Source organism: Malaciobacter mytili LMG 24559, from assembly GCF_003346775.1.
GTDB classification, from domain to species: Bacteria; Campylobacterota; Campylobacteria; order Campylobacterales; family Arcobacteraceae; genus Malaciobacter; species Malaciobacter mytili.
Genome location: NZ_CP031220.1, coordinates 56,800 through 170,445 on the forward strand (window position 1 = coordinate 56,800; position 113,646 = coordinate 170,445).

The following is a 113,646-nucleotide window of genomic DNA, read 5'->3' on the forward strand; positions in this document are numbered from 1 at the left end:
TTTTTCTTAGTCTATCAATTAAGAAATTGTAATCAACAATAAATTCAACTGGAGCAGCTTGACAACATTTAATGTTGTCTGTAATTAAAACATATTTGTCAACAATAGTAAAACTGAAACTGTATGCAGGTTTACCATAATTGATAAAATTTACAATTTTTCTAACATCATATGCTTTACCTCTTTTACTTTCAGTTCTAAGAGGTTTTAAAGTTCCATCAATTGCGATAATTTTTTCTGCAGTATCTTCATCAATAATGTAATATTTAGCATTAAAAAAAATTCGTTCAACAGAAACAGTATTTAATATATTAAATATTTCTTGTTTAGCATCAATAAGAGTTTCTTTTTTTGATTTACTAGACATAATATCCTTACACCCTTTCATTTCATAAAGTTATAACCTAATGAAAGAGTTACTTTATTTAAGTAACTCTTTGTTCATGTAATTTTCAATGTTAATAGGGTTAATTCCATTTTCACATTGAGAATTTAGTTCAACAATGTAACTATTGTAGATAGTATCTGCCATTGAATTAATTTTGTTAATAGATTGAATTTTTAAATTCAATAAAAACTTGAAATCCTGACTTTGTAAATTAGAAGAATAAAATTCTTCAAAATCATTACCCATATTTGCAAGGTTACATTTTTTAGCATTGTAAATATCTAACATTATATCTTTTTTAACTTCATTAATACTAGCAGCAAAAGAGTTAGTACTAAATAAAAAAACAAAGAATAAAGTTAAACTAAATTTTTTCAAGAGTTTTCTACCGTTGAAATATTTTCTTTTTCTTTTTCAAGTTTTTTAATTTCATTTACAATAGAAACTATAATAATATAAAGGTTGCTTCTATAATAACTTTTCATTAATTTAGACATAACAAAAAAAGCAAGAAACCCAATTAAAATAATTGCGATATAACCTAAAGTACTATTATTAGTAATAGTTAATATAGATTGAGCACCAAGAATGTATCCAATTGCAATAGCAATTGTACCAATAAAATTAATTTTTTCAGGTTTATAACCAATATTTAAATCTGAAGATTCTTTTCTCAAAGATTCAAAATCTTTATTAGTAATAACTTTTTTGTTTTCAAGAATATCAGATACTTTGTTTTTTAAAGTTCTAATAGTTTGAATTCTATTGTCAATACTTTTAAGACTTTCCATTATTTGCTCCCAGTAAGATAAATTATAATATTAAAAATATAAATAATCTAATTAATATTATTAATACTATTATAGCATATTTTTATTAGCAAATAAACTCAAATAAACAATAAATGTATCATTTTCTAAATATATAATCTAGCCCCTTGACACGACCATTTTACTATAAGCACTATTTTACCGTACTTCCAATTGATGTTTCAAGTGTTTCAACTTTATTTTCTTTTGAGCATATTTTCCTATTTTTTTTGAAGTTTCGCCCCGCACCACATTAACAATATTATCAAAACTAACAACATTAACAACAAAATTAACATTTTGAAAAATTATAACATCAATAACATTATTGCTGTTTAGTGAAGAGTATGGGGACTAATTTTTGAGTTTTTGAAAATGTGTTGGAATTGTTGGAAGTGTGAAAAAGGTTTGAAGAAAAGTTTTGTTTTTGAGAGTGTGGATATTATAATAAAAGTAATTGTTGAGGTTTATGTGCTAGATTATATATATTAGAAATGTAACATTCTATAAAGAAAAAGAGTTTTAAAATAAACCTTTTCTTTTTCTTTGTAATGCATCATACTCTTTTTTAATTCTAAAGTTAAGTACATCCAGGTCACAAGAAACTTGTAAATAAGTTGTTGAGTCTGATAAATCACATATTTGTTTTGCTCTTGTAACTGCAACATAAAATAAATTTATTTCATCAGTATAAAATGAAGGTACTTTGTTTATATTTACAATATAGTCTTGATAACTTTCATATCCTGCCTTTGCAATTATATAAGCAAAATCTGCGAAATCGTCTGCGATTATTACTTTATCAAATTCAAATCCTTTACAAATATGTGCATTTGTTAATATAAGTCCATTTTGTCCCTTATCATAATTCTCTTTTGTTATCTCGTAAAATGAGATTATTTTTGCACCATATTCTTTTACTATTTTTATTATAGTTGAAAGCTCATTATCTTCAATTTCATTTATATAAGTTTCAAGCTCACTTGTTGAATTAAAAGAGGAAAAAAACTTTTTGTTTTTTTTGATTAAATGATTCTCTTTGGCTAAAAAATAGAACAATTCAATTGCAAAAGTAAATATTATATCTGGATCTTTTAAAGTATTAAAATTGTAATTTTCTTCTGAAATTAGTTCAGCAATTTTTTTAATAAGCTCTGCATTAGTTCTACTAATATAAGCTTCTGTCTTAATTTCTGGATTTTCAATTACTTCAATGTTTGATACAATCTTATTTTCTTCAGCTTTAAATCTTTGTAGTATTTTATTAGCAATTGCAGCTATTTCTTTGTTGTATCTAAATGTTTCTGTAAGATGGAATAATGTTCCTTTAACTCTTTTCATTGCGTTTATAGAGTTATTAAAAGAGTATATTTGTTGATGGTCGTCACCTACAAGTATCCTTCTTTTAGCAGGAATATTATTAAAAATTGATATTTGTACAGGGTTAATATCTTGCCCTTCATCCAACATTAAAATATCAAAGTCTAAATAACCAATAGTATCATCTTTTAGCATAGTTTCAAAATGTTTTTTAATCATAGCAAATGATGGCTCTATTACTCCAGTCTCCATTTCATCATATAATCTTTGTGCAAGTTCTGAATATTCATAATCTTCTTTTGATTGATCAATATCAATATAGTGTTTATCTGAATTACAATAATTATTAAATATTGTAAATACTTCTTTTGCTTCCAAAAAAGAGATATTATATAATTTTGCAATATCTATCTCTTTATAGTTTACAATATTTCTTATTTTTATTTTTTTTGCATATTTTGCTATATTTGCATATGCTAAAGCATCTATTGTTTTTACAGTTACATTACTATTGTCTTTAAACCTTTTTTTCGCTTCTTGCTCATTTGCTTTGTTAAATGTAAGATATAAAATTTTTCTGCTTTTATAACTATTAGCAATTAGTTCAAGTGTTGTTGTTTTTGCTGCACCTGCAAAAGCTCTTATTTTTATTCTTTCTTCATTTTTTATTGCATGTACTATATTAATTTGCTCTTGTGTAGGAATAATCATTTGAAACTCTTTTATTTTTATTTGCATTATAGCATATTAGATTAACTTTTTAAACTATATTTTAACCAAAAAGTTAAATTATAATTAAATTTAATGAAAAATTTTAATTACTTGATTATTTTCATTATTTGTTAGTTCTGATTTATATGTTAGGTTCAATAGTTACTACTATTGCTATTTCTTACTAGGCTTTTTATTAGTTGAAAGTTTTGAAAATTATTCAAAAAAACCTATTATTACAAAAGCACTAATAGGAATAAATGCTCGTGTAGTTTCACTAATTTTTGTAGCACTTTGTAATCCTATATTTCCAAGTGGAATAAAAAATATTTTTGATTTATTAGCTTTAATTGTAAGGTTTATTATTGTGTTGAGAAAATTTAAAATTTCTATTCTTCTTTTAATAATTTTATTCTCTCTTTATGGTGTTATTTTAAGTTTGTAATATACTAAAAATAAATATTAAAGATTTAATTTTTACTTAAGCAATATGGAACTTTTAGTACCTTTATGCAAAAGTACCCTATATCAGACTGACACAGAATTTCTAACACTTCCTTTTCATCCTCAAATATTATAAATTGGAAGGATTTGTTGTTTTAAGAATTGAGATAAAGGGTATCCCCTTACGGGGCATACCTTTTAATTAATAGCCTTTTTTAGGAGTTTTTTAAGTTCATCGTATTCATTTAACTGATTCTTTAACTCTAAATTTTCAAGATACATTTCAATAGCTTTTTTTAAGGGTTCACTTACATTTCCAGTTGAAGCAACTTTATTTATATTGCCTTCACTATACCCAATCTGTTCTGCAAGTTGTGCATAAGTCAAACCTAACTCTTTACAAGTTTTTTTGATGATGTTCTGTTCTTCGCTCATTCTTCTCCTTTATATTGCTTGATATTTACCATTTTTATTGATGTATTTAAATTCAATGATTTCTTCTTCTATATCATTAAATTCTGCAACATCTAATCTTGTCCACTCATCGATCAGTAAAATAGTTTATCTGTTTCTTATTGTATTGTATTATATTAAATAATTGATATCATAAATAGTTGACTTTTATGATATAATTTTTTTAATAGTTAAAGTAAATTATTGATAAAGTATTTTAGATTAACATTTATTAATAGTTTATTTAATAACAACTTCGAGAAATCCCATTGGTCTTTAGCGATATTACTCATTACTATTTACCTTTATTTGAATTTTTTTTAGCTTTGCTTTTTATTTTTTTAAAATCATTAACTGTTATAAAACACATACTTGTCCTTTTTTTAATCTTAAATAGTCTAACATAAAATGTTAGACCTATTAAAATTAATTTTTGATATATAAGTTTGATGCTCTCTTTTTCTTATTAAGCTCAAACTCTATTTTGTTAAGTTCCATTGTTCTTTTAGCTACCATTTCAAAGAAAATTAAAATACTTTTATTAATATAGGCAATTAGTAATACTACTGAGATTAACCCTAACATTAAAAAATAATCCAAACATTTGCACTGATAATAAAGATATTATTTGCACTGTTAAAAAAGATATTGTAATTACATATATAATTAAAATAATCAAAAATACTCTAATATTCTTTTTTAAAATTTTAGAGTTTGCGAATAAAAAATTAATTTTTGCATCAAAAAAATTTGATTCCTTTAATCCTATTACCTCCTCACCTTTTTTTTCTAACTCTTCAAGACTATAAGTGTTTATCTTTTCTTGTATCTCATTCCTAAAATTTTTAAACATTTTTATTCCTTAAATTTTTAATAAATCTTTTTATATCTTCAATACTTTCTCCTGGTAAAAAATCCATATTAAATATTGAAACCTTTTCATCAGTCAAACTTCTATATTTTAAAAGAGTTGAATTATTAATTTTTGCGTGAAATACATACAATTTCACACCATTATCATACTCAACAAGTTCTAGTAAATTCCATTTTAAAATTAATAATCCTGTTTCTTCTTTTGCTTCTCTTTTCATTGCATTTATAGGACTTTCATTTTCTTTTACTCGCCCTCCAACCCCATTGAATTTTCCATTTTGCCATTCAGGTCTATTTTTCTTAATTAACAGGACATTTCTACCATCATTAATAAATCCAACAACATAAATATTTTCCATTTTTACCTCATTATGCAATTTTTTTCAATTCAGATTTAAATACTCTAACTGCTAGAGTCTTAACCTCATCAATTATCTGTTGATTTACCCAAGAATATTCCATTAGTTTTTCAAGTTCATTCTTTATATCAATTGTATTTTTGTTAATTTCATAATAAATCTTTTCACTTTCTTTATTGAATACAATGATTATATTATTATCAGATAAGAAACAAAATTTATGTTCTTTCCCTTCCTTTAGTAATTGTTCTTGCTCTTTAATCCATTCAGTATATTTCAATTAAGCTCCTTATAGTATTTATATAAAAAAAGAAATATTTTTTCTCATATAAAGACTATGCAAAAGCTACAAAAGTAGCTTTGCTTAGATTTTAGATTTTGCCATCATTGAATAATAGTTATCAGATGGGCAAAATTCATTTGCTTTTAAATAATACTCTTTACTTTTATCTTTATTTTTCTCATAAGATAAATATCCTTTTTCAAAAAATTCACCTCTTAAATAAGTAGTTGTACAACCTTTATATTGACTTCCCACTTCTAATGCTTTAAAAAGTATTTTCTTATAACTATTTATATCTAACCCTGTATCCTCATTTAATAAAGACATAATATATCCATCTTGATATTTAGATTTGTAGTCAATTCTTTTTATTAAAAAATCAGCTAATTTATCTGCTGCTAAGAAGTTCCCTCCCTTAACTGCTTTATATAAATGTTCTATTGCTAATTTAAAATTTGGTTTTTTAACTTCAATAGTCGTAGTTCCTATAATTTCATTTGCATTTACATCACTTTTTCTACATTTTTCATACGGACAATTTGAAATTTGTTTTAATATAGTATTTAATCCTTTTTTTCCCTTCATATATAACATACCTTGAATATATTCAGGATCTTTAAGCCATTTGTCTCTATTTAATTGTTCTGCATTTGCATTTGTTGTATTTAATAATAATGTAAATGCTGTAATAATTGAAGAAGCTCTAAACATATTAGATATTAACTCTTTTTTAGTTTTATTTTCAATTTTTATAATAAAATATAAATGCATTACAACTAAAGACATAAATATCCATTTAGAATAATTATGAACAATTTTAAGATTTTTAAATGTTTCTTCTGAAATAGGGTAATCAATTCTTATATACATCCAAATACCACTAATACTTAAAATAAGACCAAATATCACCATACCTAAAACAGTAAGATATACTTTCTTATTATTAATAGTACTTTTTTTAAATAATACAAGAAGTATAGCAATAGTAAAAATAATACCTGAATAAAAATGCCAATCCCATGTAATTCTTCTTTCAATACGTGCAATAAAAAGTCTATCTGCAGGTGGAATTGAAATATTAAGTTGTGGCAGCGATATTTCAAAACTTTTCATAATTGCTTCTTTTGAGAAGAAAAAATCAGCTGCTAAAGCAGTAGCAACTAAACCAAGAAAGCTTAAAAATAATATCCAATGATTGATTTTATAAATTGTTTTCATAATACTCCTTTTAACTTATTGATGAGATATATAATCTATTTGGGTATGGAAGAGGATAGGGTAAATCAATTGTGATAATCTCTCCATTTAATTCGATTAAAACTTTAGTTATTGCATTTGCTTTAATAAATGCATTATTAGTACTTTCATTTGTACCATCATAAACTGCTCCATCAACTTCAGCAAAAATATGAGAACTGAATTCATCATTTTTAACTTCATCATAAACCAGTTGTTTTGGAGTTGTATCTGCAATACCTGTATAATTGAACATTAAATCATTTCTAGAATTAAATAATTTAATATTAACTTTTTGAGATTTACTAATTACAAATGCACCGCCACATATTGCATTTTCCCATAATTTATAATAATTGTAGTTTTCAGCTTTTGTTTCATCTATTATGCAATAACCTTCATCATTACCAAACCAAACTGGATAACCTGGAACATCATTATTTTCAGGTATTAAAGCAGGAATAAGCACTTTATTATTTAAAGTTAAATCAACTGCTTTAAAATGAGTTCTAATTCTTAATTGAGGTAATTCAAATACTTCTTCTCTTTCATTTGCAACAAATAAGGATAGAACATGATTTTCTCCTATTGCAATAGTATCTTTAAAATCAATCATTCCATAAATAGCTTCTGATTTTATTTTTTTCCCTTGATAGTTAAAGAATTCTTTAGGATTATGCATTTGATAGCAATGTAAGAAGTTTGTATTATCTTTACTATTTAATAGCACAAATAAATCATCATCTAAATCACCTTTCATCTTTAAATTTGCAAGAGATACCGTACCGAATTTGTCTAAATTTCCATTATTACTAAATGCATTAGAAATAATGAAAGGTGCAATTGCAAGATATTTAAGAAAATTTCTTCTTTTCACATTAATTCCTTTTGTTAATTTTTAATATTTGTTTTTCTAAGTTTCTTATTCATTTTTCCCAAGCAATTGGAGTAAAAATAAAATTTATAATCATTTTATTTTTTAAAAAAATGTAAGAACCAACACCTGTAAGTAACCCATAAGATTTCCAATTACAAACTTTTCCATTAGAATTTTTAATCCCACTATTACAGTCATATGGATCAGTAGAAATTCCTTTGCAAGTAGAACATCTAAATCCACTACTACCAAAACTAGCTTTTGCCTCACGTTCATTGTTAAAAATTCTAATGTCAGATTTATCATTATCAAGCTTTGGTTGATTAGAATCTTGATAATAATTCATGTACCAATAATTACGATTTTTTCCCAATTGTCGATAATATCTTTATAGTCTAACCCTGTAACTTCTGCATAATGTTTAGCTCTATCAATAACCCATTTAAATTTATCACAATATTTGTGAGTACAATTAGAAATACGTTTGCAAGATGTGTCTATACCCATTTTAATTAATACAAGATTATCTTCCAGCACTGTCCTATAAAATTCGTGATTGCAGCCATTGGGATTAAAACATCCCTCTCCTTTATTACAATCAAAAATAACTGCTTCTTTTAATTTTTCTATACCTTTACACATTGTTAATTCCTATATTTTTTTACAAAGTGATAAAATCTCAGATTGTGTATATACATTATCTAAATCATCAAAGTATCTGTGTTCAATCTGAAAATCTTCATTTTTAATACTTCTTCTTTTAATAATAGTTACTTTTTTTCTACTAATTTTTTTGTTATTTGTATCAACTTTTATAAAGAATGATAATCCAATTAAAGCATCTTTTCTTTTATCAGTAAGAGTTTCAAAGTAGCTATTTGGTTTATTATTTTTTAGCCATTCTTTCTGAAGTAATAATTCATTATCACTTAGTTTGTTCACTTTTTCCCCTTTCATTAAGTTCATTTACTATCATTTTGATTTGGAATAAGCAATATTTAAATTTGCAATTGTTTATATTTATATAGTGTTTAATATCTGGAAATTCTTCAATTTTTTTATTTATATAATTTTCTTCATCTTCATTAAGTCTTAAATGCCAATGATTAAAGTTAGAGCTTTTAACAATGTTAATAGCAAATTTAAAGAATACATATGTAATTGTAAATAGTAATAAAAATAATAGAAAATTAAAATCACTAAAATTAAATTTACTCCAAAAATAAGAAAGTGTAAAAATTGGTATAAAGCAAATTAAAAAATATAAAATTTGTTTTTTATAAATGTGTAATAAATACTTTTTTTCTAAATTCATAATATAACCAAAATTATTTATCTGAAGGAATTATTTTTAAATTATTTATATTGTAGGTTTTTTTGCACCAATCAATTTTTGTGAAATCTATAGATTTTAAAAAATTATTGTATTTTTCAGGTTCATTATAAGTTAAATAAGTAAGGCTACCCCAAACTGCAGTTGAAGATAAATTTTTTAAGCTTTCACTGCTAACATAGTTAACAACTTCGGCTTCACTGTCAAGTTTATTATATTCTTTGATTAAATCAAAATATATTTTTTTAATAGTAGGTAATGATAAACTAAGACTTTGAATAAAATCTTTTTTAGTATTTATATCACCTTTTTGCAAATTTAATTTTTGGCAATCAGCAAAAAGTAATGTTGATGCAAAAATTGAAAGTCCAATAATTATTTTTTTCATTCGTACTCCTTGAATAATTTATGAATTATAACACATAATAATATAAAATTAAACATTTAACTATTCTATATTATTTTAGATATTTAAATGGAATATAGTATTATTTAAATGTAACATAAAACTTTTAATAAATAAAAGACTATTTGATTTAATTGGTATAGTTGTAAATCAATTTTTATATTTTAAAATGTAACATAATATAGAATTATGTTACATTAATATTTTATATGTTATATTTTCCTAATTTTTATCAAATTAGGGGTAATTTTTATGAATGATGATTTTATAAAAAAATTAGAAAAACATAAAAAACATTTTATGGCTAAAATTGAAAATGAAAATAAATCTATTAATACTATTGAGGCTTACAATAGAAATCTTGATAAATTCTTTGAGTTCTTGAATAATTATGATGAAGAAATTAGTTTTGAAGATTTAAGAGAACAAGATATTTTTGAATATATAGAATATAGAAATACAATATCTGAACAACACCAGGAGATTAGTGAAGCTACAAAAAACCAAATAATCAGTAATCTAAAAAAATTCTTCTCATATATAGAAAGAAATGACAGGAAAATGTATGATTTTAAAAAAGTTTTTGAAGATATTAAAATTAAAAAACCAAAAAGAGAACCAAAAGGATTAGATACTAATAATTTTGATAAATTAATCAACTATCTTGAATTTTACAAATTAAATCATAATGATAGATTTATTGCTTATCGAAACTCTTTACTAATAAAGCTTATGGTTTTTGCAGGAACTAGGGTAAGTGAAACAATTAAAATCAAGTTTTCTGATTTTCAAAATTGTTCAAAAGACCATTTATATGTAATTAGTGTAATTGGAAAAGGGAGTAAACAAAGAAAAGTATATATAGAAAAAGACTTTGTGAATGAAGAGATTAATTATTTATTATCACTTTCTATGTATAATCAATTTAGTACAATTGCCATTACTGGAAAACTTAAACCTCTGTGTAGAGTCCAACTTTACAAAGCAGTTAATGTTGTTTACAAATTAGCAGGGGTTGAGGAAACTGAATTACATGCACTAAGACATACCTATGCAAAAAATAAAATTAAAGTTATACCAATAAATGTACTTCAAAAGTTACTTGGTCATAGTGATATTTCTACAACCTCTGTATATACTAATCCTACCGATGAAATGATTGAAGATATATTATCTAAAAAATAATTGTTTAATTTCTTAGCAATTTAGTATATAATTATATTTTTAATAGAAGGAAAAATTAATATGATATTAGTAATAGATACTAACAGAGATTTAATAATTGAAAAAGGTGCGATATTTGATCCAAATAATAAATCATTTATTTATTATAATAAAAATAATTGTTTGACAATTACTGATAATTACAAATATCCAAAAGCATGTTTAAATACACCTAGGACATTTCCAAAAGATTCAAATATTTTTGATAAATTCAATGAAGCAACTTCTGACTTAGATTTAATAGTTTTAAATGAGGATGAGGCTACAAAATTAAATCTTAATGGGATAAAATTCTCAAAAATTATTTTTAAAAAATCTTATAAAAACCTACTAATCAAAGATGATTCGATTTTTTAATCTTATCATCTTTATATAAACGCCATGTTTTTTGATTGTTTTTTCTTTTTTTGAGAGTAAATACTTTTAAATAAGGTTTGTTCAAACGGTCCTTTATTTTTTAGTTACTTAGTTTTAAGGAAACAAACGATTGTTCATATAACCGCTTGAACATTGAAATTATACTAAATAAAACTTAATATAATATTATAAATTGACTATTTTATTGTATAAATAATATTATTAAATCAAAAATACTTTTTTAATATTATTTATACTTTCTTTTTTTTGTTGAATTTGAAAGTTTATTTATTCTCATTTCATCCATTTTATTTTTAAAACTTAAATAATCTATTGTTAAATCTCTGTATTTTTTCTTCATCTTTGTTGTAATTATTGAAAGATTTTTTGATTGTTCATCAGTTGCTTGTAATTTTCCTTTATTTACAAATAAATTTACTATATTTACTAATGGAAGAGATATGTCAGGATTTACACAATCGGAATATTCTATAAAACTATCTAAAAACTTCTTTGTATATTCCTCACCTAGTAAATTCATATTTTCTAATATATATAAAGTTGAAAAATAAAATAAGTTTGCATTTTCTGCAATTTTATTTTTATCTATACTCTCAATTATAGATTTTACCTCATCAACTAAAAATCTGCTCGAATATGCTTCGTCTACAAAATGTATCATTTGTATATCCCCAAGTATTTTTGGTAATTGCATACCTAAATCTTCTTCAATAAGCTTTGACAAACCTTTTCTCATTTCTAAAATATTTGAAATACTTACTTTAATTGCGTGTTCTTTATCTAAGGAATCTGTGTGCCAAGCAAATTGTAATAATTTTGCAATCATAAACTGACTTACATCTTTAAGTAATGGTTCAAAATCTTCTGGAGTATTAGATAATAATAAATCTATCTCTTTTTTAGTTATCCTTGCTTTCTGTCCAAAGTAGAAGTATGTAACATCTTCCCATAATGATGAATGATATAGTTTATAAATATCTTTAAATTCATCTGAATCATATAATTCAGTTTGCCTATTCTTAAAATATGATGCAATAAAATAATCTAAAAATGATTTATGTAAAAATTCAACATGTTCTTCTCCTATTTTAATAAGTGAAGTTCTCTCTAATTCTATAATAAATATTTCTTTATTCGTAATTAATGGAAAATTCTTAATATAATTGTCAATAAAGTTTTCAAATGAATTTCTTTTGATTATTGCTACATTATTTTTATAGAATAAATTAAAAGAAATATCTTCTAAGAAAGTCATTTTTATTGTTGGCTCAAAAATTATATTAATTTGTTCTCCATTACTATATTGATTTAAAGTCATATCAATATATCTTTTATAAAGCTCACTTATTGAAGCAGGTATTTCTTTTTGAGTTTCTGCAATTTCAATTAATAGAGATAATGACATTGGATATAGTGGGATTTGATGTTGTAGAACTTCTATACCTTTTATTAGAGTATTTAAAAGAATTTGATTTTGACTTAGCATTTTTTTTATATAATTTATAGCTTGTGATGTTTCAAAAGGAAGAAGCTCGTAGTTCTGATATTTGTGCAATTTCTTTTTCACTTCGGTACTTTTTCTTGATGTAAAAAGTAAGCTTATATTTTTTCTTTTACAATAAGCCTCTGCTTCACTAATTATTTTTTCTTTTGTTTTATTATTTACCTCATCCATACCATCAATTAATAATAAAGAAGGTAATAAAATTTCTTCTTCACTGTAACAATACTCTAATATTTTTTTCTCAATATTCTTTCCATTCGTTAAATCAGTAGCTTTTAAAACTATTGGTATACTAATTGACTTCATTTCATTACAGTTTTGTACATTAATACTATGTATTGTCTCTTCTATAATATGCATAGTTAATTTAATTACAAAAATTGTTTTTCCTGAACCTGCATCACCTTCAACTAAAATTTTATATTGGCTATTTAGTAATTTAGTAGCCATTGTATTTATAGTTTCTTTTTCTCCAAATAAATTTTCTCCAATTGTTTTTCCAATTTTAGCACTATCTGAGTTTTTAGAAATGGCTAGCAAATGTTCTTTTGATTTATTAAAGATTCTTAAATTAGGCTCTATAAATGAAGTTTCAATAAATTTGTTCTTATTTAATAAAGTTTCTGATAATTCTTTATATTTATTATGTAATGCCTCAATACTTGCTGCACCTAAAAATATATTTGAATAATATTCAGTAAAAAACTTCAACATCATATGAATATCAAAATATTTAATTTTCCCTTCATGTTCTTTTAGATTAGCATTTAAATTTGATTCAGCTTTGTTTGATATTTCACCAAAAATGCAAACATAAACTCTATTTGTTTTTAGTGGAGACAATCTGTCTTTTACATTTAAAGGTACTTCAAAACATTGTCTAATTTGAGTTGTAATTTCAAATAAAGTTTTATCAGATGCAGAACCTGATAATTTATCCATTTTAACAACAACTGCAATATTCTCAATTCCAGTTGGATCATTTAAAGATATTATTAAGTCTCTTCCCATTTCATCTCGCCCATGAGTAAGATAAACATCCCCATTTTTATTATACATTTTAGAAAACAGTATTTTAAGTTCTTTATGCATATCAACTTCTTTAAAGCTTCTAAGAATTTCTCTTTTTTGAGTATCATTAAGTCTTAATTCTGTGCTCATTATTATTCCTTATTTTTTCCATAATTATATTTGTAAATAATAATATAAGCTAACTAAAAAAATTTAGATTTACTATAAATTTATGTATAAATTTTTAATTTTGTTACAAAATAAGTTTATAGTTGAAATAAAAAAAATTAAAAGATTGCTTTATTTGGAGTTTTAGAAAGTACCACCAAAAATGGTGGTACTTCATTTAGAATTTGTAGATAAATGAGAAAGAAAGATTTTTTACATCACCTTCATCATCTAAATAGTATTTATCATACCCTACTCTTGTATAAATATTTTCTGTGAATTTTGATTCAATACCTAAACCAACTAATTTGTCTGTTCCAGTTGCTTTTGAGTATACTGAACCAAGTGTTGTATTCAGTTTTAATTCCTTAGAATATCTATGCATACCCAATTTAATAAATGGTGTAAAATAGTTATGAATTGGAGCTTTTCCTATAAGTTCTAAAGATATTGATTTAGTTTCTACTTTAATATCCCCATCAACAAATGATGTAAGAGGTTCATTTTTTAACTTAAATGTACTTCCAGGTTTAAAATCAAGTGTTGCATCACCAAATTTTGTATATGTTGTTTGTACTGCAAAGTATTTATTAATATTATATCCTAAAGTTACCCCATAACTTGTATCTTTTTCATCTAAACTTGCATTTTGTACATTCTCAATTTGTGTATCAACTTTACTTTGCCCTAGGTTTAAACCCATATAAAAATCACTCGCAAATGCTCCTGATGTAAGTATAGTTGCTGTTGCAATTGAACCAACTAATTTTTTCATTTTTTATATCTCCTTAAATATTAATGAAATTGTATTATAGCATATAAATAACATTTATTAAACAAAATGGATTAATTATATTATTAATCCATCCCTTTTTCTATTGCCATACTATTTATAACTTGTTCAGTCAAACCTGAAATATCTATTCCCTTTGAAGCTTGTCTAAACAGAGTTTGCTGAAATTCTGAATATTTACTTGTAGGAAAACATTTATTTATATATGGATCTTGATTTGGACCACACTCTTGAAAACTAATGTTTTGTAAATCATTAATCGTTATTCCTGCACAATCTTGCCATTTAACTTCAGGTGATGTTCCTGCAGGATATAATTGTTCTTTTAATCCTTCTGCAAATATTTTTGTTGTGATTTGGTCGAAGCAACAATAATCATACCCTTTTCTAACACAACCAAACCAGGAACTTTTTTCATCACAATAACTACGGGTTTGAATACATTGATCGAAATTTAAGAATTTATATGTTTTGTAATGTAACATATCCCATTGCATTGCATCCATTTCATTTTTACAAGTATTAACACTTGCAAAAACATTTGTAAATAAATCAGTAATAATAGTCAATACAAATCCACAAGGAGGACAATAGTAGCTTATAATCATTTTTACAAGCATTAATGCAACATCACCTGCTCCCATACCACCACCATCTTCATCTTTCTTATTGTTTTCATATGAAATGTGTTCACTTGCTTGAAATGTTTTAGTTCCCATACATACTGCATTTGCTGCTTTTAAATAAGCATCTGGAGAAATTGCAACTACATCAACTAAAATTGTACTCATTTGTGTAGGAGAAGTTAAACTATTTACTGAATTATCAATCATGTAATGGCTCATTACATAATTTTCACTTGTTACAGTGGAAATAGCTGCTAATTGCATAGGAGTTAATCTTAATACATGTTCCCAAGGCATCATTAATTCTTTACTTGGATCTGATGAAGAACTCCATCCTACTAAATTTGGTAAACTTGCTCCTATTGAAGCCATACAAGCATTATAGTTTTGTGTTTCTGTTGTAACATTTGTTCCTGCATAACCACCCATTAATCTTTCAGCTAATTTATATTCCGCTTCACTAGGAGCTGCTAAAGTAATTGCTGCTTGTGCACCAAATTTTATTAAATCACCTTGCGTAATATTAATAAATGATGATTTATCACCTATTACAGATTTGTCCCATTCAAGTTCTATACCTTTTAATAACTCTTTTGCTTGTTCTGTTAAAGATTTTTTTTCAGCAACTTGTTTTATAATATTTTTATTTAATTCTCTTTGAGCTTCTAAATTTTCACTTGCAGGGGTATTTATATCAGGCATTTTAGATACATTATTTATATCCATTCCTAATTTCTCTTTAATTGTATCTAGTAAACTTGTAGATCCACCCGAATTTGTTGTATCTTTTATTTTATCTAGCCCTTTTCCTATATCATTTACGGTATTATCAACATTACTCGGTATTCCTTGTAGTGATTCTGATGTACCACTAATATTACCTGCTCCATCCGTAAATAAACCACCTACTGAATCTTTTATTCCTGCATATGCACTATCTATTTTTGAAGAAATTGCATATTTGAAAGCCTCCCACTGTTTAGCAATAGAACTCATATTATTATAAACATTTGAGAGTGCTTGTGCTGCTGCATCTGCTGCTGCTTGTGCTGCATTTGCCGCTGTTTGCAATGCTGCTAATTCTGCTCCAGTAACACCTGCATCTGTCGCTGCTTTTAAGGCTTCTTGTGCTTTTGCAGCTTTTTCTCCAGTTTCATTTGCTGTTTGTCCTGCTTTATCAAGATCAGCTCCTCCAGACATATAATTCCAAGAAGAGTAAGCTTGCATTGCATAACTTACAATAGTCATTGGATCAGATAAATATGAAAAATCCCATTTTTTACCTTTAACACAAGTACCTTTCCATCCAGACCATATATGTTGAGTTCCTACTTCTAACATATTAGCACTTGTCATTGCATCTTCAAAAGCTTTTGTAAAGTCTTTTGTTTCATATCCTACACCCATTATATTAAAGTCAACTTCACCTTCAGTTGTTACTGATGCGTACTTTGCACATCCAGTTTCTATATCAACTCTTTTGTCACATCTATATACTAAATCTTTTCTTGTACTTACTGTTTTACCTGTATGGTCTGTTATTTTATGTGTCTCATTTTCACTTATCTTTACACATTGATTATCTGTATAACTTGTACAACTATTTTGTGAATAACAAGCAGAGTTACAATTTAATTCATTACTAAAAAAGTTCCCTTCTAAATCACCTCCTATATTTTGACCACCCTTACTACTACAAGTCCATCCTTGCTTTTCTTCATCATTTATTGTTCTTGTTTCAGTCGTACATACTTTATAGTCTCTACAATTATTTTGACATAACTCTTCATTCTGCCATTGTTGTACACCATCTAAGTTATCTACAAGTCCATCTTGATATTCTTGCCATTTTTGATTCGTATTACATATATATGTTAACTCTCCATTACCACCTATTGGTACTTGATTATAATCACCATAGCATCTATATTTTCTATGCTCATAAACTTTTAGTTTTGAAATAAATACTCTATTAGGATATGGGAGAGGATAGACTAATTTAATTGGTACTATTGAACCCGTTATTAAATCTTTAATTACAACCTTTTCTACTGCATTATCTATTACATAGTCATCATTAGGGCTTTGTGAAGTTTGACCTGTTTTAGAGTGCCTTCCACCAAAAACTCCTCCACCCCATTCTACCCAATCATCTGTTCTATTCGCTTTTAACTCTAAAGTTCCATCTTCTTTTTCTATATCTTCTTCAATACCAGGTGCTAATTTCATTTTTTTACCAAGTAGCAGTTGTTTTGCCTTTGTATATGATAAACTAGAAAAATCTGATAACTCTAAAGTCTCTTTTGCCATTAGTTGATAATGTTTATTATAAAAATATAACTCAAACGAACCTGCATAAGGAAACATCAAAGAAAAAGTAGATGTAGTATTATCCCATGTTCGCAAATAAATTCCTCCATTATCAATGTCCACAGGATAATATGGAAAATGACTTTGTGCAGTATCAGGTGCAACATGAACATTATCAATTTTTACAACTGTACTTCGATAATGGTTTCTTCCAACTGAAAATGGTGTGCCATTAACATACTCTTGTTCTGAGTTTTGTTGTACACTTACAATATCTGTTGAGTTAATTTCTACATGTTGATTAAATGAATATGAACCATCATTTCTTAAACAACTTAATGGAGTACCATTATATAATTTTGTTGCTGTACCACCTTTTACAATTTCACCACAATAATAAATATCATTTGCTTTTTCAATAGTAATTTCTTTTGCTAATTCTTTTGTATAACCTTTTTCTTCTAAACATTTTTTTAATTCTTCTGCTTTAAAAACATTTGCACTTATTGAACAATTAAAATAATCAGTCAATTCATTATCTGTAATGTTATAAGATTTTTTACTTAAACAAGTATTCATATTTGCTTTTTGAGAAGGACTTGGTCCCGCATGTTGCATATTACAATATATTTTATAGTGTGTCCCATCAACTGCGTGCTTTAATACATAAATATCATCATCTAAATATCCATTACCCACAATATGTACTGTTAATTTTGTATCCCTTGAATCTTCAACTTTGTTTATTCTGATGCAATCAGGATTTGCAGAATATTCATCGGGTTCACCAGATAATACATCTACTTCATAATCTGTATAACTTCTATCTTGACTTAATTCTTTAACTTCTGATGTAATTTGTGTAGAATAAATTGGCTCTTCACAAATTAGTTTAGTTTTTTTAAAGTTATTTACTTTACAAGTCACTTTTGTTTCATCTGCACAAGTTCCAATATACCCTGTTATATTACCTTCTACATCAAAGACTGGTTTATCTTCATCACAATAAATATATTCTCCATCTATCTTATTACTATTTTCATCTATTGAATCAGGTTTACACTCATATGGATATACGATATGTTGTTCTTCTAATATACATTCATCTTTCCCCATTATTGGAGAACTAGGACAATTAAATTGATGTGTTACTAATTCTGCTTTTGTATCTTCCTCTTTTATTAAACCTTTATCAAATATTGCACCCTTTAATTCAGTTTCTTCTCCTGTTACACTATCTACTCTCTCACAATTTTTTATTAAATTTTCCCCACAATTGTTTACAAAACATTGTGATTGTTTTGGATTGTCCCAACAAGTACCACCTGCTAATCTATCATAATAAGAAGTACAAGTTACTTTTCCTCCTTCATAGATTTTACCCCATTTATATTCCTTGCAAGTTTTATATATAATAGGAGGTCTTGAAATTTTTCTCAAATCTTTTACAAAAGTATTTAAGTTCTCTGAAGCTAACTTATTATTTTTTGCATATTCCCTTTCTATCCTCCAATATGCCAAACAAATAGTAATATCATTTGGAGTTCCCATATCTTCTTTTCTAAAAACTTTACAATCTTCTCCTTTTGGATCAACAATGCCATAACCAACAAATAGTTTTTTATCTTTTAAGTTTGATACATCAATATCATCAAATATTTTCAATGAAATTTCATCAGGCAAAACATCAAAATATTTAAAATATTTTAAATTTGATGGCTCTCCTGAATTTGTTGTATTTGTTGTATCAAAAAACCAGGCTTTCCTTTCTTCTGTTGTTGGATTTGTTTGTGTTGTTGTATCTTCTGAATACATTATTGATAATAACAATAATATTAATAGCAAATATCTATTAATCATCTTTATTCCCTTATATTTTGATGATGAGGTATATTACACCACATATAAAAATAGTCCATATTATTAAACTTCCTCCTTTTAATGATAATTTAAAATCTGTTATTGATGGTATTGAATTTACTACTAAGGTTACTAATAAAAAAATATATATTAAATGAGTAAAAAAATACATTTTGAAATAAATTAAATAATATGTATAAAAATATAAATATACATAATAACTTAATATAAGTAGTACTAACGGAGCCATTGCAATTAAAGCACTATTAAACCAATTTAAATCTTCATTATTTATATCTACACTTCCTAAACAATAATATTTCTTTTTATCTATTACTACTCTTTTAGGAATTATGGTAAAACCTTTTGGTTTCTTTAATATTAATATTATTGCTGCAATATAATGTGCAAGTTCATGAAAAAAAGTACCAATTAAATATACAAATGAAGTAACATACATACTCTGATTACTTTTTGCTTTTATTGACATTACAAGTATTGTTAATAAAATATATACATAAAACTCTGAGCCATTCATTATTTTTAGTAAATATGTATCTAACTCTAAATAATAAGTTAATATGGAATTTAAATACTCATATATCACTTATTACTCTTTCACACAATTATTATTAGCATCTAAAAAAGTACCATTAGGACATTCATCAATATAGCACTTTCCATCTTTTTCATATACTCTTGGATCTTGTGGGCAACTTGATTCCCCTATACAATAACTTATTTTGTCATTTAATGCTAAATCACAAAATTGTGAAGTACAAGGCATCCTTCCTTCTTCGCAATTATCTAATGAACATTGATATTGTCCGCTACCATTTAAACTACAAACTCCAGTCCCATTTGGGCATCTATGTACTAATCTCCTACAAACATTGTTTTGTTTTGTAAATGATGTACATTTTCCAGTTTCATCTACTACACATCCTGGATTTTCATTAGCCGTCTGAAGTTCCCAATTATTACCAAATTGATTTACCTCATCTTTACAATCGTATGTATAATAATAGTATTCTTGATCTAATTCTGAAGTATTCAGCTTTTTACAATTTGTCCCATTATCTTCATACCCTTCTGGGCAAGTAATTTCTTGCTTCTCACATATTGTTCCTTTTAATGTCCCTCCATTTGGACAAGTATATGCCCCTCCATTTATTCTACAAGTAAATGTGTACGTCTGTGAAATAGGACCATCTCCATTCCAGTTACATCTCTTTAAAGATGAATATGTTTTAGAACCAAAAGAACCAGCTCCTACTGTATTATTTGTACATTCGTTTGTAAAAGCAAATGAACTACAATATCCAAGAGTAGGTGTTCCATACCAATATTGCCATAATCCTGGATATCCCCCATACCATTGCCCATAATATTGGTATACTGCATTATACGAAGTTGTGGTTGTTACTTTATCAACATAGTCCCAATTTTCACATTTGTAAGTATTTTCATTTAATACTTTCCCATTTGCACAAGTAATTACATCTATTTTTGTAGCTATTCCATCATCATATTCATAATCTGAATTACAAGGTATTGGAGTACAAGCATCCCCACTTCTACTTATAGCTTCTATTGGATGAAATTCATATGGCATAATATATGTATTTGAAGTTGTTCTTCCATTGCAAGTTCCATATCCACATTTACTATCATTATTACAAACAAATGGTGAACATTGCCATTTGTTATCTACATATGCACAAGGTCTATCTTTATCAGAAACACAAGTAAATTTTTCTCGTTTACAATTATTTGCAGGTGGAGTTGAAGAATTACAAGGTGAAGCTAGCTCTGTATTTACTATAGTATTATCTGTATCAACTTTATTACAATCTCCCCCTTTATTTTGTGGAATATAATTGTAGTTTTGATTACTTGATAAATCAGAACATATATAATCATAAAAAGTGTAAGAAATTTCCTTTTTACACTCTCCTTTACTTACTTCCGTTCCAGTTGTTTCTAAATATCCTGCTGGACATTCTTTAATTGTTTCTGATTTTTTTATATTTTTATAAAATTCTAATCCTTGATCATTACATTGTGATTTACTTACACAGTCTCCATATAATTTATTATTTAAAATTCTAATAGAATTACCATTTTCTGTAATATTCATACTTCCTTTGATAATTACATCAGAATCAAAAATTATATAATCTCTTCCTCCACTCCATTTTAATATATTTCCCTCTCCATAAACTAAACCTTTTGTTAATCTCATACCAGTTGCTTTTAAAGCATAATAATAATAACCACCCTTTGAATATCCTCCCTTAAATATTGCTTCATCAAAACCTACATTTACAAAAGAAGAAGAACACCTGTAAAGATCTCCTCCTTTTGCAGAATAACAACTATAAAATGCTGCTACATTTCCATTAATATAGGGGTATATAAATACTTGATTATCTCTATTAGTAGTGTAACTTAACTTACTAGACGCAGATAATACTAATCTCTTTGTAATTGATGTAGTAATTGTTTTCTCAATTTTATTAGTATAATCAACAGTTGTAGAAGTATGTAACTGACTAAATCCATCTTCAACATCCCACTCTTGAGAACATTCAGATAATGCTTCCTCACAATATTCATTATTAAAGCTATCTTTATAACAATTACCTACTAAGAACTCTCTTGGTATCAATTGTTGTGAAGCTTCAACTTCTAATGAAACCTTATCTACAATAGTTCCAGTATTAAATGTTGGACTATTATTAATACTTTCAAATGTAAAATCTACTATTGTGCTATTAGGTTTTAATAATTCTTTATTTGCAGCAAATAAAGGTATTAGTACCAAAAAGCTTAGAAGAAGAAATATTTTTTTATACATGTAAATACCCCTATGAAAATATTAAAATTCATTTTTATATTAATTATATTATTTTAATTATAAAATATCACATAAGTATTATTATTTTATTTTAGATAGTATTAAAAGATTTATTTAAATGAAATGAAAAGGCTACTACAATTAATGTAGTAAAACCTTTAATATGCGAATATATACAAGAATCCTTTTTTATTTAATTCAGTTTTTTTAGGGAAAATTCTTATATATCCATCTTTTTTATTATTTAAGCCATATAAATAAGTATTAATATTAGAATCAATGTCTCCATTATCATTCTTTAGTGTTTTAGGGTACATTGATGAGGTAATATTATCATATATAGGTTGTATCTCATTATTATTTACTAAAGTAAATAAATTCTCATATGTTAATTTATTCGGACTATATAAAACATATTCAGTATATTTTCCAACAACTTCACCCGTTCCATCATATGCCCCCGTATAAAATTTTGTTTCATATGGACCAACTACAATTTTCTTTCTTATAATTCCAGGTAATTTGTCGTAGAATGTTTTTATGTCATTTATTATTTTAATTCTCATAAATGGTTTGTCTAAAATAATTTCTGAAAAATTAAAATACTCTGCAGCTTGATTTTTATCAAGTAAAACCCAACTTGTTCCTGAAAAAGTTTTATATTCCCATTTAGCTTCTGGACTTATACTTTCAGTATAAACACCATCAGAAAAAATATTTGTTGCATAGTTTTCTATTATTGCGAAAGGCTTAAAAAAATCATTATCTTTTGATGTTCTTAAATACATTATTTTATTTTTCATTTTTTTCTTATTACCATTAATATCAATAATAGTTCTTTCTACAACAGTATCTATAATGTTATAAAAATAGAAACTTCCATTTTCAACATCATTTGATTTTGGCTTTAATAACCAATTTAAAGTTCTTATAGGAAATCCAAAACTTGAATATTCAATACCATAAGAGTATGCATTACTACTTTCTGTGTTTTCTCCTATATTTAGAATAGTTGATTTGTAATTATTATTCATTAACATGTATAAATAACCTTCGTCTTTCCATTCTTCTTTCTTTATCGTTTCATAATCTAAATCAGTTCTCAATAAAGGTCTTGGTCTGTTTACACCTTGTACTTGTGCAGAATTAATTACTGTATTTGTAACCTCTAATCTTGCATTAAATACATTTTCATTAACTATTTTTGCACCTGAAACTCTTAAATCTCTGCATAAATCTTGATTCTTTTTACATTCTTCTTGACCTTCAATGCACCCTTCTCTAAAATCTTGTAATAGATTAGTATCTGTAATTGTAGAATCTAACACACAAGAAAATTGTTGTCTACAAATTGCTTGACAAGAGCTTAATTCTGAATATGTACCGTCTCTATTATCACCAACTATTCCATAGTCAGCACATATTTCAACAGTTTTTGTACCTGTGTTAAATTTCATAATATTACCACTAGGGCATTTACTTGCATAACCACTTGGTAATAATCCTGATATATCTTGTAAATCTAAACATACAAATTTTGTATCAATTTTATAAACTGCTTTTATATTTTTAATAATTACATTTGTATCAGTATTACTTCTTTTTATAATAAATTCTATTTTATCAACTGGTCTATTAATACTAATTTTTTCAACCATTTTTCCCATTCCAAATCTCTGTTCAGCAAAAACTGGAATTTCATCTTCAAAATCATAAGTATTTAGTGTTAATTGAGTACTTATCTCATTATCATCTAATTTAGAATCATCTTTTTTTGTTATTTCTAATTCGTATGATATATAGTCTAATATAACATCTGAACTAATTTCTTTGCTTGATGTAAAGTCTAGTACTTCTTGTGTTGAAAGGTTAACCTCATCCATTGTTATTGTAGTAATTTTTGGTGTATTATTTAAACTTAAACATGGAACACTTTCATAGCAATTTTCTTCGCAATTGGCTTTTGCTTCTAATCCTGATGATGATATAGTCTTTGAAACAGTTAAACCGTTTCTAGGACACTTGTATCTAACTGGAATATCTCTTGCAATATAACACTTAATTGTATTTGATAAATTTAAATTAGCGTTGCTATTTGCACCAGTTGAATTTGCAATTAATCCATCTTGTTCTTCTTGCGTGAAAAATTTTGCTTGTTCATTATTCTCTAAACTACTTCCCATCATTAAATTAGGATTGTTAGAATAAGAACTTGTAGTGTCTGATCCACCAAATAAACTTCTTGCATTAAATATTGCATTTTTACCTGTATTTGTAGTTTCAAGATTTGTTTTCCAATCTGAAGCGTTCCAATTTTCTACTTTTTCGTCATTAGTACCTTCTTCGTATGTTTTAGTTTCAATAACTTTTGTTTTGTCTAGTTGTAAATTTCTTCTTTGTTCAGCAGCTTTTTCTTCTTCTGTTTTTTCTTGACTTACCTCACTGTAAGCAAATAGATTAATCATTAGTAAAAAAATTAAAAAAAATCTATACATTACCTATTCCTTTTTACCACTAAGTAAAGCAGTATAATATTTATCATAGTTTTTATCTTTATTAGAAACTGTTTTAAGAAATTCAGTTAGAGTAATATTTCCCCTTAATAAAAATTCATTTTTACACTCTTTATATCTAAAATCTTCATTATCACAATAAGTCAATAAATATGCAGGAACTACTTTTAAATTTAAACTTTCAAAAACTAAAGGGTGTACATGAAACTTAGTAGATGGAGATTGAAAACCATACTCTTTTAATTCTGTTAAATATCTGTACATACCTTTTGGAGTAAATTCACTTATTACTTTTAGTTCACCATTACTATTTACTTTTAAATCAATATTAATAGTTTTATTTTTGCCATAAATATCAATAATAGTAAATGTATCAATTAATTTTGTATTAGTTACTAAATTTTTGATATTATTTACTTTATAAGTATAATTTCCATCTGTAAATATTTTAAGAACCCCATACACACTTTTATAAGTCATATCTTTAAATATTTTAGTATTAATATTGCCATCTTTAAAATCAGTATAATCATCAGGGTAATTAATTAAGAATATCTTTGATTGTGTATTTGGGAAATGACTTTTAAGTACTTCAAACTCTACACTATATTTTTTAAGACTTGCATAACTAGTATTTTGTGAAACCAAATAAATAATAGTAAATGAATCTTTATCATCTAATTTTTGATTATAATCATTATACATAGTATTTATTTGATTTTTGATATTGGGAATATTGTCAAAATAATTTAAAGCTTCATTAAATTTTTGAAACTCTTGAGAGATTATTTCTCTTTTTGTTAAATCTTTATTTTGAAAATCTAATAATTCACTAATGTCAACTTTTTTCTTATTTTCTGAATTTGTTTTTAAGTCATTAATGATAGTTTCATTTAATTTTAATTGCTTATTTAAATATTTATCATAATCACTTTTTGAATCTGCATATAAGAAAATTCCGATAGTTAAAAGTAAAAAAAATTTAATCATATAAACACCTTAGTTAACTTTTTTTGTGAACATAGATTTGCATTTTGCAGCACCAATACAAGTATCTTTAATAACCCATAGCCAAGAAGCAGTATCATCTTCAGAAGTTGGCTTGTTTTTAAAATTAGTCCACATAAAAGCAACTTTACCTGTTACAGTCGCATCCCATACAGTTGGATATGCTAAGTTATATGCATTTGCACTTTTAACTGCAATTGGGAAATATTTTGCACCACAAGTTGCATTTGGTATTTTTTCAACTGGTGAGAATTGAAAAGGAGCTTTTGAAGTTAATGCAAGTAATCCCCCATAATGTAAATCATCAACCATTCCTAAAGCTTGTGCATGTGAAGCTAAAATTGGTTCTTCAACTTTTCCTCCACCATATGCAGTATTATTACCTGTTGAACCTGCACATCCTGCACACCAATGTAAGCTATTTATATTTTTATTAAAATATGTAGCAATACAATCTGCTGAACAAGCAAGTGCTGCAATTGGATTGTTATACCATATTTTAGAGAATGGACCTTTAGAGCCTTGTGTAAATAAAGCCATAACATCATTAGTTTGTGAAGGAATTACCTCAGACCAATATAAAAAAGAAAAACTAGACATTCTTTCAAAACATACTGCATCTTGAACAAAATTTAATAACCCTAAAGGTGCAAAAGCGATAAAGTGTCCATATCTTCTATAACCATTGTCTGCTCTTGATGTACCTTGCTTTCTTGTTATACTTTTATCAAACTTTTTACCAATTGCCACAATATTCCAAGGTGTATTTGTAAACTCAAGCATTGCAACTGGCTCTGCAATCGTTGCTTTAAGTCCTGCTGATTTAATATCTGCATCATTTGTACAACTACATAAGTCAATTGAAAATGAAGTTTTATCACCCATAAAGTGCCAATCAATATTACTCATAAATTTTAAAATAGGAGCTTCTGCATAAACTGAATTAATCAAAACTCCCAAAAATATAATATATTTAATCACTTTTGTTCCTTTTCAATTAATTCTTCAGGATTGTATTCATTTATTATAAACTTATTATCTCTTTGTGTTACAATTGTTGGTAAACATTGTATATTAAATGATTTGATTTCAAAATCTTCTCTTGCAATTTGAACATTATCTGTCTCTTCAACAAGCTTATTAATATCACCCTTCGCAATTAATGTAAGAATACTTGTATTACCAAATGCATTTGGTAATAACCTTTGAATTTCATCATCATAATCTATAAAAAGAATGTGGTAAGGAAAAATAATACTGAAAGTATCTAATATATTATATGTACCTTTTGTATATAATACTCTATTTTCTATTGGTACAACAATATCTTCTTTTAATGTAATTAGTGGTGTAAATTCTCTTACTTTTGTCTCTTTACATGTAGGTAAGTTACTTTTTAATTTTAGAGATTCTTTTCTTGCATTTAATAAATCTTTTTCTAATTTCAGTTTGTCTAATTTATTGTACTTTTCTGTTAATACATCCATTAAAGTTTTACCCTCAATTGGTTCTACTTCACCTATTATTCCCAAGTCTTCAAATGAATAAAGATTTAATACTAATATGAATAAAAATATTAATTTTTTCATTCTATATTTCTTTTTAAATACCAAATTTTAGATTCAACAATTTGTCTTTGCCATCCTTTTTGACAAGCATTTTTAAGACCTTCTTCATAAATTGATAATGCTTTTTTAAAATCTTTTGAACTTCCTAAACCTTTTTCAAATATTGCTGCATAATTTAAATATGAATTACACATGTTCTTTTCTTTTTGATACAAAATATCTGCAAATAAAATATAATCTTGCAATTTTAAATTTAGACCAATGAAAGAATTTATTATATATAGTCCATAGTAGGCTGATATAGGATTTTTGTACTCTAATGCACTATTTCTAAAGTTGATATAACTTCCTGCCCAATTTGGAGCATTAAATGTAGTATTTTTTAACTCTCCTGAATGAACATCTTTATATTTTGACGGATATTTTTTTATTGTTAAAATATCTTCTAATGCTTTTTTATAATGTTCATCTTTTTTAAGTATCTCTTTTGTCTCTATAGATACCTTTCCTCCAAGTTTTAAATAATTTGATAATAAAGGATCAGATACATCTGCATTTAAACTTAGTATAAAAAATGTTAATCCTAGTATTATTTTTAACATCATGTTCTCCTTTTTATTTTATTTAGTGGTTGTGCTTCACCAAAATAGTGACCTTGTGAATAATCAACACCTATTTTTTTAACTAATTGATATATTTCTTCTGTTTCAACAAATTCTGCAATTGTTTCTATATTTAGTTTTTTACAAAAATCTACAATTGATTTAACTATTTCATAATTTTTATTATTTATATGACAATCTTTGATAAAATGTCCATCAATTTTTAAATATTGTGTATCTATATTTGATATATGAGATAAATTTGAATATTCAGTCCCAAAATCATCTAATGAAATTGAAGAACCTTTATTAAAAACTTGTTTAATAAATGTGTTTAACAAATCGTAATCTTTAATACTTCCACTTTCTGTAATCTCCAAAATTATATTGTGCGAATTTTCATAACTCTCTAATTCTTTTATTATCTTATTTGCTATGTCTTTGTTGAAGATATCTTCTGTTGAAATATTAATTGATACTTTTTCTTCTCTATCTGAAAAATCTTCAAATACAGCTTTTATCATGTCTAGTGTGATTTTATTATATAGCTTTGTTCTTTTTGCAAGTTCTATAAAATGTATGGGACTAATTATCTCTTCATTATAAGATAATCTTGCAAGTGCTTCGTATTTAACTATTTTTTTATCACTATTTCTTATTATTGGTTGATAATATGCAATAATTTTTCCTAATCTTATTGCCTCTTTATATTTATTTATTTGAAGATTTAAATTTATTGCTTTATTTCTTAACTCTTCAAATCTAATTTTGTATATCTCAAAATATGAATTATTTTTTCTTGCAACTTTAAAAGCAATTTGTGCTTTTGTTAATAAATCTCTTTCTCCGTAAGATACTGATGAAGTTAGAGATATAAAAATTTGTTCTTCTAATTTATCAGTTTTAATTCCTTTTACTATCAATTCTTCTGTAAAATTTTTAATTCTTAAAATTAGTCTTTCAAAATTATCTTTTGTATAATCAAATAAAACAACAAATTCATCGTTTCCAATCCTATATATATTATTTATACTAAATGTATCTTTTAAATTAAAAGCAATACTTAGAAGTACAATGTTGCCAATTTCTTCTCCATATATACAATTTATTTCACTAAAATTATCAATATTTAGAAAAAATAAGATTCTATCTTTTCCATTTGCTAAATCTTTAAGTAAACAACTTCTATTTTTTAAAAGTGTTACATCATCTATATATTTTATTTCTATTGGCTTCATTGTATTTCCTATTTTACTTTATGTAATATCCATATTTAGTGATAAACCAATGTTCTTTTAATTCAACATCATATACAACTATTTCTGTCCCTTTAGGCAACATTTGATATATGTATTTTTTATCATATTTGGGTTCTTTTCTTAAATACTTGTCTTCAGTAAGTGTCAATACTTTAAATTTGTTATCATCTAACTCTTCAACAATTTTTTTTGAAATAAATAAATTCCATTCAGTTTTTATCCAATCACTATCGTATTCAATACCTTTAAAGATACTCCCCATTTTTATAAAACCTGCAGTTGCAGATTTTAAATTCGGTTCAGTTCTTAATCGCCCATGCCAACTTTTAAGAATATACTCTTTTTTTGAAGATACAATTTCGTTCTTTTTTTGCTTGTTAATAACTTTATTGTTCTCTAGCTCTTTTACTTTATTTTCTAAGCTATTTACTTGATTAATTAAGTTTAAAATTGCATTGTCATATACTTCAATTATTTTTGTCTCAGGTAATGCTTCTTTTTCAGATGCATTACAATTAACAAATATACCTATAAAAATAAATATTGCAAGTATCTTTTTACTCATAACTACTCTCTTATAGTTTATTTGGGCTATCTATAATCTTCCCATCTTTTGAAATAATTACAGGCGTACTATTTACATATGTCTCATCTATTAACTTCATATATGCATTAATTGCATTTTTATCAAGTGTTTCAATTTTTGGTAAATTATCAATTCTTTTACCATTCATAATTGCTTCAAATTCAACTGCTCTTTTTTTCATATCATTAATTGAGTGAAGATAAATTAATTCTGCAAGTGCTAAATTTGGATTACCTGTATTCATTAAAACAAAGTTTAACTCATATTTTGACTTTAAATAGTCAATAAACTTCTTGTTTTTAAACTGCTCTACGCAATGAGGACATTTTGTGCTAGAAAATATATATAATTTTTCTGCACCCTCTTTCCCTAATTTAATCGTTTTCCCCAATTTTTCAATTTTTTTAATCGCATCCATATTTACCATTGGATGTTTACTAAAAATCTCATTTGGATTATTTATCTTATTACCTTCCATATCATAAAGTGTTGGAGTACCTGATATTTCAAAATCATCTGTAATATTTCTTATTGAAGAATTTAACATATTGTCAATCTTTACATTATCTTTTGTTTGTGTTATCTTTGATGCACAATATTTTTTGATTTCATCATTTGTTGCTAATTTCAAATTATAAGCTTTATTAATTGCATCTACATATTTTAAAGCTAATTGGCTCATTCTTTGATTATCAAGTGCTATAAGTATATTTTTATATAAATCATTACTATACTTATCTACTTCTTTTATAATCTCATCTAATTGCATATTCATTAATTTTGATGAATACTCTGCTCTTCTCTCTTTTGGTTGATTTAAAATAGCTTTACTCATTGGCACAGCTGCTAAATGAAATGATAGTGGAAAGAAATATGTATATATTGTAAAATTCTCTTTAGCAGCTTTTGAAGATAATTTTTCATCTAACATTCTACAATAAGGACACTCAGGATCCGTAAATAAAATATATTCATTTGGCCCATTGCCAATTTTAAATAAAGCATTTTCTTTGTATTTTTTTGTATCAATATCAAACTTGATTTCTTTAAAATCCTTTAAATTAAAACCTCTACCAACAATTAACATATTTTTATCAGTATATAAATTCAATTTTCTACCATTTTGTTTACCTTCTAATAAAAACCATTTATCATCTAGCTTTTTTGCTTGTTTTAAATAGATACCACTTTTTTTTATCATTTCAATACTTTTAAATTGTTCTAAATCCACTCTTTGCTCATTTGCAAAAAGTGAAGATGCTAATAATGTAGTAATTAATAATGTCTTTTTCATTTTTATCCTTTTTAAAAATTTCTAACTTTTTTATTTTGAAGTTCTTGTTCTATTGATAAGAAAATTTCATTTAAGTCTTTTGAGTCTTTACTTTTATCAATTATTTTATCTATTTCTATTTCAATAGCTTTTTTTCTTTCTAATAAATCATTTTCAAATGCTAATACATCACCTACTTTTCCACTTATTTGTGATAAATCAGATATCTTACCTTTCAACATATTTAATAAGCTTCTTGCAATTTGAATAGAATTTTGTTCAGCTAAAATATTTTTTAAATATGCTGATAAATATGTCTCTTTATTTGAAACTTTTTCAATCTTTGTAATTATCTCAACATATCTTGTAGCATTTGGAACAACTAGTGGAATTGTTGTTGAAAATGAATTCGATTCTATTGTTGTACTTTTTAAATCATCATATATTGTTTTATATGTTGGCTCTATATTTGTTTTTTTTCTAACTAGAGTTCTAATTGATTTAAGTGATTCATTATATGCCCCACTCCATGTTAGTTTTAAAGATTCTTTTGTACTTGTTGTTGTATCTGATACAATACCTGAACCAACGTGTCTATCATCACTCTCTGCAAAATCATAGTAATACACTGTGTTATCATCTATATAACAATATCCATCTCCACAATTTGATGTATTTGTTTGTTTTTTAATACCATATATTAAAGCATTTGCAGCATTTTCTGCACTTGAAATTACCGCAGGTATTTTTTTGAATTTTTGAGGTGTTTGTTCTTTCATATCCCCACTAGCAGTTTTTTTAAGTGAGTCTTTAATTAACTTAGTACTTATTTTGTATGAACCTTTTTCATAGCCTTTTTTACCTTCAAATGCTTCTGTTCCTGCAAGTACATTTGATTTATAACTATCAATGTCAACTGCTAAATCTCCAAAAAAAACTCTAGTAATTTTAATTAAATTTTTAAATTCAGCTAAATCAGTTCCCGTTGCAACTGTTGTTGAATCTATTTTTCCATTGTCAAGCAGATTACTTAATTTATCTATAAATAGTTTATTCTCTGATTTATCAGGAATTGGAATATTTGTATTAATAAATCTTGCTGCTGTAATATTTGTACTGTTTTTTGGTGGATTAGGTTTTGTAGAACCTAGCTTTTCCATACACTTTGCAGCAGGTGAAATTTCTCCATTTGGTCCTGGTGCTGTGCTTAAATTAGAACAATTTGTAAATTTGTCTATTTCTTTGAAAACCCCATCTAATCCAGTCATTCCACTTTGAAGTGTATCACTAATTGGATTATCATTAATTGCATTATTTACAGTTTGCATAGCTTTATTACCTGAGATTGTTGATGTGGCAAGCATAGTTCCTATATTACAAGCATTTTGTAACATTCTTTGTATAGTTGCTGCCCAACTTCTTATTTTATTAAAAACATCAAATAATGCAGGTACCGCATATTGTAGTGCAATCATAGCACCCCAAGCTAATGATGCTCCTGCATCTTTTATTTGATCTTTTATTTCATTTAATCCAAGTAAACCAACAAAGCCCCCTTTTAATGAAACTCCATTACATCCTACTTTAAATGAAGGTGTTTCATAAGTAATTAATGGTTGAAATTTATTAGAGCCATTAAATGTAAACTCGTAACTTCCTCCATAATGATATTTAGTCCCCGTTGAAGGAGATTCCCATGTTCCTGAACTTGAACGATAATCAGTTATCATATCTTTTAAATCAGTTGCAAATACATTTGCAACTAAACATAAGACAATGAAAAATGAAATTATTTTATTTTTCATTTTAATGCTCCTAACCCACAAGTAGTACATTCCGTACTCTTTTTAATGTTGTTTTTTATTCCCATACTATTATCACAAGCATTTTTTATTGTAGGTTCTACATTTGGATTATTGCAAGCTGTATTTAAATATTTTTTTGCCTCTTCATAATTACCTGCAATATTTAATAAATTTGCAATACTAAAATCCAATGAAGATACATTTGTAATTTGTGATATTGGATAAGTTAAATCTAATGCTTTATGAACATATGGCATATTTGTAAATTTATAATCCAATACTATTCCATTATAAGTTACCGCTAATACTATTTTACTATTTGGATCAGTATTCTTACCTTTTAGTCCTTTCTCTAATAGCAATAGAGCATTATCTAAATCACCAATCATTATATAATCTTCAATTAATGCTAATGATGCTAATCCATAACCCAAATTTAATGCTTTGTTTAAATAGATTTTTGCTTTTTCTTTATCAGCTTTTTTAAATGGAAAATCCTCTAAATACAATGCACCTAATGAAAAATATTTAGATTGATCACCTTGCGTTATTGCTTTTTTTAATAATGATTCAAGCTCCATGTAATCTTCATATGTTCTTATCTCTTTTTGTTCTTTTGTATCTACACTTATACCATTGTTTAAGTATGAGTTTGTAAAAGTTTGTGCAAATGTATAATTTACCAAAATCATAAAAATTAAACTACATTTAATTAGCCTCATTCATTACCCCCATTTGAATATTTATTTATTAATTCATCTACACTTACACCAAACTTTCTTTTTATCTCTTCTTTTGCTTCATCTTCCCCTTTTTTAGTATCCCAGAAATCAGTGTCACTTAGCTTTTTATAATCAATTTCATTTATATATTCTAAGTAATTAAATACTTTGTCATAAAATAAAGAAGTATTTATTCGCCCCGTATGGATAGTTTGTGCTTTTATTGTTTTTGTATCATCATCTTTTTTATACAAAATCACAAATGATGGACTTGTCAAAACATTTAATTCATTAAACTTTTCACTAGATATTTGTTTTTGAACTATATTCCATCTTTTTAAGTTATCTGCATAAATTAAATTCATAGTATCTTCAAATAAAGCTTTTGAAGCTTTATCTTTATAATAGAATTTATAATTTAACTCTGGTAGAGTAATTAATAAATCTGCAATTCCACTTACAGATACTATGTCAAGATTTATATTTAATCCAATAAATATATTAATCTCAAATTTATCTTTTATTGAATATAAATATTTTTTCTTAATTTCAGGTAGGAGCTTTGCATTTGCAACACCTTTTGAATCATCGAAACTAGACCTATTTAAACTCATTACCCCACTTTCATTTCCAAATTGCTCTTGGGCAAATTGTATTGCATTTCCTGTATTAAATGCATGATTAAATAGTGCAGTTTGCCATTTTAAGTAATTTGCAGTTTTACTTAAATCATAAGGATCTTTTAGAAATTCTTTTAATGCAGGTATTTTATTTACTTCAGGATGGTTCTCAATTAAACTTGCATAATCAAAACAATCATCAGTACTATTAGCTACACATTTAGTACCATCTTTTTTAGTAATTACCTTTGGTTCTGGATCAAATTTTCTTTTTAATAAATCATAAATCTTATTTTGTATTTTTGTTTGTTTTTGATTTTCTTCTTTTATGATTTTTAAGTACTCTAATATCTTTTCTTCATTGCTCTTTTTGGCTTCTATTTGTTTATTTACTGTGCCTTCATAATAATCAAAACCTTTTGCTATATTATCTACACTTTTTTTATTCTCTATTTTATTATCAATTGGTCCTCCAATTAATAATCCAACAGGAAATAATAAAGAAACAATATATCTATTTATCATTTTCATTTAATTTCACTCCTGAGTACTCTATTACTTTTTTATCTACTAAAAAACTTTTTTCTTTTTTAGTATCAACAATTAATTTTGCAACTGCTTCTTTTGTCTTAATATCAATAAATTGTTGTTGATAATTACAACCTGTAATTGAAAAAATTAAAAACAGTCCTACTGTAAAAAATTTCATAAATTTTGCTCCTTTTTTTGCTTATTCTGTAAAATATCAATAAGTATATTTTGATAATTTTTATTAAATTTTTCTGTTGAGGAATGATATTTTGCAAGGGTTTCATAGGAATTGCCATACTTTTTTATTAATTTTTCCAAAAAGTTACAAGCTTTCATATAACTCTTTTCCAATATAAAATATTCTTCCAATTTATTAGATTTATGTGATTTATAATGAAATTGATAAGGACCTAAATCTAAATTAGTGATCCCCAATGATATTAAATTATCTAAAATCAAAGTACAATTATTTATACTATAACAGTCCAATGTTCTATTATCTAATTTTTTAAAATTATGATTCTTTAATAATTTACTATATTCCAATGAGTCATTAAATGATATTAAATATGGATATCCAACTTCTTTATTTTTATGCTTTTCAGCTATTGCTATTAGTTCCATGACTTCATAGTCTACTGTACATTTTGAAAAATCTGTTGAACTCAAATTTGATATTATTATAACAAGAGATATTAATAATTTTAGCATTATAGTCCTATTTTATATTTTTAAAAAACATTTATATTTATTAAATATTATTTATATAATAATTTTCAAATTCTATAATAATAAATTTAAAATAAATCTTAATAGAAATATAATTCAATTTTAAAGTCCTATAACTTTGACATTTTTTGTCATTTTTATTATATTTTTATTAAGAATATTTGATATAATATTATGCAATAATGATTTTAGGTATTTGATAATCTTGTATAAAAAGATAGATTATTACCTAAATATAATTTTTTTATTAAAGAGGATATTATGTATGGCAAATGAATTTAGACAAACTTCAATTACAATACCAAAGGATATTTATAATAATTTAGAAACTTTATTAAATTCAAGTACTACTTATAAAAATTTAAGTCCACTTATTGCACGAATTTTAAAAGATTTCTTTGATAATGCTAATTATTTAAAAGAATTCTTACAATTAGATGAAAACACAATGTTAATCTCTTCTAAAATTTATAGAGAAATTGAAAATATTTCCCCTGTCGGTTTAAATTCAAGAGTACAAAAAAAACAAGTTAAACTTAAAAAAATTGGTAATATTGATTATGTAATTATTGATGAAGATAATTTCAAAAATGTTTATTTAAAAGTTGCAGTACTTATTAAAAATGTTAAAGAAATGGGACTAGGTATGATTGAAATGAATAATAGAATTCACGAATTGGAAAATACTGTATCTGAATTAACTGAAACTGTTGCTCTATTAAAAGAGTTAATAGAAAATAAGAAAAATTGACTAATACCCAATCACTAAAGATGATTGGGAACTAATATGCTATTTCAAGATTCACTTTTTGTTGATTTGTTTTATACTCTAATAATGTTTTATTAATTTTTAACCACTCTTCTAACATAACAATCTTCTCTTTAATATCTTTTTCTAACTCTTTTATTAATTCTTCTATTTTTGGTGTAAATACTTGATTTGTTTTATTAACAAAAAATATATTATTCTCAAACAACTTATTTACTTGTTCAACAACATTTCTAAATGAGTAAAGTTCATTTTTTATAACTTCTAGTAAATAGCTACATGAACTTGAAATCAAATTGATATTTTCATAATTTGTTAAATATTCTTCTTTATTATTAATATCAAATATTTTTTTATAATAAATTAAATTAATGTAATTATTATTCAATTCCAATTTTATTTCCTTGAAATCAGAATTAATTGTATTTATTACATTTTCTAAATATTGTTCATTTCTAAATATATAGTTATAGAAAATTTTATCTACTCTCTCTTTTTCAGTTTTATTATGCCAAGAAGTAAACAATAGTAATATAAAATCTGATATATCAATATAACTTCTACCATTTAAATAAGCAACAATTTTCATAAACTTTACTGTTCTTTTATACTTTCTATCTGATGTTTTAACTTCTGATTTAATAAATTCTTGTGTAATATCTATAAATCTTTCAACTAAGATTTTGTCAAATATTACCTTATCTGATTCTTTATATATAAAATCTATATCCTCTTTTGAAAAATATTTTGTTAAAATTGGTTCTTGTATAAAATCATTTAAATATAATTTTTTTCTATTCTCTCTTTCTGCTATTGCTTTCACTACTACCCAAAAATCAAATCTATCCACATATGGAGCCATAAACTTATCTTCTGGATACTCATTTGAAGCAGCAAAGAAACAATTTATGTCTGTCTTCTTTTTCTCTCCATCCCCATATGTATATGTTCTATCTATTAGTACTTCTAATAATCCACTTAACTTTCGTCCCTTGATTTTAAACATTTCATCTATAAAAATACTAAAAGCTTCTAACAACGAACCCTTTGTATTAATTTTTAATTCACCTTCGTTTGTCGTATAAATTCTTCCAAATAACTCCTCTGTTGTTGTATCCTCTTTACCTACAATTTGCCATAATTTTTTCGCTCCTGAAATAATACTCCCGAACATATCAATTACATAGGATTTACCTACACCTCTTTCACCTATTAAAAAAGTATTTGCCTTTGCAAAATATGTAAGGGCAATTATTCTTATTAATTCCTCTCTTTCAATAGCTCTTAATTCCATTTCTTCAAATAGTTTTCGTAGTTTATCTTTATATTCTTTTGCTTTTGTCATATCTATTATTGTACTAATTTCATTATTACTCATATTATCCTCTATTCAATTTTTTCTTCTATGAAATTCTTTTCTACACTTTTTAATCTTCTCTCAATTATTGCTACTTGGTTGTATAATTCCTCATATTCAAGTTTTGGCATTTCAACATTGATACTACTTGGATCTTTTTGATAAGGGAATGTTACATAATATTTTTTACCATAGTGTTTTATAAACCCTTCACCAATTCCTAAGTCATCCATATCTGACGAGGATACTAAATCTCTATCCTCATAGACAACTGTACTTCTTCCACCTGCATTATCATTTTCTTTCATAGCTACATTTATTGCTACCTTCCTTTTCCCAAATGATTCTGCACACTCTTTTCTTGAGCCCTCACTCCCTTGTTTCATATAAATAGGAGTTGCAGTATTATCTTGTACAATGTCTGCTAAAGTATCTCCCAATTTAAATTTAATATCACTTCTTGACTGATAAAATGCACCAATTGTCATTCCTAATTGTCGTGCTTTATTATATATTTCCTCAATACCAGGGAACATCATTGGTTTTGCTTCGTCAACAATTAAACCAAATCTTCTATCTACGCCTCTTCCTGATGTACCAATTGTCCCATATAATGATAAATACATTCTTGTATATATCTTTATCATCATTTCTGATATTTTCTCAAAATTCATTGGAGCAGGTTGTAATATAATAATTACACCCTCTTCATCTCTTATTCTTTGAACTATTGGATTTATTCTTATATCACACATAATACTCCCAATTGGTCCATATGCTATTTGTGATAATATAATTGATAACGAGTCACCAACTTTTTCAAAAAATGCTTTTTCTTTTGTTACCATTGAGTGTAATAATCCAATTGCTTCTTCTTTTATTTGTCTAAGTTCAAACTCATTTTCTAATGAAGCTATTGGATAATCTTCTACTAATTGTTTTAGTTCCACTAATCTATCGTAGTTAGAAAAATATGCTAATTCTCTAAAAGTTATTAAAGTTCTATTAAAAGGAGATATCATATGTTTTACATTTGTTTTTTCTAAATCTTTTAATGAAATTTTACTTATATCAGGTAATATATTTACACCATCATCATGTAATATTTCAGTGTTTTTATGCTCTTTAAAATTGTTATATTTTATTACTTCTTTCTCTATTGACCGACTTATATCTTCTTTTGAATAAGCTGCTTTTTCTAAAAATTCTGTTGAAGTTAATATACCTTTTATTGTTCTATAGACTTGTCCTGAATAAAATTGATCGTTTGATGAAACTACTCCTGCGGATGGAACTGCAATCGCTGATATTAATGATGCAATTTCATCAGTACTCATAGCATAAATCGGATTACCTTTATCTGATAAATCTGGAAATGCAGACATTATTCTCATTACTGTATGATTTCTATTTGCTTCTGCTGCAAAGTCATATACCCATTGTGCTACCTCTTGTCTTTCCCCTCCTTTGGGATCTACTACCATCAAAGACCACCCAAACTTTGTCATTTGACGTATCATTGATGCCATTAATCTTGATTTTCCATAACCTGATGTTCCATAAACTTCGAAATGGTTGTGTAGGTTCTTCCAAGGCAAATATAATAATTCTTGTTCTAAAGAATCTGATTCTAAATTTATGGCAACTCCTATCCACAATCCCTTTTTTACATTGTAAAAATATTTTTCATAATCTATGAAAGTTTCTTCTAATATTTTTCTCTCATATTGTAGTGCCTTTAATTTTTGTTCTGTTTTAAAATCTTTAATATTATATTTTTCAAAATTGTCTTCAATTTCTTTAATATCTTTAACAATTTGCATAATATCTCTATTTAATTTTAAATACTCATTGAAAATATTCTCTCTACTAGTGAAATACTTTGATAAAAAACTCATAGATACATCCTATTTTTATTTAAAATCAACTATTTGTGGTTTATCATATAAATAACCTTGAGCATACTTAATATCAAATTCCCTTAACAACTCTTCATCTTCTTTATTCTCAACTCTTACTAATACAGTTTTTACATCTTTTGAACTATTCAATAAAGCATATATTAATGACTTTGCGTGTATGTATGAAACTTCATCCTCTAATATTTCTTTTAAATCTTCAAGATTAATTTTATATTGTGATGGTTTTAACGAAATAAGAGTTTTTATATCTAAATGTCCAAAATCAATATTATCAAGTGCAATTTGAACACCTTTTTCTTTTAACTTAAATGCAAAAGATATTAACTCATTTATGTTTTCTTTTGTCTCATAATTCAACATAACATCAAAAATTAATTTTTCTTTTACCCTGTCTTCTAATGCATCTATTGAATCATATAAAAATTTTTGGAAATTCTTATTTTTGATTTCATCTATATCTAAATTAATAGATAATTTTTCATTTAAACTTCCTATAAAAGTAGCATATCTCAAACATTTATCAACAAATATTTTTGAGATATCAATATAAAAGTTTTTATCTTTAGAAGCAGTTTTGAAAAAACCATTTGTATAATATTGACCTTTATACTTTATTCTTAATAGAAGTTCTTTACCTATTGATTCTTTATTCTCTATATTATAAATATTTTGTTCAGATATTAATATGTTCTCTTTATTTAATGTTTCTGCAAAAAAGTCGTTCCAATCAATATCATAATTGCCTTTTTTCTTTCTTATATTAAATCTATTTTGTATTTCTTCTTCTTTTAGACCTTCACTCTTTCTTGCTAAATACCAAACTGCATCAGATAAACTATATCCCTTTTCTTTTCTAATTATTTCAATTTGTGTTCTATCTGAAGGTTTTGATGTAAAAGTCCAATAATCATCAACATTTACTTTTGTTAATACTACAAAAGTAGCATTTTGATATTGTATAAATGCCTCGTTGTAGTGTGGTGGTCTAGTTTTTGTACTTTTAAATAAGTTAGTTTGGAAATTATTCAAAGAAATATATTTATGTTTAAGATCTGTTTCTATAGTTTGATTTGATGAAGGTAAAAATATTTTAAATGATGCAGTTGTGTATATTACTTCTGCTGCTTTATTACTAAAAAAGTCCGAAGTTCTTTGTGTAATAATAAGAGTCATTCCATTATACTTTCTAATTCTTCTTGCAAAATCTTCTAAGAACTCTACGAATATTTTACTATTAAGTACTTTCCAAGCTTCATCAATTCCAATAATTCTTGAAGTACCTTTATTTTTTAAATAACCAACAAAAGCTTCTTGTGCCATTCTTTGTAATAGTCCCATCGCAACAACTGGCAAGATTGGCTTATCTGCTATTTCATCTAATTCTGCAACGAAATGTTTTGAAGTAACATCAACATTATTAATCCCATTATAATATTTGAAGTAAGGAGAACCAGGTTTTGTATAATTTTCTAAAGCTGTAATAATCATGTGCAAAATATTAATTTCTTGCATATTTACATCTCTATCTTCAACATTAGAAACTAAATCTTTTCTAAAATCTTCTAATGCCTCTCCTACCTCTTTCATTCCTGCACTTTTATGATGAATTGCAAATGCATGTGCAACTGCTCTTCTAATTATATTTGTATAAGTTGTTAACTTTAATTTTTCTTCTTCACTTATATCTGATTTGTAAACATTTTTTAACGACATACCCATCATTAAACCAATACAAGGAATAATAGTATCGTATTCATCTTCATGTATAATTTCTACTTCTTTCCCATCAATAGTAACTTTTGAAGTATTAATGTATGTAAAGAAATTTAAACACTTACTATTATTTTCTTCAAAAATTAAATATTGCCCTCCAATGTTACTATTAAATATTTGATAACCTTTACCAAATTCAATTAATCTAATATCCCAACCTGCAGCCATTCCATTTGCTTGTAAATCATTTGAAAAAAATGATTTTCCAGAACCTTGTGGACCAATAACTACAACATTATAATTTTCATTTCCTGCAAAATAATCAACTGGTATTAATTTACCAGTTCTTCCAACATAAATATGCGATGGAGTTCTCGAACTCAAACCTGAAAAATCATTTATTAGAGGTGCAATTTGTGCATTATTTGATTTAAAAGTTAAATCCATCTTTTTAATATTATCTTGTATTAAATCCGAATAATTCAATGGTATTGATTGTATAAATATTTGATAACAGATTGGACTAAATGTTTCTTCTTTTAATAACCATCTTCCTTGTATTGCTTCAAAACTTTTTTTTATTGCCCCTACTGATTGATTTAATTTATTCAAATTTTTACTCCATACAACTAAATCCCATTTTGCATCTAATGGAAATTCTCCTTGCATTTGAACTAAATCAATTACTGCTTCACTCTCATCTTTTAACTGTTTAATATCAGGAAAGGTTTTTTCTAATTTTACACCTAATGTTGCTGTCTGTCTATAATTAGCTTTTGCTTTTTTTAATATTTGTTTTCTTCTTTTTTCAACATTTGTAAATTTAATTGTAAGTGATATCATAAATGGATCAGGCAAATGCATTTGTATATCATCACCCATAACATCAAAAAAAGCATTTTGATAACTGAATAAATCTACGAATGGAGGAAACTTATCAGTCGTTAGTACTTTTGCCTTCCAAGTTTCATTATTGCCAAAATGAAGAATACCTTTTTCATCATCTAATCTAATTCTTGCACCTTTTGTAATTTGTGTATTTATTTTTGTTATTGGATCATTACTATCTTCATATTCACCTAACTCTGGATTGATGAACTCTTTAATAAGTGGAATAAATTCACTTGCAGGCAGACATCTACCTCTCATTTGCTTTAGAATTCCTAATATTTGGTTATATTGTTCTTGTATAGTAAACTCATCTGTATCATATGGAAATAATACTGAGATTGTATTTCTAATATCTCTTATTTTCATATCAGAATCTCTACCTAGAATAGATTGATCTCTCCATCTATTTAAGTACTCTATTTTATTAGTTACATAATCTTTTAAAATCTGTGGATTTTTAAGATTAAGTTTTTCATCTAATTTATGTGCTTCTTTATAACCATCAAGATATTTTTTTATATTTCTACCTGCAAAAGTATTAATATAAACTACAGTATTATCTCTTACTATTGTTCCAAGCATTGAGATTATGTCATTTTCTATTTTTTCAGATAAATATGGAGGTGGATATACTTCAAAAACTGCCCCATACCTTCCATCTGCCATTAAATATAAACCAATTGGTTCAGAACCTTCATTTTCTATCTCATAGTAAGTTCTATGAAACATAAGCTTTGATATTGTATTTTTCTCTGACAATGCTTGTATTTGCTCTTTAGTAAATTCTTTCTCATCCCTTTTTACTATTTGTGTTGGTACAATAAAATTAGTTAGTTTTTTGCCTATGCTTTTAAATATATCATTATCTAATCTACCCATTTTTTACCTACTATTTGTTATTTAAATAATCTAATATTATTTTATCTGCAGTTGTTGTTTTATTAGAAGTTTCACTAATAACCTCTTTTTCAACAGATTTATCATTTTTTATACTAGTCACTAAATTTCTATATTCATTTATTCTAATATCAATATTTTCAAACTTTTTATGATTTTCATTTTTTAATTTTTCATTCTTTTTTATCTCTTCATCAAGTCTTTCTTTTAGTTCATTTAACTTTTTAGCATATTCACTGTTTTCTGATTTTATTTTTTTATAATCTAAAATCAAATAATAAATACTCTCTTTAATATCTGTCAATGTTGCAACATTATTTGGTGAAGCAACTAAGTTTGTTCCTAATAAAAATGCTAATGTTAACCCTAAAATATTTTTTTTCATTTTTTTCTCCTTAATTCATTTCTTCAATTTTTTTATTTGCTTTTTCAATTTCTTCAATTGCACTCTCTAGTCCATCACTTAAATCTTCATTTCTTTGCATCATTTCTTCCGTCATAGAAGAAAGCATATTTACATTTCTTACTTGCCCCATTGCATAAGCTTCCTGTATATTAAATCTAGTCTGTATTTGATCTAGTAACATATCTTTAGTAGTTAATGAGTTGTCGATTTCTTGCCCATTTCCAAAATTACTTCCTGCAATTGCATTTGCAAAATTATTTCTGAAATTGTTATTTTGCATTGCTTGTTGTAAATCATCGTATGGCAATTTTGTAGGCATGCCATTTATTCTTGCCATTCTGTCAATTGTTTGTCCAATATTTACTTCCCCACCTAATGAATTTAGATGCATCGCACTATTATTTGTATGTAATGCTTGTAAATTTTGGCGTTGTAAAGTTGAAATTTGTTGTTGAAGACTACTTGTAAAATTCCCATTTGACATGTCTTCTTGAATTGCCCTTTGAGTATTTGTATTATCTAACCCAAACATTCTACTAAATCCATCTACTGTTCTATCCCAAGCACCAGATAATTCTGTTCCTAATGAATGTCCTATATATTGTTCTTCTCTTCCTCTTCTTGCAATTTCTTTTAATTGTTGACTGTCCATTACTGCCAATGCCATATCACTTGCACCAGTTGGATCAACTGAAGAAGAAAGTGTAAAAGCTGCTCTTGTATAATTTCCATTATTAAAATGGTCGTTTGCTTCTGCCGCTGCCAAACCTATTGATCCAACCGCAAGTAATTTCCCTATAAAAGGCATTTTATTGAATTTCTCAGCAATATCTGAAAACATACCGAATCTATCTATATGTTCTTCTATTTTTCCAATTCTATTTAATGCATTAGTATCTAAACCAAGTTTTTTCTTATCAAAATCACTAAGTTCTTCTAAGTTTTTACCTTTGTAACCTTCCAATCTTTTAATCTCTGCTAATCCTGATTCTGTACCTGCATCAAATAATTTTTTCTTTTCATCTAACCAATTATCCATTGCTTTTTGTCTAGTTTCACTAATTTTATTTGAATCAGTGTTTATCTCCCCATCTTTTTGTGTTATAATGTCATTATCTTTATAAGAGGAGTTTTTTATGTTATCAGTTTTATTTTGGACACTAGTTGTATATGTTTGTCTAGCTGTATTAACTGTACTTTCTGTATTTTTGATGCCAGATGGTGCTAGACCATCTACTTCTAAAAGAGATCCTTTCACTGGTCGTTCACTAGAAGAAGAGTGATAATCCACTCTACTTTTAGCACCTATATTATTTTCTAAATATTCATCGACATCAATATTGCTCTTTGGATTAAATTTTTTTTCTTTTCCATCATCTCCTTTCCCTCTAACATTACCTGTATACCCATCTTTTATATCCGCTGCTTTTTCTTTTAGGTTACCAAATGATTTTCTTACTTTTCCCCCTGATAAAAAGTCTAAAGCTGCAAGTACAGTTGCACCTTGAAGTAAGCCAGTTGCAATTTCCCCAAGTGTATCTAAACCTAAATTATCTATCAATGGATTATAATTAAGCTGATTCCCTTGATTTTTAACATGCACATCCTCATTAGTTTCTTGCCTATTTCCAGTTGTTAAACTATTTTGTGAAGTTGCAACTACTGAAGAATTTTTCCCTAGTGCACCACTTAAAACCATACCACCTGCTACTAATGCATTTTGACTATTCATATTATTTGCATTTAAAAAAGCTTTGGCTTCTACCCACTTATCTGTATCAACAGTATAATTATCTACTGTTCCATTAACTAATCCAGATTTTTTTAAATCTTCAAAAACATCTTTAAATCGTGTTTCATTTTCTTTTTTTGCTGCTGTCAATCCTTTTTTTATGTAGTCTTCTAAATATTCTTTGTTATCAATTACGTTTTTCAGTCCTTTTGCAGATCCAATCATTTGTTGTGTTTTATACTGTGAAGAAGATTTTAATATTTCATATCCTTCTGTAGTTAGCATACCTGTTTTTTCATCATAATAAGGAGTCTTCAATTTACCTTCTAAGTCTGATTTAGATTCAGAAGTTTTACTAGCTGCTTGCTTAGCTGCAAAATCTACTTGTGCTTGATATCCATCTTTACCAAATACTTTTGCAGTTGAAATCATTGAAGTAATTTTTGAACCCTCTGCTCCTTTTAATCCTTCTTTATACTCTTTTGTAAGTTCTCCCTTATTATCCATTGCTTCTTTATTATAAACACTTGCAGAAATTGCTGCTTCTTCAAATTTACCCTTTGCCATGTTTTCAAAATTTTGCAAATCTTGTAAAGTTAAATTTGCCTTACCTACCCCTGCAAATTCTCTTGATTCTTTATCAAATCTATTTTCCATACTTTTTTTTGTTAAATCAGTTATCTTATTATCTTCACCAATTAATTTTGCATCTTTTCTCGAATTTAATTGTTGTACATCTTGTCCTATTTGCATTGATGTAGATGCTATTGAAGTTGCTATTGCATTAGCTTCCGTTAATTCTTCCGACATTGTTTTTGCACTATATTTTTCTTTTAATGCTTGCAACTTTGAAGCTTGCCTTAGACTATCTGCTCCATTATCTGAAACAAATGATGAAACTCCACTAATATTCCCAACTGCTGAGTTACCCTCAGCTATACCAACATTTTTATGTTGTTCAAAAGTACTTTGTGAACCAACAATACTTCTCGATGTCAAATCTTTTAACGAACTCATTGCATTTCCTCTTGCTGCATCATTTAACAAATGATTATTAGATGCTAATGTTAAACCCGTACTTGTTGAATTTAAATCATTCATTAATTGATTGTAATAATCTCCAACTGCCATATTTCCAGGAGTATAACCTGCTTTTTCTAATGCATGTTGTTTTAACATGTCCTCATATGCTTGATTTTTTGCACTTGCTTGACTTGTTGTTGTCAATGCAGTATCAATGTCATTTCCTGCATATCTTCCTGATAAGCCACTTAATGCTCCTGCAGCTGCAGCTACTTTTCCAGTGAAAACAATTGTTGGTATTAAAAAAACTGCTGATACTCCTAATATTCCTGCAATTCCTGCCATAGTAGCCATATAATTAAGATAATATGGTATATTTTCTACTGTTGCTAAATTACTCCCTAATGCACTTAACACATCTGATGCATGAAATTTTGAATATTGTATAACTTGATTATTTGCTAGAGCCATCGCAACTCGCACAAATTCAAATGTCAATAACCCTTGTGCATAATTTGATAATAACATTAAGCCTTTTTCATAACCTAAAGCAATAGAAATAATAAGTACAAAAATTCCACACACATAAATAATTCCCATTAAGAAATGATATCCCATAGGTAATACTTCTGCAAGCCATTTAAATTGACCTATTCCTTCTGCTTGTATTTTAGCTTTTGATGTTTCTAAAGTAATTGAATTGGCTAAATCTTGCCCACTAGTTGTTGTTCCAGATGAATTTCTTATTGCTCTTGAAATTGGACCAATAGTACTTGCGTTATATATAAAAGCTTTGTACTGCCCTACTTTACCAGATATAAATGAATCTGCAATTTTCATTTTTGTAACTTCTGCTAAATCATCAAACTCACTTGCTGATTGAACAGAATTTTCAAGACTTTTTATTGTAATATCTACAACTTCTGAATAGTTTGTAGTTAGAAAATTATATATTTCGCCACATGTAGAATAATTATTACTATCCGAATCTACAAAATTTGCACTCGCTAAAGTAATATTTAATTTTGTTGCATCAAGTTCTTTTATTATATCTTGTGAAGGATTTCTAACACTTCTCATTATGTCAGCATTTCCATTATAGTATGCATGTTCTAATACACATGTAGAAACATACTCGATTAATGCTCTTTCATAATCACTACTCTTTTTATCATTACCAAATTTTACATAATTTACTATTCTTTGTACATCATTAAATGCATTTGCAAATCCAATTGCTCTTTGGCTTACCCCATCTGAATCTATATCAACAGTTGCATCATTAACTTTATCTTCTAAAGTTAAAGTAATTGTAGAAGATAAACTAATAATAGCAGCAATTGGGAATGGGATATTGTCAACTTTTGCATAATTTACTCCACCATATTTAGTATAATCTATTGCTGTTCTTTGATCCTCAATATGCACACTTACTGATAATATTCCACTTAGTGACATTGCCCCAAACATTAAATATATTGTGTTGTAAGTTATTGAAGATATGTTTGATTGTTTTGCAGACTTTAATGTACTTATAAAATATAATAGAACAACTATACCTGATATTATTGCTTCAATTGTAGTTTTATCTGTCATTAATTTACTAATTACTTTAAAAGCACTCTCAATTGATTGTACATCACCTACAACAAAAACTGGAAAATCTGTAATGTATGAAGTTCCTGTTGGTGTATAACTACCCGCAAATAAGCTACTAACTGCTACTAAAAATAGCAATATTAATATTCTTAACATTATTTTTCCTCTTTTGTTGAGTAATCAGTTACTATTCCTGTATATTCTATATTCAGTAATATATTTGAATCTATTCTTTTGTAGTTATTTATCAAAATTCTTAAATAAATAAATATTGTTATTAAACTAACTATTGGAAATGTATATACATCTATTATTTTGTAATTTGTCAATACTAAGATAAACATAATTGATAATAGTATTAAATGAAAATCTTTATATAATAAAAATGTAACTAGTTCAATTTTTTCAAATATAGTAAGAGTACTCTTATTTGTTTGTTCTTTTGTTATAACATCTAGTAGTTTATCTTTCTGAAAATGCCAAAAATAAATTTTATTTGCAAAATAAGAAGATATTAATAAAAATACAATTAATAAATAAAAATTCTTTAAATAATTTAAAAATAATTCTATTTTATATACTTCATAAATAATTTTTGCATTAATATAGTACAGCATCCAAAATAACACAAAGACAAGAATCAATCCCCCAAAAATGGCATTAAATTTAACTCTTTTATCTTTTGTCTTTTTAAAACCATTTTTCAAATTTTGAAACATTACATTCTCCAATATTATTTATTTAATTTTAAATTAATATTATATTATTATATCTATAATATAATAATTAAATAATACTACATAGTTTGTAAACTATTCTGATTTTGTATCATATACTCAATAAATTTCTTAACTTTAATCAATTCATCCAATGAAGGTATCTGTAAATCAGCATCATTAACACCTAAAAACTGACTCCCCATTTTTTTAAAAAGTAAATCAATTTTTTTATATTGTTTATCTTTATCCCCTATATATTTTTCTGCTCTCTTTGAAAGTAAAACCTCAATGTTTCTTTTACTTAAATAATATTGTGTTTTCTTACCTTTTTCTATTGTTATAGGTGTTTCAGGTAAACCTTTCGATTGTAATATTCTTTTTATATGAAATCTAACTCTACTTTTATTTGCATATTTTAAAATATCAATCAATGATTCATCTTTTATTGCAATGTAACTTTTATCGACTATAATTATTTCGAAATTTTCAAAAACCGTTTTTTCAATTATTCTACTCATACTACTTTCTATCATTTAAAAATTTTTTGATTGTTTCATCAAATTTTTTTGATTGTTTAACTCTTTCTTCTTCATTTTTTTTGTCTTGTTTGTCATAGTAACTATTTGAGTATTTCAATATATTCTCATTTGTTTTCATATCAGTTCTATCTACTTCATCATTACTTACAATAAAAGGTAATTTTTTATTTTGTTCTTCCAACATTTTTTTCTTTCCAAATACTGGTGGAACTGCATATTGAGGAATAAAATCTGGCTCTTTAACTCTCAAATAAATATAATGAGCAGGAACTAAAGTGTTTCTTCCTATTTTATATGTGTTTATCCAAGCTCTTAAAACTACTCCCTGGTCTACTATTACTTTTGCATCTTCATGCTTACTATTAATAATCGGTCTATATTTAAAATTATAAGGTTTATAGTTTTTTACAATTTCTACTTCTTTGTCAATCTGTTTAGTTGAACAACCAGTAAAAAGGATTAAACTTATTGTACTAATTCCCAATACTATCTTTCTCATTATCTTTTACCTTTACATCTTGAACAATCAATGTTCTCATATGACTTTTCTATATCTTTATATCTTGTTTTATAAATATTAAACACATCACCACAAATCCCTGCATCTGCATAATTGCATCCTTGCTCTTCGCAAGAACCCATTGGCTCCCCTATATTAAAATAACTACATCCAGTAAATGAAAGTATTATGAATACTAAAACTAAATTAATAATTTTCTTCATTGTAAATTTCCTTATTAACAAAATATCCTACATCAAAGTTTTCATATTCAACAGGAGTTAATAATTCACCACCTTTAAATGCTAGTGTAACTTCCCTTTTTGCTTTGACTTCTACATATGGATTTAAATTTTCTAAAACTTTTAAATAATACTCTGAAAATTTTGAAAGAATTTTACTACTTGTATTGGCTCCTGCATTAGTAAATTCTAACATTGGATTTGCTGTATCTGTTCCTCCGTCTTTACTGTTTGTTGGGAATATGTAACTATTTCCTTTTGCTAAAACAGAAATAAGTCCTTCAAGAGTTGCTAAAGGGACACCTTTTTTTATAATCTCCCCCTCTTTACTTACTAATCTACCTTTTGCACTAAGTTTTCCATCTTCACCATATACATTACCTTTTATTTGTGTGTTTATTCTGTATTTCTTTCCATCAAGGTCTGTCATAATACAAGAAATCTTTTCCATGTTTACTCTTGCTCTTGAAGGTCCTAAATCACCTGATGCAGTTGCTTCTACCAAACAATCTTGAAAATTTGCATACTCATTGTTTGCCATTAATTGTTCACTACTAATTGATATCCAAATTGGTTTTGTTTCTGTTGCAGCTTGCATTAATGTTGGAACATCTGCCCCTGCTACAATTACACCTTTAGCAAATCCAGGCATTAAGAAAAATGAAGGTAATGTTTTTTTCTCTTCTTTTGGCTTATTCTCCTCTATTTTTGTCAATGTTTCAATACCATAATCTGCAACTGCTATTTCTTCTTCTACTTCAATCTCTACTTCTTTTAAAATTTCTTTTTTCTCAATTTCTTTTCCGTTATTAACAACTGTTGAAGATTTAGTTACATTTGTTGGCAAGTCAGGTAATTTAATTATTGGTTTAATTTGAGTTAATTTTGCTTTGTTTTTTAATTCTTCTAAACTTTTTGCAAATTTATTATCTACATTATTAATTTGAGAATTTAGACTATCTTTTATCTCTGAAACCAATTCTTGATTTTTAATATTTATACTTTGAACAAGTTCTTGTGTTTTTTTATCTTTTTCAGTCATTGCATCTAAAATTTCTTTTTTAACAGAACCAAAATTTTCTACTAATTCCTTTTTAGTATCATTTATTTTTTCATTTAACTCTATTTTATTTTGAGTTGTAAGAGTAGTTATTTCATCTAACTTTTTATTTAGTTTTACATCTTCTTTGTCTTTTTGGTCTTGCCATCTTGTAAAACTATTGATTTCCATTTTAATTTCTTTTTTAGGGATTTGCTTAGTAATTTTTGTTTCATCAAATTGTGCGTAATATAATCTCATTGCTTTCCATAAAACAACTAAAGAGAAAAATACAAGTGGTATAATTATCAAAATAAGTATCATTCTAAATTTAAATTTTTTATTTCTTTCTTTTCTTTTAGTTTCACTTGATTTAAGACCTTGAAGTGCGGTTACTGTTATATCATCATTACCACTTTTAATGTTATTTAAATAATCTCTTATTTTATTAATGATTTTATTTAGTTCCATTATTGTGCCCTTATAACAAACAATCTTGTAGATTGACCTTTTTCCTCTAATTTATCTGCTTCTAATGATATTAAATATATATTTTTATCTGCAAACATTTCTTCATATAAATTAGCTCTTCCTTCTGTACTTTCTATTACCCAAATTTCACCTATATATCCTAGTCCAACCACTCTATTCATTAGTTTAAAATAAAGACCATCATTCTTGTACTCTTCATTAACAACTTCTGTTTTAAATCCTGATGGATATTTATTATTATATAGTCCATATAATAGTTTTTCTAAAACCTTTTCATGAGGATTACTTTCAAATTTTTTAACTTCTGCTTTAGTTTCTTCATAATTAATAAATTTAAAATATCTATCTTCAATCTCTTTATCAACTACTTTAATATTAATAATAATTGGATATTCATAACCCCAAACTATTATTTCTGTCCTACCTTCTTTTTTTGAAGAAAGCTCTATAATATTTTTTGATGTAGATAATTTAAAGCTACTTTTTTTTAATTTTTTAGCTGCTTCAGGCTTTGACTCTGTATTTTTTTTGTATCAACTGAATTATTAATCACTATTTTTCCATTAATATCAGGTTTTACAATTTTATAATCAGATTTTTCTCCTACCTCAGTATCATCTTTTACTTCTATTTTTTGTTCTTTTCTATCTAATATCTTTTCTTTAGTTATAAAATTAGATGGCTTTACATTTATTTCAAATGGAAACTCAATAATAACTGACTTGTTAACTGGAACTTCAAAATCAATCATTTTCCTAATTGGAATATCTTTCCCAAATAATATTACACTACTTAAAACAATTAGTACCATAGTCTTTAACATAGAAAACTCCCTCATAAATATTTAATGCAATTTGATAAATACACTCTTTTGGTTCTTCTGGCACTGAACCTACCGTTACTTTACTAATCCCTTTAATTGTAATAATTGCATTTTCAGAAAATTCTTTATTTTCGCCTAAATCAGGAGTTACTTCTAAAAATTCAAACTTTTGACTTATTTTATTTGCAATTATAAATTTTTTAAAATCTTCTGCTTCTTTCATAACTTTAACTGCATCTGTTGGTCTCATTTCGTTAAAAATAAAGTCCATTTTTTCATTCACATTATCTGGCTGAAAATTAGATATTTTTCTAATTAGATATCTTCCCCACAATTCATAATATGTTACATTAGCTCCATTAAGACCATATATTATGTTCTTGTGGTTTACTATATTATTTTCAGGCGGTGCTTTCATTTCAATTTTTATTCCACTTTTTAAGTCTAAATATCCTGTTACTAATACAACGACTACAATAGTTAAGATAATTAAAGCTCTCCATAACGATAAATTTACTTTCTCGCTAGTTTCTAAATCATCTTCATACTCTTTCCCAAATATCTTTAAGCCCATACCCTTTCCTTAATCATAAAAAATTTTATCTGTGCAATCTGGAATATAATTTTTAACATCCATTCTGTTTAATTCTTCATACTTTTTACTGTCTTCTTTTACACTCCAGATTCCACTTACATATAGTAAATGCCAAAGAAAACCTTTTGAAGCTTTTTCTTTGGCTTTAATATAAAGTTTTGTTGCAAAAAAAGTTAAAGCAAATGATGATAACATTGTAATTGATATAGTAACTGATGCTAAAATAAGTACTGTATATATCAATACAAAACTCAAAATCACAACTAATATTACATCAACTCTAAATGGACCTATAACTCTAGGTCCATTAAACTGTTGTAAAAAACCAACTTTCCTTTTTCTTGCCATTATTTACCTTATTTTACTTGGATTGTTGTTCCATCTGATAATGTTTTAAAATCAAATGATTGGAATGAAGTTGCTAAATCAGGTACTAATGCTATAACTACGCAGCATATTACACCAATAATAAAAGGCATAATCTTTTGCATTAATGCACTAATAATCCCACTAAGTATAAGTATCCATACAACTGCACCAGGTATCAATGTAGTTTTAGCTTGATCTATACCAACTGTTACAAGTACTTCTCCTGGTGATGACACTGCACCAAATAGATTAGTTATTGAAAATAACAACATTAATAAAATTAAAAAATTTCTTTCTTTTTGCATATATAACTCCATTTTATTTTTTATATTTTTTAAATTCTAATTTTAATTTTTTTTCAAGGTGAACAAATTTTTATCTTCATTGTCTCTCCTTAAATCTCTTTTTTCCCTGCTTTTATTCTTGCTAATTCAGCAGGTCTTCTTGTTTCTTTTAAATGTTCAAATTCAATTTCTTTTCTTATTTTTTCAGAATATTTAGTTCTTCTAATAATCATTACCAAATAACCAAATAAGCCTATCAATAAAGAGAGTGTAAAAACTTCAATTAATGTGTTGATTTGTGTTAAATCTATTCTTGAAAGGAATATATTAAAAACTTTATGCAATATAGTTCTATGTTGAATTGAAACCATGTAATCAGTAATTATCTGATATACATTTATAGTACAAAGATAAATAAATGTTAAAAGTATACTTAGATATATAAATTCAAATGTATGCCATATATTTAATATTTTTTTATAGTATCTATAAGTGAATTTACCTTTTTCATTTGTAAACCTTTTCATTCCATAGGCAATATATCCTGGAAATAAAACATGTATAAGCATTAAAATAGAACAAATAATTGCTAATAATTGTGAAACTTCTAAAAATAAGAAACTAAATACTATAAAATTTAATATTATGCTTATTATAGAATTATTAATTATTCCATATGATTTGATACCTAAAAATCTCATTTTAGAATCTGACACCCCAACAGTTGTACCTCCAAAATCACTTTTGTTAGAATGTAAATATTGTAGTTCCATTTCGCAATCTTGTATTTGTTCATGAAAACAAAAATTTTTAAAACTTCCATTGCTACTTTTGCTATCTTTACTATAAAAATAATCCAATGGATCTTTTGCTGATGAATTATTATTATGTGCAGCTGAATGTTGATTATTATACTGCTGTGTTGTGTTATAACCATTACTTTCCATATATGCCTCTCTTATTTATTAGATATTATTTTTTCTATTAACTCTATATTTTTAATTAATGCAGTGTCTATAAAAGTCTTAATTTCTTTTAATTCTTCAGATGAAATTTTCCCTTTTATAAATTCTTTATTTTTTTTATTCATATATTTTTCAACTTTTACCGCAAGTAAAAAGTATTTATTTGCTTCAACAGATTCAAATTTCATTTTCTTCTACCTTTGAAATAAACTTCTTATCTTGTTTATATTTAAGTAGTTCATCGTCTCTTGTTTTTCTGTCCACGTGAATTAATATTTTTAGAAACCCATTTGCATCTTCTTTGCTAATAGAATGATTTTTATATAATGTGTTGTAAACCAATTGAGTTAAATCATTAGTTACATAAGGATTCTTATTTTTTTTCATATATTCTGATAAAAATTGTTTTGCAAAATGAGCACTTATTTTTTCATGGTCTTCGCCTATCGCCTCTGAAAATCTATTTGCTATAATTGGTGATTTACCAAAATCATGTAGTAAAGAAAGTAATAATGCAATCTCAAAAGGATCTTGTGCCATTTCTGCTTGAAGTAAGTAGTCAATTGTAAATAAAACTACATTTAAAGTGTGTGTTTTTAAATCTATATCAACTAATATTGAGTACCTTTTAGATTCATTTCCAAAACTATTAAAACCAGGCTGAATACTCTCAACTTTATCAAAATTCAGTGTATCCATCATTTTTAGTAGTTTTAGAAAAAGGTCTTTACGATATTTAATAAAAGAAAGAATATACTCTTCTTCATTTGATAAATTATCAGCTTTTATAGGTTCTAGTATCTCACCAATAATTTTTTGATTATTTTCAGTTATAGATTCAAAAGCTGCATATGTTGCACCTATATTAGTATAAAAATCAGTTAAATCAACTTCTTCATTCGTTGTACTCAATTATTAGCCTTTTTGTATTCCAAGTAGTTATTGTTTTATCTTTTCTCGTTATGTAGTAATTTTCTTCATCCTTATGGATTGAATTTACTATATTCAGATCTATTGGAAAATCTATCCCAAAACCTTTTATGAAAATCTTTTTAATATTATTTAATTCAATATTAATTAAATTTATTGACTTTGCTTCATTTGTTCCCATTGTGTTTCCTTTTCACGTAAAAAGTATTTTTTTGTGTTTTCAATATTATTAAGTAACTAAAAATTGATAGAATATTATAATATCAATAATAAATAAAAACTTAAATATTAAAACGAATTTAAAAATTACTACTAAAAAAAATCATTTTTTTCATAATAATTTATTAATAAACTAAATAAATATTATTAAAATAAAATATACTAAGTTTTCTTATATTTTTTTATAGTTTAAAAATGTCTTTTTATAATATAATAATGTCGTAATATGTTTATTTATATAAAACATATATTTTTCTATTTTCTTATCAATATTTGTCACATCTGATAATATTGTTACTATGATTAGTGTTATTTTATATGTAGATAATTAATATTATTTTATTATTTCAGTTATTCAAGAAAAATCTATTTATATTGAAATTTTTAATATATTTAAAGAAGTTTTATTAAAGAGTTCCGACTTGATTAAGTCGGAAAGGTTGTATTATTTTACATACCAAGGAGTTACTACATTTTCATATAAACCTGCAGTCGTACCAATAATCGCAAGCCCATCTTGTACTTTTCCTTGTTCTTCAAATAAAGAATATGGAGGATAATTATTTTGAGTTTTTATTCCTAAACTTTTAATTGCTTTTTCTGCATCACTTTTTTCACAAGTTAAAATTACTTTTGTGTATATAGAATTTATTAACTCTGCTGAAAAATGTTCTATTCTTTGAGATATGATTCCCATACCTCCACCATATTTTCTAGCTTCTGTTATAATCCTATTAATTATATTGTATGGATTTTCTTTATCTCGTCCCGTTGGTAAAATAAGTTTACTTTCATCAATAAAGCAAAAAAAGTCACAAAACTTGCCATGTATTGCTTTATACTCTTCTGGCATAAATCTATATTCTCCTCTTTCTTTTATCATTCGAAAGTACATATATAAAACATAATTAATAAAAAATATTGCTTCCTCTGGCTTACCAATTGTTGTGTATCCCGAAATATCAAATCTCACTACCCCATCAATCTGTGGGAATGGGTTTTCTCCAAATAAAGGACATTCTGCAAGTGCTTTTATATAAGTGTATAATGTAGCAAGTACTTTATAATTGTTCTGTAAGGAATAGTATGAAATATCAATATATTCCTTCTCAATTTTAAATTGATTAAAATACTCTTTATGTTCATCACTTATAATATATTCTTGAAATTGCGTTGTAAAGTTTTTTAATTTTTCAAGCTCCTCATAAATTTCTTTTTCATATGCTTCTTTTTCATCTTCACTACATCGTTCTTTTTCAATTTTGAGCGTACTTAGATTTGTAATCATTTCTGAAAGAACAGTTAATTTTGATGTAACTGTACTGCCTAGTATATTCTCTACAAAATACTCAAAATATTTAGGAGTAGGTAACTCATTATCCCAAGTACTTTCATCTTCATCTAATATACCTTTAGACCTATAACAATCCACAATCAATTGCTTAAAAACACTTTTTTGAACTGGTCCAATACCTTTATCCATTACTGAATTTTTGTAAAGCTCTATAATCAAATTAGCATTAGATATAGGTCCACCATTTTCTAAGTCTTTACTAAAGGAAAAATAATTGAAACCCAATGTGTTATTTCTTCTTGTTAATCTATATACAGTTTCATTAGGTGTTCCCATATCTCCTTGAACATCCATAACAATAATTTTTTTATTTTTCTGACTTAATGATTTAATTAGATTTTTAATTAGTCTTGTTTTTCCTGAACCTGAACCACCTGAGACTAATAATGAATAGTTTAATGTTTTTTTAGATTCCAAATCTAATGTAACTAATCTTTTTGGATTTGTATATGATTTTCCGAAACAAAATGATCCATGCATAAACATTTCTTCTTCATTAAATTTTCTTTCTTCTTCTTTAAGTCTAATAGAATTAATTTCCTGTTCTTGTAAATTCTCTTTAATATTTTTTTTAATTTCTTCTCTTTTTTTAATTTCTATCATTCATTATTCCTTATCTATTTTTATAAAATCTTCGCTAATTTTGATATTGTATTTTTCTTCAATGTATAGTTTTATATTTTGAAAGTTTTTAATAGCCACAAAATCTTCTCCTTCAAAATAAATTATAGTATCAGAACCAATTTTTATATTTTTGATATAAGTAAATCTATTTTTTAAATCATTTTCATCAATACCATTAAAATCAATAATTATTTTATTTAGTTCTTCATCATCATTTAATTCCTCATCATTTGTTTTAGTTTCAATATCTTTATTTTCTTCTATAACTTGAACATTACTTTTTGTTTTGTTATTAAAAAATGTAACTTGCCATTTATTATATTTTTCAGAGTATTCAATTGTTATTTCTTTATTAAAAAAGACCTCTTTTGAGTAGAAATTCTCAATTAATAACTTTCCTTTAGACAATATTATTTTTAAGTATTCTTTAAATATTTCAATTTCAATGTCTTTCCCAAATATTTCAAAAAATTTTAATACGCTATTCTTCCATAATATAAAATCACATTTATTACATATAAAGCTTTTACTTTTCTCACAAATTTCTCCTGATTTACAATTTGGACAAATGCCAAACTTTTCAACTCTATTTTCATTTTCTTTTATGTATGTTGACAATATTACATTGTTGTCTAACACATGCTTTGGCAAATGCTGATTGTTTTCTTTGGCGATTTTTTTAGCTTCTTCTTTCTTCCAATTATCTTCTTTAAATTCTTTAACTTCAGAATAGCCTAACTTTTCTCTTAAAATAGATAATTGTTTCATATACATATCTATAAGTACTTGTTTCTCTAATTTGCCTTCATTTATTTTTACTAATGCTAAAAATGTTTCAATAAAGAATGTCTCATTTACTAATTCTGGTGCATATTCTTCTAAAGTATAATAAATTCTATTGAATTTTTCTGTTGGCTCAATCATACTTTTAGCACGTAGAACTATCAATTTTTGTTCTAGTAAATCATCAATTAATAAAGAAATCTCTTCTTCTTCTGCTAAAATATCCTTGTTAGTTTTTTCAAAGAAACGTCCAGTTGAATATCTCATTGGCGTTCTTTCAGGTACAGGATAAATAACTGTATCAATTTTAAAATCATTTAATCTCATACTAGGATATAAATTTAAAGGAATTTCAACAATTGTATCACTTATATTTAGATTGGTTACTAACTCTTTACCTCTAACCAACCATCCTTCAAATATAATTTTATTTGATTCAGTTTTCATTTTTTCAGTACCTATATTAACTACTATTTCACTTGCATCCATTTGGGCATTTGACATTTCTGAACAAATTGTAATCCAAAAGATAAAATAATATATTCTATATTGTTCTTCCGATAAGAAAGATTTAATTTTATCAGGAAAAAATTCTTCCTCATATTTTGTTGGGACTATTGCTTCTTTTAGTTGATATTCACTATTTTCCTTTACTTCCCTGGTTCCATTAAAATAAAAATCTTTTCCAAAATATTTATTAATAAGATTATAAATTTGGAATTTTTTTCCCTTATCAATTCTAGTACTATTTGTATTGATTGATGTTATTAAAGATATTTTTTCTCCTGCAATTTCTATGCCTTCAAATAACTCTTTTGCTATTTTTAAGGTTTCTTTAGGTGAAAAACCGAATAAATATGAGCACTCTTTTTGAAGTCTTGTTTTTGTTAGAGGTAAAGGTGCAGGGATGTCTTTTATTTTTCTATCTAAATTAGTAATTGTATGTTCATTTTTACTATCACTAATTATGTTAAAATACATCATCAACTCTTCTTGCATATCTTTCTTAAATTTTTTGTTATTCTTCACTCTAAATTGTATATTTTCATATATGTAGTCAACCCCAATTTTGTCATAAGTATCTGGTATAAAAGAATTGATTTTATCTTGATTTTTTATTATGATTGTTGCAGCATAAAGTATTAATCTGCTTATATCTAATTTTTCTGCTTCTTCATCAGTCAATATCTGTTCTTTTTTAAAGAACCATTTTAGTATTTTACTAACATTTGATTTTATAATTTTATCTATTTTAAATCTTGCAATGATGTAATTAATTTCATTGTGTTCAATTTCAATTGCAGCATTAAATGCATATTGTATATTATTAATTTCCAAATTATCTAATGTAACTTTATTAAAAAATTCTATTTCAAAATCTTCAAAAGATTTAATATAAAATTCTTGAAAATTAATATAATTATCTGTGTAAACAATATACAAATTATCTGCTTCTTTAATTGCATTTGAAAGAGCATTATAATCATCTTCATTTATTAGTATTTCAATTTTATTTTTTTTAAGAGCGTATATCTCAGTGAGATTAATTATTTTAAATTCACTAGGAATTATTTTAGAGAACTTTTCAAATATTTCTTTAGATTCTACTAATATAAAATTATCCATCCATTATCCTTTTATATCTAATATGTCTTTTAATGTTATTTTTTTTAGCTGCTCTTTTTTTTCTATAAAATAATTCTTTTTGGGATCAAAAAATTCATCATTTAAAACATTTAAACGATTTAATTCTTTTCCTACTTTATTTTCATAATTAAATATAAGAAAATTAGATTCATACATTTTTGGTTCTTCATTCTCTGATAGAAAAAATTCAAATTTTTTACTTGCAAAGAATGTTCTCTTTTCTTCATTTAAATATAATGGTTTAACTCCAAAAGAAATACCACATTTAGTATTAATCATTTTAATAATTGTTCTGAAAAAATCATCATTGTATCTTAAAACTGATGGTCCAAAAGGTTTAATTTCTTTTAAAAAAGTATCTCTTGTTTCTATTGAAACATTCATATAAATTTTAAATAAGAATATCTCAGTTGATATGTACATTTTTGAATTTTTTTTATCGTTAATGAAATGAGATTTATATCTTCTATCTGAAATGGTAAATAGGTATTTAAAAAAGTCCATTAGACTATTGTATGAAAATAAATTTTCTATATCTTTTTGATTTGCATAAACTAAATTTTTTGAATTATGTATTTTATTTTCTTTTTCAAAAATTGTTTGATTTTTTATATCTGTTAGTATGCTTGAAAGAGAAGAACAATCATTTTTGTTTTCTTCTTTTTTCTCAACAAATTTATTTTTATAGTTACTTTTTTTAGTAGTTAAAAAATTATAACTTTCTAATAAATTATCTAAGTCACTTATAGTATCATTTAAACTATCTTTATTGATTTTTTTCTCTTGTTTTTTTACATTAATTTTATCATTAAATTTTTGTTCATCTTTTCTTATAAAACTATTCAAAAAATCTTTATTGTTTAGTTCCTCTAAAGCATTTTTTTTTCTATCAAAATTTATATTGATTTCTTCGTTAATTAGTTCTTGGTTAACTTCAATTTTGTTATCACTTTCATTAACTTCTTTTTCTTTAATTTCAAGATTAACTTTTTCAATATTTTCCACTTCTATATTTTCATTTTTTTTATTAGTATTATTTATTTCTATTGTTTCATTAATTGAAATATTGGTGAAATCTGATTTTTTATTTTTCTCCTCTTTTAGTTTTATAAATTCATCAATATTTACTTCTGTTGTATCCTCTTTTTTATTCTTAACTAAATCTGTCAAGATTTTATTTTCTTGCTCTAATTTTTTTACTCTATCACTTATTTCATCTTGTGGAGCTTTACCTTTTAATTTTTCATTTTTAGTGTTCTTATTTTCTTTTTCTTCATCTTTTATTGGCTCATTAATTATTAACTCATTTCTATCCATATTTTGGATATATTTTTTTCCATCAGGTTTGATAATTGTAATGTCATTATTTATTAAACTTTTTTTAACAATTGTTCCATCAGGATATTTTTTAATATCAAAAATTTTATTAGTTTTATTTGTTGATTTTTCTAATGCATATTTATCTTTTTCTTTTTGCTCATTTCTTAATAAATCTGATGCAGTTTTCTGAAATTCTAAGAACTTTTCATCATTTATTATTTTCACATTTCCTTCTTTATCAATGATTGAAATTTTGTTAATCATTCTGTAAATATAATCAAATGCAACAATTGGAATTATTACTTCTTCTTTGTTGTGAATTTTTCTTATTATTTCTTTTATTTTATTTTCATCACTTAATAGCTCTTTTGCATCATCATCAAACTTCTTAATTTTTTGTTCTTGTTCTTTTAAATGCTTATTGTAATTTTTAATACTTTTTCTAATTCTGTAAGCTCTTGTGTTTGTATATCTTTCATACAAAAAGTATGCAACAATAACAACAATTAGAAAAATTATTATAAAAAATAGATATCCCATCATAACCCTTTATAGTGTTTAAAATCATTTTAAGGCACTTAAAACGAACGAAAAACATTTTTTCGATACATCATTCGTTTTAAGTAAAAAAGTGCCAAATTTTCAAAATATAAGCTATTTTTTTAAATTCACTCATTTTTGAAAAGTTAGTTTTTCCCAAATTTCTGTATTTTTAAAAAAAAGCCCACGTAATACAATGTTATTGAATAAAATAGTCTAAAGTTATTTTTCTCATAAATTTATATTACAATAAATCTATATCTTAGATTGATAATATTTAATAATAATTATATTTTTAATAAAAAATTAATAAAAATAATATATATAAATAGTTTATATATAATATAAATAAAATAAGGCTAAAATTGTACTTTATATTCCCTAATATCAGTTTCACTAATTCTTAACTTTTTTCTTTCTCTAATTATGTATTTTGGACTTAACGCAATAACACTTGTTTTAATTCCAGATAAAGGTTCCAAATACTTTTCATAAATTTCAGTACCTACATATTGTATTAATGAAGAGACAAATAAACCTGTTGAATTGTGTAAAAAATAGTTTCCATCTTCTTCATTTCTATATAAAACTTTTACATAAAGAAAAGTATTTTTTGGTAATACAACTAGACCATATCTATGTAAAACAGAAAGCATAAAAGTTTTATTTTTTTGTATCTCTTCTTTGCTTTGTTGAAATAATAAATACTTTAAATTTGCTAATTGGTTTTTAGATAAATTCTTTTGCTCAAAATACTTATATAAAGAGATAAATATTAAATCAAAATCAGTATTTAACATAGTTGAATCTTTACTTTTTACCAATGGTATAAAACCACCTTTTTTCTGTTCTAATGATTGTTGAATAAACTCCATTAAAAAAGCAGTAATATCTTTTTCATTTCTTAATAAAATTGAAGCATCTATAATGCTATTAAATTCTAAGTTTTCAATAACTTTTTCCATTAAAATTCCTTACTAATTTTATGTTTTTTAAGCTCAAATCCCAACTCATTAAATACCTTGTTTTTTGTATAAAAATCGTTAGAAATTTCAGCATGATATAAAGCCTCTATAGATTGCATTAATAAGTAATTATCATCTAATAACTCCTTATTTCGTTCCTCTAAACTTTTGGCAACTGCATAAACTTTTGGCATATGTTCTTTAACTTTAGTAAATTTGTCAGCATTAAATTTTGTTTGCTCAACTGCGTGAGTGATTTCTTCTAGTTCTTCTTTAGAAAAACAAATTTTTTCGTGTAAAAACTTTTGGATATTTTTTAAAAAGATACATAATGAATATCTAATATTTTTACACTTACTAGCTGACTTTTTACTAACTATTTTTTTCATAATTAATCTGCTTGATGTTGATTATCTTTTATGTATTTATCTGCTATTGAAACTATGTCAATATTCTTTAAAGCTTCCTCAATAATAAAAGATAAATGTTCTTTATTTTTAATAACTTTTAACGCATTAACAACTTCACTAGAAAGAGTTAATTCTTCAATAGAAAAATTAATCTTTTCTTGCCCTTTCAACTTATTTAAAATCACATCAGAAATATTACTTTTAGATAATGTTTTACCTCTATTATTTCTTTTTGTTTCAGCCATAATTTCCCCTTTTAAAATTTAATATTTAATTTTGATTTTCCGAGTAATTTTTTTAGTCTTTTACTCAATTCAGAAATAAAAAAATTACTTCCTTTATTTCTAAACTCAATAAAGTAAATAACTTCTTTTGTATCACTTATAAATCTAGATTTTATTTTTTTAATAGAGTAGTTAGTTTCCAATATTTTATTTAAATCATTAAAAGCATAAAAAAACATTTTTTTACTATTTTTCTGTGATACTCTTTTGCAATAAACAGTTTTGTTTTTTGAGTTAAAAGAGAATACATCAACTGTGAAAATTCCTTTAGGGAAAATACCCTTAGATAAATTTTCTAAGTCATTAAAATATAAATCATTTTGCTTAATAAAAAAAGTACATTCTTTTGCAAGTAAATCAAAATAAGAACTCTTTTTTAGTGATAGTTTTTCATAGTCTATTTCTAATATAAAATCATTTCCATCAAATGTTAATTTATTAGCAACTAAATCTGAATTTTTAAGAATCTCAATAAATTTTTCATCATCATTTTTTAAAACAAATTGATTTATATGTTTGTTAAGTTCTGAAAGAATATCGTTAAATTTTTTTCTAGAAACAACAAAATCTTTTAAGTAAAAAGTATCGTCTTCATTTAAAAAAGTAATAGTAATAATCCCATCTTCATTAATTAAAGCTGCATAGCAACCATTATATGCTTTTGCAATTGCATTAGTTAAGATGTACTCAATTGTACTATTGTCTAAACCAGTCTTAATAACTAATTCCTTGATTAATAAATCAATTTTATTTTTTACCATTACGATACCTTTAAAAAAAAATTCTATAAAGCTCAATTGCTATTATTAATTCAATAAAAACAATTACATAAAATTTAAGTAGAAAACTAACTTTTCTATTTTTATGTTTTAAAGCATATATTGCAAAAAAAGATCCAATAAGACCACCAATAAAAGACAAAGTAAGTAAATTAAATTCAGGCACTCTATATCTATCTAAAATTGCTCTTTCTTTGTCTGCATAAAATACAAAAAATGTAATAAGATTAATACATACTAAATAAGCAATTACTATATATAAAATATTCATTATAAACCTTTCTTTTCATATTCATTTTTTAACCATTCATTTACCTCTAGAACTGCTTTTTGGTAAGGAATATTTTTGTTAACACTTTCTACTAATTTCCAATATGCTTTTGCTTTCATATGGCTGTAATCATTGTAGAGATAATCATTAACACAAATAAATTTTTCACCCTCTTCAATATTTTTAAAAATCTTTAATATACTCTCTTTTTTTTCTAATGATATTCCAGTATCAATAGGTATTTTTTTTAGTTTTTCATATGTAGTATTTGAGTATTCTTGCACTATACAAAAAGTGTTTTTGTCTTCATCTAAATCTAAAACATTTGAAGCAAAAATTTCTTTTGCAACAATTCCTAATCCAAATGCTTCTTTTTTTGTGAATACTTCCATTCTCATTAAAGTAACCTCCAAATTAAAATATCTCACATAAATCTAATTAAATATAACTAGATTTAATGAAATCATTTAATAATTAATGGTGATGAGGTAAAGATTTGATTTTTTATATTAAGGGCATTATTGATATCCCAATTAAATAAACTTTTGTCTTTTATTTGATTTAATGTATGTATAATTAACTTAGTTTGCTCATTGTTAAATTTGATATGAGGATGATTTAAAATTATATCTTCAAGTACATTTATATCCTGGTAAGAATATTTTTTTCTTTTAGAAAAATTAGATAATATAACCTCATCATCTATAATTGAAATATCTTTATGCCCTTTATTCATTTTACTAAATCCATATATGGTTTGTCAGTATAGTAAGAACCTACTCCACAATTAATAAACCTATAATTGTTTAGTATCTGTAAGTATTTATTTTCTTCCATAGTAGGTTTTTCTTTATTTAAATATTTTAATGCAGTAAAAAAGGTAATAGAATTACTATTTGCTATCTGTATTAATTCATCAAGTGTAATATTATTATAGAATTCATCATTACAAGTTTTTACAACAGTATAATCTCTTAATTGTTCTGCAAAAAAAGAGTTAGTACTTTCAAGTTTGTAAAGAAAAGATTTAATATCTTCATTCTTCATTTTAGAATAATCATAAAGAGTGCTTTTGTAATTACTCTCTATGTTAATATCTTTAGGTGCATTTGATTGAGCTGCAAAAAGAAAAGTAGCAGCAATAATAGAACTAATAAAGATTTTTTTCATATTTACTCCTATTTACTTTATTACTTAACTTCTTCAATTTCATTAATATTGAATAACGGTGGATTTTTTTTAAGATCAACATTTAACTTGTTGTGTAGTTCAACTGCTTCTGCTCTTGAAAGTTCATAACAATTATTGTTAATAGCTACTTCATAAACCTCTTTGTTTGGTTTGTATTGTACATTGATTTTAGCTTTTGCTTTTATTTGATTATTTGCCATATATTGTCCTTCTAGTTAATGTAAGTAAGTAATGTTTTTTTTAAGCCAATTGCTATAAAGTTTTGTTCAATACACTTTATAACTTCCGAAACACCAAAAATAGAAATTAAAATATTTAAAACTCTTTTTCTTTCTAATCTTTCAAGAGTCGAAATAAGTTTTTCAATATTAGAAAAATCTTTTTTTTCAAAATATCTAATTGCACATTCTGTCAACAACAGTACTCCTTTAATATTTAATGTGATTATTATATATATATTAATATTAAATATATATTAATATGTTTATATAATATATATAGTTTGTAAATATAAATATTTTTGTTTATTTTCTATTTTTAAATCCCTTATTTTAGGTATATATTATTAAATGTAATATTTATTATATAAATCCTATTTTATAATTTATTAAAACAACTAAGAAACAATTTAAAAAGCCTTAAAATAGTACATTTTGAAAAATTGTTCTACATTACTATTGACAATCGTAATATTATTACGATATAGTACCGTAATGTGATTACGATTGCTAATCGTAATAGAAAATATAAAGGATATTTAATGGTTGATAATGACTTATTAGAAATAAATTTAGATGAATTTATTGTAGGTAGTTTAACTAAACCAGTTAATGAGAAAATAGCAAAGGTTGTTGAAGTTCATGAGTCTACAATAAGACATAGACAAAAGAATAATCCTGAACAATTTGAAGAAAATTTGTTATCTTATAGGATGGAAAAATCTCCATTTGTAACATTAGAAGATTACAATAAATTTAAAAATACTTCTTTTGTAAAAGAGGATGTTTTAGAGAAAAGAATACCAGGTATTTTAAATAAAGATGGAGAAGTTTTAATTCCAACAGTCTTAGAGGAAATGATAGAAGCATATAAATTAATTCAAAAATTTGGTGAATGTATTGTAATATCACTATCAAATTTTAAAGGTGGTGTAGGAAAGAGTACTACTGCAATTAATTTGGCATCAGTATTAGCATTTATGTCAACGAATTCAAATAAAAAAGGAAAAGTTTTAATAGTTGACTTGGATATTCAAGGGAATACTACATCAATGTTTGATTTGTATAGATATAAAAAAGATAAAAAGATAGATTTGCAAATAAATAAAATAGATGAATTGTATGATTTGGAAAACTCTGATTTTAAATATACAATAGTTGATTTAATGGCTGAGGTTGAGAATGATAATATAGAAACAATGGTAAAAGATGGAATTATAAATTTAAATCATAAAGTAAAGACTGCAGGACAAATAGATATCATACCTAACTCTTGTAGTATTGAAAATGCACTTAAGTATGAAGATATAGATAAAGTGTTAAAAACATATGGAAATGTAAATAAAGTATTAGATGAAATACTATCTTATGTAAAAGATGATTATGATTTTGTGATAATAGATACACCTCCATCAATTTCACTACCATTAAGAATGAGTATTATGGCAACTGACTATTTTATTATTTCATTAACTGCTGATAAAATGGCAAGGGATGGGATAGCACCTTTCTTAGTTCCAATAGAGATGCATAAGAAGACTTATAGAAAAGAGAAAGGTAAAGATATTGTAGTTTTAGGTGGTATTATAAATAAATTCCAAAAAAATATTAATATCCAAAGAACAAATAAGGATATTATTAATGAGGACCTATATATAAATACTGATAGTTCTGATTTAGGAAGTGCACAACTTTTTAATCAAGTTATTAAATTAGATAATGTGTTAAATGAGTCTCAATATGATACGGGATCTGTATTAGTATATAATCCAACACATGAGTTAGTTAGAGATTATTTTAATTTAACTATTGAAATATTAGATGCTATAATCATTGATAAAATGTCTAAGAATTAGGGGTATGTAATGAGTTTTAAAGAGATATTAGAATTAAGTTCTTTAGAAATATTTGAATATATTTTAAAAAATCCAAAAGATGAAACAAATATATTAGCAGAATTAAAGAAGAAGTATAAAACAAAGTTTTTTCAAGTAAGTGCAGATTTAAAATCATCAAAACTTAATAATAATGGTGCAGGAGCATTAAAAAAAGAGTTTATTGAAACTATTACAAAAGATAAGAGCTTTAGAGAATTAGAAGTAGATAAAATTAAAGCAAATCCTTTTCAGCCTAGAAGAAGATTTGATGAAGATAAATTAAAAGAATTATGTGATTCAATTGTTGCTCATGGATTGATACAACCTATAGTTGTTGTAGAGAATGAAGAAGATAAGACTTTTACATTAATTGCGGGAGAGAGAAGACTACGTGCACATAAACTAGCTAATTTAAAAACCATAAAAGCAATTGTATTAACAGATATTGATGTATTAAAAATGAAGAACCTTGCAATTATTGAGAACATGGATAGGGTTGATTTAAATTGTGTAGAATTAGGATTGTCGTACAAAGAATTAAAAGATAGTGAAAACTTATCAATAAGGGATTTAGCAAAATTATTAGGGAGAGATAAGAATTTTATTGCTGCAAGATTAAGATTAACAGAATTTTCAGAAGATGATATGAAATTTATTATTGGACATAATATAAATAATATTAGTAAGTTACATAAAATTTTAGAGACTGAACATACTTGCCATAGAGTATTACTTGAAAAACTATCTAATAATGAATTAACTAATGAAGAGATTGATAAATTTAAAGTAGATGAAATCAAGAAACTTGAAGATGAGAAAATAGTAGAAAAAACCTCATCAAAAACAACTGTAAGAGAAGTAAATCATGATGTGATACCTGATGATGATTTTTCACACGTTAAAGCAGGAATAATTAATGATACTCAAAGGGAAGAAGATATTGATGTTATTGCTGGGGAAGAAGATGAAAAAGAGATATCAACTAAAGGTGAATCTTATGAGATTAAAAAAGAAGAAACAAAAATAGAAATTGTTATTGATACTAATCTACTAAGTAAAAATGAGTTAGATAGTATTATAGACTACTTAAAAAAACTATAAAACTTTTTGTCCCAATTTGGGACAAATTAAATAAATCATATAAAAAAGAATTAAATTAGAAGTAAAGCATGATATTAAAAACAGTGATTATGTAAAAGGTCTCAATGGAAATAAATATAAGGAATGAAAGTATGTATTTAAAAGAATTTAGAGAGAAATTAAATTTAACACAAAATGAGTTGTCTAATATTTTAGATATTGCACAAACAGCCATTGCTAGATATGAAAATGACAAAGTTAAGCCAACATCAACTGTTTTATTAAAATATATTAATGAACTCAATGCCAATCCAAATTTTTTATTTTTGGGGATTGAACCCCATTTATTGAACAATCTTCCAAAATTAGATTCATCAAATATGGATTTATTGAATGATATAACGCTTATGATGTTTCAAGAACACTTAAGAGAGAAACTCAATAAGATTTTGATTGATGAAATTATTCAAAGATTTGAAAAACAAAACGATTCACTCGTAGCAAAACTTCTTGAAATCCTACAAATGGATAATCCAGTAAAAAATAGACCATTTTTATTTTTATACTATATCTTTCAGCTCATTGAAAAAGATTTTACTGATGCACCAAAAGAGATTAGTGATTATAAGCAGTATTTAGGGGATATTATTACTAACTATATGGTAATTACTTGGAAAAATCAGCCTCTATTTACTGAAAAAATAAAAAATGAAATTAGAGACTTTTTAGATGTGAAGCTAACTACAAAAGAGTGTGAGCTTCTTGTAAAGAATTACAAGAATACTCTTGAGATCTTAGAACAAAAGATGTCGCCATCAATGATTAAGTTTCATCAAAATACTTTTAAAAGTCTCATATAATTTATCTGAAGACTTATTAAATAGTAATAATGATGTGTTTGTTAATTGTTCTCAATATATAGTAAAAAAACTTTTGGGATTTATTGGTGGAAAGTTTAAAGGATAGTATTTCAAAATAATTAATTGGAATGTAAAATTTTTAAAAGGATAAATCTTAATAGTTTTATCCTTTTTTTACTACTTTACTACTTGCTTCGAGAAATTTTAATCATCTTTATTATAAAAAGTGAAATCTTATAAGTATAAATATATAGTATTTCATAAATTAGAATAAAAAATGAAATCTTTTATATTATATTTGATATAATTTCATTTATACATAGATTAAATGAAAGGATTGTAATTGATTGGTAGAATAAATGAAATTTCAATTTTAAATAACTTGTGCAATTCCTCAAAAAGTGAATTATTAGCTTTGTATGGTAGAAGAAGAATAGGAAAAACATATCTAATTAACTATATGTTTAACGAACACAAAAAAGAATGTACATTTTTTAGGTTTACAGGCTCATATGAGTTAGATAATTCTACGCAGATAGAAAATTTTATTGAATCAATTTATGATTGGTTTAAAGTAGAACCAACAAAAGATATTAACTCTTGGAGTAAAGCTTTTATATTTTTAAAAAGAGTTATTACATCACATCAATCAAAAAATGGAAAATTTGTATTATTTATTGATGAAATACCTTGGATTGATAAAAAAAACAATAATGGTTTTTTAGGTGCGTTAGGTCATTTCTGGAATGATTTTTGTGAACCAAATAAAAATATTATTATGATTATATGTGGTTCAAATTCATCCTGGATTAAAAATAAAATATTTGAAGATTCAAATGGTCCGCTCTATCAAAGACTTACAGAAAAAATTCATCTTAAACCCTTTGATTTAAAAGAAACTAAAGAGTATTTACTAAATGAAAAAGGTTTTTTAATTGATGATAAAACTGTTGTAGAACTTTATATGATTTTTGGAGGAGTTGCAAAATATTTAAGTTTTTTAAATCCTAAAAAAAGAATTGATGAAAATATTGATGAATTGTTTTTTAGAATTGATGGGCATTTAAACAAAGAATTTACAACTATATTTAAATCACTATATCAAGATAGAGCATCATTTTTAATCTCAATTATTAATTTCTTATCTAGTAAACAATCAGGTTTTACTCTAAATGAAATCGCAGATGGATTAGAAATAAAAGTTGGTGCAAAGTTAAAAAATGGAGTTGAAGATTTATTAGAATGTGGCTTCATTCATGGGCTATCTAAATTTAATTCAAAAATAAATACAAAATATATAATTTCAGATCCATATATACTTTTTTATCAAAAATGGTTAAACGATAAAAGTAAAAATGATATTATGAATCTTAGTTTACCATATTGGAATTCTATTGCAACAAGTCAAAAATATAACATTTGGAGTGGATTTGCTTTTGAAACAGTATGTTTGACAAATATTGATTTATATTTAGATGTCAGAAAAACAAAAGGCTTAATGAGAAGTTATTCTTATTGGAATTATAAGAGTGATAATAAGAATGAACAAGGAGCACAAATTGATATCTTAATTGAATATACGAATAATGTATATGAAATAGTTGAGTGCAAATTTTATAATGACGAATTTGAAATTACAGATTCATATAGAAAAAATATTTTAAACAAAATCAATATGTTTTCAAAATATGGGGTAAAAGGAAAATTTGAATTAAAATTTGCAATGTTAACAAGTTATGGTTGTAAAAGAAATAGTCATTTTAATAGTTTACAAATTGCAGATGATGTAAAAATATCTCAGCTAATTTAGTGAACTCTGTTCACCCTAAAATTAGGGTGAAGCTTATTTACCTCGTTTTACAAGGATAAAACCAAATGCTAATAATCCAGTTAATACATATAATGGCAATAAATTAAATTGTATAATTTGCATAAAAAAATATAACTGTATCAAATAAATAGATAATATAATTAATGTAATATGAAATATTGCAAAACCTATCTTTTTAATTAAATTTAATTGTCCTATTGCATTTTTTACAGTTCCAAAAAAGATAAAATATGTTAATGCATATATTACATCAAATAAAAATGTAACTACATAATACAATAGTATTATTGTTGTTAAAGCCATTATAACTAATATACTAAATACAAAACTATCATTAATATATGTGTCTATAAAAATATTTAATGAGTTTTCCTCAAGTACATTTTTAATCCCCATAAATAGTTCAAAACTTGTTATTAAATAACACCAAATTGATATATTAAGTAACACTACAATATTAAAAACAAAGTAGTATATATAATTGTGCCTATCTTTATCATATTGCTTAAACCAAATTTTTATCAAGTTAACACCAATTGCTAAAATTGCCAATAAAATAACAATTAAATTTAATTGTACTTTTAAATCTAAACCCATTATCAATTTCCTTTTTTTAATTACAAATTTTATTAAAAAATTAATTAATTATTTATTTATATTTTATAGCTTATTTTTTAAATAACCTCATCCCAAGAAGTAAAAATAGTTTTAAAAACTATCTTTTTTAATGTAATTTAACCCTGTAAATCTTTTAGTATTTTTACTAATAAAGAACCGTAATCTTTTTTCATATCACTAATTATACTTTCATCAAAAACTATATCTAAAGTATTGAACTCGTGTAAATCATATTCTTCTATAATTATATGTTCATAACTTGGAACTAAAGCAAACAATTCCATTTGGAATTGTTTAAAAATAATTTCATCTTTTGTAAAAACTCCATCAGAATCAATATATATATTCCCATATTTTGATTTCATTGAGACTGCAAAATGATCTGAATTTCCTCTTCTTCCTACACTTACTATTTTAGAGTTTTCAACAAAACTACTTATTAAAGATGCAAAAATTAAACACCCACCATCTTGAAACCCAAAAGAATACTTTTTATATAATATTTCTAATAGATTGTTGTTTGCAAGTAAAGATAATTCTTTCCCCTCTGGAGTAAAGTTTATGATTTCATAATTTTGAATAGTAGTAAGCAAATTTAACCTTTGTAATCAGAAATATGTTATAGATGAAAATATTTTACAAAAATTTCAATTAATCTAAAATGATAAAAATGAAATATATTTCATTTTTATTAAGTAATTAGTGATGTATAAATCAATTTTAAATTTGACTAAATAAATTATATTTTATATATAATATTACAATATGAAACAACATAGATATTTTATGAGTAAAATATTATTCTTTAATTTTAATTTAATTTAACAAACATACTATTTAAAAAAATTAAAGGAAATTATGATGAAAAAAATTACACTAGTAGCAATATTTATGCTATATTGCAGTACAGTATTATTGGCTAATTCTTTTGAAGTTCTTGACATAGAAATTGTAGAAAACATAAGAGAACTTAAAAATAAAAGTATTGATTTTAAAAATATTGTATTCAATTATATAATTATAATCTTTGTTATTATTGGTATATGTAGAGGTGTTTATTTTGAGTATATAGAGAGAAAAAATTTAGGTGGAAGATTTTCAATAATTAATATTATCTCTAATGGTGGCTTATTTTTTGTTCCTGCATTGTTAATTTATGTTTATTTATTATAAAACAAAGAGTATAGCCCCCTATACTCTTAACATTGCTATATTTTTATTATAAAATTATAGTCAAAATTTTACTAATTCTTCTATTTAATTTTATTTTTCACTTTCAATTCTTGTTCAATATTTTTTAAAAAGCTTATAGTTATTAGTAGTTCTTCTTCACTAATATCATATTCTAAACAAGTAGAACCAAGTCTTATTATCATATATTGTTCTTGCTTTTTTTTAATTTCTGTATCTGTTAAATTTTTCTTTAATGTAGTAGGTTTTGGGTTTTTATAGGTTTGATGCAAGTTTCTTTCACTTATATTAAATATATCTGCAATTTTTTTATCAGTTAATTTTTTAAACATACCCAAAAATTCCCTTTATTTTAAAATAAAATTTGATTATACTAATATATTTCTATTTTTATGATTATAATCGAAATATATTTCAATATTATAATCTAAAATAAATAAAATTTCGTAATATATACTAAATATACTTGACTTTAATTGAATTTTTAGTATATAATACGAATATATTAATAAATTTAGAGGATTAATTATGAAAACATTAATTGCTTACACAAACGAAAATACAATTGAGAATTTTTTGGAAAAAAATGATGAAATTGTTTCAGTAGAAAAAGGTAATTTTGAGCATTGGGGGAAAAAGTGGAAAATAAAAACAACTTTTAAAAGTTCTAAAAAAACAAATAGAATTTGTGCTGACTATAATTTAGGTGTTACTGAAAATAATACTTTTATTAAAGATTAAAAATATATCATAAAAAGGTTTGAAATGGCAAGTTTTGGTTTTTATTTATTTATGTGTGTTATAGCAGTACTTTATGCAAATAGTAAAGGTGAATTTGACAAATTTATCAAAGATAAAAACTATGAAAAAGTTAAAGAACTTGAAATTAAACTAGAAAAAATAAAAAATAAATATCCTGATTTGGATATACAATAAAGTGAGGTCAATATGTTAACAGTAGTTTTATATCTTTTAAATGAAGATAGTCCATTTGAATCTTTTAAAATTCTTTCAGGTGTTGCAAAGGTAGAGCAAGAAGAATATTATATTTATTTTAATCGTGGCAATGAAAATGAAAAGATTGTGAATATTAAAGAAATTGAAAAATATGAGATTTATGGAAGTGGTTGTTTGGTTAAATCTGTAGATTTTACTCAAAACAATATGCAGTAAAGGTTAAATAATGAAAATTCAAGCATTTGAAATTAGTGGAAAGGCTTTTTCAGAGGGTAATGTTAATAGAAAACTATCACAACTATTTAATAGATTCCAAAAAAATGTTGAACTTCAATTTGTAAGTTATAAAGACAGGCAATCTATAAAAGTGAGAAATTTTATACTAATAAAAAGTAGTAATGAAAATCATATAAGAATTGTAAATATGTATTTAAAAAATATTGGCAATATCAAAAGAATTATTGATAGAAGATTTGTTAATAAAATTCTATCATTTACTAAAGAAAAAGGAGTTAAAAGTAAATGGAACATGAAGTATTAATAACATTTGGGGTAATAGGTTTCGCACTTATGATATCGCCATTTCAATCTATATTAACACTTATAGGAATAATTATAGAATGCATAGTTTGTGCAATATACGCATTTCAGCAAAATTTAAATTTTATAGGAAGCTTTTTAATTGTATTTACCATAATAGCGATTGTCACATCATTGGCTTATATGAATTGTATTGAAAAAAATGTCAAGAAAAGCAAAAAGAAATGATAACTATAGAGCTATTGCTAAATTCGTTAATATTATTATATTGTTGCTATCTTCTTTTCAATTCATTATGGATTCTAAAATTATATCGACAAAAAATTAATATTTTAAATATCTATTTAAAAAACATATCAGAGAAAGACAATATGGATGAGCTTTTAGAAGAAGAGAAAAATATTTTTAGTGCAACGGCTCTTTCCCCAAGGTTTATTGAGCTAGGTTCACTTGTTGTAATATTGATTTTAATTTCGATGCCACAATACATGTGGTATATGATTTTATCCACAATTATAGTTCTCATAATTGAGATATTTTATATGGTTTATTGTTTTAAAAAAATTAAAGATATTGAAAATAAGAATAAAATTTAATAGAGCTTGTTTGAGATTAAAAACATACAATAAAGTGAAAGGTTGAGACTATGGTTAGATTGGCATGGAGTATTGATAATTTTAAGGCTTGTTGTAATAACTGTATTAATATGGTTGAAATTAGAAATACATTTGATTGTAAACTAAAAGTCGAGATAAAAGATAAACATTTTTCTAAACTAAATAGTACAGTATGTAAACTTCATAAATTTTACAAAAATATTAAGATTAAGTCTAAAAAAATTAAAAACAAATCAGCTCGATTTTAGTGCAGTAAAGGAATCGTATGAAAAAAATAGCTTTAAGTTTAGTGGTTTTAGGTGGGTTATTAAATGCTTTTGCAGAAAAGATAGATACGACAAAATTTGATTCACTTTTTGACAAATATAGTAAAGTTTACAGTATAAATGCAAACTTTATTAAAAAAATTGCAACACTTGAAAGTGGGTTGGATGAGAACAAAGTAACTTTATCTTTTAGCAAAAACGATAAATTTGTTGGTTTGTTTCAAATATCAGAGAAGTTTTATAATGTAGATTCAAAAAAAATAGATAATGAAGATATTACAAATAAAGCAGTAAAACAAATGAGATATTGTTTAGACAAAAAAGGTTATACAATTGAAATGATTAATTGTTTTAATAAGTCATATACAGATGAAGATAAAAAGATTTTATTATCTTTATTAAATAAAAATATGCAATAAAGGGAAAAAATGGAAATTATCATTTGTATTAAAGAGCCAAAAGAAAATAAAGAGACTAAAACTTTTTATGAAAAGCTACAAAGTGCGAATCATCCTATTATTGAAGGTTATGAAGACATTGAAATGCTAACCGACAACAATAAAGAGGAAATCTATTTGGTTATTGAAGCAAAAAAGAAAAAAGCACTTAATCAATTATTAGATATTTCAAAAGATTTATTTGAAAAGAATTTACAACATAGAGTGATTGGCTCTAAAGAAAAGAAGATTGTTAAAATGAGAACTAAAGCTTTTGTTGTAACACAAAGTTTGGACGATTTTAAATAAATAATAATAGTTGATATTGCACGTTATATTACTTGCATAATTTTAAAAATAAATTAGCACTCAAAAGGTGCAGCAAAGGTTTAAAATGAGTGATTTGATTGATTGTTCTTTACCTAAAAAACTTGAAGATAAATATGAAAAATATGAACATTATTTTGATTGGTATAGATTGAATAGATTTGAAGATAAAACTGAATTTTATCTAATCGGAGTACATATATTTACAATAGAAGAAAAATTAAGTGATGAAGATATTATAAAATATGTAAATCTTTATGAATGGGCTTTTAGAAATGGATTTGAAAAGGGCACTAAAAGTACACAAGAAAAAATTAAATCAGCACTTGGTATTTAGTGCAATTATGTACCCATTAGAAGCAAAAGAAATGAAACTTTTAAAAGGTCAAGAAGTTTGGTTAATTCCTCAAACAAATTCAGTACGAAGAGGAATTCCTTTAAAGGAGCAAATTATTACTGATGTTGTTGAAAAATGTGGTAATAAAATGTTTTATTTGAAAACAAATAATGGTGGTTATAGTTTTGATGATTATTGTAATACTGCTAATTATGGGTGGCTTCCTTTCAAAAGCAATCAAGATGCTTTAGATTATTTAGAGATTGAATCTTTTAAATGGGATATTAAAAGCATGGATTTAACTCATTTGGGAATAGATGAAGTTAGAAAAATTAAAAAAATAATTGAGACAAAATCTCAACAAAATATGCAATAAAAGGATAATAAATAATGATTAAGTTAGAAAAATTGGATAAAGAAAAACAATATGATTTTACAGTTGTATTGTTCTCAAAAAATTCAAAAGTTGAAGAAGTTAAAATAGTTACTAAAACAGTTGTTCAATTATGTTTATTTATTGCAGAACTAACTTTGATGCCAAATAATGAAAACATTATAAAAGTATTCCATGAACTTAAAATTGATAAAAATATTAATAACGAAACTTTAGGTTGTTTATCTGATTATCTTATTGAAAAACAAGTAATTATATAAAATAGGGGATTAGAATGAAAATTTTAGATTATAGAGATAACCCCGTAGAAATTACATTTAAAGATGAAAAGTTAAGCTTTAACAAAATTGAACTCTTAAAAAAATTTGTTGATTCATATATATGTAATTGTAATGGTGTTTTAGATAATGAACCCTATGAAAAGATTATAGAATGGCTTGATGGTGATGCTTTTGTATCTTCGTTTGAAAGTGCAGTAGGGCTTGAAGGAGAGGTTCTTCCTTTTGCAAGAGAATATTATAAGAATTATATGTAGTAAAGCAGGAGTTTAAGATGGGAGCATGGGAAACAGATTTAATAAGTAACGATGAAGTTCAAGATTTTTTTCTTGAGATCGAAGAATATATTGGAATAGAAGATTTACAAGTATTAATTGTTGAGGAAGAGTTAGAAAGTATTAAACAAGAATTTATTAAAAAGAGAACTGATATCTTACAAGTAGCATTAAATTATGAACTTGAGGTAGTTTTATCTTATATAGGATTATTGAAGATAATGGATATAGAAATTAGTAATGATGAAAAAGAACACTTTTTTAAAGCTTTAAACTATGAATATGAAGAAGCTAATCGTTGGACTAATCCTGAATTAAGAAAATCATATTTAAAAGCATTAGAAGTTGCGGTAAAAGAAAATACTGAATACAATTTCTCTATGAAAATTTAGAGTAATAAAGAAGAAAAAATAAATTTAATTGACAAATTAATATGTAAATACAATGTACTGTTTGGAGAGAATAAGGTATTTATATTAAGTTCAATAATCCTTCTGGTATTATTAGATTTTTTATAAAATTTGGAGTTTTTATAGTAAGTTTTTACATTAGAAGTTATTTTTTTAATTAAAGAACAATTAAAAATAAAAACAAAAATTGTTAGTAAAGATACTATTAGTGCAACTATGTTCTTAATTATTATAACAATAAGAATTGAAACATTTTGTATGATTATATGAGGAAAATCAAATGAATATAAATGATATAACAGAAATTATTTCTATGTCAGATATTTTATATAAAAGAATATTTGATTTAAAAAGTGACTTTAGTAAGATTATAAAAGAGGAATTGTGTGAGTATGATAATGAGGTTTTCTTTATAACTAATACTTCAAGACTTGCAAAATATATTAAATTAGAAAAAAATTATAAAGTATTAATTTTTTCATATTCTTTTTTTAAAGATAAAAATTTAGATTTAAAATTGAATGATAAATCAGAAGATAAAAAAAATAAAGATATATTTGGTAGAGAAATCATTAAAACAGGGTTTTATGATTTAGATAGAAGATTATTAATGTTTAAAGGAGAATTTGTAATTATTGCTTCCAGACCAATGATAGGTAAAAGTAATTTTATTGCACAACTATGTAATAATCAAATAAGAATAGATTTAAATATAGGAGTTTATAATCTTGAGCAATCAAAAGAAACATTTTATGCCAAAATACTATCTCAAAATACCTCAATACCTTTAAATAATATTATTAAAAATGATTTGGATGATATACAAATTGAAATTTTAAAATCTTCTTTTGAGGATTTAAATAATAGGTTCTTGATAGATACAGCAAATTATAATATTAAAGGACTTATTACAAAAATTAAAAAAGATTATATATTTAATAAATTTGATGTAGTTTATATAGATTATTTACAACTTATTAAATCTACAACTTCACTTGAGTTAAGATATTTGGAACTTAATCAGATAAGTAGAGAACTAAAAATATTGGCTAAAGAATTAAATATCTTAATTATTGCAACTTCTGAATTGAATAGAAATTTAGAAAGTAGATATGATAAAAGACCTTTATTGAATGATTTGAGAGATTCAGGAACACTAGAAGATGACGCTGATAAAGTTATTTTTCTTTATAGGGATGATTTATATAGGGAAAAAGAAGAAGCAAAAAAAGAGAGAGAAGCTTATGAAAAAGGAGAAAAATACAAATCTACCTTTATTAGTAAGCCTGTGGAGGAAGTAGAAATTATTATAGGAAAACAAAGAAATGGACCAATAGGTACAGTAAAACTTGATTTTTATAAACAATATACAAAATTTTCAGATAAACTAAATAGTAATGAAACACCTATTGAAATTGTATTTGAAGCTGTTGGTGATGCAAATAAAGAGACAAATATTGATATACCTATGATACTTTAAGAATAAAAGATAAATAGAAAATAAGAGAGATAATAAAATGAAAATTAATTGGGTAATTTCAAAAGATAATAAAAAAGCACTTTTAAATAATGGTGATTTAGAAGTGCTAATAAAAGAGATAGACTTAGAAAAAGAAGAACCAACTAAACAAGAGATTTCAAATAGATTTAATACTATGTGTGGATTTATTAAGATTGAAAGTAATAGAGCTTATGATTGTATAATAGTCCAGAATAATATTAAAAATATTTTAGATGAACTTGATATTGAAACTGCTTCAAAACTAATCCCAAAATTATTCAGCTCACTAGGAGATATTTATGAAGAAAAATGATTTTATTGATTTTGTAAATATAACTGGTAAAAATATTGGTGAAATACAAAATACAAAAATAGCTAATTATATTGGTATCTCTGAAGGAGCAGTTAGATTAATGAAAAAGAACAATCAAAAAAAATTAGATTGTCTCTATTTAGGAGCTTTATGCAAAGCTAATAATATTACTAAAGAGGATTTAATAAAAATAATTTATAGTAAAAAAATAAATAATCATATTTAATGAGGTTTTGAGTAACCTCATCATTGCTTCCCATCTTTACACATTTTTATATTTTACTTGCAACTTAATAAAATTACAAGCATTGCAGAAGCAAACATCATTGCAAGATTTATATATGCAAATCTTATCTCATTTACTTTTACAAAAAACTGATAAATTCTTCTTTTTAATTTTTCAACAATTGGCATTTTTTAGTCCTATTATCAAATTTTACTAGTGCTGTAATTAAAGTCTATTCTTTCTTTATTACTCATAATGATACCCTTCAGAATTGCACTAAATTAGTGCGTTTTTACTCTTTTTTTTCTAACATATCTTCTGTTTTCAATTTTCTCTGATTGTGAGAGTCTAACATCACATACAACATATCTTCTACCTACTTCTTCTAGGATATTGCAAGGCTCACAACCATCAACCCAATAAACCTCTAATGTTCCAACTTTTCTCATAAATTCACCTTTGCTACATATTATTGTGCAGATTTTTTTAATTTTTTAAAATCGTCTTTAAAATCTTTTAAATCTAGTTCATCTACAACATAAAAATCAGTAAAGATGCCTTTGCTATCATTTTCATGTTCTCTTACTTGTGCATTACAATCTTGCCAATCTTCCATTAGAGACTCCATTTTGTCAAGTTGTTCAGTTGTTCCATACATCCAAACTGTAAAATCAGGTAGTTTCTTTTTTGTTCCGTTGTCTCTTTCTTCCCAATTTCTTCTCACTTCAAGTTTCATCTCTAATCTTTCCTCTTTAATGCACCTTTTGAGTGCTAATTTTTTAAAATTTTCTCTTTTTTATTAAACCATATTTTTTTACTGATCTTAAACAATTCTATTAACAAAAGACTTAATAGAATTACATTAAATATCATTCCAATTTTATTTATACTTTCAATATTTTCAATATGTTTATAGTCATATACCATAAGGCTTATATTACCTAATACAGAGACTATTAAAATAATCAAAATTCTAATCATTTAAAGAATCCTTTTTAACCTTTACTTCATAAAATTTTTCTTTGCATTTTTTAAATCAATAGCTTCCTTTGCTTCTTTAGCTTCAATACACTTATCCACACGATCATGCCAGTTGTCATAAATTTTTGATACCATATCTCTTGTATGTTTTTCAGACTGTCTAAATGTGTTAATTTCTTGTAGTGTCTTTTTATACTCAGTTATTTCCAAATTACAATAAACAGCTCTCATTTCTCTAACAACTCCTGTTTTGTAAGTGCTTTTACCTAGAGATTCTGCCCATTCGATTTTTAATTTTATCTCATCCTCAAACTTTTTCAATCCTTTATAATGTTCCATTGTTGGTTCTCTCTTGCCCTCAAAAAAATAAATAAATATTCCAAATAATAGAATAGTTGTAATAAATATTTTTCTCATAATTTAATTCCTTTGCTATATAAATTTTTTAATTTAATTTGCTTTAATAAAAACATATCTATGCTCTTTGTATATTTCAGATTTATTCTCTGAAAATAGACTAATTTTTTTCTTAGTCTTTTTGTTTTGCTCTTTTTTCAGCTTCTTCTCTTGTCAAAAATCCTAAGATAACACTTGGTTCTAATCCAACACTAATTGTACAATTATTATCTGCTGCAATTTCCTCTTCTTCTTTAGTGAAACTTTTAACTTCTACTCCATCTTCCGTATATAATTGAGTTAAGAAGAATTCATTATTTTTCATAATGGTTTCATATTTTTTTTCTCCAATTCTGTTGCTTTACTTGTATCTATAATTATTCTAATCATACTTTAATCCTTATTTATTATGTCTATCTATTTCAATTATGATATTTTCATCATCTTTTTGCTGCAACAAAATATTTAAAAAAATATCATTAATAATATAATTAGCTCTATCAATCTTTTTAATTAATCCCATATCTTCTAGAGAACTATGCACACTATAAAGTGTTTTTGAATTTAGTTTTATAACTTTATTATTAGCAATAGATAATAAAGCTTCATAATGATGTTTTTTCTGTTTTGCTTTCATTATAAGCTCTTCTAAATATGCCCTATTCTCAATAATTGAATTTTTTAAAGTATCTATGCATAATTCATTGTCAATAATTTTGATATCTTCAATTTTTATTTTAAAATATAGTGATTGTAAAAATTGTGCTGAATAATCAGGATGACCTTGTAAAAAAAATAAAAAATTATATAAACTTTCATCATAATTAACTTTTAAAGTATTTAATAATTCTTTTGTATATTCATATAGTTCATTAACATCCAAACCACTTAAAGGCATAACTCTTGCAAAATGAAAAAATGATGAGGTTTTGTCTTCAAAGATTTTTGTCATAATTGTTTCTATGCTACCTAAAAAGATATAAGTTACATTCTCATGATGTTGTATTACGGATCTTAATTGTTCTAAAATAAAATTATCTGCAATTCTTAATATATCCTGGAATTCATCAAAAACAAATTTTATTTTGATATTCTTTTTAGCAGCTATGGTTTCAACTATTTCCATTGCATGTAAAAAATATTCAACCTCATCAATTTCATCTTTTTCAAGATATTGTAAAGTTATTTCTCCAATATCATCAATTTTTACTTTTTGTATAGATTTTAAAAGACCTGTAATTGATTTTTTAAATTGATAAAAAAAGTTATCAATACCAACAAAAGAATATGCTTTTTCAATAATTTGATTAGCAAGTAATTTAAGATTAGTTGCTCTTCTTAAATCAACATAGATATAAGTATAATTACTCTCATGTTCAAATACATGTTTAACCAATGAAGTTTTACCAAATCTTCTTGGAGCTTTAATCATAACATGTTGATTGTTTTCTAAATATGCTTTAAATATTGGTAAATGTTTTTTTCTATCAATAAAATCAGCACCTTTTACAGGGCTTCCTGTTTTAAACATTCAATACCCCCCCTTATCTATTAAATTTATAGATTATTATATCTTAATAAAAATAATATGTCAATAGTTATAGATAATTATATCTATTAAATTTATAGATATATTAATTTTGTTTTTTATTTATTAGTATATTAATTTAGATTTAACCTAGTATTTATCTTTCTTTTCTATATTTAATTACTTCTAGTATAAGTATTTAACCTCTTAGTATTCTATTAGTTCTTATCAGTTATTAACTTAGATTTAATTGTTATGACAAATACTATGAGAAATCTATATAAGGATCAATTAATGCAACAAAAAAGTATTGACAAAAGTAGAAAGTCCGTTAATTTAACTACCACTACAATTGAAGGTGTTTTATAATAGTTTCTTCTGAAATATTTATTGCTATAATAAAGTCATCAATATTCAAATAAATTGATTCAAAATCTAATTTCTGAAAATATTCTGTTTGTATGAAATTACAAATAATTTCTAAATTTTTTGAACTGAAATTTTCAAATATTGGATTTGAATTTAATCTTCCTTTTAATGCAATTAAAAAAGGTTTGCATTGTCCAGGTAAAGGCTTTTTTAACTTAATTTCATTAAAATCAATGTCTGCTCTATTTTGATAAATATAAGCCTCTACTAACAATTTATCATGTAATATACTCATTTGTTTGAAAAATAAGGTGTTATCTTTTTTACTTTTTAGGGCTCTTGAGATTGAAGCTTGAGTGGTTTGTAGGTAATGGGCAATTGAACTTTGATGAATATGATATTTTTTCATTTTGTTTTCAAAATCTATAAATAACTCTTCAGTATCATTTTTAGACTTTTTTTCCTTGATGATTGATGATTCTAAATTTCTTTCATTCAAACTTTTTGTGATTATTAATTCAATAGTATCTAATGGATCTAAACCCAATTCTGCTACTTTTTGTGTAAATCGAATGAAATCTTTATCATTAATTTTAATTTTAATTTCCAAAAATACTCCTTTTGTAAGAATTTATTAAATGATATATACAATAATATGCGTATTTATTTATTGCTTGTTGAATATATACTAATTATACAAAAAAGGAGATTTAATGCAACTTGTTCAAATTTTAAGTCATTGCAATAAAATTAAAACTGCTGATGATTTGCTAAATCATTTTGATTTAGTTGTTAATCTAGCAAGAGATGATATTTACAAAGTAGAGAAATTATAAAAATAATTTCTCTACGGCTGATATTGCTCTTTTATTAATTGGGCCTAATTCATTTTTAATCAATTCTTTTAATGTAGGTAAGCTTGATAAAATCTCAATAATAGATACACTGTCAAGTTCTTTTTCTATCCAATTTTTTAAATTCGATAAATCTTTTTTTGTGAAAATTATTCCAAATTTTAATGTATCGAAATAAGAAAAATCATGTTTCTCTATAATTTCAGAAAATTTAATATTTAAATTATCATTAGTAATTAAAAGTTTGTTTTTTTCTAAATCAAGCAAAATTGCATAAAATAGAATTATCATTCTTTCAGAATCCCCATTTGCAAGTTCTCTTAGCTTTTCTAAGAATTCTATATTTTTCTTTCTTTGAATTTTAACTTTTATTTTTTTTAGAGTTAATTCCTCAGATAAAAACTTATCAAGTATACTTTGTAATTCTCTTTCGTTAGAATTTTCTAATGATATTTTTTTAGCTTTTAGAAAGATATCGTAAGTCTTATCAAAAGGTTCCTCTGAATCACCAAATAAAAAAATTGGTGAAACTCCAATTTCTATTAATTTCTGAATAGTATTAATATCTGGTACTCTTTTCCCTGTTATATATTGAGAAATAGTATTTTGCGATATTCCTAATTTAATAGAAAAATCTTTTTGTGTGAAACCTAATTTTTTTTGAATAAGTTCAATTTTTTTAGAAAAATCCATAATAATCCTTGACTATATCTCAAATAAATCATATAATCTCATTTGAGATATAATATTTAATATAATGATTGTATCTTAATTATATAATAAAAGGAGATTAAATGCAATTTAATGAAATAATAAAAAATTCAAAAAAAATTGTAACCGTCAATGATTTAATAAATAATATTGAGCTTATTACAGATGTTATAAAAGAAGACATACTCATAATTGCAAAAGCAAAAAAAATTTATTTTGCTGATTTTGATTTTACATACGGTGATGCAGTTGCACTAACTCCTAAATCAATAACTTTCCCCTTTTAATTTAGTTTAATAAACTGAAATTTACTATATTTTTCTTTCTTTGAATTCTTTTTCTAATTTCAGATCTCTTTCCATCCTTTTTATTCTGGCATCCAAACAATGTTCTCTTGTCTCAAAAAAAGTTTTGTTTAAATCTTTAGTAGTTATAGGTTTAGCTTTGTAAAAAGAAGGATGAGGAAGTAATGCATAAAAAATACTTCCTCTTTTATACACAACTTCATAGCTATGATTTGGCTCATCTATATGCCAAACTATTTTTCCAATAAATATTGTTTCATCTATATTTTTTGATATTTTATAAGATTGCCTATTTTGTGGCTTATTTATTAAAATCTCCATTTTAAACCTCTTATAGCTTTTTTTAAAGAGTATAATACAATTTTAATAAAAACACAATAGTAAAATGTAATATATTTCATTAATAATAAATTTTATAGAAATATATTACATTTAAATGAAGATATAAACTATTCTATATTTTAAATACTTTTTTAGAAGTATCAACAAATAATCATTTGTGATGAGGTAAATTACTAATAGTCTTTTTCTATATAATTACAGCTTGAATCAAGATAAATGTCTTCAAAATATCTCTCACCATTTTTACATTCATATAAACCATACTTATAAGTATTTGTTAGAATATTGCTTTTACTATTAATTAATAAATTATCTAATACAATTTTTTTATTGTTAAAATAATGAAGATTAGGTACCGTTATTGTTTCCAAATATGTTCTCGTAACATCAAGACCATTAAATCCCCTATTAAAAGCATCTAGCAAATATCCATCTTTTTTTATCTTTATTTCAAATTCTAGATAATTAATTTTAAATAAATCGGAAGTAATAGGATTATTTTTCGCAATACTTTTTTTTACCAATAATGCATTAGATGGTAAACCTTTAATGAAATAATTTGATAAATCAACTTTTAATGATTTTGTTGAGATATTCTCATAAGTTAGTATAATATTTTTTTTAATATCTCTATTAATTTCATATATGAAATCTTCATATTGCAGGTTATATGGCAGTTCTGAAAGCAATAAAGTATTGCTATTAAAAGGACCTTTATCTGTATTACACCAAGCTTCTCTAAATTCCTTTTTTTTAGCATCTAATAAAGATAAATACTTAGATAACTTTGAATTACAATCTATATTAGTACTTATCGAGGCATCAGAAAAAGTAATTTCAGCAGTATATATGTTTCTTACTTTAATTTCATCTGCAATAATAGATATATTTAAACCTAATATAAATAATGCAATAAATGTCGTTTTCTTCACACTTTTCCTTTAATAATAATTTTATTTTTAAGCTATAAGAAGAATACATAAAAACTTGTTAAATATATATTAAAATTTAATTTTGAATTAAAAAATACAAATTTAACTCTATTTAATCTATTAATAAAATTTTAATTCTGTTTCTTTATTTTTGATTTGTTATTTTTACATATACCACAATTACAATTAGTACTATGAAGATTTGAAATAGTTTTTTCTGCAATTTCTAATCTAGCTTTAAGCTCTGTAATTATTAACTCTTTTTTTAATAGTTCATTGTTTAAAAATTCTTTTTTCATTTATTCTAACCTTTATACTAGTAAAATTTTAATGATAGTGATTATTTTTTTGAACCTCTCACAATAAAAGTCGCAAGTGTGCGTTAAGGAAGAATCAAATTCAATCAGCTTCATATTAACCTCTTAATAGCTCTATTTGACTTACTATATCAGTCCAACACATTTCAACTTCATCTTCATCTAATCCGACCTCATATGCCAATTCTTTAAAACCTACAACAGCTCTTATGCAATCTTCAATTATCATTTTAGCTTTTGTATTTTTAATTGTTTGTCTTGCAGCAATTTCAAGAACCTCATGCCTTTTTATCCTGAGACCTTTACCCGAAACAGTTGTTGTATGCTGTTTTGCTAAACCTTTTGAATAAGTAATATCGTATGCAGGCGATATTTTCCAATTTCCATCTTTATCCATTAAATAAGCAAAGTTCTTAGCGTGATCGTCAAAGTTGAATATTAAAATATTAAATATCATTCTTCTATACATCTCTTCAACATCTTCTTGAGATTTACATACGCTTCTTGTAAGCATAAGCAATTGTTCATAAGATATAACTTGTGGAATAGTGATGTCAACATTCATTAAACCAGATGCAGTACACATATGTATTTTTCTATCCTCTTTATCCCTATCAAATCTTTTAACTAGTAAATGCTTAGCTTCACTATCTTCCATTAGATGAAAGTCTGCTGTATTAATTCCTGCTTTTCCTGCTAAAAACATACAAACATACTCTAATCTTGTAGCTCCATCACTTCCCATTCCTTCATACAGGTCATCAAATTTTATAATAGCTCTTTCATATCCATCATGAAGCTCTTTTTTATTTAATCTAATCTCACCAGTATTATAATTATACTGAACAAGCATCTTAGGTCTTCCACCACCAATAGGAGATACACTATCTCTAATATTCATAATTGATTCAATAGAAGGCTCATCGTTTTGCAAATCTTCCTTCATTTGTTCATATGCCTCTTTTGCATCAATTGAAACATCTTGCGTATGTTCTCCATCTTCCTCTTGAGGTCTATACTCAATTGCACCCATTCCTCTATCACCAATAAATGAAAGTTTATCTAGTAATCCAACCTCAAAAGGTCTTTTACCTTGTCTTTCAAAATATCTATCAATAAATGGCATACCATGTTTATCTGGCAAAGAGTCAAAAAAAACTCCTTGCAATCCTTGAAATAATCTTGGATAAGATTTATTCGTAAAAGGAGAAGTAAGTCTTAATGGCATTCCAATAGGTGAGATTTCAAGCTTATATTTTCTAAAGTCATCATCATATTCAAACCAAATAGTATTACCATCATCAATCATAGTTCCTATTTTTTTATCATAAATAAATGCATCAATTTCTGTCATTTGTCAACTCCATTCTTTCTAACTCTTTTTCTCGTAATCTTATTGTTCTTCTCTCTAATCTCATCAAGTGAAGCATATGACTCTTGCTTAATAAGCATATCCAACTTAGATGTTAAATCAAGTGCAATTAAAAGGTTTACAATATTAGAAAATTTAGTATCTTTCTTTTTAATAAAATTTGCATATGTTCTTTGAGTCATACCAGCAGCTAAATATAAATCCTCTTGAGTTTTGCCCTTTTTGATTCTCTCAGATTCAATCATATCAGTAAACTCTTCCATAATATCTAATGGCGTCATTAATTCAATCATAATATAACCTTTTTTACATATTAACTTTATTTTAGTTATTTAATATTACATATAGTACAAATTATAGCACATTTTTTAAAAAGGTGCAAATATTTTATTATTTATATTACATTTTTTACATAATAGAGTTAATATTTATTTTTATAATTACATTTTTTGCATTTTATTTTGAGGGTAACTAATAATATTTGCACTGTTTTTCTAATTGTTCAGCTATTTTTTTAATTTCTTCTTTTAGCTCAAAAACTTTTCTTTCTTCTTCAATTGTTGTGTCTATACCATGCGTCAAGTTTTGATGATTATGCGTATTCCAAATTTGATAATTTTTATAAAATTCATCCATGTTATTAAAAGCTGAATAATGATAACAGTTTTGATTTTATTGCTATGACTTAAAATTTCAACAAGTTGCATTTAAACTCCTTTTTTGTATAATTTGGAAATTTTATGATTAATCAGTATTATAATTTCCATTCGGTTAGTATTTTAACAAATGGTTAATAAATTGTCAAGGGGTTTACTATGGAAATTAATGAAAAAATTCAATTTATTCGTAATGCTAATAATATGAACAAAAAGCAATTTTCTGAATTATTAGAAGTATCTCAGCCTACAATTACAAGATATGAAGATGGAGAACGCTTACCTGACTTTAATTTTTTAAAAAATCTTATTGAGAAATTACATATCAATCCGGATTGGATTTTTTTTGATGTTGAGCCAGCTTTTCTAGATATAGATGATAATAATATTTCTATACAAAATCAAGAACTTATTAAAGATATTAATTTAATTTTAACACCTGATGAATTTAATAAAAAATTAAATGATATATTTTTTGAACATGTAATAGATCAAATTACAAATGAAGATGAACAAAAATTTTCAATTGTAAGAAAATTTTTTAAAACAATTAAATTAGAGGGGCATGTTCCATTTAGACCACTTTTATTTTTATACTATATTTTCAGATATGTAAGAGATAATAATGAAGAGTTAAACAGTCTAAAATTGGATAAGTCAGAACGACCATATCAAAGATATTTATTAGATTTAGTAAGAAGATATAAAGTAGTTTCATTTAAAAATAATCCAGCTTTCACATCTCAAATTAAAAAAGAATTTGAGATGTCTATAGAGATGAATTTAAAAGAAAATGAGTGTAAAAGTTTAATTGTCAATTATGATGAATTGATTAAAAAAATAGAATCAAAAATGACTACAATTATTATTTATTCACATAAAAAGATTGATACTAAAACTTTATTCCCAAAACAAAAATAACTTTTTATTAATAGCATTTTTAACAAAATGATAAAATGCATAGTAGCTGATTTTTACCTTCTACAGGTAAGTCAGCATTTATTAATCTCCAAGCTAATCTTATTAGATATACTTTTTAAAATCAAATTTTCGATTTCTCTTTTAAATTTAACCATTTAAGATTTTCCCATTTCTAAATTAAACTTTCTAAATAATCAATAATAACTCCTGTAGGTTCTTCCAATGTGTTTATATAAATTAAGAGTAAAAAAAGAAGAAAAATAGATTCTTTAAAAATAACAAGAATACTATTATTCCATTCTATAATCATTTTATATGAGTTATAAGCCATACCAACTGCTGCCACAAAACCAAGTATCATCATTGATGAATGTGCAATCATATCATCAGGACTACTATATATTGCAGCGAAACCTAAAAATACTTTTGGTAGCAATATCATATAGTATGGTGTTGATACAATTAATAAGATTATTGCTAAAGTCTTTATTAACAATTCTTTATTCTTAGTATCAATTTTCATCATTTTCTACTCCTTAGTCTTTATTTATTTCTTATTTTTTCTAAATCTTTTTCACTTTCAGCAATAGAATCATTAATTAATTTTATTGTCTTTTTTGAAGATAGAATGCTTTTTTAGTTCACTTTTTCTATTAATCCATACTTCCTCAATTGTTCTAAAAAGTTTTTTAGTAAGTGCCAAAGCTTATCCTTTTGCAGTACTAAAATTGTGCTGATTTATTTTTAATCTTTTTTCTTTTTCTTTTAAATAAATATTTTTTTCTTTTTGGCTTGTCCCTTAAAAATATTGCAGTAGCCGTATTTTCTTTAACAATATCCGCCAAATAATTACCAATGTTGATTTTCATAATTTATCCATTTTTACTAGATGTTTTATATACCATCTAGGGTAATTCTTTTGAACCTTTCACCCCATTTTGATTTTAGATATTCTGTATTAGAGTTAAAATTTATTCCTAAATTACAACCTATTGTTAAGTTAAACTCTTGATAAGGCTCTTTAAAAATATTAGAATTTATAATCATTTTTAAAAATAAATTAATCACCAATAAGGTTGATCCGATTGCGAATATCAAACCTAAATCTATAATCATCAAAACTCCTTTATGTATATCTCTATTGAATTTCCAATACTCTCTTTACTGTATAAACTCAAATAGTCTAATTTGCTAATTTTAGATCAAATTGAGATTTATCTTCAACCATAGCAATTACACATCTGCTATTTGCATCCCAACCAACAGGAAGATATCCAACTCTACCAATTAGAATATGCCCTATCTCTTCATCAAAGCAATAAACATAGTCTTTAGCCTTAAATGTATGCGTAGGTGTATTATTATCAGCAACTAATCCCATCTTCTTAAAAAGATTAATTGAAATATTTTCTATCTCTCTTTGCGTAATTGCTCCCATTTTAAACTCATAACTTTACTGATAATAATATAAATTACTCCAAAAACAACCAAAAATATAGTTATAATTGGTATTGTTCTTAGATTTTTGCAAAAAATTACATTTTGACTGGTATCTACTACACTTAAGTTATTAAAATTAGTGACATTGCATTGATAATAATATTCTTTAAAAAAATCAAATGCTTGCAAAAAGGATGAAATATTATCAATTTGCAAAAATATTAAAAATGATAAAAATCCTGACACAATAAAAATTATGTTTTTTTCTGTCATCTAAAATCCTTTTCTTCTGTGTTGTAATATACTTTTTTATAAATTTCTTTAGATTTTTCTAAATCACTCGTAATAATTTATACTCCTGTTTTTATGTCTTTAAGACTATCAGGTAATTTAAATTTAGTCATAACTTAAACCTTTATTTCATATCCATATCAGGATATTGCATATTATATTTTCTTACTTCTCTACCAGCTTTTTCAAAAAGAGCTAAACCAGTTTTTCTTCTTCCTAATTTGTTTCCATCTTTGTAAAAAGACTTACCAATTTTCCTTACTTCTTTTGTTTTCAGAGAATATTTATCTTCAAACATTTTTAACCTTTAACCCTTTATCTTTATTTCATATTTTGTTGAACAAATTCAACGCATTCATTACTTGTTACGGGGAGTGATTCAAGATTGAAGTTTTTAATTAAATTGTTTGCAATTTTTTTTATTTCATCATCTACTTTATAAGATTCTTCTCTAGTTAAATTCTCACTCTGAAACCCATCCCTTAATAAAAGTTGTGAAGCGATATAAAGTTGTGCTATCTTTTTTGCTTCTGTTTTTTTCATATTAAACCTTTCAACTTTACTGCATATATAGTTATGCAGTTTTTCTTTCTTTAATTATTTCAACTGAAATAGTATCATTATCATTCATTTTTGAAATATCATCACATAATAAAAGTTCTGATTTCTCAAAATTTTCTATTGTTAAAAATCCACTTCTAAAATAAGATTTTTCATCTAATTCAAGTTCTACTTCATTCCATTTGCCCTCAGTTTCAAATGGAACTTTTAATATATTTTTATTACCAACTAATTCTATATTAGATATATTGTTTAAATCACTTTTAGCAAATACAGCAACATAAAATATTTCTGTACCTTTTACACCTCTTAATGCTTGTATTACCATAATATATTACTCCACTAATTCACTTGTTATATATTCACCCATTGGCTCAGGTATTTCAACGCTATAATCATTATCATCTGCATTATGATATTCAGCCCATTCAGTATCATCATACTCAAATACTTTACCATATACACCCGTTCTCTTAATATAGTTTTTTAGCATAGTCATATTGTAAAATATTGGATGATTAACATCATGGTTGTATGTTTCATCAATATTTTCATCTTGATTGTATTCTAAAATCTCATAAGTCATAAGTTAAACCTTTACAGTATATTATTCTTCAATATCAGAAGAATAAAAATCACAACCAAATGGCAACTCACTTTCTAAACTTTGAGCTTCACTATTAGTAAGTTTTGCAACTGCTTCATCGTGATTTTCTGCTCTTACTTCCTCTAATATTTCATCATTCTCATTTAAAAATGTATAAAGCTTCATAGGTAGTCCTTTATTTCATATTCTCAATAGAATATTGTTTTATTCTTTCAATTATTTCATTAGTAATTTTCTTATGAAATTCTAATGTACCTATCATACTTAAACAAGCATTATTTTCAAGACTAAATTGATCTGTTCCCCAATTAAAAAAAATGTAATCATCCCTATCATAACTTATAGTTAATTGAACTTCATTAGATATTGAACAGTTTGCAATTCTTCTAGCTGATTCTTTTAAATCTTTCTTTTTAACTTCTTTTAGACTATCAGGCAATTTAATTTCACTCATAATTTACTCCAATCAACTTTACTGCATATTGATTAATTCAATATATCTATTATTTGTTCTAGGTTTAGGGCATATTTCCATAGGAATTTTACCTGCACTTAATCCCTCAAAACCTTTTACAATTTTATCTTTGGTTTTATATCCTAAACCGCAACCATTACTACTAACTGCTTTGCAACCATTACAATCTTTTTTAATTCTTTGATTTGCCATTAATAGCCTTTATTTCATATTCTCAATAGAATATTGTTTTATTCTTTCAATTATTTCATTAGTAATTTTCTTATGAAATTCTAATGTACCTATCATACTTAAACAAGCATTATTTTCAAGACTAAATTGATCTGTTCCCCAATTAAAAAAAATGTAATCATCCCTATCATAACTTATAGTTAATTGAACTTCATTAGATATTGAACAGTTTGCAATTCTTCTAGCTGATTCTTTTAAATCTTTCTTTTTAACTTCTTTTAGACTATCAGGCAATTTAATTTCACTCATAATTTATCCAATCAACTTTATAGCATATTATATATGCTTATTTTTTATTTATAAATTTATTTTACAGATAATTATGTTTACTCAACTATGTTAAGTACATAGAGTATTATATCTTATGTATAGTACAATGTCAAGTACATATATTAACTTTCTTTTAAATTTTCACAATTTGTAATTTGTTTTATTTGCTCACTTGTTAAAAGTGATGAAATTTCATTTGAAACACTTAAAATATTTTTATGTCTCATAAAAAATCCCAAGGTATCACTTGCTGATGTAAAATCTTTATCTAATAATTCAAATGCACTATAATAAGATTTTGAATTCATATTTTTGTTTTTAAAAGAGTAATAACCTCTATATAGTTGATTCTCAATTAATTCCTCTATCATTATCCTAATATATTTATCTTCCATTTCTGCTGTAATTATTTGAATTGTAGTCATTATTTTTCCTTATTATTTACTCTAATGTTTTTATATACTCTTTTAAAGCCATAATTTGCTCAACCAATTTACTATTACTATCTTTTAAGTCTCTATTTTCAGAACTAAGAACTTTATTTTTTTGATTCAACTCTTTTATTTTATGTTCTAGTTCTTGCACTTCATTAGATTTATTAACTGTTATTGTAGTGTGTTCTCCTATAAAATCTCTATAAGTATATAATGTATTTCTTGATATTCCAGATTCGTTAGAGATTCTACTAAAGTTAATTTTTTCTTTTTTCTTTTTTAATTTTTCTATTGCTTCTAAAATCTTATTTTTAGTATCTTCTTTTCTTTGTTCTTCTTGTCTCTTAAGACCTTCATTTTTTACTCTTTTTTTAATCTTATTATTTTGCATTATTATCAACCTCTTTATATATCTTATCTATTTCCAGTCTATTTATAATTTGTTCCAACTTGTCTCTTTTTCTTTTATTTACATGAAAATTCATTTTGGCAAATTTATTATCTTTTGTCCTCTCAATCTCATTATCTATTAACTCTTTTTGCCTTTTAAAGTTAGTGAGAAAACTATCATTTGTCACAAAATCAGTACAACCAATATAATAACAACCCTCTGAGCCAGTATTATCACAATGACCTTTTTTAAAGTCTTTTAAACACATACCCATTGGAAGAGGATTTATGCCAAATCTTTTAGATAAAGTGCCTATAACTTCATCCATGTCTTTTACTGTTCTAACAGTATCAATCATTTGTTTAAAATCATTACCTATACTACCATTAGTATAAATACTATCTGCATCAATATAAGTTTTAATATAATCTTTTTCTAGTGTTTCTTCTTTCACTTTAGCATAGTGAATTGTCATATCAATACTTACATGAGAATAATGCCTTTTAATTATTCTAATTGGCACTCCATCATTAATTAACTGTTGTGCAAAAGTGTGTCTAAATTGATGAGGGTGCAAAGGGTATAGTTCTTCTATTCCATCTTTATTGAGGTGCGTAATATTATGTTTTTTTATAAACTTTTTTAAAGCACTCGTATAGTCACTCACTGAAACCCTTGAAGCAACATTACTATATTTTGCTGAAAGATTTCTATTTTTTCTAACAAAAAGATATTTATTATTGTTTCTAATATGGCTATATTTTTTTATCACATCTTGTATCAACTCAAAAGTTTCTTTGTTTATTAAAATTCTTCTTTTTGTAGGTTCTTTTTCTGTTTTAGAAGAGATTCTATTTAGATAATATGTTTTTCCAAAATAGCTATCTTCAATCCATGCAGAATCAATTTTTAAAGTAAGCACCTCTGAAATTCTTAATCCAGTTGACAGTAAAACCATAGTTATATATTTTTCAATATTTAAATCAAGTAAATCAATTGACTTAACTCTCCATCTTGGGTTTACAAGCCTAACCCAATTATGTCTAGCCCAGGTTAAAGTATTTTTAGTTGAGAATTTCATATCTTTCATTATTCCATATTCCCAAACAACATAATCAGATTCTTTTGTTAGTGCAATTTTTATTTGGTCTAAAACTTCATTAGGTATAGATTTATTTACTTCTTTTGTTTTTTTGATAGCTTTTTTAACATCCCAATATTCATACATATTTTGACTATAAAGCAATAGTTCATCAGGTGCATCATCCCAATCATATTTGATAGCAACTTCTGCTAAATCTTGTAAGAGAATTGCTTTTTTACATAATGTTTTTGGAGAATACGGTCTTTTTCTTCGGTTTTCTTTTTTATTCTCTTCTAAATATTTTAGATATTTTTCAAAGTGTTTTTTATTAAATCTTTTCAAAGAACTAATTTTATATTCTTCCATGAAAGGTACTAAACTGCTAATGAGTGTAGATATTTTATTTGGAATTGATTGAAATTTATTCTTTGATGTTGTGTTCCCAATTAAGTACCATGCGTATTGCTTTATTGTATTTTTAAATATTCTACTTTTAATCCCATAAAATACGATATTGCAATATTTTATATCTAGTTCTCTTGGAGTAAAATCCGATAAATCCCAATAATCTTCATTAAAATCAATATTCCCACATTTAAGAGTCTTATAGTCAGGATTATTTGAATATGACAATCCTTCTAAAAGCATTTTATTTTTATGTCTTTGCTTAAAATAAATTTGTTTAGCTTCCATTTGAAAGTCCTTCAAGTTTATTGATTATCTCTTTAATTATTCCTATCTTCCACTCATAATGTCTAGCTACATCAAGACCAAACTCATAAACATTATCAAGATTGTTCTTTTCTATTTTTAGTTGATTATAAAAAAATGGTAAATAATCAGGAGTAGTAACCATGCTAGGGCAACCATAACAATTCCCACGACCTATTAAATGAGGGCATATCTTACTGGAATTAACTGTATCACTATTAGTACAATAACCCTCTTCAATTATTCTAAACTTTTCAGGGTTCTCTTTTACTGCTGATATTTCAATCTCTTCAATATTTTTAAATACTGAAATCTTCTCAATAGCTAACCCCATTGACTTTTCATATTCATACTCATTTGTTCTATCGTAATACTTTTGAGTAGTTGCAATGTTTTTATGACCTAAAACTTCTTTTGCAACATAAACATCAACACCTTTTTTTGAATACATTTCAGGTATGGTTCTTCTAAACATATGTGAAGTTATTTTAAAATCTTCTCCACTTGGGTGTTTGATATTATTCTCTTTTAGATATTTATTTATTTTTCTATTCATTACAGTATTATTATAAACTACAAAGCCATATTTTGAATGAATAGAAGCTTTAGCAAATATTTTATCAAGATTGAATTTTTTTCTTACTTCTTTTGAATACTCAATTAGTTTCTGAATCTCTTTTGTGATAGTATTGTTAATTGAGTATATAGTTCTATACCTATTGCCTTTGCTTGTTTTGAAGTGTAAATCATATTTATGCTTACCTAAATCATTTTTTATTAAACATTTATCAGTAAGTCCAATTATTTCACTATATCTCATACCATAATTTAAAGCTATTAAGATATAAGTTCTTACATATATATCATGATAAGATAATAAATTTATTTTAATATCTTTTAATATTGGCTCAGGTATTGATTCTGTTAATATTTCTCCAACATCAAAAGGTTCTCCATTAAAATAATTCAAACTTTTAAAATCATCTGCATAAAAAAACTTAGAATATTCAAAAAATAAATATACTGCTTGATAACAAGCTCTTTTAGTGTTTTGTTTTAAAGGTTTATTCCCACCAATTTTAGTTAAAGAAGTATTTAAATATGCAATGAAATAATTAGTAATTTGAGGATTGAAACCATCAAAACTATTAATATTTTGCTCTTTACAAAAATCCCAAAATCTAACAATATGAGTATTTAAATGCCTAGTGCTATTTGCACCTCTTTTTTTTAGCATAATTTTTATAAATTCAATATAGAAAAAAGTTAGGAACAAAGGTACTCTTTTATAATTGATTTGATACCTTATGTTTTCTTCTATAATAACTATTAGTTTTTTATTTCTATTGATTTCTAATTTATCATACATCACTTAATCCATATTCCATATTGACAAAAATCTTTTCTAATTCTTTTGCTATATCTTGCTCTTTAGCTAATTGGATATAAATACTACAAGTTGAAGGGTTTTTATGTCCTAAAAGGCTTTGTATTGTTGTTATATCAACTTTATTCCTTGCTAAATTTGTAGCAAAAGTGTGTCTTAGGTCATGAGGTGTAAAATCTATTCCAGTTGCTTCTTTTGCTTCTTTGAACTTTTTATAAATTGTTGCATAGGAAATTGGGCTTCCTAAATTTGCTTTACTCTCACTTATGAAAAAGTAATCGTGTTCAAACTCTGTTTCATCCCAAATATCACTCCATTTTCCATCATAGTAATTATTTAATTCATAATATATTTTATTTGGAACATAAAGCTTTCTAGTTCCAGTTTTCAATCTTCTTCTATGACTCTCATTTTCTAAGGGTTTTGATAATTCTATTGTTTGAACTTTCTTGCTTGAATTCATAGTTTTTATATCTTGAATTTTTAAAGATAAAGCTTCACCAATTCTTGCACCAGTAAAAAACATAAATTTAAATATCAATCTATCTCTTTCATTTTTAAAATACTCATTAAGCGTTTCAAACTCATGATGAGTTAAGACCTTAATATTTTTACTACTTTCTTTTACTTTAAATATTGACTTAGTTATTTGACCTCTACCCAAATGTGCAAATAATCCCTCTCTTTGATTCATTGGCATTTTAATTGCAATTGCTTCATGCTCAAAAGGGTTATCCAAGCCATAGTAATATTCCAAATGTCTATAAAAGTCTCTTACCGTTGAAACAATCCTATTAATAGTTTTACCAGTTCTTTTTGAAGTAACTTTTAATGATTGTTGTTTTTTATAATCAGGGTACATCAAGTAAGCAATGAAATCATTTATATGTAATGGTTTTATATCTGCAAAACTTAACTCTTCAATTTTTAAGAAAGTATAAAAGTGTTTTAAATCATAGCCTTTTGACAAAGCAGTATTAATCTCTTGACCTCTTGAAAGTTTTGTGAGAAGATAGTCATTTGCTTCTTTGATTAACTCCATATTTGAATCAAATAAAACTACATAAGGATAAAGAGTTTTAGTGAATTTAATTTCTGATTCCCTAAGAGATACTTTTTCATCAATATTAAATAAATGTGCATTGTTATTTGTATCAATAATTGACAGTTTGCTGATTTTCATTGAGTAAATAGAGATTGACATAACTATTTTTTAAACTCTTTAAAATAAATAAACATAGAGAAATTACATAAATCAATATCATTACCATCATTTCTTTTGGTTTCATGCTCTTCTAAAAGTTTATATAGCAATTCAATTGAACAGTCTTCTCTCCACCATCCACCACGACCTTTTTGTCTTGCTTTAGCCAGTTTATTTTGCATTCCAATATGTGCTTCTATGTAACCAATACCAGTTGAATAACTTACAAAATATTTATATAAAGGGAATTTTAAAAAAGATTCAAAATTTGATTGAACATCATTTATAAATGTTTCTATACATTTATTATCTATTTCTTCATCTGAATTGCTACTATTTATAATTTGTTCTAAGTTCATTTTATGCCCTTGTTCTTATTTAATATTGTCGCATTGTCTATATCTTCAATCTTTATATTATCATTTTAATACTTCTCTAGATTTTCTTTTTGTCTTTTGTCTTGACTATATAGATGTAAAAACTCTATTAGATGTTTTAGTCCATCATTGTTTAATTCAGCAACTTTTATTACCCAATTTGAATCAGTAATTTTAATTTCAAACTCATTTTTGTAAGTAATAGGTAGGAATGACAATACAATTTCATTCTCATCTATTGTTTCTATCATATCTTGATTGTCTTGTATGACTTTATTTAGTTGTGACAACAAACCTAAATCATATAGACTATCTTCATAATTAGAGTTCGTTAAGGTAACCACTTCTAAATATCTAATAATCTTGTTGTTTTTAATTGCAAATTCAATCTCATTTTTAGTTGAATCTCCGATATATCCATTTACATTTAAAACTAAGACTTCATCACATAGTAAAATTTTATCAAAATGAACTTCATCAAAAGTTTTCTTCATTTGACTGTCCATATCTAAACCCTCTAAATGACCAAACATAGCTACCGTTAGAACAATATTGCCTTTTGCTGTTTCTTCTTTATTTGCCTTTTCAAAAGCTTCTTTAAATTTAGTAGAACCACACAAACATACTATTTTTCTATTATTGAACATTTTAATCCTTTAATATTTACTATTTTTAAAATCTATTACATTTTTTTCGTAAAAAGGAGTATATATTCTGCCACCAAAACCATACCCTTCACTATATGAAATATCGGTTATTGCATATTTATCTTTAAAGACCTCACTATGTAAGTCATAAGCATAATCATTAGTGTCTTTTTCTATTTTATGAATCTCTTCTCTAATTATTTTAACAAGTTCTAAAGAGTTGTATTTTTTAATATCGTTAAGTGTTCCATAGCAATAAATACTATATCCACACCTATTTTTATCCAAAGAAGTTGCAAAAGTAAATTCATACCCAAGTTTTATTACATCAGCATCTTGCCATGTTGTTTTCCAAACTATGTTTTCTCTAATCCCAAAGTTATTCTCTTTAGCCCAATCATTAATGGCTCTTTTTGTTAATCTCTTTGTCTTTTTTGGTACAATATCTTTTTCAATTACCTCATATTTTGTAGGTCTAAAGTCAAGTAAATCATCAGTAAATTTAATTGGCTTCAAAAGTCCTCTTTTATATAATGCAATGATAGTTTTAGTTTCAATATAAGTATTATCATTGTTATCAATATACCAACAAAAAAATCTATCGACACCCATTCTTTTATAGCTTACAGTTTTATTTTCTGCTATTTGTTTGTAACATTTCTCCATATGCAAAGTTAAAGATTTATATTCTGCATTTTCATTTTTAATATACACTTGTCTTAATTGTTCGATTTTGTCTTCTCTTTGTGTTGCATCTAAAGGTGTGATTTCACAAGGCAAAGAATTTAATAATCTTCTATTGTATTCTCTCTCTATTTCTACTCTATGTTTACCATCTTTTATTTTGGAATATATAAAAATCATATAATCATTAGCTAGTTCAGTCCATTTTCTTCCGTATTCTGAACCAAATTTAATAATTGATTTATCAGTCTGTATTTTATTAAATTTTTCATCAATATAAGAGTATCTGTTTTCTGAAATACATTTTAGACAAATACATTTTTGAATACCTGATTGAGTTCCACCAAACTTATAATCATTTGGTGTTTCATACCTCATTCTTCTTTCATATTCCTCACCAATATTGATTGTTTTTTTACATTCAAAACATTCATATTCTTTTCTTGCTTTAGGCATAGCTAAACCCTTATCAAACTGCTTGTGCTTCTGCTAAGTCAGACCAATAGTCTAACTCTTTTTCTTGTTCTTCTTTAATCTCTTTTGATTGCCTAATAATATCTTTATCTGTAACCTCAAAAAAGTTTCCTCTGTATGTATTAAGGCAAATCGTAGTTGCATCTAATTCATATTCTAAATCAAATTTTTTACTACCAATATAATCCTTGTCACACTTGATTTTCTTTTCTTTTTCAGTAGTTTTGTTTATTGCATAAATATCCTCTACAAATACAGTTCTTGTTGCAATAATACAATTTTTATCTTCATCACTGTTAAACTTATCATCATCCCAAAGATAACTATAATATTTGCCCTTTTCAAATGAAGTTGCTTCAACAATAGGATTTTCTCTTAAATAACACTCTTTACAAACTGGATGTTGTTCTTTGAAATATGGATTGTTTTGATTCCATGCTCCACGAACTTGAACATAGTTGTCTCCTCTTGATAACCTAATATATTTATCTCCTTTAGAGATAGGCTTATTGCAATCATAGCACTTGTATTCTTTTCTAGCTCTTGATAAATCCGATAAGCTCATGTTAATCCTTGACAATGTTTAATTACTGTATTATACACTTTTATAAAAAGTATGTCAAGTACAGTAATTAACATTATATCTATTATTTAAAGGTCTTTATAAGTATTTTATGTAGCTATCAAAATAGTAAACATATAGATAAAATATTAATTTGTCAATATTAAATCTAAATAATTTAGAATTATTTAAAATTAGATTTTATACCATAAATATGTAGAAAAAGTTATTTATTTAATATATTTTTTAATGCTAATTTAGATATAATTAATTTGGTCTTTTTCAGTACCACCCCCGTTCACCTTTTTAAGGTATGGCTAAAACTGAATTTAATCAACAGTAATTGTCGCCTTATGGTTATATGACTTTTGCTGCTAACGAACGGAAGTAGGTTTAACTTAAAAGTCATTAATCCATATTAAGGAGATATACTTATGGAAAAAGAACAAACAGAACAATTTAATGAATTTGAAAGAAGATTCAAAATCCCACTAACTTTAGAAAAATTTAAATTAATTTCAAAAAGAAATTATGAAAATGGTTCTTTCAAAAAACTAGGTCACGCAAGAGAAGATTTTGCTAAAGAATTGGGGTTTGATTGTTATAGAGCGTACACTAAAAAATTTCATTCTTATTGGAATAAACTATCTAAAAATGTATTTAACCTAATTGAAGAACATAAAAAATTAAAAAATCCTATTCCACTTTTAATTATTGTAAGTACTGATAAGGATTATATCCAAATGTTAAAAAAAGAATATGAAATAGATTTTAATTATTTTAATGAGTTTTCTAAAAATGAACTTTTCTTAAATGGTAGAAGTTTCTCAAAAATTAATATATTTGATATATTTACAGAAATTGAGTTTGAAAGAGATCTTGATGAAGTAATAAAAGTAAATGCAAATATAACTCATTTAGATGAAAATGGCGAATTTTCTATATTGGAGTGTGAAAAAATAATTAATAGAGCTATTAACTATGCCTATGAAATTGGCGATAAAGATGAATGTACTGATAAACATATTGCTTATGTATTATCTTCATTATATTTAGGTGGAAGTCCTTTACAAGCAATTGATTATGATATCCCTAATCCTAATTTGGAATTTGATTCAAAAGAAATAATTAAACTTTATAAACTTTGGGATAAGGTAGAAGAAATTATGCCAAAAATCCCTAAATCAGTTTTTAAAGAAATTATTTCTAAAAATGAATATGCTTATTATTTTGATGATTTTATCATTAATAAAACACGAGATTTAATAGATATGGATTCAAGTTCTGATAAAATTGATAATGATAAAAAAATATTAGATACCATTACAGATATTATAAAAAAATCAGGAACTACAAAAAACATAAAAGTAAATATCAATAATCTATTGCCAAAAAGAAGAATTAATCAAAATGAAATATATAAAAGTTTAAATGAATTAAAAGAAAAAAGAATTATCAGTTCTATTAATGAAAATAATGATAAAATTTCAGTAATTATTGATAAAAATAAAGATTTTTTAAAAAAAATTGTAGAGTAAAGACAAGAAATTGTCTAAACTCTCTCTATAGTATTAATTAAGGATTGAAAAATTTAAACTTTTAACTCATTTGCTGTTTGTATTGATTTCAATACTGTTAAACCAACAGATGAATAATTAGTTAAGCTACTACTATCCAAATCCTCAATACTTTGGGTAGCAAAAAAAGTTCCTTTTGGAACAATCATTAAATCACTAGTAGATACATCACTTAATTCAAAAATTTCATTTAAATCATTTTCATTATAAATATAGTAGTTATTTGAAATAGGACTTTTCTCAACTCTATAATAGTTTCCATTTTTAAAGAGCTTATCTTCATCTTTGATGATGTTCCCATTACAATCTTTATACTCTGTTTCTTCTCTTATATCAACAGTCTTTAAATTTAATCTTGGATTATTACGGAGTTCATTCTGTAATTTATGCAATTCTAAATTTGGGATTGAATGCATCTCTTCAAGCCAATAAGAGATAGGCACTTTTTTATAATCTTCATGACTTGAAAATTCTTTTTCTTTAATATTCTTTTCTATTTTTTTATAATCATTCTCTTTTAATTCTTTAATAGCTCTATCTAATTCTTTGAATAGCCAATGCTTTTCATTTTTTTTACTATCAATTATGTACCATTCATCAAGTTCTTTAAACCATTCTAAAAGAATATTCCATACTTCAAAATACAATAAAGGCTTAGGTTCTTCATCTTCATCCCATTCAATAGATGGATCAAAAACTTCAATTTTCCAATTACCTTCTTCATCAAAATATTTATTTACTCTTTCTTGGATATTTGAAAGAACTGAAATATGATTATCCCCGCTTCCAAATGGAAAACATTCATAATCATCTAAAAAGAATTTAAGCTGCATTGTTTTATCTAATCCCATTGTTCCTTCAATAGTTGAAATTGCATCTGCATTTGGTGCAAACAAACCATAATAACCACTAAATCTATAGTTCTCAATAAACAAAGGATATTTCTCTGCAACTTTTTCATAAACACCTAAGAAATTGTTTTGTTTTGACTTATCAAGTGATTCAATCAAATAAAATGGAATTTTACTAAATGATGAAGTTTCATAATTAGACCATTTATCATTTACATAGCAATACCCAAATCCTTCTTGAAAAAGTTCATCTTTATAACTCTTAGACATTTTTTCATTAATTAATCTCATTAAACTATTAATATCAACTAAACCTGGTATTGTTTTTACAAAAGATTTTTCTAATTCAAAAATAGAGTTATATCCTAACCATGTAGCTAGTAATTGTCTTGATTTTTCTAATGGTAACTTGTTATTCCAATTCTTGCTAATATATTTAGCTAACTTATTAAAATTTTCAGGGTAGTCTTTGTGTGTAAGAAGTACTCTTTTCATTGTTTTCTCCAATTGTTATATTTATTTTCAAACTATTAAGTAGTTGCTAGTCTCACCACATTGTTCTTTTTAAATATATAAGAAGTTTCAATGTGAGTATTATTTAGTTTTTTGTTTAATAATGAGTGTCCATCAACTTTGCCATTGACTAGGGCAAGACTTCATAACGCCTTTGAGTAAAAGTATAATAAAAAAATAAATATAAGTCAAGTAAAAAGCCGAATACCATCTTTTAAAGAGTTTAAAATATTTTATTAATTTTTTAATGCTTGTTATTAAATAAAATATAAACAAATCGTTCTTTGTTACCCTTTCCTAAAACATATATTTGCATATACTTTTTTTGTTCCATTGTTTTGAAAGAGATATCTTCATGTTTTATATGCTGCATTTCTTCTGCTCTTAGTCCACCGAAACAAAAGAACTTGTGAATAAGCTTTCTTAAAAAAGGATTGGGATGATTTGTTTTATAGTTTTTTATCTCTCCAATAAACTTTGCAAAAACATCAGGTTCTAAAAAGTTATTTGTTCTTTCTTGCATAAGCGTTTATATAATTAGTATCTATCTTCTTGAGACTAAGATTTTTTTTATCACTTATAACACATTCGTAAAAAGATAACTATAATTTCTTAACCCCATACCCAATGCAACCTTGTTAGCATTAGCCTTAAGTTCTATATCTGTATTTGAATTAATAAAAATTAAATCATAATATTTTTCTCTATCGAAGTACTTAGTATCCTTATTTACTTTATCTTTATCAGGAGTATAGCCTCTATTAAGTTTTAATGAATAGATTTTTTGCTAAATGATTTTTAATCCAAAATAAAAAACTTTTGATTTATCGTTAAATTGTTCTAATTCTGCTTTTTTCATTTTAGCTCTAATATTTTATTTAATCTTTTTAACTCATTATTTATACTTGCAAGTTTTTTTTCTTTATAATTTGAGATTTCATATATCTTTTCCCACTTGTGAAACCTGGTATCAATTCTATTTAATTCAATATCTAATCTTTTGATAGAAACAGGTGTATATGGTATTGATATTAAATATCTACTTTCAACAATATATTTATCTTTTTGTTTTTTAACCAAAATATCATCTATACTGCAAGGAATATAATGTGAAAGCCATTTTTTAAAGTTCTGTACTGTTTTAAAAGAAAAATTTCTATATTTAATTGGATCATATTCAGTTATTATATTATTGAACTTTATATACTCTCTTTCTTCTATCTCAAAGCCATTATCAATCATAAGCTTAAGCAGTTTACCCATATCAAAAAAAGTTTGTTTTCTATCTTGTATGAAGAATGTTAGCTCTTTAATCAAGCATTGATCTACTAATTTTTTAAAAAGTGTTTTTTTGTTTTTTATGGAAAATATATATCTATAAAGCAATTCATTATAAACTTGACCTTTAAGCTGCTGAAAAAAATATATAGATTCCTCTTCGTGACAATAAAATAAATCATTTTCAATTGTTAATTTATCAATATTTGTTCTTACAATTGATTCCTTAACTCTTTCTATTAGATTGTCTAAACCCATATAACATTCACCCATAGAAGTATTATGGTCAATGCTGTTTATCATTTCTTGTAGTTGTTTTATTATATCCATACTATCTAACTTTATTTGTACAATATGATTTCATCCATCCAAAACCTTTTGTTTTAAGATGTTTTTTCATATTTTCTTTGAACCATTTTTCAATATTTTGGTCTTGTTCATTCCAAAGTTGATTTGTATATTCATAACCTTCTAAAATCCCACAAACTGCATATCTTGCACCTATATTGTCGTCAGGATGCATCCTGAGAAGTTTTTTAAAGATTTTAAGTGCTTCAACCTTATTTTCAAAAAACCATAAAGTATCTGCATAATTATATAGAAGTCTAAAGATATGCCGATTATTTAATTCATAATAATCAAGAGTTGAAGGGAGTTTGTAATTAAATTCATGTTTCATTAAGCAGTTATAACCCTCTAAGATAATTATGTAAGCTTCTTTATTCATTCTCAATTCAAAATAAATATCTTTTAATGATATATAAGCATCATAAAAGGTGTTATTTAATGATATGAGATTTTTTAGATACGAAATCTTTTTATCATCTGTGTAAGCTTCATTTTCATCCAAGTACACCCAATATTTTTCTTGTACATCATCTTCTATCATAAAACAACCTCTTTATAATTTTAGTTTAATTTTAGCTAACTTATCTTGAATAAGTTGCATTTTTATCCTTTTATTTTATTTATGGTAAAATAGTGTATTATACACAATATGAATATAATAAAATGCTTATACAAAGGAATTTTATGAAAGAAATTGCAATTAGTGTCTCAGAACTTATTGAAAAAATAAAATTTTTAAAAAAATTAAGAACAGATAAAGATCTAGCTACTTACTTAGAAATAGCTCCAAATGCACTTAATAATCTTAAAAGAAGAAATTCAGTTGGTGCTTTTCTTGAAAAATTAATTATTTCAACTCAAAATAAAGATAGTAATATTAGTTTTGACTTTTTACTTAATCCTGCCACAATTAATTTATTTACATTAGATGAAAAATATTTTAAAGCTAAAAAAATATCATTAGAAAATTCTAACGAAAGAGAATTACAAAGTATACTTGATAAGTTTTTATCTGAGGAATTAACTCTAAAAAAAATAAAAGTTAAAATTCAAAGAAAGAAAAATATAGAATTCTTAGAAAAGCTAAGAGAACTTGCAAATGGGGATTCTGAAAGAATGATAATTCTATTTTATGCAATTTTGCTTGATTTAGAAAAAAACAAACTTTTAATTACTAATGATAATTTAAATATTAAATTTTCTGAAATAATAGAGAAACATAATTTTTCTTATTTTGATACATTAAAATTTGGAATAATTTTCACAAAAAAAGATTTATCGAATTTAAAAAATTGGATAGAAAAAGAACTTGACAGTGTATCTATTATTGAGATTTTATCAAGCTTACCTACATTAAAAGAATTGATTAAAAATGAATTAGGTCCAATTAATAAAAGAGCAATATCAGCCGTAGAGAAATTATTTTTATAATTTCTCTACTTTATATTTTTATTTTAACTCGATATAAATACTGTAAATGATAATGTGGATGAGGTTAATAAATTATTACTTTTATGAGAAAAATTTGAAAATTACTAAAATGAGAAAAAACATTCTTTATTCTTTAATATTTTTCACTTACTAAATTGGATAAAATACTTAAAATAACTAATTTAGCAGGTAAGAAATGAAAACCAAATATATATATAATAAAATTACTATTCCTGAACAAAAAGAACTATATAGGCATAAAAATATATTAATAGAATTAGGTCTTATTTTTGATAATATGAAAAGAGACTATAGCAATAATGAAGAAATCTCAAATGAAGCTTTAGAAGAAATTATATGGATTTGTAAAAAAAATAACTTTAACTATGAAGTAAAAGAGATTGAAATTACAGATAAAGATATAATTTTTCAGAACTTATATACTCTAATATCTATAGATAATAATACTTTTTTTATAGAAAATAAAAAACAAAAGAAAAAAGTACTTAGTATTTTGATAAATGAAGAGGTAGGAATAGATAGAATAAATATTATAGATATACAAAAAGGTAAACTACTTACAATAAATAAAAAATTTGAAAATAAATTAAATAGACTTATTGAAATCACAAATATATTAATTGAAAAAAGAAATTCATTAGAATCTGATATAGATATTGATAATTTAATATATGTACTATCTTTATTATCAGAAAAATATGATAAAGATAATAGATTAAGTGCAAAATTAAATAAATTTAAAAATACTTTTATTAGTAAAATACTTAAAGATAGTCCAAATAAATTCTTATGCAATTGTGTTCCTGGATTTAATCCAGAAATTTCTTTTTATCTAAGAGATAAAAGAATTATAAACGATTTAACAAACAATCCAATTGATTTTAAACAGGAAACAAAAATTTGGGAGTACTTATATAAACAAGAAAATAGAAAATATATTGGAGTAAAGAAAGAACCAACTTTAAATGATTTATTTTATATGAAAAAAATTAAAGTTTTAATAAATAATTTTGAAACAAAATATGCTATTAATAAAATAGAACAAGTACATAATAAATTAAAAATTCATGTTTTTGACGGGAAGAATACATTTCCAATAAACCAATTATTTTCAAAAGAAGAACTTTTTAATAAAGTAAAAGAAGCAAGATAAAACTAAAATTTTTATTATTTCCCTCCCCCCTATTCCACGAATTTTTCATAAAAGTTCCAAGTATTTTAATTTCCTCTAGCAATAACACTATCTTTTTTATGAGTATCAATAAAAGCAGAAAGTAATATTATATCAATAACTATTGTCCCATTTTGGGACAATGATTATTTATATTTCAATCTGTAAGATTTTTAATAAATAAATTATATTAAAGTATAATATAAAAATGAATAAGTATTTGGATTATAATGACATATTGTTGATTGAAAAATATAGTATTGAAAAATGTATTGATATTCTTTTAAATGTGAAGAATCATAAAGATACAGATTATTATAAAGGAAAATATAAAGGTTTTTTATATTTAAAAAAACTTATCATTTATATAAAGAATAAAAAAATTAATTTAAAGCATTATAATCTTTATGATATATTAAAAACACAAAAAAATAATATAAGATATACATATTATTATAATCAAAGTTTTTTAGATGGTATATGTGCTGCGTTGTATGAAAGTATGAATTTTTTATCTGAAATGAATCAATAACTAAAATTTTATTAAAATTAATTTTTACTAGTATTTACCAAATAAAGAAGATAATGAATTTTTTGATTTAAATTCTTTTTTTGTTTTTTAAGATTTTTACTTGTTTCAAAACAATTTACGAAATTAAATAAATATGTATTTAAATTAACTTTGTTGTGACAAGTGTTGTTATTGATTTAATTTTTTTATTATTACTATTATTACAAAATATAACAATTTATTACTATTATACTATATGTAATCTATATCTAGAAACCAACAAATGGGAATTTGTCTAGCCTTGTTGTGACAAGTGTTGTAGTTTTCTGAGACAAGTATTGTAGTTTGTTGTGACAAGTGTTGTAGTTTTCTGAGACAAGTATTGAAGTTTGTTGTGACAAGTATTGAAGTTTGTTGTGACAAGTGTTGTTATAAATGGGATATTTTAGTTTTTGTTGTGACAAGTATTGTTATAAATAAGTATTTAAAAAGAAAAATTTAATAATCTTCAAATAAAAAGTCTCAAAAATGTACATTTTTAACAAAAATACAGCAAAAGTTAGTCTCACTCGTAAAATAGACTACAAAAGTTAGTTTCATATTGAAAAAATTGTAGCAAAACAAGGTATCACTAACACTAAAAAGTACATTTTTGTGCAAAAGTAAGTCGTGAATACCTTAAAAGTATTACAATTTGTAGTCACGTTTAAGTTCAAATGTTTTATAATCTTTTAATTGATTTATAACAAAAGTTAGTATCACTTTAAAAATGATATTACAAAAGTAGGTATTAAATAAAATAATTAACAAAAGTAGGTATTAATATGAGTGGTAATAATAATTTAGATATTAATTCTAAATCACAAATAGGAGAAATTAGATTTCCTAGATCACAAGCACAAGCAGATTATAAGATTGAAAAGAAAAAAGTAGTTAGACGTGATGGTACAGTTTTTTATAAAAAAACAACTACTACGAATGATGAAAAAATAGCTGATGCTTGTGTTCAAATTTTTCAACAATCAAGTTTGGCAAAAGAATTTGATTATGATAATTTAAGAGAAAATGCTATTAAAAATTTATTACCTCGTTTTAATAAATATAAGCTTATTGTTACTGATGATGTTACAAAAAAAGAAAAAGATAAAATTGAAGAAAAACAAGAAATTGCAATTGCTCAGTATATAAGGGATTATATTGAAAAAAATATTGATTTGACATTTCAAATAGACTTTGACAAATTTATAAAAATGACAGGAATAAAAAGTGCAGAAAGAATTGGTAATGCTCTTAATATGCTCGATGAAGTACAGAGTAAAGCTAGTTATGAATATAAACTTCCTGTAATAAATGAAGATTTTTCACAAATAACTTATGAATTAACAAAAGTTTCAACTATACCAAGAATATCACTTATTTTAGATGAAGATATGGGAAAAAAATATAATACAATTTCTGAATATGCTCAAAGTGATATAAAAAATAAAAGAAAACATATACTTGGAATAAAATTTGATATAAATAAATCTTATTTGTCTTCTGTATTAGGCTTAGGAAGAGATTATACTGCAACAAATAGAAAAGATAGAAATAATTTTACTTCATCATATTCTTATAGGCTTGATATTTTAATAAAATCTATAGAAAAAGTTCAACATATTTCAAAGTTTAATTATTTTACTTTTGAGCAAATTCAAAAAAAATTTGGTACACAATTTAAAGAATATAGAGATTTTAAACGAAGAGTATTGCTTCCATCAATAAAAGATATAAATGAATATACTTATTTAAATATAGAATTAATTGAGCATAGACAGAATAATGCAAAAAATCGAGAAGTTGAAGGAATTAGCTTTAGAATAACAAAAAAGATAAGTATAGATAAGAAAACAAAATTTGGTGTAGATAAGACTGCATATTATATTGCATCAAGATTATTCTATTTTACAAATGAGAAAATTGATAATTTATTAGGTTTTGCAAAACATATAGAAAAAACTTTTAATTCATTAGATATTGTTTTATATGATGGAAAATATATAAATGAATGGAAAGATGAAGCAGATAAAGCAGTAGAAGCTGAAGCAGAATTGATAAAAATCTTGGAAGATAATAATAGGTTATTTATACAAAAAGGTATAGAGTATGATGAAAAGAGAATGTGTATAGTACAAAAAGAAATAATCCAAAATGAAGAGGGAGTTCCTGCTTCAAAAATTAAAATTATTACAACTTCAAATTATCGAGTAGAAAATCCTATCACTTCTCTTATATATATAAAAGAATTAACAGATAGAGAAGGAGAAAGCTCATATTCAATTTTAGATTTTTTACCCTTCTCTATTGCATTATCTGATGGATGGAAGAATATTGACAATGTTGAAGATTATATAAGATTCAAAAAAAATATTATCGAAATATTAATAGAAAAGAGAATTAACCATATAAAAGTAGAAAACAAAGAAATACAAGAACTATTATATACAAATATTGTAAGGGAAAATATTAAGGAAATTAATGATAAGTACAGAGAAATAATTAAAAGTCTTGTAAAATAATTCTCCAAACTCCCTATTAAGGGAGTTTGAAATTAAGCAGTTTTTTGTTCATTAGAATTTGATTTAACTTTTTGCTCTTTTTTCCATGTATTTATTAAAATAGTAAGTGTTGTTAATTTTAGAAAATCTTCAGATATATTAAGATTTTCAAAAATTTCTTCATTAGTTTTTTCTGCAGCAACTTTCTCTAAAATATCCTCTTTCTTATTTAAAAGAATAGTATCAATATATTTATTTGATTTAATAATTTTTTCTAAATGATTTTTATAAAGTTCACATTGAACTGAAATTTCATCTAGAGACTTACCACTCTCAATTAAATTTTTAATTTCATCTTCTTTTTCTGAAACTTTTCCCTCAACGAATTTAAAAATTTCGTTTTTAGGTCCGATACCAATTTTGAAGCATTCCTCAATAGTTTTATCAAGTTTATCTGTAGCATCAATAATATTTGTATGTAAAGAACCAACTTTTTCAGTTATAAGTGAAAAAGCATCCTTTGAACTATTTGTTAATACTGAGTTGCTAATTGTTTTAGATATATCTGACATAATGCCTTCAATTGATGTTGCAGCAAAGATAAGTTTTCTTTGATTATTTGAACTTCCTGGAACAACAAAAAATGGTGTTTCTGGCGAATTTGTAATTTCATAAACTGCTTTACCGATTACTTTAATTCCTCTTTCTTTGTTTCTTTGAGAAGTAAAGTCTTTTGTTTTTGTTAAAAAGAAGTTTGTTATATGTGAAATACTATTTATTGTAGTATTTATATCTTTTCTAACATTTTCTTTCGAAGTTTCAATAGATGCAATTTCTATCAATTTAGAAATAGTTTCAGTTTCTCTACTTTTCTTACTTTTTTTATTTTCTACTTTACTAACATATTCTAATGCTTTCTCAATTAAAATTAAAGATTCAGTATTTTTAATTTTTAATTTGTCTTCAATATGATGTAATAATTCAACCATATTTGTTGAGTTATTAGTTTTTAAATTCTCATTTTGAGATTTTTTAATTTTTTCTGCCATATTTTTTCCTTTTTGATTTTATAGAGCTTTTTATACCTGATTGCTCTGCAGGTCATTAAACATAATTTCCAAAGAAAATTATTTACAATAAATCATTTTTTAGATGATTTTAAGTCTATTCAATAATGAATATTATAATATTATTGTTAGAGTACTTAAATAATACTTAATATATAAAAACAATTATTAATAATATTTATTTAAATAAAGTACTTTTTTTAGGACTGTATTAGCAGCTTAAAATAATAATAAGTAGTTTAAATGTGTTTTTGATAAGATTTAAATAATTTTATATAACTTAAGGAATATATAAACAATAAAATTGTAAATTAATAGTATTCATTTTTTGAATTATCTATAATAATAATAGATATAAGTTTGTTGCGAGAGCAATAAGCTGTGCCAAAAAGGCAAATGGAGTAGAGATACATCCAAAAGGGCAAAAGTTTGTAAACTATAAGATAGAAGTCTTGTAGCCCAGGTGAGAAACCAAAAGAAGTTTGCGAAGGTATAGTCTATAATCTAAATAATTAGATTGTAGAGTGTTTCAGAGTAGTTGCTCAAAAGAGCTAACCCGTAAAGGGATACAAAAGATTGTATTCCTTACGGGATACTACTATTTGTATCCTTTTAGTTTTTAACTTATAAAAGGATAAAA

Annotated in this window: 142 protein-coding genes (1 of these 142 only partly in view); 33 read left to right on the forward strand and 109 right to left on the reverse strand. The window is 24.9% G+C overall.

The genetic code is table 11. The features are described 5' to 3' along the window. From AMYT_RS14230 to AMYT_RS14300, 15 genes are all read right to left on the reverse strand, one after another. Positions 1 to 367, reverse strand: partial view of a hypothetical protein gene (locus tag AMYT_RS14230; protein ID WP_114843278.1) — the 5' portion only. Its footprint begins 386 nt before the window's first position; 367 of the gene's 753 nt are visible here — the first part of the coding sequence; the start codon lies at positions 365 to 367; its stop codon lies off the left edge, out of view. A gap of 54 nt (positions 368 to 421) precedes the next feature. Further along, positions 422 to 766, reverse strand: coding sequence for a hypothetical protein (locus AMYT_RS14235; protein ID WP_114843279.1), 345 nt, complete (start codon positions 764 to 766; stop codon positions 422 to 424). After that, positions 763 to 1,179, reverse strand: coding sequence for a hypothetical protein (locus AMYT_RS14240; RefSeq protein WP_114843280.1), 417 nt, complete (start codon positions 1,177 to 1,179; stop codon positions 763 to 765). Before AMYT_RS14240 ends, AMYT_RS14235 begins: the two co-directional genes overlap by 4 nt. Before the next feature lie 540 nt (positions 1,180 to 1,719). Beyond that, a complete protein-coding gene (locus AMYT_RS14245) occupies positions 1,720 to 3,255 on the reverse strand; it encodes a UvrD-helicase domain-containing protein (protein ID WP_114843281.1) in 1,536 nt (511 codons plus the stop codon). Positions 3,256 to 3,870: 615 nt separating this feature from the next. Continuing rightward, on the reverse strand, positions 3,871 to 4,107 hold the full coding sequence (locus AMYT_RS14250) for a transcriptional regulator (RefSeq protein WP_114843282.1): 237 nt from the start codon (positions 4,105 to 4,107) through the stop codon (positions 3,871 to 3,873). Positions 4,108 to 4,666: 559 nt separating this feature from the next. Then, positions 4,667 to 4,978: a hypothetical protein gene (locus AMYT_RS14255; RefSeq protein ID WP_114843283.1), complete on the reverse strand. Its 312-nt coding sequence runs from the start codon at positions 4,976 to 4,978 to the stop codon at positions 4,667 to 4,669. Further along, positions 4,971 to 5,357, reverse strand: a complete 387-nt coding sequence (locus AMYT_RS14260; protein WP_114843284.1) for an NUDIX domain-containing protein — start codon at positions 5,355 to 5,357, stop codon at positions 4,971 to 4,973. Before AMYT_RS14260 ends, AMYT_RS14255 begins: the two co-directional genes overlap by 8 nt. Before the next feature lie 10 nt (positions 5,358 to 5,367). Continuing rightward, positions 5,368 to 5,637: a P-loop NTPase family protein gene (locus AMYT_RS14265; protein WP_114843285.1), complete on the reverse strand. Its 270-nt coding sequence runs from the start codon at positions 5,635 to 5,637 to the stop codon at positions 5,368 to 5,370. A gap of 84 nt (positions 5,638 to 5,721) precedes the next feature. Then, on the reverse strand, positions 5,722 to 6,858 hold the full coding sequence (locus tag AMYT_RS14270; RefSeq protein WP_114843286.1) for a cytochrome b/b6 domain-containing protein: 1,137 nt from the start codon (positions 6,856 to 6,858) through the stop codon (positions 5,722 to 5,724). A gap of 10 nt (positions 6,859 to 6,868) precedes the next feature. Then, positions 6,869 to 7,753: a hypothetical protein gene (locus AMYT_RS14275; RefSeq protein ID WP_114843287.1), complete on the reverse strand. Its 885-nt coding sequence runs from the start codon at positions 7,751 to 7,753 to the stop codon at positions 6,869 to 6,871. Between the two features lie 49 nt (positions 7,754 to 7,802). After that, positions 7,803 to 8,126: a hypothetical protein gene (locus AMYT_RS14280; protein ID WP_162919526.1), complete on the reverse strand. Its 324-nt coding sequence runs from the start codon at positions 8,124 to 8,126 to the stop codon at positions 7,803 to 7,805. Then, on the reverse strand, positions 8,096 to 8,395 hold the full coding sequence (locus AMYT_RS14285) for a hypothetical protein (RefSeq protein ID WP_114843289.1): 300 nt from the start codon (positions 8,393 to 8,395) through the stop codon (positions 8,096 to 8,098). Before AMYT_RS14285 ends, AMYT_RS14280 begins: the two co-directional genes overlap by 31 nt. Before the next feature lie 9 nt (positions 8,396 to 8,404). After that, positions 8,405 to 8,695, reverse strand: coding sequence for a hypothetical protein (locus AMYT_RS14290; RefSeq protein ID WP_114843290.1), 291 nt, complete (start codon positions 8,693 to 8,695; stop codon positions 8,405 to 8,407). After that, positions 8,679 to 9,068 carry a hypothetical protein gene (locus tag AMYT_RS14295; RefSeq protein ID WP_114843291.1) on the reverse strand — a complete coding sequence of 130 codons (390 nt, stop codon included), beginning with the start codon at positions 9,066 to 9,068 and terminating at the stop codon, positions 8,679 to 8,681. Before AMYT_RS14295 ends, AMYT_RS14290 begins: the two co-directional genes overlap by 17 nt. 13 nt (positions 9,069 to 9,081) lie before the next feature. Further along, on the reverse strand, positions 9,082 to 9,474 hold the full coding sequence (locus AMYT_RS14300) for a hypothetical protein (RefSeq protein WP_114843292.1): 393 nt from the start codon (positions 9,472 to 9,474) through the stop codon (positions 9,082 to 9,084). 270 nt (positions 9,475 to 9,744) lie between these two features. On the opposite strand from AMYT_RS14300, the gene AMYT_RS14305 reads away from it, so the two are divergent. Both AMYT_RS14305 and AMYT_RS14310 read left to right on the forward strand, forming a co-directional pair. Beyond that, positions 9,745 to 10,677, forward strand: a complete 933-nt coding sequence (locus AMYT_RS14305) for a tyrosine-type recombinase/integrase (protein ID WP_114843293.1) — start codon at positions 9,745 to 9,747, stop codon at positions 10,675 to 10,677. 60 nt (positions 10,678 to 10,737) lie between these two features. Then, positions 10,738 to 11,073, forward strand: coding sequence for a hypothetical protein (locus tag AMYT_RS14310; RefSeq protein WP_114843294.1), 336 nt, complete (start codon positions 10,738 to 10,740; stop codon positions 11,071 to 11,073). Positions 11,074 to 11,320: 247 nt separating this feature from the next. On the opposite strand, the gene AMYT_RS14315 is transcribed toward AMYT_RS14310, so the two are convergent. The 18 genes from AMYT_RS14315 to AMYT_RS14400 all read right to left on the reverse strand — a co-directional run bounded on the left by AMYT_RS14315 (position 11,321) and on the right by AMYT_RS14400 (position 35,424). After that, entirely contained in the window at positions 11,321 to 13,759 is a 2,439-nt protein-coding gene (locus AMYT_RS14315; RefSeq protein ID WP_114843295.1) for an NACHT domain-containing protein, read from the reverse strand. A 196-nt stretch (positions 13,760 to 13,955) separates the two neighbouring features. Next, the gene (locus AMYT_RS14320) at positions 13,956 to 14,552 is read right to left on the reverse strand and encodes a porin family protein (RefSeq protein WP_114843296.1); all 597 of its coding nucleotides are present in this window, start codon (positions 14,550 to 14,552) and stop codon (positions 13,956 to 13,958) included. A gap of 83 nt (positions 14,553 to 14,635) precedes the next feature. After that, on the reverse strand, positions 14,636 to 19,366 hold the full coding sequence (locus AMYT_RS14325; protein ID WP_114843297.1) for a hypothetical protein: 4,731 nt from the start codon (positions 19,364 to 19,366) through the stop codon (positions 14,636 to 14,638). A 10-nt stretch (positions 19,367 to 19,376) separates the two neighbouring features. Then, positions 19,377 to 19,973 (reverse strand): hypothetical protein, encoded by a 597-nt coding sequence (locus tag AMYT_RS14330; RefSeq protein ID WP_114843298.1) that lies wholly within the window; start codon positions 19,971 to 19,973, stop codon positions 19,377 to 19,379. A gap of 3 nt (positions 19,974 to 19,976) precedes the next feature. Continuing rightward, positions 19,977 to 22,226, reverse strand: coding sequence for a hypothetical protein (locus AMYT_RS14335; RefSeq protein ID WP_114843299.1), 2,250 nt, complete (start codon positions 22,224 to 22,226; stop codon positions 19,977 to 19,979). Positions 22,227 to 22,384: 158 nt separating this feature from the next. Further along, entirely contained in the window at positions 22,385 to 24,721 is a 2,337-nt protein-coding gene (locus tag AMYT_RS14340) for a hypothetical protein (protein ID WP_114843300.1), read from the reverse strand. 3 nt (positions 24,722 to 24,724) lie between these two features. Beyond that, a complete protein-coding gene (locus tag AMYT_RS14345) occupies positions 24,725 to 25,729 on the reverse strand; it encodes a VCBS domain-containing protein (RefSeq protein ID WP_114843301.1) in 1,005 nt (334 codons plus the stop codon). Between the two features lie 9 nt (positions 25,730 to 25,738). Further along, positions 25,739 to 26,728 (reverse strand): TraU family protein, encoded by a 990-nt coding sequence (locus tag AMYT_RS14350; protein ID WP_114843302.1) that lies wholly within the window; start codon positions 26,726 to 26,728, stop codon positions 25,739 to 25,741. After that, the gene (locus tag AMYT_RS14355) at positions 26,725 to 27,336 is read right to left on the reverse strand and encodes a hypothetical protein (protein ID WP_114843303.1); all 612 of its coding nucleotides are present in this window, start codon (positions 27,334 to 27,336) and stop codon (positions 26,725 to 26,727) included. The genes AMYT_RS14350 and AMYT_RS14355 overlap by 4 nt, the downstream gene beginning before the upstream one ends. Next, entirely contained in the window at positions 27,333 to 27,917 is a 585-nt protein-coding gene (locus AMYT_RS14360) for a hypothetical protein (RefSeq protein ID WP_114843304.1), read from the reverse strand. The genes AMYT_RS14355 and AMYT_RS14360 overlap by 4 nt, the downstream gene beginning before the upstream one ends. Continuing rightward, a complete protein-coding gene (locus tag AMYT_RS14365; RefSeq protein WP_114843305.1) occupies positions 27,917 to 29,155 on the reverse strand; it encodes an EAL domain-containing protein in 1,239 nt (412 codons plus the stop codon). The genes AMYT_RS14360 and AMYT_RS14365 overlap by 1 nt, the downstream gene beginning before the upstream one ends. A 13-nt stretch (positions 29,156 to 29,168) precedes the next feature. Continuing rightward, the gene (locus AMYT_RS14370) at positions 29,169 to 29,741 is read right to left on the reverse strand and encodes a hypothetical protein (RefSeq protein WP_114843306.1); all 573 of its coding nucleotides are present in this window, start codon (positions 29,739 to 29,741) and stop codon (positions 29,169 to 29,171) included. Positions 29,742 to 29,751: 10 nt separating this feature from the next. After that, positions 29,752 to 31,056: a thioredoxin domain-containing protein gene (locus AMYT_RS14375; protein WP_114843307.1), complete on the reverse strand. Its 1,305-nt coding sequence runs from the start codon at positions 31,054 to 31,056 to the stop codon at positions 29,752 to 29,754. A gap of 11 nt (positions 31,057 to 31,067) precedes the next feature. Further along, positions 31,068 to 32,840: a conjugal transfer protein TraH gene (locus AMYT_RS14380; RefSeq protein ID WP_162919527.1), complete on the reverse strand. Its 1,773-nt coding sequence runs from the start codon at positions 32,838 to 32,840 to the stop codon at positions 31,068 to 31,070. Next, positions 32,837 to 33,562: an SEL1-like repeat protein gene (locus AMYT_RS14385; RefSeq protein WP_114843309.1), complete on the reverse strand. Its 726-nt coding sequence runs from the start codon at positions 33,560 to 33,562 to the stop codon at positions 32,837 to 32,839. Before AMYT_RS14385 ends, AMYT_RS14380 begins: the two co-directional genes overlap by 4 nt. Further along, positions 33,559 to 34,713, reverse strand: coding sequence for a hypothetical protein (locus AMYT_RS14390; RefSeq protein ID WP_114843310.1), 1,155 nt, complete (start codon positions 34,711 to 34,713; stop codon positions 33,559 to 33,561). The genes AMYT_RS14385 and AMYT_RS14390 overlap by 4 nt, the downstream gene beginning before the upstream one ends. Next, on the reverse strand, positions 34,697 to 34,891 hold the full coding sequence (locus tag AMYT_RS14395) for a hypothetical protein (RefSeq protein ID WP_114843311.1): 195 nt from the start codon (positions 34,889 to 34,891) through the stop codon (positions 34,697 to 34,699). Before AMYT_RS14395 ends, AMYT_RS14390 begins: the two co-directional genes overlap by 17 nt. Continuing rightward, a complete protein-coding gene (locus AMYT_RS14400) occupies positions 34,888 to 35,424 on the reverse strand; it encodes a lysozyme family protein (protein WP_114843312.1) in 537 nt (178 codons plus the stop codon). Before AMYT_RS14400 ends, AMYT_RS14395 begins: the two co-directional genes overlap by 4 nt. A gap of 283 nt (positions 35,425 to 35,707) precedes the next feature. On the opposite strand from AMYT_RS14400, the gene AMYT_RS14405 reads away from it, so the two are divergent. Continuing rightward, positions 35,708 to 36,193, forward strand: coding sequence for a hypothetical protein (locus AMYT_RS14405; RefSeq protein WP_114843313.1), 486 nt, complete (start codon positions 35,708 to 35,710; stop codon positions 36,191 to 36,193). A gap of 31 nt (positions 36,194 to 36,224) precedes the next feature. On the opposite strand, the gene AMYT_RS14410 is transcribed toward AMYT_RS14405, so the two are convergent. The 32 genes from AMYT_RS14410 to AMYT_RS14565 all read right to left on the reverse strand — a co-directional run bounded on the left by AMYT_RS14410 (position 36,225) and on the right by AMYT_RS14565 (position 66,049). Then, positions 36,225 to 37,589, reverse strand: a complete 1,365-nt coding sequence (locus AMYT_RS14410) for an AAA family ATPase (protein ID WP_114843314.1) — start codon at positions 37,587 to 37,589, stop codon at positions 36,225 to 36,227. An 8-nt stretch (positions 37,590 to 37,597) separates the two neighbouring features. After that, positions 37,598 to 39,466 carry a type IV secretory system conjugative DNA transfer family protein gene (locus AMYT_RS14415; protein ID WP_114843315.1) on the reverse strand — a complete coding sequence of 623 codons (1,869 nt, stop codon included), beginning with the start codon at positions 39,464 to 39,466 and terminating at the stop codon, positions 37,598 to 37,600. Between the two features lie 15 nt (positions 39,467 to 39,481). Further along, the gene (locus tag AMYT_RS14420; protein ID WP_114843316.1) at positions 39,482 to 42,973 is read right to left on the reverse strand and encodes a TraG/VirB4 family ATPase; all 3,492 of its coding nucleotides are present in this window, start codon (positions 42,971 to 42,973) and stop codon (positions 39,482 to 39,484) included. 10 nt (positions 42,974 to 42,983) lie between these two features. Continuing rightward, positions 42,984 to 43,376: an LMBR1 domain-containing protein gene (locus tag AMYT_RS14425; protein WP_114843317.1), complete on the reverse strand. Its 393-nt coding sequence runs from the start codon at positions 43,374 to 43,376 to the stop codon at positions 42,984 to 42,986. A 10-nt stretch (positions 43,377 to 43,386) separates the two neighbouring features. Further along, on the reverse strand, positions 43,387 to 47,907 hold the full coding sequence (locus tag AMYT_RS14430) for a conjugal transfer protein TraG N-terminal domain-containing protein (protein ID WP_114843318.1): 4,521 nt from the start codon (positions 47,905 to 47,907) through the stop codon (positions 43,387 to 43,389). Beyond that, on the reverse strand, positions 47,907 to 48,470 hold the full coding sequence (locus AMYT_RS14435) for a hypothetical protein (protein WP_114843319.1): 564 nt from the start codon (positions 48,468 to 48,470) through the stop codon (positions 47,907 to 47,909). Before AMYT_RS14435 ends, AMYT_RS14430 begins: the two co-directional genes overlap by 1 nt. 77 nt (positions 48,471 to 48,547) lie before the next feature. Then, positions 48,548 to 49,003 (reverse strand): hypothetical protein, encoded by a 456-nt coding sequence (locus tag AMYT_RS14440; RefSeq protein WP_162919528.1) that lies wholly within the window; start codon positions 49,001 to 49,003, stop codon positions 48,548 to 48,550. Next, positions 48,990 to 49,508, reverse strand: a complete 519-nt coding sequence (locus AMYT_RS14445; RefSeq protein ID WP_114843321.1) for a hypothetical protein — start codon at positions 49,506 to 49,508, stop codon at positions 48,990 to 48,992. The genes AMYT_RS14440 and AMYT_RS14445 overlap by 14 nt, the downstream gene beginning before the upstream one ends. Beyond that, on the reverse strand, positions 49,508 to 49,732 hold the full coding sequence (locus AMYT_RS14450; protein WP_114843322.1) for a hypothetical protein: 225 nt from the start codon (positions 49,730 to 49,732) through the stop codon (positions 49,508 to 49,510). Before AMYT_RS14450 ends, AMYT_RS14445 begins: the two co-directional genes overlap by 1 nt. Continuing rightward, positions 49,716 to 51,260: a TrbI/VirB10 family protein gene (locus AMYT_RS14455; protein WP_114843323.1), complete on the reverse strand. Its 1,545-nt coding sequence runs from the start codon at positions 51,258 to 51,260 to the stop codon at positions 49,716 to 49,718. The genes AMYT_RS14450 and AMYT_RS14455 overlap by 17 nt, the downstream gene beginning before the upstream one ends. After that, positions 51,260 to 51,442, reverse strand: a complete 183-nt coding sequence (locus tag AMYT_RS14460; RefSeq protein WP_114843324.1) for a hypothetical protein — start codon at positions 51,440 to 51,442, stop codon at positions 51,260 to 51,262. The genes AMYT_RS14455 and AMYT_RS14460 overlap by 1 nt, the downstream gene beginning before the upstream one ends. Positions 51,443 to 51,768: 326 nt before the next feature. Further along, on the reverse strand, positions 51,769 to 52,104 hold the full coding sequence (locus AMYT_RS14465) for a hypothetical protein (protein ID WP_114843325.1): 336 nt from the start codon (positions 52,102 to 52,104) through the stop codon (positions 51,769 to 51,771). Next, positions 52,070 to 52,678, reverse strand: a complete 609-nt coding sequence (locus AMYT_RS14470; RefSeq protein ID WP_114843326.1) for a TraE/TraK family type IV conjugative transfer system protein — start codon at positions 52,676 to 52,678, stop codon at positions 52,070 to 52,072. The genes AMYT_RS14465 and AMYT_RS14470 overlap by 35 nt, the downstream gene beginning before the upstream one ends. Before the next feature lie 9 nt (positions 52,679 to 52,687). After that, positions 52,688 to 53,047 (reverse strand): hypothetical protein, encoded by a 360-nt coding sequence (locus tag AMYT_RS14475; protein WP_114843327.1) that lies wholly within the window; start codon positions 53,045 to 53,047, stop codon positions 52,688 to 52,690. Positions 53,048 to 53,055: 8 nt separating this feature from the next. Beyond that, positions 53,056 to 53,373: a hypothetical protein gene (locus AMYT_RS14480; protein ID WP_114843328.1), complete on the reverse strand. Its 318-nt coding sequence runs from the start codon at positions 53,371 to 53,373 to the stop codon at positions 53,056 to 53,058. An 89-nt stretch (positions 53,374 to 53,462) separates the two neighbouring features. Continuing rightward, complete coding sequence (locus tag AMYT_RS14485) at positions 53,463 to 54,299, reverse strand: hypothetical protein (RefSeq protein WP_114843329.1); 837 nt, start codon at positions 54,297 to 54,299, stop codon at positions 53,463 to 53,465. Positions 54,300 to 54,310: 11 nt separating this feature from the next. Continuing rightward, the gene (locus AMYT_RS14490) at positions 54,311 to 54,505 is read right to left on the reverse strand and encodes a hypothetical protein (RefSeq protein WP_114843330.1); all 195 of its coding nucleotides are present in this window, start codon (positions 54,503 to 54,505) and stop codon (positions 54,311 to 54,313) included. Beyond that, on the reverse strand, positions 54,495 to 55,229 hold the full coding sequence (locus AMYT_RS14495) for an HD domain-containing protein (RefSeq protein WP_114843331.1): 735 nt from the start codon (positions 55,227 to 55,229) through the stop codon (positions 54,495 to 54,497). Before AMYT_RS14495 ends, AMYT_RS14490 begins: the two co-directional genes overlap by 11 nt. Further along, positions 55,213 to 55,428, reverse strand: coding sequence for a hypothetical protein (locus AMYT_RS14500; RefSeq protein WP_114843332.1), 216 nt, complete (start codon positions 55,426 to 55,428; stop codon positions 55,213 to 55,215). The genes AMYT_RS14495 and AMYT_RS14500 overlap by 17 nt, the downstream gene beginning before the upstream one ends. 483 nt (positions 55,429 to 55,911) lie before the next feature. Beyond that, positions 55,912 to 57,423 (reverse strand): helicase HerA domain-containing protein, encoded by a 1,512-nt coding sequence (locus AMYT_RS14505; RefSeq protein ID WP_114843333.1) that lies wholly within the window; start codon positions 57,421 to 57,423, stop codon positions 55,912 to 55,914. 3 nt (positions 57,424 to 57,426) lie between these two features. Next, positions 57,427 to 59,853, reverse strand: a complete 2,427-nt coding sequence (locus tag AMYT_RS14510) for a DNA topoisomerase (RefSeq protein ID WP_114843334.1) — start codon at positions 59,851 to 59,853, stop codon at positions 57,427 to 57,429. A 3-nt stretch (positions 59,854 to 59,856) separates the two neighbouring features. Continuing rightward, a complete protein-coding gene (locus AMYT_RS14515) occupies positions 59,857 to 61,734 on the reverse strand; it encodes a hypothetical protein (RefSeq protein WP_114843335.1) in 1,878 nt (625 codons plus the stop codon). Between the two features lie 359 nt (positions 61,735 to 62,093). Next, a complete protein-coding gene (locus AMYT_RS14520) occupies positions 62,094 to 62,699 on the reverse strand; it encodes a hypothetical protein (protein ID WP_114843336.1) in 606 nt (201 codons plus the stop codon). Beyond that, positions 62,699 to 63,088, reverse strand: a complete 390-nt coding sequence (locus AMYT_RS14525) for a hypothetical protein (protein WP_114843337.1) — start codon at positions 63,086 to 63,088, stop codon at positions 62,699 to 62,701. The genes AMYT_RS14520 and AMYT_RS14525 overlap by 1 nt, the downstream gene beginning before the upstream one ends. Positions 63,089 to 63,090: 2 nt before the next feature. Next, on the reverse strand, positions 63,091 to 63,354 hold the full coding sequence (locus AMYT_RS14530) for a hypothetical protein (RefSeq protein ID WP_114843338.1): 264 nt from the start codon (positions 63,352 to 63,354) through the stop codon (positions 63,091 to 63,093). A gap of 11 nt (positions 63,355 to 63,365) precedes the next feature. Continuing rightward, positions 63,366 to 64,154 (reverse strand): hypothetical protein, encoded by a 789-nt coding sequence (locus AMYT_RS14535; RefSeq protein ID WP_114843339.1) that lies wholly within the window; start codon positions 64,152 to 64,154, stop codon positions 63,366 to 63,368. A gap of 10 nt (positions 64,155 to 64,164) precedes the next feature. Further along, positions 64,165 to 64,443 carry a DUF1294 domain-containing protein gene (locus AMYT_RS14540; protein WP_114843340.1) on the reverse strand — a complete coding sequence of 93 codons (279 nt, stop codon included), beginning with the start codon at positions 64,441 to 64,443 and terminating at the stop codon, positions 64,165 to 64,167. Further along, positions 64,443 to 64,841, reverse strand: a complete 399-nt coding sequence (locus AMYT_RS14545) for a hypothetical protein (protein ID WP_114843341.1) — start codon at positions 64,839 to 64,841, stop codon at positions 64,443 to 64,445. The genes AMYT_RS14540 and AMYT_RS14545 overlap by 1 nt, the downstream gene beginning before the upstream one ends. A 65-nt stretch (positions 64,842 to 64,906) precedes the next feature. Beyond that, positions 64,907 to 65,179, reverse strand: coding sequence for a hypothetical protein (locus AMYT_RS14550; protein ID WP_114843342.1), 273 nt, complete (start codon positions 65,177 to 65,179; stop codon positions 64,907 to 64,909). Then, the gene (locus AMYT_RS14555; RefSeq protein WP_114843343.1) at positions 65,176 to 65,613 is read right to left on the reverse strand and encodes a hypothetical protein; all 438 of its coding nucleotides are present in this window, start codon (positions 65,611 to 65,613) and stop codon (positions 65,176 to 65,178) included. Before AMYT_RS14555 ends, AMYT_RS14550 begins: the two co-directional genes overlap by 4 nt. 20 nt (positions 65,614 to 65,633) lie before the next feature. Continuing rightward, positions 65,634 to 65,834 carry a hypothetical protein gene (locus AMYT_RS14560; protein ID WP_114843344.1) on the reverse strand — a complete coding sequence of 67 codons (201 nt, stop codon included), beginning with the start codon at positions 65,832 to 65,834 and terminating at the stop codon, positions 65,634 to 65,636. A gap of 11 nt (positions 65,835 to 65,845) precedes the next feature. Next, positions 65,846 to 66,049: a hypothetical protein gene (locus tag AMYT_RS14565; RefSeq protein ID WP_114843345.1), complete on the reverse strand. Its 204-nt coding sequence runs from the start codon at positions 66,047 to 66,049 to the stop codon at positions 65,846 to 65,848. 345 nt (positions 66,050 to 66,394) lie between these two features. Between AMYT_RS14565 and AMYT_RS14570 the strand changes: the two genes are divergently transcribed. The 4 genes from AMYT_RS14570 (at position 66,395) to AMYT_RS14585 (ending at position 71,479) form a co-directional block, all read left to right on the forward strand. Beyond that, positions 66,395 to 67,708: a ParA family protein gene (locus AMYT_RS14570; protein WP_114843346.1), complete on the forward strand. Its 1,314-nt coding sequence runs from the start codon at positions 66,395 to 66,397 to the stop codon at positions 67,706 to 67,708. A gap of 9 nt (positions 67,709 to 67,717) precedes the next feature. After that, on the forward strand, positions 67,718 to 68,830 hold the full coding sequence (locus AMYT_RS14575; RefSeq protein WP_114843347.1) for a ParB/RepB/Spo0J family partition protein: 1,113 nt from the start codon (positions 67,718 to 67,720) through the stop codon (positions 68,828 to 68,830). A 131-nt stretch (positions 68,831 to 68,961) separates the two neighbouring features. Continuing rightward, positions 68,962 to 69,669: a helix-turn-helix domain-containing protein gene (locus tag AMYT_RS14580; RefSeq protein ID WP_162919529.1), complete on the forward strand. Its 708-nt coding sequence runs from the start codon at positions 68,962 to 68,964 to the stop codon at positions 69,667 to 69,669. Positions 69,670 to 70,012: 343 nt separating this feature from the next. Beyond that, on the forward strand, positions 70,013 to 71,479 hold the full coding sequence (locus tag AMYT_RS14585) for an AAA family ATPase (protein ID WP_114843349.1): 1,467 nt from the start codon (positions 70,013 to 70,015) through the stop codon (positions 71,477 to 71,479). Positions 71,480 to 71,512: 33 nt separating this feature from the next. On the opposite strand, the gene AMYT_RS14590 is transcribed toward AMYT_RS14585, so the two are convergent. Together AMYT_RS14590 and AMYT_RS14595 are read right to left on the reverse strand one after the other, a co-directional pair. After that, complete coding sequence (locus AMYT_RS14590; RefSeq protein ID WP_114843350.1) at positions 71,513 to 72,097, reverse strand: hypothetical protein; 585 nt, start codon at positions 72,095 to 72,097, stop codon at positions 71,513 to 71,515. A 137-nt stretch (positions 72,098 to 72,234) separates the two neighbouring features. Continuing rightward, positions 72,235 to 72,711 carry a hypothetical protein gene (locus tag AMYT_RS14595; protein WP_114843351.1) on the reverse strand — a complete coding sequence of 159 codons (477 nt, stop codon included), beginning with the start codon at positions 72,709 to 72,711 and terminating at the stop codon, positions 72,235 to 72,237. Between the two features lie 268 nt (positions 72,712 to 72,979). On the opposite strand from AMYT_RS14595, the gene AMYT_RS14600 reads away from it, so the two are divergent. Further along, complete coding sequence (locus AMYT_RS14600; protein WP_114843352.1) at positions 72,980 to 73,291, forward strand: hypothetical protein; 312 nt, start codon at positions 72,980 to 72,982, stop codon at positions 73,289 to 73,291. An 80-nt stretch (positions 73,292 to 73,371) separates the two neighbouring features. Here the strand turns inward: AMYT_RS14600 and AMYT_RS14605 are convergent, their stop codons facing one another. Beyond that, positions 73,372 to 73,641, reverse strand: coding sequence for a hypothetical protein (locus AMYT_RS14605; protein ID WP_129085792.1), 270 nt, complete (start codon positions 73,639 to 73,641; stop codon positions 73,372 to 73,374). 196 nt (positions 73,642 to 73,837) lie between these two features. Between AMYT_RS14605 and AMYT_RS14610 the strand changes: the two genes are divergently transcribed. The 17 genes from AMYT_RS14610 to AMYT_RS14685 all read left to right on the forward strand — a co-directional run bounded on the left by AMYT_RS14610 (position 73,838) and on the right by AMYT_RS14685 (position 80,187). Then, on the forward strand, positions 73,838 to 74,050 hold the full coding sequence (locus AMYT_RS14610) for a hypothetical protein (protein WP_114843354.1): 213 nt from the start codon (positions 73,838 to 73,840) through the stop codon (positions 74,048 to 74,050). A 24-nt stretch (positions 74,051 to 74,074) separates the two neighbouring features. Beyond that, on the forward strand, positions 74,075 to 74,245 hold the full coding sequence (locus AMYT_RS15010) for a hypothetical protein (RefSeq protein ID WP_162919530.1): 171 nt from the start codon (positions 74,075 to 74,077) through the stop codon (positions 74,243 to 74,245). A 12-nt stretch (positions 74,246 to 74,257) separates the two neighbouring features. Then, entirely contained in the window at positions 74,258 to 74,482 is a 225-nt protein-coding gene (locus AMYT_RS14615; protein WP_114843355.1) for a hypothetical protein, read from the forward strand. A 10-nt stretch (positions 74,483 to 74,492) separates the two neighbouring features. Further along, complete coding sequence (locus AMYT_RS14620; RefSeq protein WP_114843356.1) at positions 74,493 to 74,807, forward strand: hypothetical protein; 315 nt, start codon at positions 74,493 to 74,495, stop codon at positions 74,805 to 74,807. Beyond that, positions 74,789 to 75,034 carry a hypothetical protein gene (locus AMYT_RS14625; protein WP_129085791.1) on the forward strand — a complete coding sequence of 82 codons (246 nt, stop codon included), beginning with the start codon at positions 74,789 to 74,791 and terminating at the stop codon, positions 75,032 to 75,034. Before AMYT_RS14620 ends, AMYT_RS14625 begins: the two co-directional genes overlap by 19 nt. Positions 75,035 to 75,177: 143 nt before the next feature. Then, positions 75,178 to 75,402, forward strand: a complete 225-nt coding sequence (locus tag AMYT_RS15015; protein ID WP_129085790.1) for a hypothetical protein — start codon at positions 75,178 to 75,180, stop codon at positions 75,400 to 75,402. Between the two features lie 50 nt (positions 75,403 to 75,452). Further along, entirely contained in the window at positions 75,453 to 75,671 is a 219-nt protein-coding gene (locus AMYT_RS14635) for a hypothetical protein (RefSeq protein ID WP_114843359.1), read from the forward strand. 17 nt (positions 75,672 to 75,688) lie between these two features. Beyond that, positions 75,689 to 76,108 carry a hypothetical protein gene (locus AMYT_RS14640; RefSeq protein WP_114843360.1) on the forward strand — a complete coding sequence of 140 codons (420 nt, stop codon included), beginning with the start codon at positions 75,689 to 75,691 and terminating at the stop codon, positions 76,106 to 76,108. 9 nt (positions 76,109 to 76,117) lie between these two features. Continuing rightward, positions 76,118 to 76,435 carry a hypothetical protein gene (locus tag AMYT_RS14645; RefSeq protein ID WP_114843361.1) on the forward strand — a complete coding sequence of 106 codons (318 nt, stop codon included), beginning with the start codon at positions 76,118 to 76,120 and terminating at the stop codon, positions 76,433 to 76,435. Between the two features lie 85 nt (positions 76,436 to 76,520). Then, positions 76,521 to 76,790, forward strand: a complete 270-nt coding sequence (locus tag AMYT_RS14650) for a hypothetical protein (RefSeq protein WP_114843362.1) — start codon at positions 76,521 to 76,523, stop codon at positions 76,788 to 76,790. A 7-nt stretch (positions 76,791 to 76,797) separates the two neighbouring features. Beyond that, positions 76,798 to 77,166 carry a hypothetical protein gene (locus tag AMYT_RS14655; protein ID WP_129085789.1) on the forward strand — a complete coding sequence of 123 codons (369 nt, stop codon included), beginning with the start codon at positions 76,798 to 76,800 and terminating at the stop codon, positions 77,164 to 77,166. A 14-nt stretch (positions 77,167 to 77,180) separates the two neighbouring features. Then, the gene (locus AMYT_RS14660; RefSeq protein ID WP_114843364.1) at positions 77,181 to 77,444 is read left to right on the forward strand and encodes a hypothetical protein; all 264 of its coding nucleotides are present in this window, start codon (positions 77,181 to 77,183) and stop codon (positions 77,442 to 77,444) included. Positions 77,445 to 77,458: 14 nt separating this feature from the next. Further along, complete coding sequence (locus AMYT_RS14665; protein WP_114843365.1) at positions 77,459 to 77,719, forward strand: hypothetical protein; 261 nt, start codon at positions 77,459 to 77,461, stop codon at positions 77,717 to 77,719. A gap of 17 nt (positions 77,720 to 77,736) precedes the next feature. Beyond that, on the forward strand, positions 77,737 to 78,129 hold the full coding sequence (locus AMYT_RS14670; protein WP_114843366.1) for a hypothetical protein: 393 nt from the start codon (positions 77,737 to 77,739) through the stop codon (positions 78,127 to 78,129). A gap of 298 nt (positions 78,130 to 78,427) precedes the next feature. Next, positions 78,428 to 79,627, forward strand: a complete 1,200-nt coding sequence (locus tag AMYT_RS14675) for a DnaB-like helicase C-terminal domain-containing protein (protein ID WP_114843367.1) — start codon at positions 78,428 to 78,430, stop codon at positions 79,625 to 79,627. Positions 79,628 to 79,664: 37 nt separating this feature from the next. Then, complete coding sequence (locus AMYT_RS14680) at positions 79,665 to 79,961, forward strand: hypothetical protein (protein WP_114843368.1); 297 nt, start codon at positions 79,665 to 79,667, stop codon at positions 79,959 to 79,961. Beyond that, positions 79,948 to 80,187 carry a hypothetical protein gene (locus tag AMYT_RS14685; protein ID WP_114843369.1) on the forward strand — a complete coding sequence of 80 codons (240 nt, stop codon included), beginning with the start codon at positions 79,948 to 79,950 and terminating at the stop codon, positions 80,185 to 80,187. Before AMYT_RS14680 ends, AMYT_RS14685 begins: the two co-directional genes overlap by 14 nt. 53 nt (positions 80,188 to 80,240) lie before the next feature. On the opposite strand, the gene AMYT_RS15175 is transcribed toward AMYT_RS14685, so the two are convergent. From AMYT_RS15175 to AMYT_RS14715, 7 genes are all read right to left on the reverse strand, one after another. Then, on the reverse strand, positions 80,241 to 80,375 hold the full coding sequence (locus AMYT_RS15175) for a hypothetical protein (RefSeq protein WP_265936036.1): 135 nt from the start codon (positions 80,373 to 80,375) through the stop codon (positions 80,241 to 80,243). A gap of 93 nt (positions 80,376 to 80,468) precedes the next feature. After that, positions 80,469 to 80,636: a hypothetical protein gene (locus tag AMYT_RS15020; RefSeq protein WP_162919531.1), complete on the reverse strand. Its 168-nt coding sequence runs from the start codon at positions 80,634 to 80,636 to the stop codon at positions 80,469 to 80,471. A gap of 20 nt (positions 80,637 to 80,656) precedes the next feature. Continuing rightward, positions 80,657 to 80,923, reverse strand: coding sequence for a hypothetical protein (locus tag AMYT_RS14690; protein ID WP_114843370.1), 267 nt, complete (start codon positions 80,921 to 80,923; stop codon positions 80,657 to 80,659). Positions 80,924 to 81,189: 266 nt separating this feature from the next. Next, a complete protein-coding gene (locus tag AMYT_RS14700; RefSeq protein ID WP_114843372.1) occupies positions 81,190 to 81,585 on the reverse strand; it encodes a hypothetical protein in 396 nt (131 codons plus the stop codon). 112 nt (positions 81,586 to 81,697) lie between these two features. Next, positions 81,698 to 81,889, reverse strand: coding sequence for a hypothetical protein (locus tag AMYT_RS14705; RefSeq protein WP_114843373.1), 192 nt, complete (start codon positions 81,887 to 81,889; stop codon positions 81,698 to 81,700). Positions 81,890 to 81,964: 75 nt separating this feature from the next. After that, positions 81,965 to 83,095, reverse strand: coding sequence for an AAA family ATPase (locus AMYT_RS14710; RefSeq protein ID WP_114843374.1), 1,131 nt, complete (start codon positions 83,093 to 83,095; stop codon positions 81,965 to 81,967). Between the two features lie 343 nt (positions 83,096 to 83,438). Beyond that, entirely contained in the window at positions 83,439 to 84,071 is a 633-nt protein-coding gene (locus tag AMYT_RS14715) for a hypothetical protein (RefSeq protein WP_114843375.1), read from the reverse strand. A 103-nt stretch (positions 84,072 to 84,174) separates the two neighbouring features. Here AMYT_RS14715 and AMYT_RS15180 point away from each other — a divergent pair, with 103 nt between their 5' ends. After that, complete coding sequence (locus AMYT_RS15180) at positions 84,175 to 84,297, forward strand: hypothetical protein (RefSeq protein ID WP_265936037.1); 123 nt, start codon at positions 84,175 to 84,177, stop codon at positions 84,295 to 84,297. Here AMYT_RS15180 and AMYT_RS14720 read toward each other — a convergent pair. Next, the gene (locus AMYT_RS14720; protein WP_114843376.1) at positions 84,292 to 85,008 is read right to left on the reverse strand and encodes a helix-turn-helix domain-containing protein; all 717 of its coding nucleotides are present in this window, start codon (positions 85,006 to 85,008) and stop codon (positions 84,292 to 84,294) included. The two genes, AMYT_RS15180 and AMYT_RS14720, sit on opposite strands and share 6 nt — an antisense overlap. 101 nt (positions 85,009 to 85,109) lie before the next feature. Between AMYT_RS14720 and AMYT_RS14725 the strand changes: the two genes are divergently transcribed. Next, the gene (locus tag AMYT_RS14725) at positions 85,110 to 85,313 is read left to right on the forward strand and encodes a hypothetical protein (protein WP_114843377.1); all 204 of its coding nucleotides are present in this window, start codon (positions 85,110 to 85,112) and stop codon (positions 85,311 to 85,313) included. 24 nt (positions 85,314 to 85,337) lie between these two features. On the opposite strand, the gene AMYT_RS14730 is transcribed toward AMYT_RS14725, so the two are convergent. From AMYT_RS14730 to AMYT_RS15030, 6 genes are all read right to left on the reverse strand, one after another. Then, positions 85,338 to 85,652, reverse strand: a complete 315-nt coding sequence (locus tag AMYT_RS14730; protein WP_114843378.1) for a hypothetical protein — start codon at positions 85,650 to 85,652, stop codon at positions 85,338 to 85,340. Between the two features lie 194 nt (positions 85,653 to 85,846). Beyond that, positions 85,847 to 86,605 (reverse strand): hypothetical protein, encoded by a 759-nt coding sequence (locus tag AMYT_RS14735; protein WP_114843379.1) that lies wholly within the window; start codon positions 86,603 to 86,605, stop codon positions 85,847 to 85,849. Positions 86,606 to 86,736: 131 nt separating this feature from the next. Next, positions 86,737 to 86,904 (reverse strand): hypothetical protein, encoded by a 168-nt coding sequence (locus AMYT_RS15025; RefSeq protein WP_162919532.1) that lies wholly within the window; start codon positions 86,902 to 86,904, stop codon positions 86,737 to 86,739. A 115-nt stretch (positions 86,905 to 87,019) separates the two neighbouring features. Next, a complete protein-coding gene (locus AMYT_RS14740; protein WP_114843380.1) occupies positions 87,020 to 88,276 on the reverse strand; it encodes a type II toxin-antitoxin system HipA family toxin in 1,257 nt (418 codons plus the stop codon). After that, on the reverse strand, positions 88,273 to 88,587 hold the full coding sequence (locus AMYT_RS14745) for a helix-turn-helix domain-containing protein (RefSeq protein ID WP_114843381.1): 315 nt from the start codon (positions 88,585 to 88,587) through the stop codon (positions 88,273 to 88,275). The genes AMYT_RS14740 and AMYT_RS14745 overlap by 4 nt, the downstream gene beginning before the upstream one ends. Positions 88,588 to 88,765: 178 nt before the next feature. After that, entirely contained in the window at positions 88,766 to 88,930 is a 165-nt protein-coding gene (locus tag AMYT_RS15030; protein WP_162919533.1) for a hypothetical protein, read from the reverse strand. 179 nt (positions 88,931 to 89,109) lie between these two features. Here AMYT_RS15030 and AMYT_RS14750 point away from each other — a divergent pair, with 179 nt between their 5' ends. Beyond that, on the forward strand, positions 89,110 to 89,871 hold the full coding sequence (locus tag AMYT_RS14750; protein WP_114843382.1) for a helix-turn-helix domain-containing protein: 762 nt from the start codon (positions 89,110 to 89,112) through the stop codon (positions 89,869 to 89,871). A 172-nt stretch (positions 89,872 to 90,043) separates the two neighbouring features. Here AMYT_RS14750 and AMYT_RS14755 read toward each other — a convergent pair whose 3' ends face one another. From AMYT_RS14755 to AMYT_RS14845, 22 genes are all read right to left on the reverse strand, one after another. Next, complete coding sequence (locus AMYT_RS14755) at positions 90,044 to 90,397, reverse strand: hypothetical protein (RefSeq protein ID WP_114843383.1); 354 nt, start codon at positions 90,395 to 90,397, stop codon at positions 90,044 to 90,046. A 196-nt stretch (positions 90,398 to 90,593) separates the two neighbouring features. Next, entirely contained in the window at positions 90,594 to 90,740 is a 147-nt protein-coding gene (locus AMYT_RS15035) for a hypothetical protein (protein WP_162919534.1), read from the reverse strand. A gap of 25 nt (positions 90,741 to 90,765) precedes the next feature. Next, entirely contained in the window at positions 90,766 to 90,987 is a 222-nt protein-coding gene (locus AMYT_RS14760; protein ID WP_114843384.1) for a hypothetical protein, read from the reverse strand. Positions 90,988 to 91,054: 67 nt separating this feature from the next. Then, positions 91,055 to 91,309, reverse strand: a complete 255-nt coding sequence (locus AMYT_RS14765; RefSeq protein WP_114843385.1) for a hypothetical protein — start codon at positions 91,307 to 91,309, stop codon at positions 91,055 to 91,057. Further along, on the reverse strand, positions 91,282 to 91,584 hold the full coding sequence (locus AMYT_RS14770) for a hypothetical protein (RefSeq protein WP_114843386.1): 303 nt from the start codon (positions 91,582 to 91,584) through the stop codon (positions 91,282 to 91,284). The genes AMYT_RS14765 and AMYT_RS14770 overlap by 28 nt, the downstream gene beginning before the upstream one ends. Positions 91,585 to 91,726: 142 nt before the next feature. Then, positions 91,727 to 91,900, reverse strand: coding sequence for a hypothetical protein (locus AMYT_RS15040; RefSeq protein ID WP_162919535.1), 174 nt, complete (start codon positions 91,898 to 91,900; stop codon positions 91,727 to 91,729). A gap of 23 nt (positions 91,901 to 91,923) precedes the next feature. Beyond that, complete coding sequence (locus tag AMYT_RS14775) at positions 91,924 to 92,145, reverse strand: hypothetical protein (protein WP_114843387.1); 222 nt, start codon at positions 92,143 to 92,145, stop codon at positions 91,924 to 91,926. Positions 92,146 to 92,176: 31 nt separating this feature from the next. Then, the gene (locus AMYT_RS14780) at positions 92,177 to 92,491 is read right to left on the reverse strand and encodes a hypothetical protein (RefSeq protein ID WP_114843388.1); all 315 of its coding nucleotides are present in this window, start codon (positions 92,489 to 92,491) and stop codon (positions 92,177 to 92,179) included. 6 nt (positions 92,492 to 92,497) lie between these two features. Beyond that, positions 92,498 to 92,749, reverse strand: a complete 252-nt coding sequence (locus tag AMYT_RS14785; protein ID WP_114843389.1) for a hypothetical protein — start codon at positions 92,747 to 92,749, stop codon at positions 92,498 to 92,500. A 21-nt stretch (positions 92,750 to 92,770) separates the two neighbouring features. Beyond that, the gene (locus AMYT_RS15045; RefSeq protein ID WP_162919536.1) at positions 92,771 to 92,935 is read right to left on the reverse strand and encodes a hypothetical protein; all 165 of its coding nucleotides are present in this window, start codon (positions 92,933 to 92,935) and stop codon (positions 92,771 to 92,773) included. Between the two features lie 10 nt (positions 92,936 to 92,945). Further along, positions 92,946 to 93,224 (reverse strand): hypothetical protein, encoded by a 279-nt coding sequence (locus AMYT_RS14790; RefSeq protein WP_114843390.1) that lies wholly within the window; start codon positions 93,222 to 93,224, stop codon positions 92,946 to 92,948. An 18-nt stretch (positions 93,225 to 93,242) separates the two neighbouring features. After that, positions 93,243 to 93,437, reverse strand: a complete 195-nt coding sequence (locus AMYT_RS14795) for a hypothetical protein (RefSeq protein WP_114843391.1) — start codon at positions 93,435 to 93,437, stop codon at positions 93,243 to 93,245. Between the two features lie 9 nt (positions 93,438 to 93,446). Next, positions 93,447 to 93,725 carry a hypothetical protein gene (locus AMYT_RS14800; protein ID WP_114843390.1) on the reverse strand — a complete coding sequence of 93 codons (279 nt, stop codon included), beginning with the start codon at positions 93,723 to 93,725 and terminating at the stop codon, positions 93,447 to 93,449. Between the two features lie 143 nt (positions 93,726 to 93,868). After that, on the reverse strand, positions 93,869 to 94,171 hold the full coding sequence (locus tag AMYT_RS14805; RefSeq protein ID WP_114843392.1) for a hypothetical protein: 303 nt from the start codon (positions 94,169 to 94,171) through the stop codon (positions 93,869 to 93,871). A 16-nt stretch (positions 94,172 to 94,187) separates the two neighbouring features. Next, complete coding sequence (locus tag AMYT_RS14810) at positions 94,188 to 94,571, reverse strand: DUF6262 family protein (protein ID WP_114843393.1); 384 nt, start codon at positions 94,569 to 94,571, stop codon at positions 94,188 to 94,190. Continuing rightward, positions 94,561 to 96,348 (reverse strand): tyrosine-type recombinase/integrase, encoded by a 1,788-nt coding sequence (locus AMYT_RS14815; RefSeq protein WP_114843394.1) that lies wholly within the window; start codon positions 96,346 to 96,348, stop codon positions 94,561 to 94,563. Before AMYT_RS14815 ends, AMYT_RS14810 begins: the two co-directional genes overlap by 11 nt. Further along, positions 96,338 to 97,735: a tyrosine-type recombinase/integrase gene (locus AMYT_RS14820; protein WP_114843395.1), complete on the reverse strand. Its 1,398-nt coding sequence runs from the start codon at positions 97,733 to 97,735 to the stop codon at positions 96,338 to 96,340. The genes AMYT_RS14815 and AMYT_RS14820 overlap by 11 nt, the downstream gene beginning before the upstream one ends. After that, entirely contained in the window at positions 97,728 to 98,957 is a 1,230-nt protein-coding gene (locus tag AMYT_RS14825) for a tyrosine-type recombinase/integrase (protein ID WP_114843396.1), read from the reverse strand. The genes AMYT_RS14820 and AMYT_RS14825 overlap by 8 nt, the downstream gene beginning before the upstream one ends. A 2-nt stretch (positions 98,958 to 98,959) precedes the next feature. Further along, on the reverse strand, positions 98,960 to 99,316 hold the full coding sequence (locus AMYT_RS14830) for a hypothetical protein (protein WP_114843397.1): 357 nt from the start codon (positions 99,314 to 99,316) through the stop codon (positions 98,960 to 98,962). Positions 99,317 to 99,381: 65 nt separating this feature from the next. Then, entirely contained in the window at positions 99,382 to 99,954 is a 573-nt protein-coding gene (locus AMYT_RS15110; protein ID WP_196779648.1) for an AidA/PixA family protein, read from the reverse strand. 36 nt (positions 99,955 to 99,990) lie between these two features. Continuing rightward, positions 99,991 to 101,121 carry a hypothetical protein gene (locus AMYT_RS14840; protein WP_114843398.1) on the reverse strand — a complete coding sequence of 377 codons (1,131 nt, stop codon included), beginning with the start codon at positions 101,119 to 101,121 and terminating at the stop codon, positions 99,991 to 99,993. 13 nt (positions 101,122 to 101,134) lie between these two features. After that, complete coding sequence (locus AMYT_RS14845; RefSeq protein WP_114843399.1) at positions 101,135 to 101,704, reverse strand: hypothetical protein; 570 nt, start codon at positions 101,702 to 101,704, stop codon at positions 101,135 to 101,137. A gap of 431 nt (positions 101,705 to 102,135) precedes the next feature. Here AMYT_RS14845 and AMYT_RS14850 point away from each other — a divergent pair, with 431 nt between their 5' ends. Beyond that, a complete protein-coding gene (locus tag AMYT_RS14850) occupies positions 102,136 to 103,239 on the forward strand; it encodes a hypothetical protein (RefSeq protein ID WP_114843400.1) in 1,104 nt (367 codons plus the stop codon). A gap of 53 nt (positions 103,240 to 103,292) precedes the next feature. On the opposite strand, the gene AMYT_RS14855 is transcribed toward AMYT_RS14850, so the two are convergent. The 4 genes from AMYT_RS14855 to AMYT_RS14870 all read right to left on the reverse strand — a co-directional run bounded on the left by AMYT_RS14855 (position 103,293) and on the right by AMYT_RS14870 (position 106,809). Continuing rightward, a complete protein-coding gene (locus tag AMYT_RS14855) occupies positions 103,293 to 104,624 on the reverse strand; it encodes a hypothetical protein (RefSeq protein ID WP_114843401.1) in 1,332 nt (443 codons plus the stop codon). Between the two features lie 262 nt (positions 104,625 to 104,886). Beyond that, positions 104,887 to 105,165 carry a site-specific integrase gene (locus AMYT_RS14860; RefSeq protein ID WP_114843402.1) on the reverse strand — a complete coding sequence of 93 codons (279 nt, stop codon included), beginning with the start codon at positions 105,163 to 105,165 and terminating at the stop codon, positions 104,887 to 104,889. A gap of 332 nt (positions 105,166 to 105,497) precedes the next feature. Next, the gene (locus AMYT_RS14865; protein ID WP_114843403.1) at positions 105,498 to 106,250 is read right to left on the reverse strand and encodes a hypothetical protein; all 753 of its coding nucleotides are present in this window, start codon (positions 106,248 to 106,250) and stop codon (positions 105,498 to 105,500) included. 1 nt (position 106,251) lies between these two features. Then, complete coding sequence (locus AMYT_RS14870; protein WP_114843404.1) at positions 106,252 to 106,809, reverse strand: hypothetical protein; 558 nt, start codon at positions 106,807 to 106,809, stop codon at positions 106,252 to 106,254. Between the two features lie 143 nt (positions 106,810 to 106,952). Here AMYT_RS14870 and AMYT_RS14875 point away from each other — a divergent pair, with 143 nt between their 5' ends. The 4 genes from AMYT_RS14875 to AMYT_RS14890 all read left to right on the forward strand — a co-directional run bounded on the left by AMYT_RS14875 (position 106,953) and on the right by AMYT_RS14890 (position 111,960). Continuing rightward, entirely contained in the window at positions 106,953 to 107,699 is a 747-nt protein-coding gene (locus AMYT_RS14875; RefSeq protein ID WP_114843405.1) for a hypothetical protein, read from the forward strand. A 196-nt stretch (positions 107,700 to 107,895) separates the two neighbouring features. Further along, the gene (locus AMYT_RS14880) at positions 107,896 to 108,873 is read left to right on the forward strand and encodes a hypothetical protein (RefSeq protein ID WP_114843406.1); all 978 of its coding nucleotides are present in this window, start codon (positions 107,896 to 107,898) and stop codon (positions 108,871 to 108,873) included. A gap of 226 nt (positions 108,874 to 109,099) precedes the next feature. Then, positions 109,100 to 109,423, forward strand: a complete 324-nt coding sequence (locus AMYT_RS14885; protein ID WP_129085768.1) for a hypothetical protein — start codon at positions 109,100 to 109,102, stop codon at positions 109,421 to 109,423. Positions 109,424 to 110,226: 803 nt separating this feature from the next. Beyond that, complete coding sequence (locus AMYT_RS14890; protein WP_114843408.1) at positions 110,227 to 111,960, forward strand: replication initiation protein; 1,734 nt, start codon at positions 110,227 to 110,229, stop codon at positions 111,958 to 111,960. 32 nt (positions 111,961 to 111,992) lie between these two features. On the opposite strand, the gene AMYT_RS14895 is transcribed toward AMYT_RS14890, so the two are convergent. Then, a complete protein-coding gene (locus AMYT_RS14895; RefSeq protein WP_114843409.1) occupies positions 111,993 to 112,988 on the reverse strand; it encodes a hypothetical protein in 996 nt (331 codons plus the stop codon). Positions 112,989 to 113,646 lie beyond the last annotated feature (658 nt).

Coding starts and splice junctions, on each gene's coding strand:
- AMYT_RS14335 (WP_114843299.1), bottom strand. CDS start 22,226: ATGTATAAAAAAATATTTCTTCTTCTAAGCTTTTTGGTACTAATACCT.
- AMYT_RS15180 (WP_265936037.1), top strand. CDS start 84,175: ATGCAACTTGTTCAAATTTTAAGTCATTGCAATAAAATTAAAACTGCT.
- AMYT_RS14395 (WP_114843311.1), bottom strand. CDS start 34,891: ATGAAATTTTTTACAGTAGGACTGTTTTTAATTTTTTCAATTACAGGT.
- AMYT_RS14550 (WP_114843342.1), bottom strand. CDS start 65,179: ATGAATAAAGGGCATAAAGATATTTCAATTATAGATGATGAGGTTATA.
- AMYT_RS14815 (WP_114843394.1), bottom strand. CDS start 96,348: ATGGAAGCTAAACAAATTTATTTTAAGCAAAGACATAAAAATAAAATG.
- AMYT_RS14845 (WP_114843399.1), bottom strand. CDS start 101,704: ATGAGCTTATCGGATTTATCAAGAGCTAGAAAAGAATACAAGTGCTAT.
- AMYT_RS14360 (WP_114843304.1), bottom strand. CDS start 27,917: ATGTTAAAAATAATACTAGGATTAACATTTTTTATACTAAGTTTAAAT.
- AMYT_RS14760 (WP_114843384.1), bottom strand. CDS start 90,987: ATGATTATAGATTTAGGTTTGATATTCGCAATCGGATCAACCTTATTG.
- AMYT_RS14320 (WP_114843296.1), bottom strand. CDS start 14,552: ATGAAAAAATTAGTTGGTTCAATTGCAACAGCAACTATACTTACATCA.
- AMYT_RS14345 (WP_114843301.1), bottom strand. CDS start 25,729: ATGATTAAATTTTTTTTACTTTTAACTATCGGAATTTTCTTATATGCA.
- AMYT_RS14355 (WP_114843303.1), bottom strand. CDS start 27,336: ATGAAAAAATTAATATTTTTATTCATATTAGTATTAAATCTTTATTCA.
- AMYT_RS14370 (WP_114843306.1), bottom strand. CDS start 29,741: ATGAGTAAAAAGATACTTGCAATATTTATTTTTATAGGTATATTTGTT.
- AMYT_RS14310 (WP_114843294.1), top strand. CDS start 10,738: ATGATATTAGTAATAGATACTAACAGAGATTTAATAATTGAAAAAGGT.
- AMYT_RS14590 (WP_114843350.1), bottom strand. CDS start 72,097: ATGGGTTTAGATTTAAAAGTACAATTAAATTTAATTGTTATTTTATTG.
- AMYT_RS14525 (WP_114843337.1), bottom strand. CDS start 63,088: ATGAAAAAAATAGTTAGTAAAAAGTCAGCTAGTAAGTGTAAAAATATT.
- AMYT_RS14410 (WP_114843314.1), bottom strand. CDS start 37,589: ATGAGTAATAATGAAATTAGTACAATAATAGATATGACAAAAGCAAAA.
- AMYT_RS14895 (WP_114843409.1), bottom strand. CDS start 112,988: ATGGCAGAAAAAATTAAAAAATCTCAAAATGAGAATTTAAAAACTAAT.
- AMYT_RS15015 (WP_129085790.1), top strand. CDS start 75,178: ATGGATGAGCTTTTAGAAGAAGAGAAAAATATTTTTAGTGCAACGGCT.
- AMYT_RS14765 (WP_114843385.1), bottom strand. CDS start 91,309: ATGGGAGCAATTACGCAAAGAGAGATAGAAAATATTTCAATTAATCTT.
- AMYT_RS14655 (WP_129085789.1), top strand. CDS start 76,798: ATGTACCCATTAGAAGCAAAAGAAATGAAACTTTTAAAAGGTCAAGAA.
- AMYT_RS14615 (WP_114843355.1), top strand. CDS start 74,258: ATGTTAACAGTAGTTTTATATCTTTTAAATGAAGATAGTCCATTTGAA.
- AMYT_RS14625 (WP_129085791.1), top strand. CDS start 74,789: ATGGAACATGAAGTATTAATAACATTTGGGGTAATAGGTTTCGCACTT.
- AMYT_RS14665 (WP_114843365.1), top strand. CDS start 77,459: ATGAAAATTTTAGATTATAGAGATAACCCCGTAGAAATTACATTTAAA.
- AMYT_RS14245 (WP_114843281.1), bottom strand. CDS start 3,255: ATGCAAATAAAAATAAAAGAGTTTCAAATGATTATTCCTACACAAGAG.
- AMYT_RS14700 (WP_114843372.1), bottom strand. CDS start 81,585: ATGAGAAAAATATTTATTACAACTATTCTATTATTTGGAATATTTATT.
- AMYT_RS14710 (WP_114843374.1), bottom strand. CDS start 83,095: ATGTTTAAAACAGGAAGCCCTGTAAAAGGTGCTGATTTTATTGATAGA.
- AMYT_RS14785 (WP_114843389.1), bottom strand. CDS start 92,749: ATGACTTATGAGATTTTAGAATACAATCAAGATGAAAATATTGATGAA.
- AMYT_RS14780 (WP_114843388.1), bottom strand. CDS start 92,491: ATGGTAATACAAGCATTAAGAGGTGTAAAAGGTACAGAAATATTTTAT.
- AMYT_RS14325 (WP_114843297.1), bottom strand. CDS start 19,366: ATGATTAATAGATATTTGCTATTAATATTATTGTTATTATCAATAATG.
- AMYT_RS14580 (WP_162919529.1), top strand. CDS start 68,962: ATGTATTTAAAAGAATTTAGAGAGAAATTAAATTTAACACAAAATGAG.
- AMYT_RS15010 (WP_162919530.1), top strand. CDS start 74,075: ATGGCAAGTTTTGGTTTTTATTTATTTATGTGTGTTATAGCAGTACTT.
- AMYT_RS14460 (WP_114843324.1), bottom strand. CDS start 51,442: ATGAATAGAGTGGTTGGACTAGGATATATAGGTGAAATTTGGGTAATA.
- AMYT_RS14705 (WP_114843373.1), bottom strand. CDS start 81,889: ATGAAAAATAATGAATTCTTCTTAACTCAATTATATACGGAAGATGGA.
- AMYT_RS14240 (WP_114843280.1), bottom strand. CDS start 1,179: ATGGAAAGTCTTAAAAGTATTGACAATAGAATTCAAACTATTAGAACT.
- AMYT_RS14690 (WP_114843370.1), bottom strand. CDS start 80,923: ATGAAACTTGAAGTGAGAAGAAATTGGGAAGAAAGAGACAACGGAACA.
- AMYT_RS14610 (WP_114843354.1), top strand. CDS start 73,838: ATGAAAACATTAATTGCTTACACAAACGAAAATACAATTGAGAATTTT.
- AMYT_RS14645 (WP_114843361.1), top strand. CDS start 76,118: ATGGAAATTATCATTTGTATTAAAGAGCCAAAAGAAAATAAAGAGACT.
- AMYT_RS14745 (WP_114843381.1), bottom strand. CDS start 88,587: ATGATTGAATTAATGACGCCATTAGATATTATGGAAGAGTTTACTGAT.
- AMYT_RS14440 (WP_162919528.1), bottom strand. CDS start 49,003: ATGATAGAAAGTAGTATGAGTAGAATAATTGAAAAAACGGTTTTTGAA.
- AMYT_RS14535 (WP_114843339.1), bottom strand. CDS start 64,154: ATGGTAAAAAATAAAATTGATTTATTAATCAAGGAATTAGTTATTAAG.
- AMYT_RS14340 (WP_114843300.1), bottom strand. CDS start 24,721: ATGTATAGATTTTTTTTAATTTTTTTACTAATGATTAATCTATTTGCT.
- AMYT_RS14540 (WP_114843340.1), bottom strand. CDS start 64,443: ATGAATATTTTATATATAGTAATTGCTTATTTAGTATGTATTAATCTT.
- AMYT_RS14725 (WP_114843377.1), top strand. CDS start 85,110: ATGCAATTTAATGAAATAATAAAAAATTCAAAAAAAATTGTAACCGTC.
- AMYT_RS15030 (WP_162919533.1), bottom strand. CDS start 88,930: ATGGATGAATTTTATAAAAATTATCAAATTTGGAATACGCATAATCAT.
- AMYT_RS14420 (WP_114843316.1), bottom strand. CDS start 42,973: ATGGGTAGATTAGATAATGATATATTTAAAAGCATAGGCAAAAAACTA.
- AMYT_RS14775 (WP_114843387.1), bottom strand. CDS start 92,145: ATGAAAAAAACAGAAGCAAAAAAGATAGCACAACTTTATATCGCTTCA.
- AMYT_RS15020 (WP_162919531.1), bottom strand. CDS start 80,636: ATGAGAAAAGTTGGAACATTAGAGGTTTATTGGGTTGATGGTTGTGAG.
- AMYT_RS14300 (WP_114843292.1), bottom strand. CDS start 9,474: ATGAAAAAAATAATTATTGGACTTTCAATTTTTGCATCAACATTACTT.
- AMYT_RS14805 (WP_114843392.1), bottom strand. CDS start 94,171: ATGACTACAATTCAAATAATTACAGCAGAAATGGAAGATAAATATATT.
- AMYT_RS14885 (WP_129085768.1), top strand. CDS start 109,100: ATGAATAAGTATTTGGATTATAATGACATATTGTTGATTGAAAAATAT.
- AMYT_RS14465 (WP_114843325.1), bottom strand. CDS start 52,104: ATGTTAAAGACTATGGTACTAATTGTTTTAAGTAGTGTAATATTATTT.
- AMYT_RS14825 (WP_114843396.1), bottom strand. CDS start 98,957: ATGTCAATCTCTATTTACTCAATGAAAATCAGCAAACTGTCAATTATT.
- AMYT_RS14405 (WP_114843313.1), top strand. CDS start 35,708: ATGGCAAATGAATTTAGACAAACTTCAATTACAATACCAAAGGATATT.
- AMYT_RS14875 (WP_114843405.1), top strand. CDS start 106,953: ATGAAAGAAATTGCAATTAGTGTCTCAGAACTTATTGAAAAAATAAAA.
- AMYT_RS14500 (WP_114843332.1), bottom strand. CDS start 55,428: ATGGGAACAAATGAAGCAAAGTCAATAAATTTAATTAATATTGAATTA.
- AMYT_RS14670 (WP_114843366.1), top strand. CDS start 77,737: ATGGGAGCATGGGAAACAGATTTAATAAGTAACGATGAAGTTCAAGAT.
- AMYT_RS14830 (WP_114843397.1), bottom strand. CDS start 99,316: ATGAACTTAGAACAAATTATAAATAGTAGCAATTCAGATGAAGAAATA.
- AMYT_RS14385 (WP_114843309.1), bottom strand. CDS start 33,562: ATGAGGCTAATTAAATGTAGTTTAATTTTTATGATTTTGGTAAATTAT.
- AMYT_RS14480 (WP_114843328.1), bottom strand. CDS start 53,373: ATGCAAAAAGAAAGAAATTTTTTAATTTTATTAATGTTGTTATTTTCA.
- AMYT_RS14455 (WP_114843323.1), bottom strand. CDS start 51,260: ATGGAACTAAATAAAATCATTAATAAAATAAGAGATTATTTAAATAAC.
- AMYT_RS15035 (WP_162919534.1), bottom strand. CDS start 90,740: ATGAAAATCAACATTGGTAATTATTTGGCGGATATTGTTAAAGAAAAT.
- AMYT_RS14770 (WP_114843386.1), bottom strand. CDS start 91,584: ATGACAGAAAAAAACATAATTTTTATTGTGTCAGGATTTTTATCATTT.
- AMYT_RS14675 (WP_114843367.1), top strand. CDS start 78,428: ATGAATATAAATGATATAACAGAAATTATTTCTATGTCAGATATTTTA.
- AMYT_RS14510 (WP_114843334.1), bottom strand. CDS start 59,853: ATGGATAATTTTATATTAGTAGAATCTAAAGAAATATTTGAAAAGTTC.
- AMYT_RS14490 (WP_114843330.1), bottom strand. CDS start 54,505: ATGAAATTTGAATCTGTTGAAGCAAATAAATACTTTTTACTTGCGGTA.
- AMYT_RS14635 (WP_114843359.1), top strand. CDS start 75,453: ATGGTTAGATTGGCATGGAGTATTGATAATTTTAAGGCTTGTTGTAAT.
- AMYT_RS14790 (WP_114843390.1), bottom strand. CDS start 93,224: ATGAGTGAAATTAAATTGCCTGATAGTCTAAAAGAAGTTAAAAAGAAA.
- AMYT_RS14640 (WP_114843360.1), top strand. CDS start 75,689: ATGAAAAAAATAGCTTTAAGTTTAGTGGTTTTAGGTGGGTTATTAAAT.
- AMYT_RS14800 (WP_114843390.1), bottom strand. CDS start 93,725: ATGAGTGAAATTAAATTGCCTGATAGTCTAAAAGAAGTTAAAAAGAAA.
- AMYT_RS15175 (WP_265936036.1), bottom strand. CDS start 80,375: ATGCCAATTGTTGAAAAATTAAAAAGAAGAATTTATCAGTTTTTTGTA.
- AMYT_RS14865 (WP_114843403.1), bottom strand. CDS start 106,250: ATGGATATAATAAAACAACTACAAGAAATGATAAACAGCATTGACCAT.
- AMYT_RS14820 (WP_114843395.1), bottom strand. CDS start 97,735: ATGTATGATAAATTAGAAATCAATAGAAATAAAAAACTAATAGTTATT.
- AMYT_RS14365 (WP_114843305.1), bottom strand. CDS start 29,155: ATGAAGCCAATAGAAATAAAATATATAGATGATGTAACACTTTTAAAA.
- AMYT_RS14545 (WP_114843341.1), bottom strand. CDS start 64,841: ATGAGAATGGAAGTATTCACAAAAAAAGAAGCATTTGGATTAGGAATT.
- AMYT_RS14250 (WP_114843282.1), bottom strand. CDS start 4,107: ATGAGCGAAGAACAGAACATCATCAAAAAAACTTGTAAAGAGTTAGGT.
- AMYT_RS14430 (WP_114843318.1), bottom strand. CDS start 47,907: ATGTTAAGAATATTAATATTGCTATTTTTAGTAGCAGTTAGTAGCTTA.
- AMYT_RS15045 (WP_162919536.1), bottom strand. CDS start 92,935: ATGAAGCTTTATACATTTTTAAATGAGAATGATGAAATATTAGAGGAA.
- AMYT_RS14890 (WP_114843408.1), top strand. CDS start 110,227: ATGAGTGGTAATAATAATTTAGATATTAATTCTAAATCACAAATAGGA.
- AMYT_RS14560 (WP_114843344.1), bottom strand. CDS start 65,834: ATGGCAAATAATCAAATAAAAGCAAAAGCTAAAATCAATGTACAATAC.
- AMYT_RS14470 (WP_114843326.1), bottom strand. CDS start 52,678: ATGGGCTTAAAGATATTTGGGAAAGAGTATGAAGATGATTTAGAAACT.
- AMYT_RS14390 (WP_114843310.1), bottom strand. CDS start 34,713: ATGAAAATGATAAATAGATATATTGTTTCTTTATTATTTCCTGTTGGA.
- AMYT_RS14475 (WP_114843327.1), bottom strand. CDS start 53,047: ATGGCAAGAAAAAGGAAAGTTGGTTTTTTACAACAGTTTAATGGACCT.
- AMYT_RS14530 (WP_114843338.1), bottom strand. CDS start 63,354: ATGGCTGAAACAAAAAGAAATAATAGAGGTAAAACATTATCTAAAAGT.
- AMYT_RS14255 (WP_114843283.1), bottom strand. CDS start 4,978: ATGTTTAAAAATTTTAGGAATGAGATACAAGAAAAGATAAACACTTAT.
- AMYT_RS14555 (WP_114843343.1), bottom strand. CDS start 65,613: ATGAAAAAAATCTTTATTAGTTCTATTATTGCTGCTACTTTTCTTTTT.
- AMYT_RS14605 (WP_129085792.1), bottom strand. CDS start 73,641: ATGTTTAAAAAATTAACTGATAAAAAAATTGCAGATATATTTAATATA.
- AMYT_RS14315 (WP_114843295.1), bottom strand. CDS start 13,759: ATGAGCACAGAATTAAGACTTAATGATACTCAAAAAAGAGAAATTCTT.
- AMYT_RS14840 (WP_114843398.1), bottom strand. CDS start 101,121: ATGCCTAAAGCAAGAAAAGAATATGAATGTTTTGAATGTAAAAAAACA.
- AMYT_RS14750 (WP_114843382.1), top strand. CDS start 89,110: ATGGAAATTAATGAAAAAATTCAATTTATTCGTAATGCTAATAATATG.
- AMYT_RS14720 (WP_114843376.1), bottom strand. CDS start 85,008: ATGGATTTTTCTAAAAAAATTGAACTTATTCAAAAAAAATTAGGTTTC.
- AMYT_RS14620 (WP_114843356.1), top strand. CDS start 74,493: ATGAAAATTCAAGCATTTGAAATTAGTGGAAAGGCTTTTTCAGAGGGT.
- AMYT_RS14305 (WP_114843293.1), top strand. CDS start 9,745: ATGAATGATGATTTTATAAAAAAATTAGAAAAACATAAAAAACATTTT.
- AMYT_RS14870 (WP_114843404.1), bottom strand. CDS start 106,809: ATGATAGAAGATGATGTACAAGAAAAATATTGGGTGTACTTGGATGAA.
- AMYT_RS14795 (WP_114843391.1), bottom strand. CDS start 93,437: ATGGCAAATCAAAGAATTAAAAAAGATTGTAATGGTTGCAAAGCAGTT.
- AMYT_RS14450 (WP_114843322.1), bottom strand. CDS start 49,732: ATGAAGAAAATTATTAATTTAGTTTTAGTATTCATAATACTTTCATTT.
- AMYT_RS14810 (WP_114843393.1), bottom strand. CDS start 94,571: ATGCAAAATAATAAGATTAAAAAAAGAGTAAAAAATGAAGGTCTTAAG.
- AMYT_RS14740 (WP_114843380.1), bottom strand. CDS start 88,276: ATGACAGAAATTGATGCATTTATTTATGATAAAAAAATAGGAACTATG.
- AMYT_RS14400 (WP_114843312.1), bottom strand. CDS start 35,424: ATGCTAAAATTATTAATATCTCTTGTTATAATAATATCAAATTTGAGT.
- AMYT_RS15040 (WP_162919535.1), bottom strand. CDS start 91,900: ATGTTTGAAGATAAATATTCTCTGAAAACAAAAGAAGTAAGGAAAATT.
- AMYT_RS14425 (WP_114843317.1), bottom strand. CDS start 43,376: ATGAAAAAAAATATTTTAGGGTTAACATTAGCATTTTTATTAGGAACA.
- AMYT_RS14415 (WP_114843315.1), bottom strand. CDS start 39,466: ATGAGTTTTTTATCAAAGTATTTCACTAGTAGAGAGAATATTTTCAAT.
- AMYT_RS14375 (WP_114843307.1), bottom strand. CDS start 31,056: ATGAAAAAGACATTATTAATTACTACATTATTAGCATCTTCACTTTTT.
- AMYT_RS14730 (WP_114843378.1), bottom strand. CDS start 85,652: ATGGAGATTTTAATAAATAAGCCACAAAATAGGCAATCTTATAAAATA.
- AMYT_RS14270 (WP_114843286.1), bottom strand. CDS start 6,858: ATGAAAACAATTTATAAAATCAATCATTGGATATTATTTTTAAGCTTT.
- AMYT_RS14755 (WP_114843383.1), bottom strand. CDS start 90,397: ATGATGAAAATTGATACTAAGAATAAAGAATTGTTAATAAAGACTTTA.
- AMYT_RS14600 (WP_114843352.1), top strand. CDS start 72,980: ATGAAAAAAATTACACTAGTAGCAATATTTATGCTATATTGCAGTACA.
- AMYT_RS14520 (WP_114843336.1), bottom strand. CDS start 62,699: ATGGAAAAAGTTATTGAAAACTTAGAATTTAATAGCATTATAGATGCT.
- AMYT_RS14295 (WP_114843291.1), bottom strand. CDS start 9,068: ATGAATTTAGAAAAAAAGTATTTATTACACATTTATAAAAAACAAATT.
- AMYT_RS14650 (WP_114843362.1), top strand. CDS start 76,521: ATGAGTGATTTGATTGATTGTTCTTTACCTAAAAAACTTGAAGATAAA.
- AMYT_RS14445 (WP_114843321.1), bottom strand. CDS start 49,508: ATGAGAAAGATAGTATTGGGAATTAGTACAATAAGTTTAATCCTTTTT.
- AMYT_RS14505 (WP_114843333.1), bottom strand. CDS start 57,423: ATGATAGAAATTAAAAAAAGAGAAGAAATTAAAAAAAATATTAAAGAG.
- AMYT_RS14435 (WP_114843319.1), bottom strand. CDS start 48,470: ATGTTTCAAAATTTGAAAAATGGTTTTAAAAAGACAAAAGATAAAAGA.
- AMYT_RS14485 (WP_114843329.1), bottom strand. CDS start 54,299: ATGGAAAGTAATGGTTATAACACAACACAGCAGTATAATAATCAACAT.
- AMYT_RS14260 (WP_114843284.1), bottom strand. CDS start 5,357: ATGGAAAATATTTATGTTGTTGGATTTATTAATGATGGTAGAAATGTC.
- AMYT_RS14570 (WP_114843346.1), top strand. CDS start 66,395: ATGGTTGATAATGACTTATTAGAAATAAATTTAGATGAATTTATTGTA.
- AMYT_RS14515 (WP_114843335.1), bottom strand. CDS start 61,734: ATGGGATATCTATTTTTTATAATAATTTTTCTAATTGTTGTTATTGTT.
- AMYT_RS14380 (WP_162919527.1), bottom strand. CDS start 32,840: ATGAAAAATAAAATAATTTCATTTTTCATTGTCTTATGTTTAGTTGCA.
- AMYT_RS15025 (WP_162919532.1), bottom strand. CDS start 86,904: ATGAAAAAAGAATTTTTAAACAATGAACTATTAAAAAAAGAGTTAATA.
- AMYT_RS14855 (WP_114843401.1), bottom strand. CDS start 104,624: ATGAAAAGAGTACTTCTTACACACAAAGACTACCCTGAAAATTTTAAT.
- AMYT_RS14285 (WP_114843289.1), bottom strand. CDS start 8,395: ATGTGTAAAGGTATAGAAAAATTAAAAGAAGCAGTTATTTTTGATTGT.
- AMYT_RS14850 (WP_114843400.1), top strand. CDS start 102,136: ATGGAAAAAGAACAAACAGAACAATTTAATGAATTTGAAAGAAGATTC.
- AMYT_RS14660 (WP_114843364.1), top strand. CDS start 77,181: ATGATTAAGTTAGAAAAATTGGATAAAGAAAAACAATATGATTTTACA.
- AMYT_RS14880 (WP_114843406.1), top strand. CDS start 107,896: ATGAAAACCAAATATATATATAATAAAATTACTATTCCTGAACAAAAA.
- AMYT_RS14575 (WP_114843347.1), top strand. CDS start 67,718: ATGAGTTTTAAAGAGATATTAGAATTAAGTTCTTTAGAAATATTTGAA.
- AMYT_RS14680 (WP_114843368.1), top strand. CDS start 79,665: ATGAAAATTAATTGGGTAATTTCAAAAGATAATAAAAAAGCACTTTTA.
- AMYT_RS14685 (WP_114843369.1), top strand. CDS start 79,948: ATGAAGAAAAATGATTTTATTGATTTTGTAAATATAACTGGTAAAAAT.
- AMYT_RS14860 (WP_114843402.1), bottom strand. CDS start 105,165: ATGCAAGAAAGAACAAATAACTTTTTAGAACCTGATGTTTTTGCAAAG.